This window comes from Desulfarculaceae bacterium, from assembly GCA_020444545.1.
Classification (GTDB): Bacteria; Desulfobacterota; Desulfarculia; order Desulfarculales; family Desulfarculaceae; genus Desulfoferula.
On sequence record JAHLKT010000005.1, the window covers coordinates 111,258 to 225,439 of the forward strand.

A 114,182-nucleotide genomic window follows, 5' to 3' on the forward strand; every position below is an offset into this window, starting at 1 on the left:
AGGCACCACCATCACCGCTCAGCTCATCGCCTTCAAGATCAGCGATATTGCCCTGCCTTGCGTGGCCATCGGCGTGGGGTTCAAGTTCTTCGCCAAGCGGCGCAAGTGGCGCTACGTCGGCGAGATCATCTTGGGCTTCGGCCTGCTGTTCTACGGCATGGAGCTGATGAAGAACGGCTTCAAGCCGCTTCGCACCCATCCCGAGTTCATCGCCTTCTTCACCAAGTTCGACGCGGGCAGCACCGGGGGCATCCTGCTCTGCGTGCTCACCGGCACGGTGCTCACCGTATTGGTGCAGTCATCCTCGGCCACGGTGGGCATTACCATGGCCCTGGCCAGCCAGGGGCTGTTGAACCTGCCGGGATCGGTGGCCCTGATCCTGGGTGACAACATCGGCACCACCATCACCGCCCAGCTGGCGGCCATTGGCAGCAACATCCACGCCCGGCGTGTGGCCATGGCCCATACCATATTCAATGTCCTGGGCGTGTTGTTCATCGTGGTCCTGTTCCATCCCTTCGTGGAGGTGGTTTCCTGGTCCACCAGCCACCTGCTGGGCACCGGCCCGGCCGAGGCCATGGTGTCGGGTGAACAGCCCAACATCTCGCGCTACATCGCCAACGCCCACACCATATTCAACGTCGTCAACTGCATCCTGTTCCTGTTCCTGTTGAACTTCCTGGTAAAGGCCTCCATCAAGCTGACCCCGGGCAAGGAGCCGGAGGTGGCCCTACAGGATCTGGGCCGCCCAGTGCACCTGGACTTCAAATTCGTGGACAACCCCTCGGTGGCCCTGGCCCAGGCCCGCGAGGAGGCGGTGCGCATGGGGCGCCTGGCCCAGGTCATGTACCGTGACGTGACCGACGTGCTGTTCAACCGCAAGCTGGAAAACCTGGCCCGCTGGAAGCAGTCCGAGGAAGCCCTGGATAACCTGCAGCGCTCCATCACCGAGTTTTTGGTGCAGGTGAGCCAGGGGGCCATCACTGAGTCCGATAGCCGCGAGGTGAACTCGCTCTTGCGCATGGTCAACAACTTCGAGCGGGTGGGCGACGCCACCGAAAACCTGGCCGAACTTACCGAAGAGATGTTGGAGAACAAGCTGGAGCTGGCCGAGCGCGGCATGGATGACTACAGGACCATTCGCAACAAGGTGGGCCGCTTCCTGGAGATGGTCACCACCGCGGCGGGCGAGCGTCACCGCGAGGTCATGGACACGGCCAAGGTCATGGAGGACGAGATCAACTTCATGCGCGACCAGATGCGCGACGACTATCTGGGCCGTCTGCGCTCCGGGGTATGCACCGTGGACCCGGGCCTGGTGTTCGTGGACATGCTGGCCAACTTCGAGAAGGTGGGCGACTATTGCTACAACATCGCCCAGGCCGTGGCTGGAGAGCGTTAGCCGATCAACCGGCCGCTTGCCGGCGGAGAGCATTCACTCCGCTCGGTTGGCCGTAGAAAAAGTTTGGAAATAAAGAATTCCTGGGTGGCCTCGACAGCTCCGCTGTCGAGGTCGCGTAGCTTTGGCGGAGCGACAAGAGGTCCGGCTAATCGCTTCGCCCCAACCCGGCGGCCTGCCAGCTGCTCGGACGCAGGGAGAAACCGTCCCGCCGTCCGCGCCTCATCCCGTTTGGTAATTATGAGTTTTGTTGGCCCCGATAGCTATGCTATCGGGGTTGCGCGGCTCTGAGCCGGGCAACGAGAAATCCGGTGGGGCGCTCCAGGCAGCCGAGGGGCCGGGGCAGCCCAAAAGCTTGCGCTACGCTTTATGCTTCTCCGCCGCGTATCTTGGCCCCGCAGGCCCCGCACTCGGTGCTGAACCAATAGCCGCGCCAACCGCACTCCGGGCAGTCGCTGCGCTTCTCCTGAGCGGCCACCCAGGCCGCGGGGCCGTGCTCCCGCAAAAAATTCAGGTCCTCGATCACCCGCTCGTGGTGGCACACGCCGTTGACCACGTGCTCACGGGAGAACGCCTCCAGCCGCGCGCAGGGGAAGTCTTCGCACTGGAAGCACCAGGTGACGCCGTGGCTCGCCGAGCAGCCGCGGAAGCCGTGCTTGCACTCCTGGCATTCCGGGGCCACCCGCTCGGAGAGGCAGCCGTCGCAGGCCAGTTCCTCGGCCGGGCGGCCGCCGGCCCGGCTCAAGGCCCGCATCTGGGCCTCGTCGCCCACGCGGTGGGCCAGGTAATGGGGGCAATCCCCGCAATAGAGACCGCAGATCCCGGTCAGCTTTTCAGCGCTCCCAGCCATGAACCGCCCCCCAACTTGGCTCGACTCAAGCCTCGCTGCCCAGCTCCCACTTCTTGCCGCCCAGCTCCAGGGCGAAGCCGTCGCCCGCTTCCACGATCTTTTCGGCCAGCTGGTAATAGGCCTGGCGCAAAAAGCGCGCCGGAAAAGCGCCGTTCTTCACGGTGCAGTAGATGATCTCGTTGTCGCCCATGCGTAGGGTGGCCGGGTCCAGGGCCTCGCTGCTGCCGTCGTTCAGGCTGACGGTGGCGCCCTCGCCCTGGAACACCACCCGGTTCACCACGAAGAAGGTGTCGGCCACCTCCAGCTCGCAGCTTTTGCCGTCGATGGTCACCACGTAGTGCCCGTCCTCAAGGCGCACCGAGTCGTAGATCAGCTTGATGATGGTGGGGTGCACCATGGGCCGCCCGGCCGAGGACATCTGGCCCTCGGGGCTCACCTGTATCTGACAGGGCGGGTAGATGCCAGTCCAGCCCTCGGGGATGTACTTGTTCAGGTCGGGTAGCTCGTCGCTCACTAGAACCTCTTTTCCGTGTCCACCAACAAGGTCACCGGCCCGGAGTTTACCAGGCTCACCTCCATCATGGCCCCGAACACGCCGGTGGCGGTGGTGAGGCCCAGATGGTTCAGCTCGGCCACAAAGGCCTCGTACAGGGGCTCGGCCGCCTCGCCCCCGGCGGCGCGCACGAAAGACGGCCGCCGTCCCTTGGCGCAGTCGCCCCACAGGGTGAACTGGCTCACCACCAGCACCTCGCCGCCCGTGTCGCTCACCGACAGGTTGAGCTTGTCGTTGTCGTCGGGGAAGATGCGCAGGCCCGCAATCTTGTTGGCCAGCCAGGAGGCCTGCTCGGGCCCGTCCTCCTGGCTCACGCCCAGGAGCACCATGAGCCCCGGGCCGATGCTGCCCACGACCTGGCCCTCCACCTCCACCGAGGCGCGGCTTACTCTCTGAACCACCGCTCGCATGGCTACTCCAGGTGGTCGATGAGCCCGGCCAGGTAGCCCCCGCCAAAGCCGTTGTCGATGTTGACCACGCTCAGGCCCGGCGCGCAGGAGTTGAGCATGCCCAACAGCGCGGCCAGCCCGCCGAAGCTGGTGCCGTAACCCACGCTGGTGGGCACCGCCACCACCGGCTTGTCCACCATGCCCGCCACCACGCTGGGCAGCGCCCCCTCCATGCCCGCCACCACCACGAAGGCGCTGGCCCGCTCCAGGGCTCCGGCCGAGGCGGCCAGGCGGTGCAGCCCGCTCACCCCCACGTCGTAGACCGTCTCCACCGTGGAGCCCATGAGCCGGGCGGTCAGGGCGGCCTCGTTGGCCACGGGCAGATCGCTGGTCCCGGCGGCGATCACCACCACCACGCCCTTGCCGGGCCGGGGCGGGTCGGTGGCCAGAAGGCTCAGGCAGGCGCAGTCGGGGTGGTACTCCAGCTCGGGATAGGCGGCGCACACCTCCTCGGCCTTGGCCGGGTCCACCCGGGTCACCAAGACCGCCGCGCCCTGGCCGCGCAGGGCGTGGCCGATGGCCGTGATCTGCTCCGGGGTCTTGCCCGCGCCGTAGATCACCTCGGGGAAGCCCCGCCGGAGCACGCGGTGATGGTCCACCTTGGCGAAGCCCAGGTCCTCGTAGGGCAACTTTTTCAGGCGCTCCACCGCGCTGGCCGGGGCCATGGCGCCGGAAGCCACCTGTTCCAAAAGTTCGGTCAACTTGTCCGAGTTCACCGGGCTTGTCCTTTCCGCGAGGCGTAAACTATATTTGAGCAAGGAAATATTCTAGCCCCTCATGGACGGAGGCGCAAACCGGCGAGCCATGGAAAAGCAAAGCAATCAGCCCCCAGCCGCGTGGCTGGAAATTCGCCTGAGCGCCCCCGCCCCGGCCGCCGAGGCCGCGGCCGACTACCTGATCTCCCTCACCGGCCAGGGCGTGATCCTGGACGACCCGGCCGAGGAGGGCGGGCCGGTCTTGGTGCGGGCCTTTCTTCAGGCTGGGCCCGAGCTGGTGGCCCAGCGCCACCAGCTGGAGCGCTACGCCCAGGAGCTGGCCGGCAGGAGCGGCGCGGTCAGCGTCGAGTTCGCGGACCTGCCCGTCGAGGACTGGGGAGGCGCCTGGAGGCGCTACTTCCACCCCCGCCTGGTCACCCGCCGCCTCATCGTGGCCCCGCCTTGGGAGGAGGCCTCCCCCGAGCCGGGCCAGGTCGTCCTGGTCATCGATCCGGGCCAGGCCTTCGGCACCGGCCAGCACCAAAGCACCCAGCTAATCCTGCGCCGTTTGGAGCGCCTGGCCGACAAGGCCGCCCTGCCGGGCAGGGTGCTGGACGTGGGCTGCGGCAGCGGCATCCTGTGCCTGGCCGCGCTCAAGTTCGGCGCGGGCCGCGCGGTGGGCATAGACCTGGACCCCGAGGCCGTGGCCGCCTGCCACGCCAACGCGGCCCTGAACCACCTGACCCACGGCATGGAGGTCAGCCTCACCCCCCTGGCCGAGATCGAGGAGCGCTTCCCCCTGGTGCTGGCCAACATCACCGCCATGGAGCTCTGCGGCCTGGCCGAGCCCCTGGCCCGGCATTTGGAGCCCGGCGGCGAGCTGGTGCTTTCCGGCCTGCTGGTGGATCAGATCCCCAAGGTGCGCGAGACCTTTGCGGCCCAGGGGCTTGAGCTGGTGGAGCAGGACTCCCTGGCGGGTTGGGCCAGCCTGGTGCTGACGTGAGTTTGCGCCGCTTCCTGGTTCCCCCCGGCTCCCTGGCCCCGGGCGAAGCCGAGCTGCCTCCCGAGGAGGCGGCCCACGCCCGCAAGGTGCTGCGTCTCGCGCCCGGCGAGGCGGTGGAGCTCATCGACGGGGAGGGCGCCCGCGCTGGCGGCAGGCTAACCCGCCTGGACAAGCGCGGCGGCGCGGTGATGGTCGAGGCGGTGGATGAGGCCCCGGCCCCCGCCCCCCTTTTGGTGCTCTGCCCCGGCCTGCTCAAGGCCCCGGCCATGGAGCTCATCGCGGTCAAGCTAACCGAGCTGGCCTGCGACCAGGTGCGCCCGGTGCAGAGCGCCCGGGCAGTGCCCCGGCTCAAGGACGCGGCCGCCAAGCAGGAGCGCTGGTCCCGTTTGGCCCGCCAGGCCCTCAAGCAATGCGGCGCGGCCCGCGCCCCCCGCTTTGCCGAGCCCGCGCCCCTGGCCGAGGTCCTGGCCGCCGCGCCGGACGATGCCCTCAAGCTCCTACTCTACGAAGGCGAGAAGCGCACAACCCTGGCCCAGGCCATTGCCGGGGCCGCCACGCCCCGCGAGGTCTGGGCGCTGATCGGCCCGGAGGGCGGCTTCGCGCCCGAAGAGGCCGAGGCCGCCCAAGCGGCGGGCTTCATCTCCTGCGGCCTGCCCCACACCATCCTACGGGCCGAGACCGCCTGCCTGGCCGTGGCCAGCGTGATCCGCTTCGGCAGGGAGTGGGACCGTGGCTAGGCCTTTCGAGACCCTGCCCCCCGCGCTCACCCGCCTGGGGCCGCCGCCCGGCCAAGCCAAGCGCGAGGTGCTGTTCATCCACGGCGCCTGGGGCGGGGCCTGGGTGTGGGAGGGCCTGGCCGAAGCCGTGGCCGAGGCGGGCTACGGGGTGAACCTCATTGAGCAGCCGGGCCACGGGGACGACCCCTGGGACCTGCCTTGGGCCACCAGCATCAAGGACTACGCCGACCTGAGCCGCCGGGCCGCCGCCTCGCTGGACCGGCCTGTGCTGGTGGGCCATTCCATGGGCGGCTGGCAAGTGCAGAAGCTCTGGGAGGTGGTGGATTTGCCCGGCGTGCTCCTGGCCCCCTTGCCGGACACCGGCCTGCCCTGGAGCACCTTCCTTAAGCTGGTGCTCAGCTACCCCTGGCGCATGACCCAAGTGCTCCTGGGCCGCCCCCTGGCCATCGGCAACGCGGCAATGGCCCGCCGCCTGTTCTTCTCTAGATTGGACGACGCGCCCGTGGAGGAGCATTGCGCCCGCCTGGTGCCCGAGCCCGCCCGAGTGTGCCTGGACATGGCCCTGGGCCTGGCCCGGGCCCGCCCCAAACCCGGCAGGGAGCCCCGCTTGCTCATCGCCGGAACGGCAGACTACTTCATCCCGCCCTCTCGGGAAAAGCGCCTGGCCGACGCCCTGGGAGCCCGCTATGTGGAGCTAAAAGGCCTGCCCCACGACCTCTGGCTGGAAGACCCTGAGGGTAGGGTGCGCAAGCTCCTGCTGGAGTTTTTGGAGAGTTTGTAAAAACAGACAGGAGAGGGCCAAGGCCCGTATCCGCCTCCGCGTGGGCTCACCAAACAGACACTTGTCATTGCGAGGAGCGGCCTTCCAGCCGCGACGCGGCAATCTCTGCCCGTCAGCAGGCCCCATCAATACTGGCCCAAACGCCAGAGAGCAAATCTAGCCAATGTAGGGGCGGGGTTCATCCCCGCCCAAGAGCGCCGCGCCAAAACAAAAAGGGCGGGGATCAACCCCGCCCCTGCATTCCCATTTTCAAAACCCGCCTTGGCTGTGCCGCCTACCGCCAGCGCTTCTTTCTCTTATACCGCTGGTAACCCTTTACGCTCACCTCGGAGCGAATGCCCAGGTAGAACTCGCGCACGTCCTCGTCGGCCATTAGCTCATCGGGCGGACCGGCCAAGACGAAACGGCCGTTCTCCATCACGTAGCCGTGGTCGCAAACCTTTAACGCCATGGCCGCGTTCTGCTCCACCAAAAGGATGGTGGTGCCGTCCTCCTGGTTCACCTTCTGGATGGTGGCGAAAATCTCTTTGACCAGCAGCGGGCTCAGGCCCAACGAAGGCTCATCCAGCAGCATGATGCGCGGCTTCATCATCAGGGCCCGGCCGATGGCCAGCATCTGCTGCTCGCCGCCGCTCAGGTGGCCGGCCAGCTGCTTGGCCCGCTCGGCCAGGCGGGGGAACAACTCGTAGACCCGCTTCAGCTCGGCCCGGGTCTCGGAGCCCCGCCGGGTGTAGGCCCCCATTTGCAGGTTCTCCAGGACCGTCAGCTCCTCGAATACCTCGCGGCCCTCGGGCACGTAGGCCAGCCCCAGGTTCACGATGTCCTCGGTGTCCTTTTTGTCGATGCGCTTGTCGTCCAGCCAGATGGTTCCCTTGTCCGGCTGGTCCTCCAACATGCCCATGATGGTCTTGCACAGGGTGGACTTGCCCGCCCCGTTGGAGCCCAAAATGGCGGTGATCTTGCCTTCGGCCAGCTCCAGGGAAACCCCGCGCAGGGCCATGACCAGGCCGTAGAGCGTCTCGATGTTCTTGACCGTCAGCATCAGGCCGCTCCCGCCACCGAGTCTTCGCCCAGGTAGGCCTTGAGCACCTCGGGATGATTCTGCACCTCTTCGGGCTTGCCGTGGGCGATGGGCTCGCCGTAGTTGAGCACCATCACGTCGTCGGAAACCTCCATGACCAGGCGCATGTCGTGCTCGATCACCAATAGGGTGATGCCCAGCTCCTCCTTGATGTCGCCCAGCCAGATCATGAGATCCTGCTTTTCCTCCATGTTCATGCCCGCCACCGGCTCGTCCAAAAGCAGCACGTCCGGCTCGGTGGCCAGGGCCCGGCCCAGCTCCACCACCTTCTGGGTGCCGTAAGGCAGGCCGCCCACGAAACGGTCCCGCGCGTGTTGCAGGTCCAGAAAATCGATGATCTCCTCGACCTTCTGGCGGTGGGCTATCTCCTCGGCCGCGGCCTTGCTGCCCCGGCGGAAGAAGGTGCTCCCGCTCCAGACCCCGCCGCGCATGTGCAAATGGCGGCCCAGGAGCAGGTTGTCCATGGTGGACATCTTGTTGAACAGCTCGATGTTCTGGAAGGTGCGTCCCAGGCCCAGGGCGGCGATCTTGTAGGGCTTCATGCCGTTGATGCGCTGGCCCTTGAAGCGGACCTCGCCGCCGGTGGGCTTGTAGAGCCCGGTGATGCAGTTGAAAAGCGTCGTCTTGCCCGCGCCGTTGGGGCCGATCACCGCGGTGATGGAGCCCTGCTCCAGGCTGAGCGAAACGTGGTCCAGGGCGGTGATCCCGCCGAAGACCATGGACAGGTTGTCTATCTCCAGGATGGCCATGAAGCTCCCGGCTGTCTAGAGGCCCCGCCCGGAAGCCCGCGGGGGGCCTCCGGGCGGAGCTTGGTTTATCAGTCGATCTTGAGCCAGCCGGAGAGGCGCTTGCCCTTGCCGTAGGTGACCTTCTTGCCCTTGACCATCACGATGCCGGGCACGCACTTGGCCAGGAACACCTGCTTGATGCCCTGGCGGCGCTCGGCGCTGTAGGTGATGGGGCCCATGATGCCCTGGAAGTCCTTGAGGGTCTCCATGGCCTTGACGAAGTTGTCCACGCTCAGGTCCTTGCCCGCGCGCTTGATGCCTTCGACCATGGGCTCCACGAAGCCGAAGCCGGCATAGAAGAACACGCCCCAGCGCTCCTTGGGGGCGTACTTCTGCTGGGCCCGGTGATACTTGAGCATCAGCTTGTTGGTGCTGTCGGGCAGCTCGGCGAAGTTGCCGAAGATGGTGTCCTTCCACAGGCCCTTGGTGATCTTGAACATCAGGGCCACGTCGCTCAGGGTGGAGCAGGCCATCCACTGCGGGCGGTAGCCCAGCTTGGCCGAGGTGCCCAGCATGATGGCGGCGTGCTTGGGGTACACCCACATGATCACCGCGTCGGCCCCGGACTTCTTAAGCTTCATCACGTGGCTAGCCAGGTCGGTCTCGCCCACCTCCACCGGAACGTCGGCGGCCAGCTTCATGCCCCGCTTCTTCAGCTCGCGCAGGCATCCCTCCAGGCCGCCCTTGCCGTAGTCGTCGTTCTGGTAGAAGAAGGCGATCTTCTTCTTCTTCATGGTGTCGATGGCGTAGGCGGTGAGAATCTGGGCCTCATCCGGATACAGGGGATACACGCCGAAGATGGTCTTCTTGGGCGGCTGGGTCCAGTGCGGGCTGCCGGTGGCCATGCCTACCCAGGGGATGTTGTTCTTGATGATGTAGGGCATCACCGCCATGCCCGGGCTGGTGCCCACGCCGCAGGCAAAGCCCCAGATCTTTTCCTGCTCCCACAGCTCCTTGGCGATGGCCTTGGTGCGGTTGGGGTTGTAGCCGTCGTCGCGCAGGTAATACTTGATCTTGCGGCCGTTGATGCCGCCCTCGGCGTTAAGCAGGTCAAAGTAGACCCCGGTGCCCCGGGCCACCGCGCCCCACAGGGCGGCCGGGCCGGTCTGGGGGCCCCACTGCCCGATGCGGATCTCGGTGTCGGTTACGCCCTGCACCGGTCCGGCCCAGGCCGCGCCGGCCACGGCCAAGGCCGCGATCACCAGCGCCAATACCATAAACTTCTTCATGATCCCTCCTCCCATGAAATTAGCCTTGAAAAAAAGCCGTCGCGGCCGGCAACCCCCCGGCCGCTCAAACTTTGCGAACGTAATGCTTGGCGAAGAGCCCGCTGGGCTTCACGCACAGGATCAGCACGATGACCGCGAAGGCCACCACCGACTTGAACTCCACGGACACGTAGCCGCCGAAGAGGTTCTCCACCACCCCCAGGATGAACCCGCCCAAGACCGCGCCCACCAGGGAAGTCATGCCTCCCAGCACCGCGGCCGAGAAGCCCTTGAGCTGCGGGGTCCACATCAGGTTGGGGTCCAGGGTGTCGGTGGAGGCGATGAGGAAAGCCGCGCAGGCCCCCACCACCGAGCTCATGCCCCAGGTGAGCATCATGATGCGCCCCACCCGGATGCCCATGAGCCGGGCCGCCTGCTCGTTCTGCTGGGTGGCCTTCATGGCCACGCCCACCTTGGTGTAGCGGAAGAACAGGAACAAGAGGATCATCAGGGCGCAGGCCACCCCCAGGGTGACCAGGTTCAAGTCGCTGATAACCACGCCCCCGCCCAGCTCGTGCACCTCGAAGTCGCTGGCCGGGAAAGGGAAGCTCTTCTGGTCCGCGCCCCAGCGCCAGGAGGCGATGCCGTAGAGCATCATCTCCAGGCCCAGGGTGATGATGATCAGGCCCAGTAGGTTGGGCTCCTTGGCCCGGCGCAAAAAGGCGAACTCGATGAAAGCGCCCAGGGCGAAGGCGAAGGCCAGGGCCAGGGCAAAGGAAGCCCCAAAGCCCAGGCCGTAGTTGGTCATGAGCATGAAGGCCACGAAGGCGCTGAGCATGGCCATGTCGCCCTGGGCGAAGTTCAAGACTTCGCTGGTCTTGTAGATGATGACCATGGCCAGGGCCATGAGGGCATAGGTGGCCCCGATGGCGATGCCGCTGGTGATGAGCTGGCCTAGCAAATTTTCATCCCCTCCCCGGTCCCGGCCGCGCCAGCCACCGGCATACGGTGTTGCTGGCTGCGCTCGGGCCTCGACGTAGTTTCAGCTACGCCTGCGGCCCTCGCTTGCCAGTCGCCTTGTCTGCCGGCGGCTGGCTGTGCCGGGCCTGCACTCGGACAGTCCCTTATTTGATCGGCGCCTAATGCCCGGTGGCGCCTGTATCAATGTCCCTCCTCCGCTTGCGAACGACCTTCCCGCAATACCCGCTTTCTAGAAGGGCCAGGTCCGCCAGTAGATCTTGGTGCGTATCCAGAAGCCGTAGAGCCCCAGGGGCTCGAAAATGATGATCAGGACCATGATCAGGCCGAACACCACGTATTGCACGTTGGGCAGCCCGCTCAGGGTGAACACCTGCTGGCTAAGCTCGGTGAGAACCGGGCCCAGATAGGGCAGCTCGCCGATGCGGGCCAGCTCCTGCTGGAGCCAGGTGATGAGCAAGGCGCCCATGACCGAGCCCAGGATGGAGCCCAGGCCGCCCACCACCACCATGGCCAGGAACATGATGCTCACCATGATGTTGAAGGTGTGGGGGCTGATGAAGCCCAGCACGAAGGCCATGAGCCCGCCGCCGATGCCGGTGTAAAAGGCGCTGACCGCGAAGGCCAGGGTCTTGTAGTAGGTCAGGTTCACCCCGATGCACTCGGCGGCGATGTCGGAGTCGCGGATGGCCACGAAGGCCCGCCCCACCCGGGTCTTGGCCAGATTGCGCATGCCCCAGGCCAGGGCCACGCACACCGGCATGATCACCGCGTAGCGCCCCGCGTCCGAGTCGATGAGACCGCCGAAGATGAACAGCTTGGGCGACTGCAAGCCCATGTGCCCGCCCAGGAAGTCCAGGCGGCCCAGGATCTGGGTGATGGTCAGGCCGAAGCCCAGGGTGGCGATGGCCAGATAGGGGCCCTCCAGCCGGAGCGCGGGCAGTCCCAGGAGGAACCCGAAGCCCGCGCTGATCAGGCCGGCCACGGGCAGGGCGATCACAAAGGGCAGGCCCAGGTGCTGCATCAGGGCCAGGGTGCTGTAGGCGCCGATGGCGAAAAAGCCGGCGTGGCCCAGGGAGATCTGGCCGGTGTAGCCCACCAACAGGTTCAGCCCCAGGGCCACGATGACGTTTATGGCCATGAGGTTGACGGTGTAGATGTGGTAGGAGCCGACCAGGAAGGGGAAGACGGCCAGGGCGGCCAGCAGCGCGATCATCCAAAATACTTGCGGCCCGCTGTCCAGCAGACGGATGTCCTCATAATAGTCGCGCTTCATGTCCATGAGGGCGGGCTTCCTCCGAGGTGGATCAGGGCGTCTTTGGTTTGGAGGTCTTGGACCGGGTCAGGCGGTCGGCCACGCGGTCGGCGTAGTCGTCCTGGCTGAAGATGCCCGAGTCGGGCCGGGTGCGGCCCAGCTTCATGGTCAAATAGTTCAGCCGTTTCAGGGCCTGATAACGGGTCTTCTCGTCCGGCGCGTTGGCCAGCATGTCCTCGACCTGCATCAACTCTTTGCGGGATTCCAGCTCGGGGGGGGTGAAACCGGCGTTCTTGAGCACCTTGTAGGCCAGGCGCAGCTCCTCGGGCACGTTGGAGTCGTCCTCCAACTCGAGGGGTTGGCCCCGCCCGGGCAGGTCGGAGAAATCGCCGCGTTCGGCGGCCTCCTTGATGCGCTCCTCGGCCAGCTTACCAAAGATGTCAAATGCCAATGTGCGCTCCCTCCCGATGCGCGTGGCCCGCCCCTCCGGCCGCTCGCGGCGGGCGGGTAGGGCGCGCAAGAGATGTTAGCTTATAACTATCGGCTTTCGCAAGCCAGATCGGCCATGCCCGGGCGGAATCAGCCTCCCAGGCGGGACATGGCGCAGCCCGCGGCGTGGGCGCTCACCGGGGCCTGGTCGTGCTCCCGGGGTTTCATGCGGGCCGCCTCCATAAGGGCCTCGGCCAGCTCGGAGTCGTCGGCTCCCCGGCGCAGCAGGGGCCGAAGGTCCACGGCCAGCTCGGAGAACAAACAGGGCACCAGCTTGCCCTCGGCCGAGAGGCGCAGGCGGTTGCAGGTGGCGCAGAAGTGGCTGGACAGGGCGCTGATCACCCCCAGCTCGCCGGGAGCCCCGGCCAGGCGCATGCGCTGGGCCGGTCCGTCGCCGGGCCGGGCGGGCAGCATCTCCAGATCGCCCATGCCCCCCAGGCGGCGCACCACTTCCTCGGCCGAGAGGAAGCGCTCCTGCGAAAATGGCGTATTGCGCCCCACGGGCATGTACTCGATGAAGCGCACCGCCAGGGGCATCTCGCGGGTCAGCCCCGCGAAGTCCTCGATCTCGTCCTGGTTCACCCCGCCCAAGAGCACCACGTTGAGCTTGACCGCCATGCGGCCGCTGGCCAGGGCGGCCTCGATTCCCTGCCAAACCTTGGCCAGTTTGGCGGCCCCGTGTTCTTCGCCCACGCCGGTCACCCGGCCGTAGACCTCGGGCTTCAGGCTGTCCAGGCTCACGTTAACCGTGGACACCCCGGCCTCAAGGAGCAGCGGCAGGCGCTCGGTCAAAAGCAGGGCGTTGGTGGTCAGGCGAAGGTCCGGGCGGGGCTCTATGGCGGCCAGCTCGCGCAGCAGGCGGCCCAGGCCGCGCCGCAAGAGCGGCTCGCCGCCGGTCAGGCGTATCTTGTCCACCCCCAGGCTCACGGCCACCCGGGCCACCCGGGCCATCTCCTCCAGGCTCAGCACCTGGTCGTGGGGCAGCTTGGCGATGCCTTCGGGGGGCATGCAATAGGCGCAGCGCAGGTTGCACAGGTCGGTGATGGACAGGCGCAGGTAGTGCAGGCGGCGTCCGAAGGGATCGACCAGCTTAGGCGCGGCGGGGATGTGGGGACCGGGGCTGCTCATATGTTTTTCCAAGCATGCGGCGACCCAAGTTTAGCCCCCAGTTCCCGGGGCGTCAACGCGCCAGCATCCCCCGGTATCGCTCGATCATGTTGGTGAGCAGCTTGTAATGCCCCACCACCTCGCGCTCCACGGTGTTGGCCGGCTCGTTGGAGAGGTAGCGGCGGCGCAGGTAGGGGTTTTTCAGGTACCCCTCGCAGATGGTGAGCAGCTTGTCCAGCTGCTGGGGGTGGCGGGCGGCCAGATCCTCGCCCTCCTGGCCCAGGATGTGGGTGAGGATGATGAGTATCTGCACGTGCTTGAACTGGCGGCCAAAGGCGTCGGCCCGGTTCTTGACCAGCTTTTCGATCAGGCGCAGGCGGTGGGCCCACTTCACGTCCCGGATCGACTGGCGCGCCTCCTGGTGCAGATAGGGGTGGCGCTCCAGGTCGGTCCTTTGGGCCGGGTCCTCCAGATAAGAATAGACCACCTTGAGGCAGCGCTCGAACTGGTCCGAGCTGTAGTCGGCCAGGATGTTGCGGTGCTTGTGCAGCCAGGCGGTGAGAAACTTGAGCCGGGTGGAGGTGTCAACGGTGTTGCTCAGCCTCTCGCGGCCGGCGTAGATGATGCTGCCTTCGTACTCGCCGCGCACGATGTCCTGCAACACCAGCACCCGGTCCTGGCTGAGCCCCAGCACGTCCAGCCCGCCCAGGGCCTCACCGCTCTGGGGGTGGATCACCTCCTGGCCGGCCACGCTCATGGCGCGGTCCTCCAGCACGTTGGCCGGATGGTAGGCGTGCTGGGTGTAGTGCACCCGCACCAGGACCACCCGGCGCTTGGGGTCCACGTAATAGCCGCCCTCGGCCAGTTGCTGGTGCCCGGCCTTGGTGCAGCCTCCGGCGCTGACCAGGGCGGTCTTTTCCACCCGGGGCAGCCCGCCCTTGGCCCCCAGGCTGGTCAGGGTGGTTATGGCCCGGTCCGAGTGGCCCAGCACCTTGACCACGTAGCGCTCCCTGCGGCGGGTGAGCCGCCGGGCGAACAGGGCGGCCGAGGTGTGGCGCTCCCCGCAGATGGGGAAGCCGGTCTGCTCCATGAGAAAGTTATAAACGAACTGGCGGTTGTCCGCGTAGGACTGGTTGTCCCCGGCGATGAACTTGCCCACCCTCCGGCCGAAGCGCTTTATTTCGCCGTCCAGGTCCGAGGGAAACGAGGCGAACACCCCGGCCAAATGAAACTGGCCCTCCTGGTCGCGGGCCAACACATGCCCCCGGTCCATGGCCATGAGCATGGGCAGCAGCTGCACGTAGCGCCGCACCGGGGTGGGGCCGCCCAGGCCCAGGGCTTTCTCCATCTCCGGGGCCAGGTTGCGCGGCATGCGCCGCCGCAAGGTGGCCCGGTTGGCCGCGGCCAGGCTCCGGTCGGGCGGGTCGCCCTCGGCAAAAAACTGGTCGTACTGGAAGCCCTCGTCCTGATAGCTCAGGGCCCGGTCCAGCACAATCATGGAAAAGGCGGGCAAATCGCGGTGTTCGATGAGCGGAGCATCAAAGGGCGGGGCCAGCTCGGCCGGTTCCACCAGGGGATAATCCGGGGTGTAGGGTTCCAGAAGCCCTTGCTGCATATGGAGAAAATCGAGCACCTTGGACACCTGACCCAAGGTGCCGCCCGGTTTTTTTCGTTCCAAAAGCTCCCACAACCCCACATCGCCGACGCGGGCCCGAGAGAACCATTGGGGGGGCATTGATTTTCCTCCGAAATCACAATACGTTGTCTATAGGTAACATTATGGGCGCTTTGGGGTCAACGAAATGCGGGCCAAATACGCACTCCGGCCCGGCCAGACGTTGACAACCCCCCGTGGTTCTGATAGATAAAGAGCCCTCCGGGGCTGTAGCTCAGCTGGGAGAGCGCATGACTGGCAGTCATGAGGTCGTCGGTTCGATCCCGATCAGCTCCACCACGGATACCCAGGGCTTAGGTGCTTGCACCTAAGCCCTTTTTCTTGGGCGGCTCCGCCCGTTCGCCCGGCCTGGCCCCCCAAAAAAAACGCCCCAGCGGGAGCGTTCCCGCCGGGGCGTTGTGTTGGGTTTCGGTTAGAGCCTAGAGCTTCTCCAGCTTGACGGCGCAGGCCTTGTACTCGGCGGTCTGGGAGACCGGGTCGTAGACCCCGTTGGTCAGCCAGTTGGCGCAGGCCTCGCGGAAGTGGAAGGCCATCCACACCATGCCTTCCTGCACCTCGGGGGTCACCTTGGCGGTGAGCTCGATGGAGCCGCGCCGCGAGGAGAGCCGCACCCGCTCGCCGTTGGCGATGCCCAGCTTTTTGGCGTCGGCCAGGGAGATGTCGGCCGTCTCCTCGCCCAAAAGCTCGTTGAGCCCGCCGCTGCGCCCGGTCTGGGTGCGGGTGTGATAGTGGTAGAGCCTACGCCCGGTGCTGAGCACCAGGGGGTACTCCTCGTCCGGCACCTCGGCCGGCGGGGTCCACTCGGCGGGCTTGAAGTTGCCCAGCCCGCAGGTGAAGCAGCCGTCCTTGTGCAGGAACGGGGTGCCCAGGTGATCCAGGTCGGGCACCGGCCACTGCAAGCCGTCTCCCTCGATGCGGCTGAACTTGATGCCGGTCATGGACGGGGCCAGCATGGATACCTCGTTGTCCCAGATCTCCTGGCCGCTGTTCGACTCCCACTCCTGGCCCATGCGCTTGGCGATCTCCTTGAAGATCCACCAGTTGGGCTTGGCATCCCCGGGAGCCTCCACCGCCTTGCGCACCCGGTTCACCCGGCGCTCGCTGTTGGTGAAGGTGCCGTCGTCCTCGCTCCAGGCCGTGGCCGGCAAGACCACGTCCGCGAAGCGGGTGGTTTCGGTATGGAAGATGTCGTTGCACACGATGAACTCGGCGTGCTCCATGCAGTGCTCCACATGGGTGATGTCCGGTTCGGTGTTGGCCACGTTCTCGCCGAAGATGTACATGCCCTTGACCTTGCCGTCGCCCAGGCCGTCGAACATGGCCGGCATCATCATGCCCAGCTTGTCGTCCAATTCCACGCCCCAGGCCTTCTCGAACTTGGCCTTGGCGTCGGGGTCGGTGACCTTCTGGTAGCCGGGGTACACGTTGGGCAGCGCGCCCATGTCGCAGGCCCCCTGCACGTTGTTCTGGCCGCGCAGCGGGTTCACGCCGCCGCACTCGAAGCCCACGTTGCCCAGAAGCATCTGGAAGTTGGCGCAGGACATCACGTTGTTCACGCCGCAGGTGTGCTCGGTGATGCCCAAGGTGTACATGAGCATGGCCGGCTTGTTGGCGGCCATCAGGCGGGCCACCTCCACGATGGTCTCCGCCGGGATGCCGCTGATCTCCTCCGCCCGCTCGGGCGGGTAGTTCTCCACCGCGGCCTTGAGCTCCTCGAAGCCCACGGTGCAGCTCTTCACGTATTCCTTGTCGTAGAGGTCCTCTTTGATGAGCACGTGCATCAGCCCGTTCAACAGGGCGATGTCGCTGCCCACCTTGAGGGGCAGGTGCATGGTGGCAAACTCCGCCAGCGCGGTGCGCCGGGGGTCCACCAGGATCATCTTGGCCCCGTTGTTTACCGCGTTCTTCACGAACGTGGCCGCCACGGGGTGGGCCTCGGTCATGTTGGAGCCGATGATGAAGAACATCTTGGCCTTGTCAAAGTCGGCAAAGCTGTTGGTCATGGCCCCGGAGCCGAAAGAAGTCGCCAGACCGGCGACAGTGGGAGCGTGTCAGGTTCGTGCGCAGTGATCGATGTTGTTCGTACCGATCACCGCGCGGAAGAGTTTCTGCATGTTATAGGAGTCTTCGTTGGTGCTGCGCGCGCAGCTGACCCCGGCGATGGAGTCGGGACCGTGCTCCTTCTTTATCTCCATGAAGCGCTCGGCCACCAGGTCCAGGGCCTCGTCCCAGCTCGCCTCGCGGAACTCGCCGTTCTCCTTGATCAGCGGCGTGGTCAGGCGCTCGGGGCTGTGGATGAAGTCGTAGCCGAAGCGGCCCTTCACGCACAAACGGCCCCGGTTGGGCTGAGCGTCCTCCACGGCAGTGACCTTGATGATCTGGTTGTCCTTCACGTGCAGCCAGAGCTGGCAGCCCACCCCGCAGTAGGGGCAGGTGGTGCGCACCTTCTTGGTCTCCCAGGAGCGGCCCTTGCCCTTGGCCTTCTTCTCGGTGAGCGCCCCCACCGGACAGGCCTGCACGCACTGGCCGCAGTGGGTGCAGTTTTCGTAGTCCACCAGGGGGAACCAGCCCTTGTCCGGCTCCTGGTCCTGGCGCGGGCCCCAGGGGGCGGGGATGGCCAGGTTGACCTGCACCTCGTTGCAGGCCTGCACGCAGCGGCCACAGAGGATGCACTTGGAGAAGTCCCGGGTGATCACCGGGTAGTCATCGTCCAGGGGGAACTCCGCCTTGGCGGGCAGGGTCGCCGGGGCCTCCAGGCCGTACTCATAGGCCAGGGCTTGCAGCTTGCACTCGCCGTTGGCCTCGCAGAGCAGGCAGTTGTGCTCGCCGCTGGCCAGGAGCATCTCCAGGATGGCCTTGCGCGCCTCGGTGACGCGGGGGCTGTCGGTGATCACCTCCATGCCCTCGCCGGCCGGGGTGTCGCAGGAGGGCAGCAGCCGGTCGGCCCCGACCACCTCCACCACGCACATGCGGCACACCCCCGTCGGGGTGGCCTCGGCCAGGTAGCACAGGGTGGGTATCTTGATGCCGTTGGCCTGGGCCGCTTGCAGGACGCTTTGGCCCGGCTCAAAGGCTACGCTTTGTCCGTTTATTTTCATCTGAGCCATGATGCTAACTCCTCGTTGCGGCCGGGGCCACGGCGGCCACGGCCAGACGGTAGCAGCGCAGGCAGCGCTCGGCCTCCTTGCGGGCCTCGGCTTTGCTCGTGCCGCCCTCCACCTCGGCGAAGCTTTGCACGCGCTCACCGGGGTCCATGGTGGGGAGCTCCAGGCGCTCCCCTCGGCCGGGGAAGGCGAAGGTCTCGCTGGGGTCGTAGACTCCCAGGCCCTCCACCAACTTCTCCAAGAGGTGGCGCTCGCTCAGGGCGCAGGAGCCTGATTCCAGCTGCTGGGAGATGAAGCGGGCGGCCTTCTTGCCCGCGGCCAGGGCCCCGATCAGGGTGCTGGGCCCGGTCACGCAGTCGCCGCCGCCGAACAGGCTCGCGTCCTTGCTCTGGAAGGTCGCCTCGTCCACCACCAGGGTCTTCCAGTCGGTGACGTGCCTGGCGTCGGGCAAGACACAATCCACCACGCAGATCTGGCCCACCGCCGGGATGATGGCGTCGCACTCGATGACGAACTCCGAGCCCTTCACCGGCACGGGCCGCCGGCGTCCCGAGGCGTCGGGCTCGCCCAGTTCCATTTTCAGGCACTCCAGGCCGCTCACCTTGCCGTTCTCGGCCAAGACCTTGGTGGGCGCGATGAGGTAGTGGAACTCCACGCCCTCTTCCTTAGCCTCTTTGATCTCCACCGGATCGGCGGGCATCTCCGCCTCGGTGCGGCGGTAGAGCAGGTGCACCGTGTCGAAGCCCAGGCGGCGGCCGGTGCGCACGCAGTCCATGGCCACGTTGCCCCCGCCGATGACCAGCATCTTCTTGCCCTCCAGGGGTTTCTGGCCGCGCGAGGCCTTGGCCAAAAACTCCACGCCGGTCATGAAGCACTGGTGCCCGGCGTCCTCGCCCTCGCAGCGCATGGAGCCCGCCTCGGGCGCGCCCACGCCGATGAACACGGCCTGGTAGCCATCCTTGCCCAGCTCCTCCAGGGTGATGTCCTCGCCCACGCGCACCCCGTAGCGGATCTCCGAGCCCATGCGCTCCACCTGGGAGGCCTCGAAGCCGATCACCGAGCGGGGCAGGCGGTAGGTGGGAATGCCGAAAGCGGCCATGCCGCCCGGGGCTTCCTGGGCCTCGAAGATGGTGCTCTTGTAGCCCAGCTGGCCCAGGTAGTAGGCGCAGGAAAGGCCCGCCGGCCCGGCGCCCACCACCGCGATTTTGGCCTGTTTGTGCGCGGCCGGAGCCTCCGGCGGAGCGATGGCTCCGGCCATCTCCTCGTCGGCCAAGAAGCGCTTGAGCGAGCGAATGGCCAGAGGTTCGTCCAGGCGGGAGCGGCGGCAGTTGGCCTCGCAGGGGCGCACACACACCCGGCCGATGGTGCCGGGCATGGGGCAGTCGCGCCGCACGGCGGCCATGGCCTTGTCCAGGTTGCCCAGGCGGATGCCCTCGATGTAGGCCGGCACGTCCACGTGGGAGGGGCAGGCGTTTATGCAGGGCGCGGTGACCAGGGTCTCGTACTGGCCCCGCTCCACCGGCTCCCCGGCCGCGATGGCCGCCTCGAAGGCGTCGCGCCGGGCGGCCAGCAGGTCGGCCAGGGGCTTGGCCAGGGTGCGGCCGATGTCGCAGCGGGCGGTGTCGCTGATCTGGGCGGAGAGGGTCTCCAGGGTGGCTAGGTCGGTGGGCAGGCCCTGGCCGGCGCAGATGCGGCCCATGGCCTCGGCCAGGCGCTGGGTGCCCAGGCGGCAGGGGAAGCACTGGCCGCAGGACATGTCCCGGGCCAATTCAACATAGGCTCGCGCCAGATCCACCGGGTTCACCGAGGGGTCTATCACCTCAACGCCCTCCGAGCCCATCACGGCCCGGATGGCGCCTTGGGCGGCCGCTTTTTCCAGCGCCGCCGCGGCCAGAGCCTCCCGGTGGGGAGGCCGCCGCCAAGTGTGTAATTCGGTATCAGACATCAGATGGCTGACCTTTCCTTAGCTGTTGGTCACGTTGTTCACAAAGGCGGCCCCACCAGGGCGGACCCGGGGGCGCACTTGAATTTATTTCGCGCACTTAGGCGTTGAAGCCCAATAACCACGCCCTGGGGCGGCGGGGCGGGAACCCAGCCCGGGGAGGGTAGGGCAGTCGCCTTAAGGCATACCATTTCCCACCCGTCATTGGGAAGAAGCAAAGGGCCATTTTGCGTATTTTTTCACAGGGCGTTGAGGGCGGCGGAACTAGCTCACAATCGCGAAGGTGTCATCCATCTCCAGGGTGAAGCGGCCGAGCATCTCCCGCACCCGCGCGCTGGTCTTGAGCGGGCTGGGCCCCAGCTCGCCCAGGGCCTCGGCGGCCCGCTCCACCGCCCGCATGGCCTCCCGCGCCTGGCTGGGGGCCACCCCGGCCCGGAACAGGCGCTCCGCCCCCAGGCCGCTTTCGGCCAGCAGGTTGCCCAGGTGCTCCCAGCGCCGCGCGGCCCAGGTGTTGCCGCCCAGGGACTGGCAGGCGTCCGGGTGGCAGGCCAGCATGAGCACCCCGTCGAAGCCCCGCCGCAGGCCTTCCAATACCATGTCCAGGTCCACCTTGCCCGCGCAGGGCACCCTGACCACCCGCGCCCCGGAGGGCAGGGCCGCGCCGCTCAGGCGGGCGGCGTGCAGGGCCGGGGCCGCGCTGTTGGCGCAGGCCAAGACCAACAGGCCCCGTTCCGTGGCCGGGCCCAGGCCGCTACTCCGGCCCCCGGCCGCGCCTATCTCCCTTTCGTAGCGTTGGTCCTCCAGGCCGGCGATCTGGATCGCCTCCATGGGGCACTCCGCCGCGCAGGTGCCGCAGGCGGTGCACACCAGAGGGTTGCTCAGAGGCCTGCGGTGCAGGCGGTCCATGGCCCCCTGGGGGCATACCCGCACGCAGGTGAGGCAGATGGTGCAGCGCTTGCGGTCCACGCTCACCCGGCCGGTCTGGGCCAGGGGCTCGCCTTGGCCCAGCAGCTCCCGGGCCTGCCGCGCCGCCTCGGCCGCCTCGTCGGCCCAGCGGCCGGGCTCACCCTGGCCCCGGGCTGGGCCCACCAGCCACACCCCGCCCCGGCCGCTGGCCACGGGCAGGGCGCCCACCCCCTCGGGCTGCAAGGAGCCGTCGCGCCCCACGCCCAGGCCCAGGGTATGGGCCAGTGCGGCGTAGGCCGCGTCCGGCACGGACACCTGGTCCACGGCCAGCAGGTCGAACTCGTCGGCCATTACCCGGCCCAGGATTTCCTCGTCCCACTCCAGGGCCAGGCGCGCTCCGCCCTCAGCCGCCCGCAGGCCGCCCTGGGTGAACTTGACCATCACCACGCTTTGGGCGCGGGCCTCCTGGGTCAGGGCCTCCAGCCCCGGCCCGGCCACCTTGGCGTTGCCCGTGAACAGCACCACCCGGTTGGCCGGGTTCCCGGCCAGCTCCATTGCCGCCTGCACCGCCGCGCGCAGGGTCAGGGGGTCGGATTGCTTAGCCAGCCCCACGGCCAGGGCCACCTTGAGCGGCCCCTCTCCCAGGCGCTTTTTCAGGTGCTCCGGCGCGGCGCTGAGGCCCACCAGCTCGCTGAGCGACACCACCCGCTCGCCGGGCGCGATGCCCGGGGGCAGGTTGAGGGCCTGGGGCGGCCCCTGGGCCACCACCACTCCGCCCAGCTCCACCTGGTGGCTCTCGCCGCCCCGATCCTGGATGCGGGCTCTGAACTGCCCCGCCGTGCCGCTCAGGGACAGCAAACGACCCTGGCGGAACAGGCTCAATCCCTCGGCCTCTTCCAGGCCATGGGCCAGCTCGGCGGCTCGGGCGGCCGCCTCGGGCCCCAGCAGGGGCTCGGGAGGGGCCAGGCGCTTGCCGGGGCTGAGCAGAGCCACCTGGTAGCCCGCGTTCAGCATCTCGCGCGCGGCCAGAAGCGCGGCCAGCCCCGCGCCCACCACCAGCACCCGGGTGCTCACCGGCATTTCTTCCAGAGCCAGGGCCGGGCTGAACTCCAGGCCGCACAGGGCCTGGTCCAAGGCGGCCGACGCGCCCGGCGCCACCGCGCAGGCCCCGCTGGCCTGCCCCTCGGGTTTGGCGCAGAGGTCCAGCACCGTGGCCATCTCCGGGTCCAGGCCCTCGGCGGCCAAGGCCCGGCTCAGGCTGCCGGGATGGTGCAGCAGGGGGCAGGCTCCCACCAGCGCCGCGCTGAGCCCCAGCTCCTTGATGCGCCTGGCGATGGCCGCCGCGCCCTCGGCCTGGCAGCTCTGGGCCACGGTGAACACCGCGTCCGAGGTGGCCTCCGCCGCCCAGCGCAACTGCTTGAACTCCAGGGAATCGGCGGTTCCCCGCCCGCCCTGGCACAAGAAGACGCCCACCCGGCCCGCCGTGCTCATGGCCGCATCTCCTCCAGGTAGCCCAGGGTCTGCTCCACCGCCCGCCCGGCCGAGGCCACCGCCTCGGCCACGTCCATGGGCCCCAGGGCCGTGCCGGCCAGGAACACCCCCTCGCGTTCGCCCCCGGCCAAGAATCCCGCCCCGTCCAACTCCGCCCCGGTCAGCTCGGCCAGGGCCTGGTTGGCCGGGTTGGGGCTCAGCCCCACGCTGAGCACCACCAGGTCGAAGGGCTCGCTCACCGGCGGCTGCCCCTCGCCGGGCTGGTATTCCACCCGGAGGCCGCCGCCGGGATGGGCGTACACGTCATAGGGCATGGAGCGCACCAGGCGCAGTTCGCTGTGGGCCGCGTCCAAAAACTCATCCACCGCGTGGCCGAAGCTCTGCAGGTCCATGTAGAACATGGCCACCTCGCAGCCCTGGCGGCCGCTCAGGGCCCGGCCCAGGCGCAGGCCGTAGCCGCAGCACACCCGCGAGCAGTAGTTGTTGCCCGCCACCTCCCGCGAGCCCACGCACTGGATGAAGGCCACCTTGCGGGCCAGGCGGCCGTCGCTGGGCCGAAGGGCCAGGCCCTCGCGCCTGAGCATCTCTTCCAGCTCCAGGGCGGTGATCACCTCCGGGAAGCGGCCGTAGCCCAGGCGCTGGCGCGGGGTGGGGTCAAAGGGGGTGAACCCGGTGGCCAAGACCAGGGCCGACACCTCCAGCTCGCTCTCGCTCCCCTGGCGGCCGAAGTCGATGGCCTCCTCGGGGCAAACATCCCGGCACACCGTGGAGCGGCCGTCCTTGAAAAACAGGCACTGCTCCGGGTCGATGGCCAGGCGGGGGGCTTCGGCGGCCAGGCGGGGACGCCGTATGGCCCCGTCTTCCAGGGCGGGGCAGGCCTCCAGGCACAGGCCGCAGGCGGTGCAGCGCTCCTGGTCGATGTAAGCCGGGCGCTGGGCGATCAGGGCGCGAAAGCCCCCGCCCGACTCGCTGAGCCGTTTCACCTCGGCCCGGCGGTGCACGGTTATCAAGGGATGCCCGGGCAGGGCGGCCAGGCGGGGCTCGGAGACGCAGCCGTTGCACTTGAGGCACTGCTCGGCGGCCTTGCAGGCCAGCCAGGCGGCGTGGCCCCCCAGAAAGTCGTCGCGCTCCACCAGGTGCACCGGCACCCCTTGCCCGGCCAGCTCCAGGGCGGCGGTGGCCCCGGCCACCCCGCCTCCAATCACCAAGACCTGTTTCTCAGCCATGCTCGCGGCGCTCCTTAACGGCTCATAGCCCCAATTGGCCGGCCAGTTCGGGCAGGCGGCTCTGCTTCTCCGGGCAGGACAAATGCACCCCTGCGGCCAGACCCTGGCCCTTCATCTCCCCCACCAGCTCCCGGGCCCAGGCCGGGTCGTCCTCCGGCCCCAGCTCCACCCCGGCCAACACCCGCTCCCGCGCCACGTCCGCCTCGGCCAAAAGGGCCGCCAGGCCCTCGGCGCTTTTGATGGGCTTGGTGATGAAAAACTCCGCTCCGGCCCGGGACTTCTTGTTCAGCTTGATAGCCTGCATGGCCATCAAGGCGCTGTCCGGGGCCAAGACCGCTCCCAAATAAAACTCGGCCTTGCCTTCGATCTCCCCGGCCAGGTCGCGGCCTTGGGCCAGCTCCGAGGCCAGCATGAGCGCCTGTACCGAGTCCAGGTCGTACACCGGCTGGGAGCCTGGCTGGTCGCCCAGGGTGGTGAAGTCGCCGCTGACCAGGAGCAGGTTTCGCACCCCGCCCGCGGCCGCGGCCAGCATCTCGCTGGTCAGGGCCAGGCGGTTGCGGTCGCGGCAGGTGAGGGTCACCACCACCTCGGCGCCCGCGTGCCTTATGAGGTGATGCGCGGCCAACACCGGGCTCATGCGGGCCTTGGCGCCCCGGTTGTCGCCCAGCACCAAAGCGTCGGCCTTCTCGGCCAGAGCCCCGGCCAGCTCGGTGAGGGGCTTCAGGTCCGGGCCCCGGGGCGGGTCCAGCTCCACGGTCAGGACGAACTTGCCACCCTGCATGGCCTCGGCGAGCTTACTCATGGGCGCTGTACCTCCGTTCATAGGCGGGATGCACCTGTTTGCCGGGCAGGGCATTGCGGCGGTCGCGGGCGGGCACGATGTCCTCGAGGCCCCCAAGGCGGCCGGTGCGCTCCAGGCGCGCGGCGATCAGGGCCCAGGCGCAGTCGCGCTCCGGGTCGGTCTCGCACTTGCCGTCCTCGCCCCCGCCGCAGGGGCCGTTGAGCATGCCCTTGGGGCACAGCGTCACCGGGCAGATGCCGCCGGTGAGGGTCAGCACGCAGTCGCGGCAGGAGCGGCACTTCTCCTGCCACACCCCCACGTCGTCGTTGATGCCGATGAAGGTGGTGTTCACCCCGGCCAGCACCGGCACCTCGGGGTACTGCTCGGCCAAAAACTGGATGCCCGCCCCGCAGGCCAGGGAGAGCACCGCGTCGGCCTGTTCCACCTGGGGAGCCAGCTCCTCCAGGAACTCCCGGTCGCACTGGCGCTCCACGCAGCCCACGCTGAAGGCCTGCTCCCGCTCGCCCAACTGGGCGGCGATGTCCAGCTGGGCGGCCAGGATGCCCGCCTCTTTTTCGCCGCCGGTGAGGCAAACCGCCACGCAGGTGCCGCAGCCGGCCACCAGCACCCGGCGGAAGCCCGCCACGGACTGGGCTATCTCCTCGAACGGCTTTCGCTCCGCTACGATCATGCCGACAGCTCTCTTTCGCCTTGCGCCGCTGCCGCCGCCCGGCGGCCGCGCAAGGGGTTGGGTCCAAGTTCCAAGGCGCGGCGGGTCATCATGGAGACCGCCTCGGCCCACTTGGGCGCGTCCGAGGCCCCGATGTGGAACATCTCCAGCCGGTCCCCGCCCAGGCCCAGCTCGTCCAAGAGCGCCTTGGCGTGGGCCACCCGTTCCTTGGCCCTGAGGTTGCCCTCCAGAAAATGGCAGTCCCCGATCTCGCAGCCCGAGACCATCACCGCGTCCGCGCCGGCCCGAAAGGCGGCCAGCAGATACATCACGTCCACCTTGCCGGTGCACAGAAGCTTGATCACGCGGACGTTGGGGGGGTATTGCAGGCGCATGGAGCCTGCCATGTCGGCGGCGGTGTAGGTGCAGTAGGTGCAGATCAGGGCCAGTATCTTGGGCTCGTATTTTTCACCCACTTGGTTTCCTCGCCTTTACAAGGCCATCTCCTTGGCCAGGATTTGATCGTCCGTGTGGTGCTGCACCTGGATCAGCTTGCGGGGGCAGGCGCTGGCGCAGTTGCCGCAGCCCTGGCAGGCGGCGGGGTCGATGTAGGCCACGCCCTCGTCGTTGATCCGGGGCACTCCGTAGGGGCAGGTTCGCACGCAGGTGAGGCAGGCCACGCAGCGCTCGGCGTCCACCACCGCCACCTCGCCGCCCACCATCATCTCCGCTTGGCTGAGGATCACCGCCGCGCGGGCGGCGGCCGCCTTGGCCTGGCTGATCACCTCCTCCAGGAACTTGGGGCCGTGGGCCGCGCCGGCCATGAAGAATCCCGCGCCGGTGAAGTCCACGGGCCGCAGCTTGAGGTGCGCCTCCATGAAGAAGCCGTCCGCGTCCAGGGGCAGCTTGAGGCGGCTGGCGAAGGCATGGGCGTCCTCGTTGGGCCGCACCGCCGCGCTCAGCACCAGGCGGTCGGCCTTGAGCACGATCCACTCGTGCAGGATCTGGTCGTAGACCATCACCTCCAGGGCCTCTTCGCCGGGGCTCACCTGGGGCGGGGCCTCGGGGTCGAAGCGGATGAAGTTCACCCCCAGATCGCGGGCCTTCTGGTAGTAGAGCTCCTTGAGGCTGAAGGTGCGGATGTCGCGGAAGAGGATGCTCACCGAGGCCTCGGGCTTGGCCTCCTTTATGGCGATGGCGTTGGCCACCGCCGAGGTGCAGCAGATGCGCGAGCAGTAGGAGTGCTCCGGCTCGCGGGAGCCCACGCACTGGATCATAACCACCCGCTCCACCCCCTCCAGCACGGCGGGGTCGTGGTGCAGCTCCTCGTGCAGGCTTAGCTGGGTGGTAACCCGCGGGTCCTGGCCGCCCAGGTACTCGCTGGGTTCGTACTCCGCCGCGCCGGTGGCCACCACCGTGGCCCCGTGGCGTATCTCCCGGCTCTTGCCCGCGCCCTGTAGCTGGCTCACGAAGTTGCCCACCAGGCCCCGGGTCTCCTTGACCTCGCTCTCCAGGTGCACCCGGATCAGGCCGTGGTGGGTCACCCGGTCCACGAGATCATCCAGCCAGGGCCGCACCTCGAAGCCCTCCACCGTGGCGTGCAGCCGCCGGGCCAGGCCGCCCAGCCGGTCGCTTCGCTCCACCAGGTGGGTCTCGAAGCCCTGCTCGGCCAGGCTCAGCGCGGCGGTGAGCCCCGCCGGACCCCCGCCGATGACCAAGGCGCTCTGCTCCACCCGCATGGGCAGCTGGTGCAGGGGCGTTAGCACCCCGGCCCGGGCCACGGACATGCGGATCAGGTCCTCGGCCTTGACCGTGGCCGCGCCGTGGTCGCCTTGGTGCACCCAGGAACACTGGTCGCGGATGTTGGCCATCTCGAAGAGGTAGGGGTTCAGGCCGGCGCGCTTCAGGGTGTCCTGGAACAGCTTCTCGTGGGTGCGCGGGCTACACGAGGCCACCACCACCCGGTTGAGCCCTTCCTCCTCGATGACCTTGGCCATTTTCTCCTGGCTGTCGGTGGAGCAGGTGAAGAGGAACTCCTCGGCGTGCACCACCCCGGGCAGCTGGTTGGCGTACTCCACCGCGCCGGGCACGTCCACCACCCCGCCGATGTTGATGCCGCAGTGGCACACGAACACGCCCACCCGCGCCTCCTGGCCGCTCTTTTCGCGTTCGGGCGGGAACTCCAGGGCGCTCACCTCGCTGCCCCGCGCCGGGGCCAAGAGCTCCCCGGCCTGGGCCGCCGCGCCGGAGGCCTGCATCACCGTGTCCGGGATGTCGCGCGGCGCCTGGAACACGCCGCACACGTAGACCCCTTTCCGGCTGGTCTCCAGGGGGTTCAGCCCCGCGCGGGCCGCGAAGCCGAAGCGGTCGGTCTCCACTCCGGCGGCCGTGGCCAGGGCCTTGGCGTCGGGGTGGGGGCTCAGGCCCACCGAGAGGATCACCATGTCGAAGCTCTCGGTGATCAGCTGGTCCTGGGCGTCGAAGTAGCTGATCTCCAGGTCGCCGGTGAGCGGGTCTTCGATGATGCGGCTGGGCAGGGAGCGCAGATAGCGCACCCCGTGCTCGTCGCGGGCCCGCTCGTAGTAGCGGTCGAAGCCCTTGCCCTGGGCCCGGATGTCCATGTAGAAAACCGTGCTCTTGAGGCCGGGCAAATGTTCGGCCGCGATGATGGCCTGCTTGGTGGCGTACATACAGCACACGTAGGAGCAGTAATCGCGGCCCAGGGAGGCGTCGCGGGAGCCCACGCACTGGATCCAGGCCACCCGCTTGGGCTCGGCCCCGTCGCCGGGGCGCTTCACGTGCCCACCAAAGGGGCCGCTGGCGCTGAGCACCCGCTCGAACTCCAGGGCGGTGAGCACGTTGGGGTAGCGGCCATAGCCGTACTCGGCCCGGAGGCGCGCGTCGAATGGCTTGAAGCCCGGGGCTAACAACAGCGCCCCCACCTTGAGCTCCAGCTCGCTGGGCTCCATTTCGTGGTGAATGGCCTGAGCCTGGCACACCTCCAGGCACTGGTAGCACTCCGAGCAGATGCCGCAGGAAAGGCAGCGCGCCGCCTCGGCCTTGGCGTCGGCCTCGCTGTAGGGCCCCACCACCTCGGCGAAGTCGCCACGGCGGTCATTGGGGGCGCGGTGGGGCGGCTTGAGCCGGGGCGAGGGCTTGATGCCCTCAATGCCGGCCTTGGCCTGGGGGCGGCTCTCCTGGCGGCCGACGCTCAAGTCCTCGCCATCCAAGAAGCGCCGGATACTCTCCGCCGCCTCTTTGCCATGGGCAATGGCCTCCACCGCCGTGGCCGGGCCGGTCACCGCGTCGCCGCCCGCGTAGACCCAGGGCAGGGAGCATTGCAGGCTCACCGGGTCCGCCTCCAGGCGGGCCCAGCGGCTGGCCGCGATCTGGTCCGCGGGGTCCAGGAACCCCAGGTCAGGCTGCTGGCCAATGGCGCTGATGGCCCCGTCCGCCTCGATGACGTGGTTGGAGCCCTCCATTGGCATTGGCCTGCGGCGGCCCGAGGCGTCGGCCTCACCCAGCTCCATGGCGATGACCTCCACCCCGGCCAGGCGGCCGCGCTTCTCGGTGAAACGCACCGGCGCGGCCAGATAGACGATCTCCACCCCCTCGGCCAGGGCGTCCTCGATTTCCTCGGCATAGGCGGGCATCTGCTCGCGGGTGCGGCGGTAGAGGATGGTCACTTCCTGGCTGCCCAGGCGGAGCGCGGTGCGGGCTGCGTCGATGGCCACGTTGCCCCCGCCGATCACCACCACCTTGTCGCCGGGCTTCTCGGCCCGGCCCAGGGCAGCCTCGCGCAGGAAATCCACCCCGCTTTGCACCCCGGCCAGATCCTCGCCCTCCACCCCCAGGCGCAGGCCTTTGTGCGCGCCCACGCCCATGAACAGAGCGGCATAGCCCTGCTCCTTGAGCTGGGCCAGGGTCACCTCGCGCCCCAGGGCGGTGTTCAGGCGAATTTCCACGCCCAGCTTTTGGATGTAGGCGATCTCGTAGTCCAGCACCTCGGGGGGCAGGCGGTAGTCCGGGATGCCCACCCGGAGCATGCCTCCGGCCACGGGCAGGGCCTCGAAGATGGTGACTCCGAAGCCGTTGAGGGCCAGGTAGTAGGCCGCGCTGAGCCCGGCCGGGCCCGCGCCCACGATGGCGATCTTCTCCCCGCGCGGCTCTTTGCACTGGGGCAGGTCCATCTCGCCCTGGGCCACCTCCCAGTCGGTGACAAAGCGCTTCAGGTCGCGGATGGCGATGGCCTCGTCCACCTCGGCCCGGGCGCAGGCCAGGGCGCAGGGCTGGGGGCACACCCGGCCGCAGACCGCGGGCAGGGGGTTGTCCTTGCGGATCAGGGCCAGGGCCTCGCGATAGCGCCCCTGGGCGATGAGGGCCACGTAGCCCTGCACGCTGATGCGGGCCGGGCAGGCGTTCTTGCAGGGGCTCGCCCCCAGCTTGTCCACCGCGAAGGCGCTGGGTATGGCCTGGGGGAAGTGGCGGTAGATGGCCTTGCGCGGGTTGAGGCCCTGGTTGAAGTCGGCCGGGGTCTCCACCGGGCAGACCTTGATGCACTCCCCGCAGCCGGTGCAGGCGTCCTCATCGATGAAGCGGGGCTCTTTCCTTACGCGCACCGTGAAGTCGCCGGCCTGGCCGGAGACCTCCTCCACCGTGGCTCGGCTGATGATCTTGATGTTGGGGTTGGCCGCCACCTCGATGAGCTTGGGCGAGATCATGCAGGTGGAGCAGTCGTTGGTGGGGAAGGTCTTGTCCAGGCGGGCCATGATGCCGCCGATGCTGATGTCCTTTTCCACCAGATAGACCAAATAGCCCGCGTCGGCCAAGTCCAGGGCCGACTGCATGCCCGCGATCCCCGCCCCGGCCACCAGCACCGCGCCCGAAGGCTTGCCTTGCAGAGGGATGACTTCAGCGCTCATAGCCGCTCCCATACCTGGCGGGGAAGCCCGGCCCGCTCCAGCAGGCCCTTGGGGCTCACCAGGTGCCGCCCCAGCCAGCGGGGCGCTTGCCCTAGGCCCAGGGCCAGGCCCATGACTTCGGTGAAGTAGAGGACGGGCAGGTAAACCGGACGCCCCATCTCTTGGGCGATCTCCTCTTGATACATGTCCAGGTTGGCCTGGCACATCTGGCAGCCGGTGACGATGCAGTTGGCCCCTTGCTCCAGGGCCCGCCCGTAGAGCTTGGCCACTAGGGTGTGCACCAGGTCCGGCCGGGCGATGGAGTGGGAGGCCCCGCAGCAGTCGGTCTTGAAGGGCCAGTCCAGGACCTGAACGCCCAAAGCCTCCAGCATGTTGTCCAGGCCCATGGGGTTCTCGTAGTCCACCTGGCCGGTAACCCGGGGCGGGCGCTGACCCTGGCAGCCGTAGTAGCACACCGCCTTTAGCCCGCTCAGGTCCTCGCGGGCGGCCTCTTGGGCGCGGGCGATCATCTCCGGCTTGGTGAGGTACTCGTTGAGCTCCAACACCTGAACCAGGCCGTAGTCGTCGCCCAGGGCGCGTATCTCGTCGATTATCAGGGTGTCGTCTTCGATCAGTTCGCAGCGGGCGCTGGCCAAGCGGTTGTAGCAGAGGGCGCAGGGGACAACCAGGGGGGAGGGTGCGTCGATGGCTTGGGCCAGGTTGCGCGCCGCCAGGTTCAGGGCCGCCCGGTGGTCCAGGCTGTGGGCCGCGCTGGCCCCGCAGCAGTTCCAGTCGGGCAGCTCCTTCAGCTCGATGCCCAGGGCCTGGGTCACGCCTTCGATGCTCTCGGCGTAGTCCCGGGCCGTGGCTTCCAGCGAGCAGCCGGGATAGTAGCTAACCTGAGTCATGACCTCCTCCTCCCCGGGGCGGGGCAAACAACGCCTTCAGCCAGCGGCGCTCCTTGGTGCGCGCGGGCAAAAGCTTCATGCGGCCTTTTTTGAGCATGGTCAGGCCCAGGCGGGCGCTCTTGACGGCCTCGGGGCCAAAGGCCCCGCCGGTTCTCAGCATGTAGCCGGCCATGAGCTCGCCTTCGAAGACCCGGCCCCGCTTGGCCACGCCCTTGAGGAACAGCTCGTGGAAAAGGCGGGTGTTCTTTTCGCCCACCTCGGCCCCGCGCCCGTGCAGGCGCTCCTTGAGCCAGTCCATGAGCCGGGGCAGGTCAACCTGGTTGGGGCAGCGGGTGAGGCAGGTCTGGCAGGAGGCGCATACCCACACCGTGGCCGAGGACTCCAGGCGCTCCATCTGGCCGAACTGGAGCAGGCGCACCACCTGATAGGGGTGCAGGTCCATGGCAAAAGTGAGCGGGCAGCCGTTGGAGCACTTCTTACAGCCGTAGCAGGCCCCGGCCTTCACCCCGCTGGCGGTCTCGACTTCGGCCAGCCAGCGGCCGTCGGGCGATATGGCCTCGCCGGGCGAGGGGGGGGCGGGGGCGGCTTGAGTAATTGGCTGGGTCTGGGACATGGCCTCCTCCCCTCGCGTCTATCCGACGATGCGCTTGACCTCGCCCAGAAGCTCCTCGGGCTCGGGGGGCTTTTCTATGTAGCCGTCGGGCTCGGGCACGCTCTGGTTCTTGAACTGGTCCAAGACCTTCTGCGAGTGCAGGAAGGTCTTTCTGGCCAGGCCGCTGATAATCAGCACCGGAGTGGCGGCGAAAGCCGGGTCGGTCTTGATGTCCCTATACATCTTGATGCCGCTCTCCTTGGGCATCATCACGTCCAGGGTCACCAGATCGGGCTTGATCTCGTTGAACTTGGCCCAGCCCTGCTCGCCGTTTTCGGCCACCACCACCTTGTAGCCGTTGCTGTCCAGCAGGGTGGAAATGAAGGTGCGAACGTCCATCTCGTCGTCCACCACCAAAACTCGCTTAGCCATGATCCGTCTCCCCTTTAAGACTGGAGGGTGTACAGGCGCTCGGGATTGCGTATGGCCATCACGTGGCAGGGGCAGCGCTTGGCCACCTGTTCCACCGTGCTGCCGTAGTGGGTGTCCTCCTCGGCCGAGGCGCCCACCGTGCCCATCACCACCAGGTCGATGTCCTTGTCGCGCACATAGCGCAGGATCTCCACGAACGGCGTGCCCGCCCGGACCACCCAATCCACGTCCAGGCCCTCCAGGCGCTTGCCGTAGCGCTCCTTGAGCTTCTCGGTCAGCTCGGCCAGCAGCTCCGGCGAGGCGTAGGTCACGTCGCCGGGTTCGGCCCCCTCGCTGGTCTCGGTGGGCATGTAGCGCAGGGTGGAGTGGGGGCAGTGCAGCACGTGCAGCTTGGCCCCGTGGCGCTTGGCCAGGTCCACCGCGTGGTGCAGGGCTATCTCCGCGTCCTCGGAGAAATCCGTGCAATAGAGGATGTTCTTGTAAGTAATCATCGGCTCGCCTCCCATTTGTGCCGGCCGGCCGCTCGCGGCCGCCGGTTTGGCATCAGTGTTCGTCCTCGGGCTTGGGAACCGGGGGCAGGATCAGCTTGAACACCGCCCCCTCGCCGGGTTGGCTGGAAAACTCCACCCGCCCGCCGTGCTCCTCGGCGGTCTTTTTGGCCACCATCAGGCCCAGGCCGGTGCCCGCCGCGCCCTTGGTGCTATAGAAGCCCTGAAATATGCGCTCGGCCGCCTCGGGGTCCAGGCCCGGCCCGTTGTCCTGCACTTGCAGGCAAGTGCCGTCCACGCCCTCGCGGCAGCTCAGGGTCACCCGTCCCCGGGTCACGGTGGCCGCCGCGTCGATGGCGTTGGAGAGTAGGTTCAGGTAGGCGTCCAGGAGCATCTCGCCGTCAGCCATGGTTTGGGGCCCGCCGTGCTCGGGGGTCACCAGCACCAGCTCCACCCCGCGCTTGTCGGCTTCGGACTTCAGACAGGCGGCGGCCTCGGCCACCAGGGCCCCCAGGTCCACCGGCTCCGCCTCCGGGCTGCGCGGCTTGGCGATGTTGAGCAGGTCCTTTACCAAATCCTGCACCCGGCCGATGTTGCGGTTCAGCATCTCCAGGCCCTCGTCGCACAGGTTGCGCCGCTGTTGCCCCAGGCCCTGGGAGACCAGATAGGCCCCGCCCTTGAGCCCGGCCAGCATGTTCTTGATGGAGTGCACCAGGGCGCTCACCGTCTGGCCCACCGCGGCCAGGCGCTCGTTGGCCACCACCTGGGCCGTGGCCTCGGCCACCCGGCGCTCCAGCTCCTGGGTGTGGGAGCGTAGCTCGGCCTTGAGGGCCAGGCGCTGGCTGGCCCGCTCCAGGGCCACCTCCAGGGCCTGGTCGTTGATGGGCTTGGTGATGAAGTCGCTGGCCTGGAGGCGCAGGGACTTTATGGCCAGGTCCAGGTCGCCGTGCCCGGTGATCACGATCACCTCGGCCTCGGGGCTCATGGCCTTGATGCGCTCCAGCACCTCGATGCCGTCCATGCCCGGCATCTTCAGGTCGGTGAGCACCAGGTCGGGCTTCTCCTGCTCAAAGATGGCCAGGCCCTCGGCCCCGCCGCCCGCGGTGGAGACCTCGTAGCCGTCTGCCTCCAGGGACAGCGACAGCATGCGCCTAATGCCCGGCTCGTCGTCTATGAGCAGCAGGCGGCGGTAGGGGAGGGGAGCGCAACGGTTCATGCCGCTTCCCCCTTCATGGCCGGGAAGCTCAGGCGGAAGGTGGCTCCCACCCCGGCCTCGCTCTTGAGGGTTATGCTGCCCCCGAAGTCGCGTACGATGCCGTAGGAGATGGACAGGCCCAGGCCGGTGCCCTTGCCCACCTCCTTGGTGGTGAAGAAGGGCTGGAAGATGCGGTCCTGGTCGGCCGAGGCGATGCCCGTGCCGTTGTCGCTGACGGTGACCACCGCCTTGCCGTCCTCCACGAAGCTCTTGATCTCGATGAGCCCGCCCGGCCCGCCCTTTTGCTCCCGGCGCTCCTGGATGGCGTCGCGGGCGTTCATCACCAGGTTGATGAACACCTGCTCCATGCGGTTCACGTCGCCCAGCACCAGGGGCAGCTCCGGGTCCAGCTCGGTGCGCACCTTGATGTCGTGCACCGCCAGCTGCTGGCCCAATAGGCCCAAGACGCCCCGGATGGGCTCGTTGAGGCTTATGCCCTCGGCGCTCACCTCGTGCTTGCGGCCGAACTCCCTCAGGTGGGTGATGATGCGCCGGGCCCGCTCCACCTGCTCGCTAAGCTCCTTGGCCACGCTGAACAGGGTCTTGGGGTCCACCTGGCGGCCGCGCTGCACGCTCTTGAGCAGATAGCTGCTGCCCGTGCCGATCACGGTCAGCGGCTGGTTGAGCTCGTGGGCCACCCCGGCGCTCATCTCGCCCAGGGTGGCCATCTTGGCCGCCTGGATAAGCTGCTGCTCGGTTTGCAGGCGCTCGGTTATGTCGCTGGTGGTGGCGATCACCGCCGAGCGTCCCAGGTGTTCGCCGTAGGAGGCCCTGAGGTTCACGTAGAAGTTTTCGCCGTCGCCGCGCTGCTGGCGCACGTTGGGCAAGAAGGCCTCGCGCCCGGCGATGAACTCCACCACCCGCTGCCGGTCGCCCTGGTGGGTCAGGCAGAGGAAGGTGGTGCTCAGCAGCTCTTCCAGGGCCATGCGGTAATCGGCCACGGCCCGGTCGTTGGCGTCCATGATCTCCAGGGTGTCGGCGTCGAAGACGAAGATGGGGTTGGGGTCGTTGTTGAAGAACAGGCGGTACTTTTCTTCCGAGCGCTTGAGCTCCTCTTCCAGGCGCAATACATCGGTGATGTCGGTGGCCATCTCCATCACCGCCACCATATCGCCCTTCTTGTCGGTGATGGGGCTGGTGAGGTTCAGGAAGTAGCGCGTCTTGCCGTCCGCGCCCACCACCCGCTCCTGGGCGCTATGCACCTGGCCGTCGCCAAAGGTCTTGGCCACCGCGCAGTTGGGGCAGCGGTCGTCCCGGTTCTTGTAGGCGCGGTAGCAATAGCGCCCCAGGCTGGGGCCGAAGTCGTCGGCAAAGCGCTTGTTGTGGGCCAACAGCTTGAAATCCGCGTCCTGCACCGTGATGTAGCAGGGCACCTCTTCGAACAGCTGCTGATACTCGCGGCGGCCATGCTCCAGGTCCTCGGTCTTTTCCTTGATGCCCCGGCGCATGAGGTCGAAGGCCGTGGCCAGCTCGCCGATCTCGTCGTCGGTCTGGGGCTTGATCTTCTGTTCGTAGTCCCCGGCGGTGATGCGCCGGGTGGCTCCCAGCAGGGCCGAGAGCGGGCGGTTGACGAAGTAGTAGGTGAACAGGGCCACCACCGCGCAGATGGCCACGCACATGATGGCCGCGTAAATCGCCACACGACGGGCGCTCTGGCCCACCTGGGCGTCCACCGCGCCCAGGGACAGGGCCACGTCCAAGACCCCCAGCACCTTCTGTCCCTTGGGGTGTACGTGGCAGGGGTCGGTGTAGCAGGCCGGGCTGGTGTAGATGGGGTTGATCACCCCCAGCACCCGGTGGCCCCCGTTCTTGGCGCTGGCCTTGAAGATGCGGCTGCGCTCGTCGATGGCCAGGCGCTCCAGGGGCCGGTCCTTGAAGTGGCAGGCGTAGCAGGCCTCGGAGTCCAGGTCCACCAGGCGGCCTATCTCCGAGGCGCGGCTGGAGAACATGATGCGGCCCTTCTTGTTGAACACCCGGATCACCTCGACGCCCTTTTGGCGGCCCATGGCCTCGATGATGTGGTGCAGGCTCTCCCGCTGGTCCTTGAGCATCCCGTAGCTGGTGGCCCGCTTCACCGTGTCGCTGAACCAGTGGCCGGTCTGGCGCATCTTGTCCACCGAGCGCTTCTCTTGCAAATGCACCGCCCAATAAGCCGAGGCCGTGGTAAGGGCCATGAGGCACAGGCCCACCCACAGGGTCAGCTTGAAGACCAGCCGGTTGGTCAGCTTTAGGGGCTTTGGTTGCATGGGCCGTTTCACCTGTTTCAGCGCGCCATTCGATATCCCTAATAGGCACGTTGCGTGCCAAAAAGGCAATTCGAAAAATACTCAATGATTTAATGGTAATAGGCCATTGGGCCTTTATGGGTCAAGTCAATTGTTGCGCCTGAACGCAACACCCGGCGGGGCGCATCACAATGCAACAGCGCCTAACAAACCGATTTTACGAATGGGTTTGCTGTTGCATCGGATGCAACACCAGGGATGCAGGAAAAGCGGCGGGGCTATTGCGGCCGGGTGAGGCCCAGGCGTTTCATGCGCCGCCACAGGGTGGTGCGGTTGATGCCCAGCTCCTCGGCGGCCTTGGTCTGGTTCCATGCGTGGCGGTCCAAGACCCGCACCAGCTCGTCCTTGGCCCGGCGCTGGCCGGTGGGCGGCAGCTGGCTGTCGCATATGGCTTGGAGGTTGGCCGGCAAATGGTTGAGCTTGATGATGTCGCCCCGGCACAACAGGCAGGCGTGTTCCAGGATGTTCTCCATCTCGCGCACGTTGCCCGGGTAGTCGTAGTTGAGCAGGAGGTTCAGGGTCTCGGGCGAGAAGCGGCAGATGTAGGTGCCGTTGGCTATGTTTTTCTTCTGGATGAAGCGGCGGATCAACAGCGGGATGTCTTCGGTGCGTTCCTTGAGGGCGGGCACGCTGATCTTGATCACGTTGAGGCGGTAGTAGAGGTCCTCGCGGAACAGGCCCAGGGCCACCTGGCGCTCCAGGGGCTTGTTGCTGGCCGCCAGGATGCGCACGTCCACCTTGGTGGTGGCGTGGGCCCCCAGGGGAAAGAACTCCTGCTCCTCCAAGACCCTGAGGAGCTTGGCCTGCAAGGACAGGGGCAGCTCGCTGATCTCGTCCAGCAGGATGGTGCCTCCGTCGGCCAGGTCGAAACGCCCCGGCTTGTCGCGCTCGGCCCCGGTGAAGGCTCCCTTGCTGTAGCCGAACATCTCCGACTCCAGCAGGTTCTCGGGCAGGGCGGCGCAGTTCACCTTGATGAAGGGCCGGCCCGCCCGAGTGCTGTTGTGGTGGATGATCTGGGCCAGCAGATCCTTGCCCGTGCCGGTGGGGCCCTCGATGAGCACCGTGATCTTGCTGGGCGCGGCCACTTGCAGGGTGTCGAAGATGCGCCCCACCTCGGGGCTGGCCCCGATGAAGTCCTCCCACTTGCGGTGGCCGTTGACCCGCTTATCGGCCAGGCTGCCCAGGGGCAGGCTCTGGAAGGTCTCCACCGCGCCGATGAGGCGGCCTTCCTCGTCCATCAGCGGCGAGGCGCAGATCTTCACCGGCACCACCGAGCGCCCGCCCTGGCGGATGAACACCGCCTCGGTGCTGGGCTGCTCCTCGCCGGTCTCCATGGCCCGGCGCACCGGGCAGTACTCCTCGCACAGGGTGGACTTGAGCACCTCGGAGCAGGGCGCGCCCAAAACCTTGTCGCGCTCCACCCCGCAGATTCGCTCGGCCGCGTGGTTGAAATAGGTGATGCGCCCCTGCAGGTCCACGGCCAACACGCCCAGGGTCATGGCCTCCAAAACCCGGCGGGGTTCCTGGAGGCTGGCTTTGGGCTGGTCCGGCGGTTTCATGGGATGGAGCCACCTTCAAATGATCGGCCAAGGAAAAGCCGGTAAATCTCTGTGATAACTAGAGCTTAAAATAGATGGCTCCGCGACGGGTGTCAAGAGAATTAAGTTTGCGCAATCAAAGGCTTGCCATGCCTAGTTAAAAAATATATTTTAATCATCGTCCCTTTGGCCGTTGGTGCAACTCGCAACCCCGTGGAGGCCCGTGAGTTCAGATCGCACCTGCAAACGATGTTCCGTGGCCAGAGTGAATGCCCTGGTCAAAGCATATGCCCTAGCCCACCAAGATCCTTCATCCAGTAAGGGCCCGCTGCAACAAATCGTCCAGTTGGCGCGCCGCGAAGGTTATCGCGACGCCCGGGGACTCTTGTACCCCGGGCTCGCGGACAAGGAGCTGAGAGCCATATGCTGGAACGTGTCGTCCTTTTTAAAGGACGAAGAAGTTGAGCAGGCCCTGGGCATCAAACTTTAACTCCGCGCCCCGCGTGGTCCGGCTTGCATCTTGGCCTTGATAATGTAGGCTGACGGGAGACATGCGGGGAGACGGCATGAGTTCGGCGGATAGCAACCTGGCCCTGGCCGCCGGGGAGGCGGTGGTGGCCCTGGACGGCGCCCAGCGCATCATGGGCGGCAACCAGGCCGCCCGCCAGCTGTTGGGCGACGACCTGGAGGCCGGGGCGGTGTTCAGCCTGGCCGGCCTTTTGGAAGGCCCGGACTTGTCCCAGGCCCAGAGCGCCCTGGAGGCGGCCCTGGCCAAGGGGCGCTCCGCCCAGAACCTGCGTGCCTCGGCCCGCGACTCCTCGGGCCAGGAATTCTCCTGCGAATACTCCATCAACCCCTTGTTCGGACCGGGCCGCCAGGTCATTGGCGCGGTGATCAACCTGCGCGACCTGGACTTCGCCCCGCTCAGCGGCGGCCACCTGGACCCGGGCGACAGCCTGCCCAACATGCCCCGCCTGGGCTACCAGTCCCTTTTCGAGAACCTGGCCGAGGGCATCTTCACCATCAACACCCGCTGGCGCATCACCAGCTTCAACCAGCGGGCCGAGGAACTCACCGGCTACCGCCGCGAGGAGGTGCTGGGCCGCCACTGCTGGGACATCTTCCGCTCCGACCTCTGCGGCTCGGGCTGCCCCCTGCGCACCACCCTGGAGACCGGGGTGACCCGCATGGACCAGGACGTGCGCATGTTGGACAAGCGGGGCGGCCGCCTGGGGGTGCTGGTCAACACCAGCGTGGTGCGCGACCGCACCGGCAGCGTGGTGGGCGCGGTGGAGAGCTTTCGGCCTCTGGACGGCCTGGAGCAGCCCGCCGACCAGGAGAGCCATAGCTTCGAGGAGATCGTGGGGTCCAGCGAACCCATGCGGCGGCTCTTCGACATGCTGCCCGACGTGGCCGCCAGCGAGGCCAGCGTGCTCATCAGCGGCGAGAGCGGCACGGGCAAGGAGCTCTTCGCCCGGGCCATCCACGCCCAGTCGCCCCGCAGCAAGGGACCCTTCGTGGCCGTGAACTGCTCGGCCCTGGCCGAGACCCTCCTGGAGAGCGAGCTGTTCGGCCACGAGAAGGCGGCCTTCACCGGCGCGGTGCGCTCCAAGGTGGGGCGCTTCGAGCTGGCCAAGGGCGGCACCCTGTTCTTGGACGAGATCGGTGAGCTCAAGCCCGAGCTCCAGGTCAAGCTGCTGCGCGTGTTGGAGCAGCGGGTCTTCGAGCGGGTGGGGGGCACCCGGCTCATCCCCATGGACGCGCGCATCATCGCGGCCACCAACCGCGACCTGCCCCGGGCCATGGCCGAGGGTGCTTTCCGCGAGGACCTCTTCTACCGCCTGCGCACCGTGCCCCTGACCATTCCCCCCCTGCGCAAGCGGCCCGAGGACATCCCCCTGCTGGTGAGCCACTTCATCAAGGTGATGAACCAGCGTTACAAGAAGCAGGTGCGCTCGGTGGACCCCAAGGTGATGCGCCTGTTCACCAACTACCCCTGGCCGGGCAACGTGCGCGAGCTGGAGCGGGTCATGGAGCACGCCTATGTGTTCGTCAAGGGCCCGGCCATCCTGCCCGCCTATCTGCCCTCCCTGGGCGAGTTCTGGCGCGAGCGCAACGGCGGCCCGGCCGAGGACGAGGCCGTCGAGTCCGGCCCCGAAGGCGCGGAGGACTCCGAGCGCCGGGCCATCCTGGATGCGCTGGCCCAGGCCGGGGGCCGCCGCCAGGCCGCGGCCGATCTGTTGGGCATCAGCCGCACCTCCCTGTGGCGCCGCATGAAGGCCCTGGGCCTGGCCTAGGCAAGCGCCGCCCTTCCTCCAACCCGCCCTTTCCATCGTTGTTTCAAAATGTTTCAAATGTTGCGGCTTGATGTTTCAGCTTGCCTAAGACCCACTGTTTAATGTAAAAATTAGCCTGATTCCCTTCCTGGACATGCCTGGACGGCGTCTTTTGAAACGTGATTCTGTTTCAGGCGGCGTCTCCTCGCCAGGGGGGTGTGGAGTTTCGTCTGTCAATATAGGTGCTTAAGACATCTGGCCCCATAATTGCTCTATAAGGGGCAAATTCTGCCGCGTGAAGTTTATGCGGAATAGCCAAGGAGGAGGAACGTGGCCCAGACAGCCATTGACATCGACATTGATGAAATCATAGAGCGCTATCCCGGCAAACCGGAATACCTCATCTTCCTGATGCAGGACATTCAGGCCGCCTTCAACTATATCTCGCCCGAGGCCCTCACCCTGGTCTGCGACCACACCGGAGTGCCCGAGAGCCAGGCCTATGCCGTGGCCACCTTCTACGGCTCCTTCAGCCTGGAGCCCAAGGGCGAAAACATGGTCCAGGTCTGCCTGGGCACCGCCTGCCACCTCAAGGGCAGCGGGCTCATCGCCGAGAACCTGATGCGCAGCATCGGCCTGGAGGAGCCCGGCACCACCGAGGACCTCAAGTTCACGGTGGAGACGGTCAACTGCCTGGGCGCCTGCGCCCTGGCCCCGGTGGCGGTGGTCAACGGCGACTACCAACCCAAGGTGACCTCGCCCAAGCTGATGAAGAAGGTCAGCAAGCTTGGGTCTGAATAAGTTGGGAGTGTAAGGCAATGCAAGCTACGGCAAAAAAGACGGGGCAGGCTAAGCTGGGCTCCCTGGAAGAATTGGAGCAACTGCGCGGCGAGCTTACCGCGGCGGTGGACCCGGACCAGACCCTGATCGTGGTCTGTCACGGCACCGGCTGCGTGGCCAACGGAAGCCCGGGCGTCACCGAGGCCCTCAAGAAGGCCCTGGCCGACGCGGGCGAGGACATAAAGGTGGTGCCCGGCATCAAGACCACCGGCTGCCACGGTTTCTGTTCGCGCGGCCCCCTGGTGATCATCAAGCCGGCGGGCATCTTCTATCAGCAGGTCAAGCCGGCCGACGCCGAGGATATCGTCGCCCAGACCATCCAAAAGGGCGAGACCGTGGAGCGGCTGCTCTACAAGCATCCCCAGACCGGCGACACCCTCAGCACCACCGAGGAGATCCCCTTCTACGCTGGCCAACAGCGGGTGGTCCTGCAGAACATCGGCCAGATCGACCCCACCGACATCGAGGACGCCCTCCGGGCCGGGGCCTATGCCGGCGCGGCCAAGGCGCTCACCGCCATGCAGCCCAGTGAGGTGGTGGAGGCGGTCACCAAGTCCGGCCTCAGGGGCCGGGGCGGGGCGGGCTTCCCCACCGGCGTGAAGTGGGGCCTGGCCGCCAAGCACGGCGACGTCGAAAAGTACGTGCTGTGCAACGCGGACGAGGGCGACCCCGGAGCCTTCATGGACCGCTCGGTGATGGAGGGCGACCCCCACGCCGTGGTGGAGGGCATGATCATCGGCGGCTACGCCATCGGGGCCAACGAGGGCTACGTGTACGTGCGCGCCGAGTATCCCCTGGCCATCAAGCACCTGGAAATGGCCTTGGCCGACGCCCGGGCCCTGGGCCTGTTGGGCGAGAACATCCTGGGCAGCGGCTTCAACTTCGACATCCGCATCAACCGCGGCGCGGGCGCCTTTGTCTGCGGCGAGGAAACCGCCCTCATGCGCTCGGTGGAGGGCAAGGTGGGCGAGCCGGTTCCCCGGCCGCCGTACCCCTCGGACAAGGGCCTGTTCGGCAAGCCCTCGGTTCTCAACAACGTGGAGACCTGGGCCAACGTCAGCCGCATTCTCGAGCGCGGCTGGGAGTGGTTCGCCGGGCTGGGCACCGAGAAGTCCAAGGGCACCAAGGTATTCGCCCTGGTGGGCAAGGTGAACAACGTGGGTTTGGTCGAGGTGCCCATGGGCATCAAGCTCCGGAACATCGTCATGGACATCGGCGGCGGGGTCCCCGGCTCGGACCACTTCAAGGCGGTGCAGACCGGCGGGCCTTCCGGCGGCTGCCTGCCCTGGGAAGACGCCGACCTGCCGGTGGACTTCGACTCGCTCATCGCGGCCGGGTCCATGATGGGCTCGGGCGGCATGATCGTCATGGACGACCGCGACTGCATGGTGGACGTGGCCAAGTACTTCCTGGGCTTCCTGGAAGAGGAATCCTGCGGCAAGTGCTTCCCCTGCCGCCTGGGGGTGCCCCGCTTGCGCGAGACCCTGGTGCGCTTCTCCAAGGGCGAAGGCACCGCCGAGGACATCGACGACCTCTACAGCCTGGCCGAGGCCATCAAGATGGGCTCCCTGTGCGCCCTGGGCGGCACCGCCCCCAACGCGGTGCTCTCGACCCTTCGCTACTTCCGCGACGAGTACGAAGCCCACATCCTGGAGCACCGCTGCCCGGCCGGGGTCTGCAAGGACCTCATCACCTACAGCATCGATCCGGAGGCCTGCACCGGCTGCCACGCCTGCTTCCGGGCCTGCCCCCAGAATGCGGTCAGCGGCGAGAAGAAGAAGCCGCACACCATTGATGAGAGCCTGTGCATCCGTTGCGGCATGTGCATGGAATCGTGCAAGTTCGGGGCGATCCAGGTCGTTTAGGCGTTTGGCCCCTTTCTCGGGAGACAGCAAAATGTTGAATCTGACCATAGACGGCAAACAAGTCCAGGCCGAACCGGGCTGGACCCTGTTGGACACGGCCCGCCAGAACCATATAGACATACCCACCCTGTGCTACCACGAGGCGGTGGAGCCCTTCGGGGCCTGCCGGCTGTGCGTGGTGGAGCTCAAGGTGGGCGACAACTCACGCCTGGTGGCCTCCTGCGTGTACCCGGCCGAAGAGGGCCTGGAGGTGCACACCATGAGCGAGAAGGTGAAGAACGTGCGCCGCTGGATTTTGGAGATGCTCCTGTCCGAGTGTCCGGCCAGCGAGGCGGTGCGCGAAATGGCGGCGGAATACGGCGTGGAGAGCACCCGCTTCGAGGTGAAGAACCCGGAGGAAGAGTGCATCCTCTGCGGGCTGTGCGCCCGCACCTGCTCCCAGGTGGTGGGAGCCAACGCCATCAGCACGGTGGGCCGGGGCCCGAGCAAGAAAATCGGCGCCCCCTACATGATTCCCGGCGATGACTGCATTGCCTGCGGCACCTGCCTGACCGTATGCCCCACCGGGGCCATGCGGGCCCGTTTCGATCAGGTGCGCGGGGTTCCCGCCGTGGTCATGGCCCGGTCCGGCAAGTAAGAGCAAAGGAGACGAACCATGGCTGAAAATTCCAAGATAGGCGTCTTCCTCTGCGAGTGCGGCCGCCGCATCGCTCCCTTGGTGGACTTAAAGGACCTCTCCGCCAAGCTGACGGCCGATCCCCTGGTGGACTACGTGGCCATCGAGCCCTTCACCTGCATGGCCCCCGGCATCGAGCAGGTGACCAAGGCGGTGGAGGAGCAGGGCCTGAGCCGGGTGGTCATCGCCGGCTGCGAGGCCCGGGTGCTGCTCAAGAAGTTCCAGGAAGAGCTGGCCGCCACCGGCCTGGAGGAGGGCCAGATCGACATGGTCAACCTCCGGGGCCACGTGGCCCAGGTTTCGGATCTGAGCCCCGAGGACAAGGCGGCCAAGGGCTTCAAGCTCATCAAGGCCGCGGCCGCGGGCCTGGACGCCCTGACTCCCAGCGAGAAGGAAGCGGTGGACTTCAAGGGCCCGGTGATGATTCTGGGCGGAGGCATCGCCACCTACAGCGCGGCCCAGGAGCTGAGCCGCCGGCAGATAGATTGCATCATCGCGGTGAGCACCGACGAGTGGGAAGACGAGATCCGCATGCTGCACGAGCACTATCCCGGCGAGCGCCACTACTACGACCGCATGGAAAACATCATGCGCGAAGTGGACGAGAGCGAGCATGTGCGGCGCATCACCGTGGGCGAACTGACCTCGGTCAGCGGGCGCACCGGCGAGTATTTGGTCACCTTCAGCGACCCCATGGGCGGCCCGCCCCGGGTCTATGAAGCCGGGGCCATCATCGCCGCGCTGGACGGACAGATGCTCAACCAGGGCACCAACTTCGGCCACGACGGCCGCAACGTGATCTGCCACACCGAGGCCGAGGAGATGCTCTGGACCACCGGCGTGCCCGAGGGCAGGGTGCTCTTCTGGATCAACGACTACGAGGCCGGACATCCCGAGTATGCCTACCTGGCCTCCCGCGCGGCCTGGTCCATGGCCCGCTACATGCGCGAGCGCTCCCCGCTCACCACGGTGACGGTGCTCTACAACCACCAGATGCCGGTGCCCCTGTCGGCCGGCGAGAGGGTGGCCAGCCGCAACCTGGGCATCTCCTGGGTGCCCTACGACGGCGCGCTCAGGCCCACGGTGCAGGCGGGCTACGTCACCTACTGCGACCCCGAGGACCACACCGAGCAGGAGATGCCCTGGGACCGCCTGATCCTCAGCCCCCGCCGCTCGGTGGGCCACGAGGCCACCAAGGTGGCCCACGTGTTGGGTCTGGAGCACGTGGAGGGTCACTTCCTGGAGCCCCACAAGCAGCGGGTGCGTCCGGAGATGGTGGGCCGGGCCGAAGCCTTCTTGGCCGGCAGCGCCCGCTACCCCTGCGACCTGCACGAGGCCCTGCGCCAAGGCCGCCGGGCGGCCAGCAAGACCGCCGAGATGGTGGAAAAGGCCGCCCAGGGCGACCTGTACGCCCCGCGCATGGTCTGCACCGTGGACCAATCCAAGTGCATCGGCTGCGGCCTGTGCAAGGAGATCTGCGACTGCGGCGGCATCGAGCCGGTGGAAGGTCATGGCGGCAACATCCCCCGTCACGTGGACCCCATGGTCTGCACCGGCGGCGGCACCTGCGCGGCGGCCTGCCCTTATCACGCCCTGACCCTGCAGAACAACACCACCAACCAGCGCGAGGCCCGGGTGTCCACCCTGGCCGCCTCGCTGGCCCCGGAAGAGGTGTTGGCATTTGGCTGCGCCTGGGGCGGCCTGGCCGCGGCGGACAACGCCGGGGTCAAGGGCCTCAAGTACGACCCGCGCATGTACATGCTGCGGGTGGGCTGCATCGGCCAGCTCGACCCCTCGGTGATGGCCCGCGCCTTCCTGGAGGGGGCTAACAGCCTCCTGCTGATCGGCTGCCCGCCCGAGGAGTGTCACCACTCCTACGGCCTGGACCACACCTGGAGCCGGGTGAACCTGATCAAGAAGCTGTTGCACCTGTGCGGCTTCGACCGGCGGCGCATCGCCTTGGCCCACGCGGACCTCAACAGCCCCGAGGAGTACATCCACACCGTGGAGAGCTTCGTGGCCCAGATGGCCGAGCTGGGGCCCATCGAGCGCACCCCCGAGAACCTGGAGAAGCTGGCCGGGCTCTACGCCACGGTCAACAACGCCCGGGTGCGTTGGGTCCTGGGCGCCACCCTGCGGCGTCCCTGGGAGGAGGTCTACCCCGGCAACCAGCGCAACGCCCTGGCCTTTGACCGCGACATGATGGGCGTGGTCAGCGAGGAGTTCATCAAGAGCCGGGTGGCCAACCTGCTGCGCGACACCCAGAAGCCCTACCAGCTGCACGAGCTGGCCTCCGCCCTCAAGGCGGAGGAGAAGCCGCTCATGGAGAGCATCCGCGAGATGGTGGGCGAAGGCGTCATCGGCCGCACCCACAAGGACGGCAAGGCCCACTACATGCTGCGCGCCTGATAAACCAACCCCGAACCAACGCCGGGGCCGGAGCATGTTCTCCGGCCCCGGTTCAGTGAAGCGCCATGTCAGACAATGAACACAACGAGCCCGCTCCGGGCCAATTTTCCGAGGCCTTCCTGGCCCACGCCCTCACTCCGGCCAACGTGGGCATGTTGCCCAACCCCGACGGCTACGCCCGCCCCAAGGGAAGCTGCGGCGACTTCTTGGAGCTGTACCTGAAGGTGGTGGACGGCAAGGTGGCCGACGCCCGTTTCATGACCGAGGGCTGTTTGCACACCGTGGCCTGCGGCAGCGCCATGACCAGCATGATCAAGGGCCGCGAACTGGGCGATGCGGCCCAGCTCAGCGCGGCGGAGATCGAGAACGAGCTGGGCGGCCTGGAAAAAGAGCATCGCCACTGCGCCGCCCTGGCCGCGGCCACCCTCAAGGCGGCGGTGCGCGACCACCTCAAGCGCAAGCAGGCTCCCTGGAAGAACCTCTACGGTCGCCGCTAGCCTCCAGCTTGCCTCGGCCGCGCTCCGGGCCTATATAATTAGGGACGCCCCGTCAACCCGGCGGGGCGGAGGAGCGCCGTATTGCGTCCACGCCTGACCAGCCTGCGTCAGCGCCTGCTGATTTTCCTGCTCCTGCCCGTGGCCCTGCTCTTGGTGGGCCTGGGCGGGTTCGGCTTTTACTATGCCCGCCAAAGCCTTTTGGACTCCTGGCGTGAGTCGGCCATGCTCAGCCTGGAGCGGGCGGCCCACGCCATCGACATGCGCCTGGCCCAGCCCGAGGACGCGGTGGAGCTGATCAACAGCCTTTCCAGCCAGGCCCCCACCAACCCCCAGGAATGGGAAACCCAGCTGGCCAAGCTGCCCGGAGTGGACCGGGTACGCATGGAGCTGACCGGCCTGGAGCCTCCCGCCGCCCTGGGCCCGGAGGGCTCGCCCTTGCCCCGGCGGGGCAGGGGCCAGGCCATGGGCCAAGGCATGGACGGGGCTGGCCAGGGCATGGGCTATGGCATGGGCCCCATGCGCTTCCACCGGGTGGAGGTGGCCAAGGTGACCAGCCCCCGCCTGGACACCACCTCGGGCCGCGAGACGGTGACCATGGTCTTCGACCTGGTGAGCGAGGACAAGAAGCCCATGGCCCGCCTGGAGATCGTGGTGCGCTTCGCCCACCTGCTGGAGGACCTCAATGCCCTCAACTGGTGGCGGAGCGACAACGTGTATCTGGTGGACCGCACCGGACGGGTGCTGGCCCGGGGAGCCGAGGCGGTGCCCCTGGGGGGCAGCCTGGGTAGCGGGGGCGATGCCTTCCGCCTGGATGTGCTGTCAGCCCTGCTGACCCACAACAAGGGCACGGTGATGAGCGGGGGCCACCCGGCCAAGGAAGTGGCCGGTTTTTACCGCCTGAGCCGGGCGCCATGGACCCTGGTGCTCATCGCGCGGGGCGAGGCGGTGCTGGGGCCGGTCACCGACTTTCTCAGGGCCTTTGCCCTGGCCTCCCTGGTGTGCATCGGCCTGGTGCTTCTCATCATCTTCACGGTCACCGGCCGGGTGGCCGGTTCGGTGCGCCAGGTGTGCCAGGCCGCGGTGCAGGTGGCCCAGGGCAACTACCAGCGGGTGCCCACCCCCCACAGCCGCGACGAGTTCTTCCGCCTGGCCCGCCACTTCAACACCATGGTGGCCGGGCTCAAGGAAAAGGACCACATCCGAGACACCTTTGGCCGCTACGTGGACCCCGGGGTGGCCCGCAGGCTCATGAGCCGGCCCGAGGCAACCAACCTGGGCGGCGAGAAGCGCCAGGTGGCCATCATGATGACCGACGTGCGCGGCTACACCGCCCTGTGCGAAACGCTCAGCCCGGAAGAGACCATCGCGGTGATCAACCGCTACCTCTCGCGCATCATCGAGGTGATCCAGCGCCACGAGGGCATCATCGTGGACTTTTTGGGCGATGCGGTGCTGGCCTTTTTCGACAGCCTGGAGGACGGCATCGAAGTGGCGGTGCAGCGCGCGGTGTGCTGCGCCCTGGAGCTGCAAGAGGCCACGGCCGAGTTCAACCGCGAGGCGGCTGAGCAGGGCCGCACCCAGCTGGAGACCGGCATCGGGCTCAACGCCGGCGAGGTGGTGGTGGGCAACATAGGCTCGGCCAAGCGCACCAAGTACGGCATCGTGGGCGGGCCGGTCAACCTGACCCAGCGCATCCAGTCCACGGCCGAGGGCGGCGAGATCGTCATCTCACAGGAGGTGTGCGACCGGCTGCCTTCCGAGGTCCAGGTGGGGCGCAGCTTCAAGGTGAAGCCCAAAGGCCTGGAGCGCGAGATCGCACTTTTCGTGCTCACCGGCTCCGCCTCCTGCGGGGTGCTCCAGCCCGAGCCCCTGGCCTCGCCCCCTGTTAACAATTAATCGCTCCTTAACACCACCGCCTTTGGGCCCCGCCGGAGCCGTTTGTGATAAATGGCTCAATTTGCGATAAATAATACGAAAAATAGTCTTTACACCCCAAATGCATAGCAGTTTACTTGGTGTAAAGTTCCGCGGCCGGGCCAGCGCCGTCCCGGGCCGCGAAGCGAATCATATTTTGACGCCTTCCCGTTGATGCCTTTGGGCATAACATACCGATAATCAATCAGGAAAATAGAGTATCCCTTCCAAGAGGCCGGAGGGGCCCGCCCACCCGCTTTGCGGTGTCGAGTGTTAGGTGTTTAGCAACTGTTCACTTAATTAACACCTTGCGCCCTTGCGACCTGGGGTATGTGTAACGCTTATGCAACATAACATTCTGTATTAATGCGACAAATCATTTTTGTCCCCCAGGGTGGCATGCCTGTTGCTTTGGTTGGAGCCCCGATCCGAAAACGCACCCAAGGGTGAGCAATCTTGGAAAACATATGTAAAACGGCCGGACGCCAGGCTGGCCACCCGCAAGGAGAGTCTCTGATGTTGAAACGAATTTTGGTGATGCTGTTGGTCCTGAGCTTCCTCGGCGCCGGCCTGGGCGTGGCCCTGGCCTCCGGTGGCAAGGGCAACTCCCGCAAGGGCAAGTACCTCTACCGCAAAAACTGCCGCGTCTGTCACGTGGAAAACGGCAAGGCCAAGGAGCTGAGCCCCATCAGCAAGACCCAGGCCCAGTGGAAGACCACCTTTGCCGACGCCAAAAAGCTGCCCTGCGCGGCCGAATGGGCCAAGCTATCGGACAAGGACATCACCGACATCTACGCCTACCTCTGGGGTCACGCCAAGGATTCGCCTTCCCCGGCCAAATGCAAGTAGACCTCCGTGGTGCGGCGGGCCCTCGCCGCCGCGCCTTTTTTCCCAGTTTCGCTTCTGTAGCGGAGTAAGCAGACCATGGCTAAATCCTCTCGCCCCGCCCTGTCCCGGCGCGGCTTCCTAAAGCTGGCCGGCGCGGCCGGCGCGGCCGCCGCCCTGGGCGGCACGGCGCTGCCGGCGGCCAAGCCTGCCCAGGCCGCCGGCGGCATCCGCCCCGGCTTCGAGAGCAAGTTCACCGTGTGCGACATGTGCTTCAACAAGTGCAGCGCCATCGCGCGGGTGCAGGATGGGGTGGTCCACAAGTTGGACCCCAATCCCAAATTCCTGAAGTCGCGCGGCATGCTCTGCGCCCGGGGCAACGCCGGGGTGGAGCAGGTCTACGGCCGCGACCGCCTCAAGTACCCCCTGCTCAGGGTGGGCGAGCGCGGCGAAGGCAAGTTCAAGCGCATCTCCTGGGACGAGGCCCTGGACATCGCGGCCGAGAAGATGAAGGCCATCGGCGACCGCTACACCCGCTGCGGCTTCATGTTCATGGCCGGCAGCGACATGCAGTCCACCTTCGTGCACCGCTTCGCCGAGGCCTACGGCTCCTACAACATGCTCAGCCACGAGTCCATGTGCCTCATCGCGGGCACCCGGGCCTTTTTGGACACCTTCGGCGAGGTGCCCATCCCGGACATGCTCTACGCCAAGTACGTGGTCATGGTGGGGGCCAACCGTTTCGAGTCCCTGGTCACCCCGGACAGCATCGACCTGATGAGCGCCATGAAAAACGGGGCCAAGCTGGTGGTGCTGGACCCGCGCTACACCAAGAGCGCGGCCAAGGCCGACGAGTGGTTCCCCATCAAGCCCCGCACGGACATGGCCTTCATGCTGGCCCTGGCCCACGTGCTCATCAAAGAGAAGCTCTACGATAAGAAGTTCGTGGCCGAAAAGACCTACGGCATCGAGCAGCTGAGCAAGCACGTGGAGCCCTACACCCCGGAGTGGGCCGCGGCCCAGTGCGACATCCCGGCCAAGGACATCGCCCGCATCGCCCGCGAGCTGGCCAAGGCGGCCCCGGCGGCCATGGTCTATCCCGGCCGCCGCTCCTCCAACTACACCGACTCCACCCAGATCCGGCGCTCCTACGCCATCGTCAACGCCCTGCTGGGCAACTGGGACCGCCCCGGCGGCCTCACCGCCGCCCGCAAGGTGGGCCTGGCCGGGGGCGTGCCCTTTGAGGCGCCCTTCTACGAGAACAACCCCGAGGACCGCATCGACGCGGGCAAGGCCACGCTGATGTTCCCCGAGGAGGGCTCCTTCAAGCTGGCCCGCGACGCGGTGATCGCCGGCAAGCCCTACCCGGTCAAGGGTTGGTTCACTTATCACACCAATCCCATGCAGACCGCGGCCAACCGGCAAAAGACCGTGGAGATGATCAACCAGTTGGATTTCATGATCTCCATGGACATCCATATGAGCGACACCGCCTGGATGGCCGATTTGGTGCTGCCTTCCCAGACCTATCTGGAGCGCCAAGACCCCTGCTCGGCCCAGCAGGGCTCCAGCGCCTGCGCCTGCGTGGTCATGCGCGATCCGGTGGTGGCCCCGCTCTACGAGTCCAAGCCGGTGTTCTGGGTCATGCAGCAGATCGCCAAGCGAATCGGCCTGGGCGAGCACTTTGATTTCACCATCGAGCAGTTCCGCGACAAGCAGCTGGCCGAGCTGCCCGGGGCCATGGACGCCCTCAAGCGCGACGGGGTCTACTACAACCCCTCCAAGCTCTACGGGGTCTACGAGGGCAAGATCTACAAGACCAAGTCGCACAAGATCGAGCTGTACAACAGCCGCTACGCCGAGATGGGCCTGGACCCCATGCCGGTCTACACCCCGCCCAAGCCGGGAGGCCACGACCGCTTCCGCATGGTGGTGGGGCGCAACGCGGTGATCACCCAGTCCTCCAGCCAGAACAACTCCCTGCTGGTCAAGTTCCAGCCCACCAACCACCTGTGGATTCACCCGGACCCGGCCAAGGAGATGGGCATCACCAACGGCGAGTGGGTGTGGGTAAAGGGACCCCACGGCAAGCAGCGGATTCAGGCCAAGGTGACCCACCAGACCCGGCCGGACACGGTGTACATGGCCACCGGCTTCGGGGTGCTGAGCAAGGACCTGCAAAATATTTACGGCGAAGGGGCCTGCATCGCCGAGGTGTTGAACGACGACTTCGACACGATCAGCGGGAACATGGCCATGCATGAGACCTGGGTCCGCGTGGGCCGGGAGGCGGCATGATGGCAAAGCAACTGGGCATGGTGATCGACGCCGACTCCTGCATCGACTGCAAGGGCTGCATGGCCGCCTGCAAGGTGGCCAACGAGGTGCCGGGAGACAACTGGCGCAACTGGATCAAGGACGGCGAGATGGACTGGAACGCCAAGGGCAAGAGGCGCATGGTGTTCCAGCCGGGCAACTGCATGCAGTGCGACAAACCCACCTGCGTAACCGCCTGTCCCACCGGGGCCACCTACAAGAGCAAGGCGGACGGGGTGGTGTTGATCGACCGCGGCCTGTGCATCGGCTGCGGCCAGTGCATCAAGGCCTGCCCCTACGGGGCCCGCTACCGCAACGACAAGCTCAAGGTGGCCGACAAGTGCGACTTCTGCCGCAGCCGCCGCGAGGTGGGCCTGGAGCCGGCCTGCGTTAGCACCTGTCCCACCAAGGCGCGGGCCTTCGGCGACCTCAACGATCCCGCCTCGCCGGCGGGCAAGCTCTACGCCGCCCAGAAGGACAAGGCGGTGCAGGTGGTCAACGCCGAGAGCAACACCGATCCCAACATCTACTACCTGGGCGCGCCGGGCAACAAGCACTGGCCGGTCAAGGCCCAGATGCCCTCGGCTTTCACCTTCTGGAAAAACGTGGCCGATCCCGGGGTCAAGGTGCTCATGGGCCTGATGGGCGTGGGCGTGCTGGCCATGCTAGGCAAGCAACTGGTCATGAAAAACGACGCTCCCGAGGAGCATCACGGGGAGGACGGCCATGAGTAGCCGCCAGATCCCCCGCCACACCCGGGCGGGCATCTTCATTCATTGGTTCAACGCGGCCTGTTGGTTCTTCCTGCTGGCCACCGGCGTGGCCCTCATCTCCAACCCGGAGCTCAACCCCCTGGGCGCCTGGTATCCCAAGGCGGTGCGCGCGGTGTTCATGGGCGGCGGCAACCTGCTGGTGGCCCACTGGCTGGTGGCCTTCATCTGGCTGGCGGTGTGGGTGGTCTATCTTTTCTGGGGAATGAACCGCTTCGTGGCCCCGTTCCTCAACTCGGCGTTCACCATCGAGCCCAACCGCGACATCCAGTGGATGATCAAGAAGAACCTGCAAATGATGGTGGGCTACAAGATGATGGCCAAGTTGGTCAAGCCCCTGGGCTACGACGGAACCATGCCCGACCAGGGCTACTACAACGTTGGCCAGAAGCTGGCCGCCCAGGGTCTCATCTTCGGCGCCCTGGCCCTGGTGGGCACCGGCTTCATCATGTTCGCCAGCAAGTACTTCCTCACCGCGGCCGACTCCTGGCTGGTGCAGTGGTCCATCACCGTGCACTTCATCGCCGCCGGGGTTACCACCGCCCTGTTGATCCTGCACATCTACATGGCCGCCATCAGCAAGGATGAGCGCCCGGCCTTTATTTCCATGTTCACCGGAACCGTGCCGGCCGAGTATGCCAAGCATCACCACCGGCTCTGGTACGACGAGCTAGAGGATTCCAAACCATCGGAGGTAGGATAAACATGAAACGCTTCAGCAAGAGCCTGGCCGTGGCCCTGGTGGCCGTCTTGGCCTTGGCCCTGGCCGCCCCCGCCCTGGCCGCGGAAAAACCGGCCTTCAAGACTTACCCCAACATCGTCGACGGCGCGTTCGTCAAGGACGTGGCCGACGGCAAGGTCAAGGGCTACATCTTCGACGCCCGCCCCTTCAAGAAGAAGTACGTCAAGGGGCACATCCCCGGTGCGGTGAACCTGCCCACCACCTACTTCGACCAGAAGAAGAACCTCTTGCCCGCCGACAAGGCGGCCCTGATCGTGTTCTACTGCGGCGGCCTCAAGTGCGCCCTGAGCCACAAGAACGCCTTCAAGGCCCAGGCCCTGGGCTACAGCAACATCGTGGTCTTCGCCAAGGGCTACCCCGATTGGAAGAAGGCCTACGGCCCCGGCGTGGTGGGCCCCGATCCCGTGGCCAAGCCCGCCAAGGCCGAGCCCGCCTTCAAGACCTTCCCGGTCATCGTGGAGGCGGCCTTTGTTAAGGACGTGGTGGACGGCAAGAAGGTGGGCCTGGTCATCGACGCCCGCCCCAAGAAGAAGAAGTATGACAAGGGCCACATCCCCGGCTCCCTGAGCCTGCCCACCAGCCAGTTCGGCAAGCTCAAGGGCCTGCTGCCCGCCGACAAGAATGCCCTGATCGTGTTCTATTGCGGCGGCCTCAAGTGCGCCCTGAGCCACAAGGCCGCGTTCAAGGCCCAGGCCATGGGCTACAAGAACATCAAGGTCTACGCCAAGGGCTACCCCGACTGGAAGAAGGCCTACGGCGCCGGCGCCATGGGCGCGGCCCAGGCCCCGGCCGCCAAGAAGGCGTCCAAGGGCAGCCTGAAGCCGGGCAAGGAAGAGGGCAGCGTGGACCTGGCCTTTTTCCAGGAGACCTACCAGAAGAATCCCCAGAGCATCTATCTGGTGGACGTGCGCGACCCCGGCGAGTACAAGGCCGGAGCCATCAAGGGCTCGGTGAACATCCCGGTGGACAAGCTGGCCAAGAGCATCGACAAGCTGCCCAAGAACAAGCCCGTGGTGTTCGTGTGCGGCACCGGCGCCCGCTCCGGCGAGGCCTTCTACATGATCAAGGACCTGGCCCCCCAGATGACCGACGTGTACTACATCGACGGCGAGGTCACCTTCAACCCCGACGGCACCTACAAGGCCGCCCCTCCCAAGTAGGGACAGCGTGCGCCATCGGCTTATATGCTTGAGTAAAGGCCCGGTCCCCCCCGCCGGGGGGCCGGGCTTTGTCTTGGCCGTGGTCCTGGCGGCGCTGCTGCTGGCGGCTCTGCCCGCTTTGGCGGCCGCGCCCGCCTGGTGGGCCCAGGCCAAGGCCCAGGCCGACCAGTACGGCTACGGCCTGATCGACGACGCGGGCCTGGACAAGCTCTTGGCCTCGGACAAGGACTTTTTGCTCCTGGACGTGCGGCCGGACTACGAGTACGCCCAGGGCCACATCAAGGGAGCCAAGAACCTGGAGTTCCACCTGGGCGACCGCCTAACGCTGGACCCAGCCAAAGCCAAGCGCTTCGAGGCGCTGGCCGGGCCGGACCGTGGCCGCCTGCTGGTGATCTACTGCCGCTCCTTCCGCTGACTGCGCGGCGGTATCGCCGCCCGCTGGGCCGTGAGCCTGGGCTACAAGAACGTACTGCGCTACGCCGGGGGATGGCACGGCTGGCTGGCCCACCAGGGCAAGGCCGCCCAGGAGCTGCCTCCGGCCGGGCTAAAGAAAGGGGACTACTTCCCCTCCTGCCGCCTGGTGCTCTTGGACAAGGCTTCCGACCGCGCCTACCTGGGCATCAAGCACCAGGAGCCGGCCTTCTCCCTGGAGGACGTGGACGCGGACTATCTTTTCGTGGAGCTCTACGACGAGCTATGTTTCGGTTGCCTCAAGGAGGTGGCCTCCTACAACCACCTGTTCATCGAGTTCAACCAGGACCCCCTGCTCAGCAAGCGCATGAAGATGCTGGGCCTGGGCGTGGGCAGCCTCAACCGCGAGGTGATGCGCTTTCGCCGCCAGAAGAAGGTGCTCTTCCCCCTGTTCGCCGACCGCCGCCGCGAGGTTTTCAACTGCCTGGGCAAGCCCGGGCTGCCGGTGGCCTACCTGATCAAGCACACCGGCCCCGGCCGCTGGAAGATACTGGCCATCATGTCCGGGCACATCGGGGACACCCACGCTTTATTGAAGCGGATCAAGGCGGCCATGGCCACCGGGGCGCCCTAGGCGATCCCGCCGGCCTCGGCCTCCACCAGCTCCAGCAAGGCGATCAAGAGCTTGGCCACCAGGGAATAGACCGCACCGGGGTCGGCCTCTTCCTGCCGCGCGGCGAATTCGCGCACCCAAGGCAGCATGAAACGCCCCGCCAGCTCGGCCGCCTCGGCCTCGCCGCCCGGGCGCTCGCCGTCCCAGGACTCTTCCAAGAGATAAATGAGGTACTCGAGCTCCACGGCCAGGTGGTCCGGCGGCTCGCCGGGCTTCTCTTCCAAGGCCAGGCCCTCGGCCTCCAGACGCTGGGCCATGGCCTCGGCGGGCGGGCCCATCACCCGTCCCTCGCCCACGTAGCAGGAGTGATACAGGGGGGCGGGCACTCCGCCGGGTTTGGACACGAACATGCTAACGTAGCCGGGCTCCAGCTCGGCGCAGAGCTCTTTGGCTTCGGCCCCGGCCAGGCGGGCGCTCAGCGAGCGCAGGGCAGGGGAGGCGGCGGGAAGCATGGCGGCCAGCTCGCTGATCAACTCGCCTCCTTCGGGCCCGGCCAGGTCTGCGCAGAGCTCGGCGTCCGGCCCCCAGTAGAGCCGGGCCAGCATCGCCAACCCGTCCAGCACCGCTTCCTGCGCGGGGGTGTAGTCTTCCTGCTCGCTCATGCGTCTGCTCCTCGCTCGTGGCCTAAAGATAAGGGCCGCCCCTCGGGGCGGCCCGTGGTTTGTTTGCTCCCGGCTCAGTCCCAGATGGGCTCCGCCGTGGCGTCCACCGCCCCCAGCACCAGCTCGGTTATCTGCTCCTCGGCCGCCTCCAGCGGCACCAGGCTGGTGTTGAGCACCATATGATACAGGCTGGGGTCGTTGGGGTCGCCCTTGTAGAAGTTGGACAGGAAACGCTCGCGCTTGCGGGCCTCGCGGGTGACCATGGCCTCGGCCTTGTCCGGGGTCATGTTGTACATGTCCTCCATGAACTTGATGCGGTCGGCCCGCTCGGCCACCAGCAAAATGCGCAGGGCGTCGGGGTTGTGGCGCAGGATGAACTGGCTGCCCCGGCCCAGGATGATCACGTTGTCCTCCGCGGCCAGGTCCAGGATGATGCGGGTGAGGAACTCCACGTAGCGCTTCTCGTCGAAGTCCGAGCCGCTTTCGCCCAAATGGCGGTCGATGAAGCTGGAGGGCACCAGGCTGCTCAGGATGCGCATCAGGCGGCCGCCGGCCTCGCGTTGCACGCCCTCCACCCACTTGAGCGAAACGTTGGCCTGCTCGGCCACCTTTTGCAAAAGCCCCTCGTCCACGAACTCGTAGCCCAAGCGCCTGGCCACCCGCTCTCCCAGGGTCTTGCCGCCGGCACCGAACTGCCGCGAAATGCTAAGTATCGCCATAACCGCCCTCCACCGTATCTATAGCCGCGCCGCTTCGCAAAAGGTCGACTCTCCCGCCTCAGGCATAGGCCCTTTGTTTGAGCTTGTCCTCGATGCGGCGCACCAGGCGGGTCACCAGATTGGTGGCGCTCTCCAGGCTGATCAGGCTGGTGTTGAGCACCAGATGGTACAGGCTGGATTCGTCCGGCTCGCCGGGATAGAAGTTGTTCAGGAATCGGGTCCGCTTATTGTCGGCCTCGGCGATGAGACGCTTGGCCGTGACCTCGTCCATCTGGTAGTGCATGGCCATGAAGGCCACCCGGTGGGACAGCTCGGAGACCAGGAGCACCCGCACCGTGTCCGGCCTATAGCGCAAGATGAACTGGGCCCCCCGGCCCAGGAGCACCACCTTGCCGGTCTCGGCCAGCTCCTGGATCACCTTGCTCAGGCGCTCGATGTGGGCCTTGTCCTCTCCCTCGGCCACGGTCCAGCGCTCCATGAAATTGCTGGGGGCCAGGGAGGTGAGTAGCTCCACCACCTGGGCGTGGTACTGGCTCTGGGTGGCGCTGCCGCCGCTGGCTTTTTCGGCCTTGGCCGCCATCTGGTCGAGCTGGGATTCATGCAAAAAATGGTAGCCCAGCTCGCTGGCCACCATTTCCCCCAAGGTCCTGCCCCCGGCTCCGAACTGACGCGAGATGCTCAGCACGGCCATGCCCGGCCTCCCTTCCGCCCCGCCGGGGTGGACGCATCGCTGAGCCTCGGTCCCGGCTGGGGCCACTTTTAGTATTTAACATCATAAACCATGGCCGGGCCGCCTGGCAATCGCTCCTAGGGCACTGGTCGGCATTACCCGGTTGAAACCCTCCGGGCGGCTCCTCTATACTGGCTGGGAACGGCGGTGCTCCGGCCAGGGCGGCCGGAGCCGAACCGGACGCGAAACCGAAACCAACTCCGACGGCGACTACCACGAGGACGCGAACACTCAAGCGACGCTAGCTCACGCTCCACCGGAACCTGGCGCGAAGTCATGAAGGCTGTTGCCACGCTCTTGCCCCAAGAGGTGAACCGCCCATGCCGCAGACGCAGCCACCCGAGGATCGCTACAAAGCCGAAGCCGACCTGGTCTCGGGCCGGGTCCGCCCCGTCAAACGCGTCTACTCCTTCCTCTTCGTTTTCCCCACCATGATGGCCTTTTGGGTGGTGTTCTCCGGGCGTTTCGACGCCTTCCACCTGAGCCTGGGCGTCATCTCCTGCGCCCTGGTGGCCTGGTTCTCGGGCGACCTTTTCTTCCCCCGCCCGCCCCATCCCCGCCAGACAGTTATCTTATGGCTGCGCTTCCCCCGCTATGTGCCCTGGCTCATGTACCAGATCGTACTGGCCAACCTGCACCTGTTGCGCCTCACCTTCCATCCCCGCCTGTATGACCTCATCGACCCCCACATCATCCGTTTCCGATCCACCATGACCAGCGAGCTGGCCCTGTTGTCCCTGGCCAACTCCATCACCCTGACCCCCGGCACCATAACCGTGCGCTGCTCGCCGGACGGCGATTTCGCTGTGCACGCCATCGACCGGGCCTCGGCCGAGGCCCTCCCCGGCGAAATGGAACGCCGGGTGGCCCACACCTTTGGGGAGGATTGATGGATAAAGTTTTTCTCTACGCCGGCCTCATCCTCTGCGCCCTGATGCTCATCTCCCTGTATCGGGGGGTGTTCGGGCCCACGGTGCTGGACCGCCTGATCGGGGTGAACGCCATCGGCTCCAAGACCACGGTGCTGCTGGTGCTGGTGGGCTTTTTGTTCCACCGGGTGGACATGTTCGTGGACATCGCCCTGGCCTACGCCCTGCTCAACTTCGTGGCGGTGCTGGCCGCCTCGCGCTACTTCCAGAAGCGGGGAGGCCTGGGATGAGCATCCTGGTGACGGTCATGTTGGCCCTGGGGCTGGTGTTCTTCGCCGGGGCGGCGGTGGGCATCCTGCGCTTCCCGGATTTTTATTCCCGCCTGCACCCGGCCGGCAAGATGGACACCTTGGGCAGCTTCCTCATGCTGGCCGCCCTGGCGGTGCAGGAGCTGAGGCACTTTGACCTGGACCACGTGCTGGTGGCCGTAAAAATCATGCTCATCGTGCTGTTCTATTTCATCGCCAGCCCCACGGCCACCCACGCCATCGTGGACGCGGGGCTGCGGGCCGGGCAGAGCGCCTGGACCAAGCCTCGGGGGGGGCGCTCATGATCTGGCAGATCGACCTGGCCGTCTTGATCCTGGTGGTGATCTGCGCCATCGGGGCCCTGGCGGTCAAGGACCTGGTGGGCGCGTCGATACTCTTCGGGGCCTACAGCTTTCTCATGTGCATTCTCTGGGCGGTGATGGGCGCGGTGGACGTGGCCTTTACCGAGGCCTCGGTGGGGGCGGGGGTGAGCACCGTTTTCTTCCTGGCCGCCGTGTTCCGCACCAGCCGAAGGAGCAAGGATTGAAGCTGATCTCCCTGGCGCTGGTGGTCCTGTTGGGCGGGCTGTTCATGGCGGCCACGGCCGACTTCCCGGATTGGGGCGATCCCGCCTCGCCGGCCAGCCTGCACGTCTCGCCGCGCTACATCGAGAAAAGCATGGAAGAGACCTCGGTGCCCAACATCGTCACCTCGGTGCTGGCCGACTACCGCGGCTACGACACCATGTTCGAGACCGCGGTGGTGTTCACCGCCGGGGTGGCCTGCTTCCTGCTGCTCCGGCGGCGCGATCCCCGGCCCGGGCCCAAGCGCATCTACCGCCACCAGGCCACCGGGGTCATCGTGGAGATGCGCGAAGAGCCGGCCAAGGAGCCCTCCGGCGGGGTGTTCGTGCGCATAGACGACGACTGGGTGCCCCACGATTTGATCATCATGAACGTGTGCCGTCTGCTCATCCCCTTTATCCAGCTATTCGGGCTCTACGTCATCGCCCACGGTCACCACAGCCCGGGCGGCGGCTTCCAGGGCGGGGTGATCCTGGGGGCCAGCATCATCCTGCTGGCCCTGTCCTGGGATCTGCGCACGGCCATGGCCCGTTTGGGCGAGACCGCCACCGGCCTGATGAGCGCGGTGGGGGTGTTCATCTACGCCGGGGTGGGCGCGCTGTGCCTGGCCCTGGGCTCCAACTTCCTGGACTACAGGGCCCTGGGGCCGCTGATGTTCGTGGACCCGGTGCACGCCCGCAGCCTGGGCATCTTCTTCGTGGAGCTGGGGGTGGGCCTGGCGGTGATGGCCACCATGGTCTTGATCTACAAGAACCTGGCCTCCGAGGGCCTCATGGATCAGGGGTTGTAGCCCGTGGATATGGCGCAATACATTCCGCTCCTGCTGACCAAGTACAACTACTGGGTCTACATAACTCTGATGATGATCGGCCTGTGGGCCATGATCGCCAAGAACAACCTGGTCAAGAAGATCATCGGCATGAGCATCTTCCAGACCGCCATCATCCTGTTCTACGTGTCCATGGGGGCCAAGTACGGGGCCACCATTCCCATCATCGAGCACGGCCACGGGGCCGAGGCGGCGGTCCAGGCGGCGGACTACATCAACCCGCTGCCCCATGTGCTCATGCTGACCGCCATTGTGGTTTCGGTGGCCACCCTGGGGGTGGCCCTGGCCTTGTCCATCCGCATTCATCGCAGACATCGCACCCTGGAGGAGGACGGCATACTCGACCAGCTTAGGGAGCCATGAGCGAGCATTTCCCAGCCCTGTTGGTGACCGCGCCCCTGCTGTCCGCCCTGTTGGTCAGCATCGCGAGCTGGCTGCGGCCCAAGCTGTGTTTGCCCCTCGCGCTCCTGGGCCTGGGCGTGGCCACCCTGGCCGCCACCGGCCTCTTGGCGCGGGTGCTCCTGGAAGGCCCCATCGGCTACCGCCTGGGCGGCTGGGACCCGCCCTGGGGCATCTACTATTACCTGGACACCCTCAACGCGGTGGTGGCCGCGGCGGTGGCCTGGGTGGCCCTGGTGAACCTGGCGGCCGCCCACCGGGCCATCCAGGCCGACTACGCCGACAAGCAGGGGCCTTTTTACACCCTGTACGTGCTGGCGGTCACCGGCCTGCTGGGCATGGTGGCCACGGGCGACGCCTTCAACCTCTACGTGCTCTTGGAGATCAGCTCGCTCACCGGCTACGCCCTCATCGGCCTGGGGCCGGGGCGCGCGCCGCTGTCCAGCCTGAACTACCTCTTCCTGGGCACCATCGGGGCCAGCTTCTATCTGCTGGGCGTGGGCTACCTCTACATCGTCACCGGCAGCCTGAACATGGGCGACCTGGCCCACCTGCTCAAGCCGCTCTACGGCTCCCTGGCGGTTACCACCGCCTTTTCCCTGATCGTGGTGGGGCTGTGGGTGAAGATGGCCTTTTTCCCGGTGCACGCCTGGCTGCCCAACGCCTACTCTCAGGCGCCGGGCCCCGCGGCCAGTCTCCTGGCCCCGCTGATGACCAAGGTCATGGTCTACGTGATGATCCGCATGATGCTCAGCGTGTTCACCGTGGATTTCGTGGGCACCCAGCTTCTTTTGCAGCACGCCGTGGTCTGGCTGGCGGTGATCGCCATCGTGGCGGGCGCCCTGTTCGCCCTGGCCCAACGAGACCTCAAGCGCATGCTGGCCTACATCGTGGTCTCCGAGGTGGGCTACATGGTGGGCGGGGCCTGGCTGGGCAACCGCATCGGCATGACCGGCGCAGTGCTGCACCTGATCAACGACGTGGTGATGACCTTCTGCGTGTTCCTGGCCGCGGGCTGCATCTTCCACAAAATCAGGGGCACCGCCTTCGAGGATTTGCAAGGCCTGTTCAAGAAGATGCCCTGGACCATGGCCGCCCTGGCCGCCGGGGCCCTGGCCATCATCGGGGTGCCGCCCACCTGCGGCTTTTTCAGCAAGTGGTACCTGATCCGGGGGGCCCTGGAGGCCGGGCACTGGGGATTCGTCTGCGCCCTGTTGTTCAGCAGCCTGGTGGCGGTGGTGCTCTTCTTCCGGCTGTTCGAGATCGCCCTGTTCGAGCCCCTGGCCGAGGGGCACGGCCACGGCGAGCACGGCAGCCACGCCCCGGCGGTGGCCGTCGCCGAGGCGCCCCTGTCCATGCTGCTGCCGCTCATGGCCGCCGCCTTGGGGCTGGTAGCCCTGGGCCTGGCCACCGGCCCGGTGGTCAAGTACATCATCGCTCCGGTGATGCCCACGGGGCTGTGGTAGAGCCATGCCCACGGTGCACTCCATAGTCCCCCTCCTGGCGGTGCTGGTCTCCCTGGCCGCGCTGCCGGGCATCATCCTGGCCCGCCGCCGCCCCAACCTGCGCGAGACGGTCACCTTCGCGGCCGCCGGGCTCAAGCTGATCCTGGTGGCCTCGCTGCTGCCCACCCTGCTGGCGGGCCGCGAGGTGGTGCTGGATTTGGTGCAGGTGTTGCCCGGCGCGCCCCTGGCCCTGCGGGTGGACGCCTTCGGCCTGCTGTTTGCCCTGGTCTCCTCCAGCCTGTGGATCGTGACCAGCGCCTATTCCATAGGCTATATGCGCGGCCTGGACGAGCACTCCCAGACCCGCTACTACTGCTTCTTCGCGGTGGCCCTTTCGGCCACCATCGGGGTGGCCTTCAGCGCCAACCTGTTCACCCTGTACCTCTTCTACGAAATGCTCTCCCTGGCCACCTATCCCCTGGTCACCCATCACCAGGACGCCGAGGCCCGCACCTCGGGGCGCAAGTACCTCTTCTACATCATGGGGGCCAGCATCGCCCTGGCCCTGCCGGCCATGATCATCGCCTATCAGCAGGCCGGCACCCTGGCCTTCGGCCCGGCCGGTTTCCTGGCGGGCAAGGTGAGCCCGCTCATGGCCGGGGTGCTCTTGTTCATGTTCGTCTTCGGATTCGCCAAGGCGGGCATCATGCCCCTGCACTCCTGGCTGCCCGCGGCCATGGTGGCCCCCACCCCGGTCAGCGCCCTGCTGCACGCGGTGGCCGTGGTCAAGGTAGGCGTGTTCTGCATCCTCAGGGTGATCACCGGCGTCTTCGGGGTGGGCTTGCTCAAAAGCCTGGACCTGGGCATGGCCGTGGCCTGGGTGGCCGCCTTCACCATCATCACCGCCTCGCTCATCGCGCTGAGCCAGGACGGGCTCAAGCGGCGGCTGGCCTTTTCCACCATCGGCCAGCTCTCCTACATCGTGCTGGGCCTGGCCCTGCTTTCGCCCAAGGGCATGATCGGCGGCAGCCTGCACATCGCCATGCACGCCTTTGGCAAGATCACCCTGTTCATGTGCGCCGGGGCCATCTTCGTGGCCACGGGCAAGAAGAACGTCAGTCAGATGAGCGGCCTGGGCAAGCGCATGCCCTGGACCATGGCCGCCTTCCTGGTGGGCAGCCTCAGCGTGATCGGCCTGCCCCCGGCGGGCGGCTTCATCAGCAAGTGGTACCTGGTGCTGGGCTGCTTGCAGGCCGGCTCCATCGGCCTGCTGGTGGTGCTCTTGGTCAGCTCGCTTTTAAACGCGGCCTACTTTTTGCCCATTGTTTATCGGGCCTATTTCAAGCCACCGGCCGAGGAGGCCTGGCTGGAGGGCCGCGACGAGGGCCCGGCCGCGGCCTGGGTGCCGCCGCTGATCACCGCGGCCTGCTGTTTGATCCTGTTCTTTTATCCCCAGCCCTTCCTGCGCCTGGCCTCGATGGCCGTGGCCGGGCTGGTGGGAGGCTCGTGATGGACAAGGGCGAGCTGCAAGAGCTCAAGCACGAGGCCAAGCCGGGGTACCGGCCGGTGCTGTGGGCCCTGGTGGGCGTGGCCGTGGCCTGGCTGGTGGTGGTGTTCAGCGGGGTCCTCGCTTCGGGAGGGGCGTGATGCGCGAGCTCAAGATCTTCGACAACCCGGCCAACATCAAGCGGCTGCTTATCGTTCTGTTTGTCTTTTTGGCGGGGCTGCTGGGGGCCGACTTCCTGATCCATAAGCACGCCCATTTCCCCTGGGAGGCCGCGCCAGAGTTCTACGCGGCCTACGGCTTCCTGTGCTATCTGCTGCTCATCGTGCTGGCCAAGACCCTGCGCATCTTCATCAAGCGGCCCGAGGACTACTATGATAAGTAGCCTGCCGCCATCTCTGCTCTTCCTGGGGGGCGCGGCCCTGGTGCCGCTCATGCCCCGTGGCATCAAGCAGGCCTTCATGCTGGCCCTGCCTTTGGCGGCGCTCTACATCATCTGGCAGACGCCCTTGGGCGCGTCCTGGTCCTTCAGCTTTTTGGACATGCAGATCGTCTTGCTGAAGCTGGACCGCCTGAGCCGGGTGTTCGCCTACATCTTCCTGATCATCTCGGTGATCGGCTTCCTGTTCGCGCTCAAGGTCGAGGACGACCTGCAACACAGCGCGGCCCTGTGCTACGCCGGCGGCGCGCTGGGGGTCACCCTGGCGGGCGACTGGTTCAGCCTCTACGTGTTCTGGGAGGTGATGGCCGTGGCCTCCACCTTCCTCATCCTGGCCACCCGCACCAAGTCCGCCCGGGCGGCGGCCTTCCGCTACATCCTGGTGCATCTCTTCGGCGGGCTGCTGCTCTTGGCGGGCATCGTGCTGGCCCTGGGCCAAGGCCAGAGCATCGCCATCGGCGCGCTACGCCTGGAGGGCGCGGCCGCCTGGCTCATCTTCCTGGGCATCGCCCTGAACGCGGCCATCCCGCCCCTGCACCCCTGGCTGAAGGACGCCTACCCCGAGGCCACCCCCACGGGCGCGGTGTTCCTGAGCGCCTTTACCACCAAGAGCGCGGTGTACATCATGTGCCGCGTCTTTGCCGGGGCCGAGGTCCTGATCTGGGTGGGGGCGATCATGACCATCTTCCCCATCTTCTACGCGGTGCTGGAGAACGACATCCGCCGGGTGCTCTCCTACAGCCTGATGAACCAGGTGGGCTACATGATGTGCGGCATCGGCATCGGCACCACCCTGGCCATCAACGGCACGGTGAGCCACGCCTTCTGCCACATCCTCTACAAGGCCCTGCTGTTCATGGCCGCGGGCAGCGTGCTCACCATGACCGGGCGCATCCGCTGCACCGACCTGGGCGGGCTCTACAAGACCATGCCGCTGACCGCCATTTTTTGCATGGTCGGCTCGGCCTCCATCTCCGCCTTCCCGCTGTTCAGCGGCTTTGTCTCCAAGTCCATGATCGTCAGCGCAGCCGGGCTGCAACACCTCACCGTGGTCTGGTTCATGCTCCAGTTCGCCTCGGTGGGGGTTATCGACCACGCGGGCATCAAGGTGCCCTACTTCACCTTCTTCGGCCACGACTCCGGGGTGCGCGCCTCCGACCCGCCCTGGAACATGACCTGGGCCATGGGCATCGCCGCCTTCTTCTGCCTGGCCATCGGCATATTCCCCCAGCCGCTCTACAGCATCCTGCCCTTCCCGGTGGACTACGCCCCCTACACCGGGGCCCACGTGGTGGGTCAGCTCCAGCTGCTCCTGTTTGGCGCCCTGGCCTTCGTGCTGCTCATCTACTCCGGCTACTACCCGGCCGAGATCCGGGCCATCAACCTGGACTTCGACTGGTTCTACCGCAAGGGCGGCCGCGCCTTCGCGCGGCTCATGGATTGGGGGCTAAACGGCATCAACGCGGCCAGCGACCGCTGGCTGGTGACCGACTTCACCGGCGCGGTCAACCGGGTGGCCCGGCGGGCCCCAACCCTGGTGGCCAAGGGGGTGATGATCCCCCTGTGGCGTCTGGTGGGGGTGCGGGGCTGGCCCCTGGAGCAGAAGAAGCGCGCCCTGGAGCGGGGCATGGCCATCGGCGCCCTGCCCGTGGGGGTGGGGGCGGCGGCCGCCGCGCTGATGACCCTGATCGTGTTCGTCCTGTCCTAGGCCGCGCGGCCGAAGGCAACGGGCCTCATATAAGGTAAGGGGAGGGAAAAGCCATGGCTTCGCTGAGTGAACTGAAACAAATCTATCTGGTGCAAAACCTGGACGAGAAGATGCTCTCGGCCTTGGCCCCCCTGGCCGAGAAAAAGCAGTTCGAGGAAAAGGACGTGATCTTCGAGGAGGGCGTGGAGGCCGAGTGGTTCTACATGCTCCTGAGCGGCAAGGTGCTATTGAAAGTCGATGTGAATCCGGCGGTGACCATCTCCCTGGGAGCCATCAAGCCGGGCTACTCCTTTGGCTGGTCCTCGCTGATGCAGAACATGCAATACACCTCCCAGGCCGCCTGCGCCGAGCCTTGCGAGATGCTGGTGATCAACGGGAGCAAGTTCCGGGAGGTCCTGGACCAGGACCACACCATGGGCTACCAGGTCATGGACGGCATCGTGCGCATCATGGAGAACCGGCTCAAGCGGCGCACCGAGCAGTTCATCAAGACCCTGCGCAAGCAGATGGAGATCTGGGACCTGTTCTAGCCCGAGGACCATTCCCAGGGTTGGCGCCCGGCGGTGGTGCCGCGCAGGAGTACGCGGTGTCGCCGCCTTTGCTTTGGGGGAGCGCTTGCCCTAGAAGTAGGCCACCAGGCCGGTCACGCCGATGATGATCAGATAGATGGCCACGATGAAGTTCAAGAGCTTGGGAAAGATGAGGATGAGGATGCCCGCGGCCAGGGAAACGATGGGCGCCAGGGGTACGGTGGTCATGAGCCTTGCTCCGTTGCATGATTGAGGGAAAAACGATTCTTTGTTGATTATTGTGCGCGAGTGTTCAGCGCGAAACAACGCAACCCGCTTGACGCGCGGGCCCCGGGGCAGTAAGCCTGAACCAGTGACGCCAACCAAGCGAGGGCAGGGATCATGGATGAACGCAAGGGCCTGGTGATGGTCAACACCGGCCGGGGCAAGGGCAAGAGCACCGCCGCCTTCGGCCTGGCGGTGCGCGCGGCGGGCCACGGCTGGCGCACTCTGATCATCCAGTTCATCAAAAGCGGCGAGGGCTACGGCGAGGTCAAGGGCCTGGGCTATCTGCCCGGAGTGGAGCTTCGGGCCACCGGCCTGGGGCTCATCGGCGACGACGACGACCTGACCCCCCACCGCGAGGCCGCCCGCCGGGGCTGGGACATGGCCGTGGCCGAGGTGACCGGCGGCGCCTGGGACCTGGTGATCCTGGACGAGATCAACGTGGCCATGAAGCGCGGCTTTGTTTCGCCCCAGGAAGTCATCGAGCTGATCAAGGCCAAGCCGCCCCGCTTGCATCTGTTGCTCACCGGCCGCTCCTGCCCGCCCGAGGTGCAGGAGATGGTCGACATGGTCACGGTGATGGAGCCCAAACGCCACCACGCCAAAGCGGGGGTGGAGGCCCAGGAAGGCGTCGAGTTTTAGATGCCGGTGCAATCCGCCGTGGGCTACTGCGCCTGCGGGGCCGAGATATGGATCGAATACCTGCACGGCGCTGACGGCTGGTTCTGCCGCTTCAGCGATCCCGAGGGCCGCGAGCTGAGCGCCTGCCCCGCCTGCGGGCGCCCCTTGGACGAGGACGAGCTCTCTTCCCGCTAGCCCATCTCGCTTTAGTGCTTACCTTATAATTTAGGAATGAACCCCAAGCCGGAGGCACGGCCCATGCGCCTGAGTCGTTTGGTCCTGTTGGCGGCGGCCGTGGTGCTCTTGGCCGTCCCCTTAGCGGAAGGAAAAGAGATGAGCCCCAGTAGCGACAAGACCGCCGTGGCCACCTTTGCGGGGGGCTGCTTCTGGTGCATGGAGCCGCCTTACGACAAGCTGGACGGGGTGATCTCCACCACCTCGGGCTACACCGGCGGGAGCCTGGACGACCCTACCTACGAGGAGGTCTCGGCCGGGGGCACGGGCCACGCCGAGGCGATCCAGATCGTCTACGACCCGGCCAAGATCAGCTACGCCAAGCTGCTGGAGGTGTTCTGGCACAACATCGACCCCACGGTGAAGGACCGCCAGTTCTGCGACGTGGGCAACCAGTACCGCACCGCGATCTTCTATCACGACCAGGAGCAGAAGCGCCTGGCCGAGGAGTCCAAGGCCAAGCTGGAGGCCGAAGGCAAGCTGGGCAAGATATACACCGAGATCGTGCCGGCCGGGCCCTTCTACCCGGCCGAGGACTACCACCAGGACTACTACCAGAAGAATCCCATTCGCTATAAATACTATCGCTGGAGTTGCGGCCGCGATCAGCGGCTGGAAGAGCTCTGGGGGCCCAAGGCCAAGTAGGGCCTAGGCCTGCTTGGGCCCCAGCACCTCGAAGACCTCCACCGGCTGGGCCACGTTCTTAAGGGTCTGCGGCCCGATGCTCTTGAGCTCGAAGCGTCCCTTGACCCGCTTGGCGGTTTCGGGGCCCAGGTAGATGTCGCCCTGGGTGGCCAGGGAGCCTATGCGCGCGGCAGTGTTGGTCACCGGTCCGGAGGCGGTGAAGGTCCAGCGGGTGCCGGCGATCCCCTCGAAGCGCGAGGAGCCCACCTGGGCGGTGCCCGAGTTCACCCCGATGTTGATGGTCACCGGCTGGAAGCGGCCTTCCAGCTCCCGGTTTACGGCGGCAACCTTCTGGCGCACCGCCAGGGCGCAGGTCACCGCGTTGGCCGCGTGGGCCATGGGGTCGTCTTCCTGGAAGATGATCATCAGGCCGTCGCCGGCGGTCTCGTTGATGTCGCCGTGGTTTTGGTAGATGTCGTCCAGGAAGCTGGAGAAGTAGCGCTCGATGAGGAAGTTCATGTCCTCGCCGTTCACCTGCTCGCTCATCTTGGTGTAGCCGGCCACGTCCAGGAACAAGACCGACACGTCCTGCTCGCGCTTTTCCAGGTCCGGGGCCTCGGGGGCCTCCTCGATGCGCGCCTTGACCGAGGCGGGCACGAACTTGCCTAGGGTCTGCTCGATGTTCTCCAACAGCTCGATGCGGTGCAGGCTGTCTTCCAGCTCCTCTTTCTTGCGCTTTAGCTCCTCCACGTGAGCGTAGAGGTCGCTGGCCATGGTGTTGAAGGTGTTGGCCAGATCGCCCACCTCGTCGCCCGGGCGGATGCCCTCCACCCGGCATTGCAAATCGCCCCCGGCCAGACGCTTGGCCCCGTGGGTCAATAGCTTCACCGGCTTGGTGAGCCCCACCACCATCAACAGGATCACCAGGCCCAGGATGATCAGGCCCACCACCGCGAAGTAGGCCTGATGGGTGGTCAGGTCGGTTACCGGGGCCAGCACCGCCTCCGAGGGCGCCACCACCCCGAAGCTCCAGCCCACGCCCTTGACCGGGGCGTAGGCCAGCCAGGCCTTCTGGCCGTTGAGTGGGTCGATGATCTCCTGCAGGCCCGCCCCGCCGCGCACCATGTGGCGGCCCAGCTTGCGCAGCTCAGGCCGCCCCAGCTCCTCGGCCACCGAGAAGATGCTGGCCCGCATGACCAGCTCCGGGTCGGGCGCGGCCAGGAAAGTGCCCTGCCGGGTGAGCAAAAAGCCGTAGCCCCCCTCGTGCAGGCTCAGGGAGCGCACCAGCTTGCCCAAGTCGCCCAGGTTCACGTCCGAGGTGACCACCCCCAGCACCTTGCCCTTGTAGACCATGGGGGCGGAGTAGGTGGTCATGAGCACGTTGCCCGCGCCCTCGTCGAAGTAGGGCTCGCTCCACACCGGGCGGCCCAGCTGGGCGGGGATCAGGTACCAGTTCTGGCTCAAATAGTCGTAGCGCGGGTTGTTCAGGTCCATGACCTTGAGCCCCTGGGGGGAGCGGAAGGCGTAGACCGCGGCGTAGCGCTGGGTGGGCGACAGGGTGTAGGGGGCCAGGGCCAGGGCCATGCCGTAGATGGTGGGGTTGGCGATCAGGTTTTGCTTGAGCAGGGAGGTGGCAAAGGCCTCGTCCTTTACCCCCACCAGCTCCAACGATGTGGCCAGGTCGCGGGCCGGCCCGGCCACCGCGTCCAGGCGGCGAGCCAGCTGGTTGGCCTGGGCTTCGGCCAAGGAGACCAGATAGGACTGGCTGGCGTCCAAGAGGGCCTTGGAGGCCTCCATATGGCTGACCACGGCCATGGCCGCTGAAACCAGGGCCACCCCGCTGAGCACGAAGATGACAAAGCGGGCCCGGAGGCGCAGCCAACGCGGTTTGAGGTCTTCGCGGTTCATTTCTTTTGCCATGCCCGCACCACGAAGCCCTCGGCCTCCACCGGGCTGGGGATGAAGCCCTGCTCCAGGAGCACCAGGTTGACCTGCTTCAAACCCTCCGGGGAGAGCTCGCCCAGCTTGTCCAGGCCCACCCGGTGGGTGTAAAGCTTTTTCATGACCGCCAGCATCCAGCGCTGGTGAGGCCGGTTGCTGGCCAAATTGGCCTCGTTCACCCGCTTCATAACCGAGTTCAGGGCCGCGTCCTCCTGGGCAAAGGCCCGCCGCCAACCCTCCAGGCTGGCGGCCACGAAGCGCCGGCACACTTCGCGGCGCTCCTCCCAAGTTTCTTCCAAGGTGTAGAGTCCGTCTTCCGGGAAGTTGAGCCCCAGGTCGTCAAAAGCGAAGTATTTTAGCTGGTCCAGGTCCACCCCGGCCTGATACAGGGCGTGGTACTCGTTGTAGAGCATGGCCATGGCCGCATCCACCGCGCGCGAGAGGAAAGGCGCCACGGAGGTGCGCTGGGCTATTTCCCTGACGATGATCTTGTTGCGCTTGAACAGGGCCCGGGTGGGCACGCTGAACTGGTTGCGCCACAGGCCTACCCGGCGGTTGTTCAGGTCCTTGATGCTGTCGATGCCGCTGTCGCGGAAGGTGACCAACAACAGAGCCGAGCGCTGGATGAGCTGAGCCAGGTTGACCAGGGGCACTTCCTTGGAGCGCAACACCACCGCCTCGGAGAGCCAGCCGGTGGCGAAGTCGCAGCCTAGGGAGGCCAGGTTGTGCAGGGGGTTTACGTCCGGTCCGCCGGGGCGGATATCCACCTCCAGGCCGGCCTGGCGGTAGAGCCCCGTGTCCTGGGCCACGTAGAAGCCGGCGAACTGGGCCTGGTGCACCCACTGGAGCTGGAGCGATACCTTGTCCAGGGCACGGGCGGGCCAGGAGGCGCACAAAACCAGCGCCAGCGCCAGGCAAGCGGCCAGATATCCCCTAGTGATATGAGCAATCTTCACCGGCTCGCGCCTCCTCGTGAGCACCATCCTAATCCCGCGCGGCCATATGGGCAAGGGCAGGGAGCGGCCAAGGGCGGCATAAAATATAAAGTGAAAGGTGCCACTTTACACTTGACAGTATGTCGGGGCACGGTTAGCCTGGGAGCATGAGCAAGCAAAGCCAACCCAAAAAAGCCGCTCCCCGGGCCAAGAAGAAATCGCCGGGCCTGCGCATGAATCAGCTGGTGGCCGCCACCGGCCTGCCCAAATCGACCCTGCTCTACTACGTGGAGCAGGGCTTGTTACCCAAGCCGGTTAAGACCAGCCCCAACATGGCCTACTACGATCCGTCCTGCGTGGAGCGGGCCGGGATGATCAAAAGCCTGCAAAGCCGGCACCGCCTGCCTTTGGGCAAGATCAAGGTTCTGCTGGAAATGGCCGAGCAGGGGCAGGATCTGACCCCCATGCTGACCCTGACCCAGGAGATCTTCGGGCCCGCCCAGGAGGAGACCATGGACACCGAGCAGTTTTTGGCCGCCGCGGGCATGGAGCCCGAACACCTAAAGCAGCTCCTGGCCTCGGAGCTCCTGCTGCCCCTGGAGCCGGGGCGCTACGACCAGCAAGACCTGGCCATGGCCAAGGTGTTCGTGCGCGGCCGGAGCATGGGCATGCAGCCCGGGGACGCGGAGTATTACGTGCGCTTGGGCAAGCAGATCGTGGAGCACGAAATGCGCCTGCGCAACCGCCTGACCAACGGCCTGCCCCCGGCCCAGGATGCCCAGGCCACCCTGGGCATGGTGCAGTCGGCCCGGGCCACCCGCGCCTATGTCATCGACCGCCTGTTCCAGCACCGCATCGCCTCCTTCGGCGGCCTAAAGGACCACCTAGAACCGGACGAGGGTGGAAATGGTGAAGCTACTTAGGATACTGCCCATCCTCTGCTCCACGGCCTTCATCGCCGTGGGCGAGGTGGCGGCCTTCCCGCCGGGGCTCATGGCGGCGCTCGGCCTGGGGTTGGCCGCTTGCTTGCTGCCCCTGCTACTTTTCATGGCCCGGCGCGGCAAGGCATCCATGATCGAGTGGGGCATGACCGGCTTCCTAACCCTGGGGGGGCTGTGCTTCTTGCTCTGGCCGGGCGGGGCGGGACGTGCGGTGGCCGCCGCGCCGGTGGCGGTGCTCTACGCGGTGCTGTTCCTGGCGGTGGTGCTGCCGCCGCTGTTGGGCGGGCCGCTTTTTACCGAGTTCTTCGCCAAGAAGAGCACCCCCGAGGCGGTGTGGGCCACCGACATCTTCCAGCGCATCAATCGCGACATGAGCCTGGTGTGGGCGGCGCTCTTCGCGGCCTGCTCCCTCTCGGCCCTCATGCCCCTGGCCTTTTCGCCGCCCCGGGGGCCGGTGCCCCCTATCGTGTTCTTCGCCTTCATCCCCCTGGCCCTGCTTCTGGGGGTGGGCCTGCCTTTCACCAAAAAATACCCCGGCCATTACCAGCGCAAGCTGGGCCTGGAGCCCGTGAGCGCGAGCGCGCCCGACGCGCCCCCCATGGCCGAACCCCCATCGCCGGCCCTTATGGCGGCAAGCCCCAAGGAGGCAAGCATGTCCCAAAACGGCAAGATCGTGGCCATAAACGGGTCGCCGCACGGCGGCATCGGCAATACCAGCCTGATGATCGAGATGTTCCGGCCCCACCTGCAAAAGGAGGGCTTCGAGCTGGAGGTCATCACCCTGCACGACAAGAACATCGAATACTGCACCGGCTGCGCGGTGTGCATCGAAAAGGGCAAGTGCTGGATACCCGACGACCACCGAGGCATCGTCAAGAAGCTTCTGGAGGCAGACGGCATCATCCTGGGCTGCCCGGTGTACTTCTTCCAGGTCACCGGTCAGATGAAGACCTTTTTAGACCGCAGCCTGGCCTGGGGGCACAAGCCCCGGGACACCTACAAGCCGGGCATAGGCTTAAGCGTGGCCGCCGCCTTCGGCGAGGTGGAGGTGGGCAACTACCTCTCGCGCCTGCTGCACGTGTACGGAGCCTATCCGGTGGGCACCTTCACGGCCATGGCCACCGGCCCGGGCGGCTTTCTTGGCCGGGAGGCGGTGGAGGACCGCGCGGCCGATTTGGCCCGCGATCTGGTCACGGCCGTCCGCGACAAGAAGCGCTATCCAGTCACCTCGGACGACCTGTTCTTCTATCTGCACATCGGGTGGCTGATCCAGCGCAACAAGGACACCATGATGAAGGACGACTACAAACACTGGGAGGATAAGGGCTTCTACCAGGGCTTCGAGCAATACGCGGGGCAGGAGTTCGCCGAGTCCCGCTTCCAGCCTGACACCCGCGACGCCTGGATCAAGCAGATGATCGCCCAGTACAAGCAAACCCGCAAGACCGCCGCGCCCCCTTCCCGCGAGGCCAGGCAGGCCACCCCGGCCAGCCCGCCTCCCGAGGCCATGCCCCAGAGCTGCCATGAGCTGATCCAGGGTATGCCCACCGCCTTCCACCCGGAAAAGGCCGAGGGGGTGGATGCGGTGATCCAGTTCAAGGTGAGCGGCGGCGAGAACTTCGACGCCTACCTGAGCATCGCGGACGGCAAGTGCGCCTATCATGAGGGCAAGGCCGATGACCCGGCCCTGATCATCGAGACCCCGGCCGAGGTGTGGTTGGACATCGCCTTCGGCCGCCAGGACGGCCAGGCCGCCTTCATGCAGGGGCTCTACAAGGTGCAAGGCGACATCGGCCTGCTCATGCGCCTGGGCGGCATGTTCGCCACCGTGTGACGCAAGGAGAGGGTGGATGAAAACCTTAGCGAGTATATGCCTGGTCGCCCTGTGCCTGCTCTGGGCACTGCCCGGAGCGGCCCTGGAGGTGGGCCAGAACGCCCCGGCCTTCAGCGTGCAGTCCGGCGAGGAAAAGACCCTGGACTCGGCCTCGCTCCAGGGCAAGGCGGTGGTGCTCTTCTATGAGGCCCGCGACGCGGTGGAAAAGAGCCGCGAGCTCAAGGACGCGCTCAATGTTTTCTACAAGGCCCAGCCGCCGGAGTTGCAGGGCAGGGTGGTGCGCCTGGCGGTGGTGGACTGCTCCGGGGCTTCCTGGCCTTTCAAGGGCCTGTGGCGCGACGGACTGATTGACGCCAGTAAAAAGGAAGGCATCACCGTGTACGGCGACTGGGACGGCAAGATGCGCGCGGCCTACGGCCTGCCCGAGGACGGTTCCAGCTTCCTGGTCATCGGCCCCAACGGCGAGGTGCTCTACCTGGCGCGGGACGCCACCAAGCTGGAGGGCAAGGACTTTCTAAAGATTCAGGACGTGATCAGCCAGGCCACCATGGCGGCCCGCTGAGCGCCCACATCCGCCGAGCCCCCATGGCCACGTTTTATCCGGGCGGGACTCTCCGTGGATAGCGTGGCCATGGGCTCCTAATGCCTATTGTCAGGCCAAGCGCTTTGGCTTAATCTTGGGGGGCTGGGCCGGAGCCCGGCGTCCGGATGGTGCGTAGGGTAGTATGGCGCGCTTCCGGGCGGAAACCACGCGAGACACAATTTATTTAAAAGCGCCGGCGGCTCCCGGGCGGGGGCCCGCTGCGGTGTTTTTTATCCCAATGAGCCCGGGAGAGGCCCCATGAACGACAAGGACCTGGAGCGAGAGTCCATCAACACCATCCGCCTGCTGGCCGCCGACATGGTGGAGGGGGCCAACAGCGGCCACCCCGGCATGCCTCTGGGCGCCGCTCCCATGGCCTACGTGCTGTGGGCGCGCTTCATGCACTTCAACCCCTCTGACCCCCAGTGGTCCAACCGCGACCGCTTTGTGCTCAGCGCGGGCCACGGCTCGGCCTTGCTCTACGCCATGCTGCACCTCACGGGCTACGACCTGTCCATGCACGACCTGAAGCAGTTCCGCCAGTGGGGTTCCAAGACGCCGGGGCACCCGGAGCACGGCGTGGCCCCGGGCGTGGAGGCCACCACCGGCCCCCTGGGCCAGGGTTTCGCCATGGGCGTGGGCATGGCCCTGGCCGAGCGCTTTTTGGCCCAGGAGTTCAATCGCGACGGCTTCCCGGTGGTGGATCATTACACCTACGCCATCGTGAGCGACGGCGACCTCATGGAAGGCGTGGCCAGCGAGGCCGCCTCCCTGGCCGCCACCTTGGGCCTAGGCAAGATCATCTACCTCTACGACGACAACCACATCTCCATCGAGGGCGGCACCGAGCTGGCCTTCACCGAGGACGCCATGGCCCGCTTCGAGGCCTATGGCTGGCACACCCAAAAGGTGGCCGACGGCAACGACGTGGAGGCCATGGCCGCGGCGGTGGAAGCGGCCAAGGCCGAGACGGCTCGCCCCTCGATCATCGCGGTGCGCACCGAGATCGGCTACGGCAGCCCCAAGGTGAACACCTCGGGGGTGCACGGCGAGCCCCTGGGCCTGGAGGCCTTGGAGGCCACCCGCAAGAACCTGAATTGCTCCCTGGACGCCTTCTGCCTGCCCGACGATGCGGTGAAGCACCTGCGCTCCTGCCAGCAGCGCGGGGTGAAGGCCCAGAGCGCCTGGCAGGATATGTTCTCCCGCTACTCCGACCAGCACCCCGAGCTGGCCCGCCGCTTCCAGGACCAGCTGGCCGGCCGCCTGCCCAAGGGCTGGGACAGCGAAGTGCCGGTGTTCGAGGCGGGCGAGAAGATCGCCACCCGCGCGGCCAGCGGCAAGGTGCTCAACGCCCTGGCCGCCAAGGTGCCTAATCTGGTGGGCGGCTCGGCCGACCTGGCCCCCTCCAACAAGACCTTCATCAACGGCAGCCCGGACATGCGCCCCAACCAGGAGCCCGGCGGCCGCAACATCCACTTCGGGGTGCGCGAGCTGGGCATGGGCGCCATCGTCAACGGCATGGCCCTGCACGGCGGGGTGATCCCCTACGGCGGCACCTTCTTCGTATTCAGCGACTACATGCGCCCGGCTCTGCGCCTGTCGGCCATCATGGGCTGCCACAGCATCTGGATCTTCACCCACGACAGCATCGGGGTGGGCGAGGACGGCCCCACCCACCAGCCGGTGGAGCACCTGATGTCCCTGCGCACCATGCCCGGCTTCACCCTGCTGCGCCCGGCCGAGGGCAACGAGACCGCCGCGGCCTGGAAGGTGGCCATGGAGCACAAGAACGGCCCGGTGGCCCTGGTGCTCACCCGCCAGAAGCTGCCCTGCCTGGACGCAGACAGGCACGCCATCGCCAAGGGCGTGGCCAAGGGAGCCTATGTGCTCTCCGACTGCGAGGGCACCCCGGACCTGCTGATGATGGCCACCGGCTCGGAGGTGACTCTGGCCCTGGCCGCCCAGGAGGAGCTGGCCAAGAAGAAGGTGGCGGCCCGGGTGGTGTCCATGCCTTCCTGGGAGCTTTTCGCGGCCCAGGATCAGGACTACCGCGACAAGGTGCTGCCGCCCAAGATTAGGGCCCGCCTGGCCATCGAGGCCGGCGCGGTGCTGGGCTGGGAGCGCTACGTGGGCCTGGACGGCGCGGTGGTGGGCCTGGAGCGCTTCGGCGAGAGCGCCCCCGGCCCGGTGGTCATGGACAAACTGGGCTTCAACGTTGAGCACGTGGTCAAGACCGCCCTCAAGCTGGTCAAGGACTAGCCCCTCCCCCAAGCACAAGCAAGGCCCGGACGGAGAGCAACCGTCCGGGCCTTTTTGCCTCCGCCCGACCCAAGGCCCGCCTAATCCTTTACAATGAGAGGGGACCATCACTCGGCGCGGCACGCTCAGGCAAGCCGCGAGGGGAGGCGACATGGCCGAGGAAAAAGCGCGACGCGAGACCAGGCCCCCGGTCCCCCGGCGGCCCGAGGATTGCGCCATCATCATCTTCGGGGCCTCGGGCGACCTTACCGGCCGCAAGCTGGTGCCCGCCTTGTACCATCTGTTCGCAAACGGCGCGGTGCCCGAGCATTTCTACATCTGCGGGGCGGCGCGCAGCGAGCTGAGCGACGAGGACTTCCGCAAGAAGATGCACGCCGCCGTGGCCGAGGCGGGGGGCGACGCCGGGGCCTGGGACGAGTTCGCGGCGCGCCTGCACTACCAGGCCGTGGATTACGACGACGAGGCCTCCTACCAGGCCCTGGCCAAGCGTCTGGATGAGCTGGACGCGGCGCACGGGGTGCCGGGCAACCGCATCTTCGAGTGCGCCATCCCGCCCACCCTCTACATGACCGTGGCCGGCATGCTGGCCTCGGCCGGGCTATCGCGCGAGGGGGGCGGCTGCTGGCGGCGGCTGGTGGTGGAGAAGCCTTTTGGCAGCGACCTGGCCACCAGCCGGGAGCTGAACCGGGCCATCGGCCGGGGTTTCAAGGAGCATCAGGTATTCCGCATCGACCACTACCTGGCCAAGGAGACGGTGCAGAACATCATGATGTTCCGCTTCGCCAACGCCATCTTCGAGCCGCTGTGGAACCGTAACTACATCGAGCAGGTGTCGATCCTTTCGGCCGAGACCCTGGGGGTGGAGCACCGGGCGGGATACTACGAAAAGGCCGGGGTCCTGCGCGACATGTTCCAGAACCACATGATGCAGCTCTTGGCCCTGGTGGCGGCCGAGCCGCCCAGCATCTTCGCGGCCGACCGGGTGCGCGACGAGAAGACCAAGCTCTTTAGGAGCCTCCGCCCCTTTCCCACGGAGGAGCTCTACGACTACCTGGTGCTGGCCCAGTACGAGGCCGGCGAGCTGAGCGGCCGCGAGTTCCCGGCCTATAGGGCCGAGCCGGGGGTGGACCCCAGCTCCCTGACCCCCACCTACGCCACCATGAAGGTGTTCGTGGACAACTGGCGCTGGCAAGGGGTGCCGTTCTACATCACCAGCGGCAAGCGCCTGGCCCAGAAGCTGACCCGCATCGAGATCATCTTCCGCGAGGTGCCCCACTCGCTGTTCCGCCAGGTGCTGGGCGAGGAGATCATGGCCAACCGCCTGGTCCTGGACGTGCAGCCCAACGAGGAGATAACCCTCTACTTCCAGGCCAAGCAGCCGGGGGCCGAGGTGGACCTGCGCACCGTGGGCCTGCATTTCGAGTATCAGGACGGGGCCTCCCGCCGGGGCATGGAGGCCTACGAGAAGGCCCTGGCCGACGCCATGCTGGGCGACCAGATGCTTTTCTGGCGGCAAGACGGAGTGGAGCTTTGCTGGGCCTTCCTGGACCCGGTGCTGGAGGCCTGCGAGTCCTGCGGCGACCGGGCCGACCGTTTGCACCGCTACCGCGCCGGCTCCTGGGGCCCCCGCGACGCGGCCAAGATGTGGCCCGGACATCCCTTGAATCATCTGGAGCGCTATTGATCATGTGGTTCGAGGTGTTCGACAGCCCAGAGGACCTGAGCCGGGCCAGCGCGGAGTTCATCACCCGGGCCGCCCACGAGGCGGTGGACGCGCGGGGGGTGTTCATCCTGGCGCTCTCGGGCGGCTCCTCGCCCCTGGGGGCCTATCGCCTCATCGGCGCGGACCCGGATTTCCCTTGGCCCTCCACCCAGCTATTCTGGGGCGACGAGCGCTGCGTGCCCCCGGACCACCCGGAGAGCAACCGCCGCGCCGGACTGGAGGCCCTGGGCCCGCCGCCGGGCCTGTACAAGGAAAACATCCACCCCATCCGGGGCCAGCTCAGCCCCCGCGAGGCGGCCCAGGATTACGAGTGGCGGTTGCGCGGTTTTTTCGAGGGCGAGGAGCGCCCCCGCTGGGATCTCATGCTCCTGGGCCTGGGGCCGGACGGCCACATTGCCAGCCTGTTCCCCGGCGTCCCGGCCCTGGCCGAGGAGGAGGCCTGGGTGGCTCCGGTGGCCGCGCCCACTCACCTGGAGCCCCACGTGGCGCGGGTGAGCCTGACCCTGCCGGCCATCAACGCGGCCCGCAAGGTGCTGTTCATCGTGGCCGGGGAGAGCAAGCGGCCGGTGGTGGCGGCCATCCGCGCCGACCGGGAGCGGGCGGCCCGGGACTACCCCGCCGCGCGGGTGCGGCCCAAGGGCGAGGTGATCTGGCACCTGGACCGGGCGGCGGCGGGCGATTGATTCCGCCCCCTGGCTGTGGTCCAATGGGCCTGTCATGTGCGGGCGTTTTCAACAAAGCAGCGACCTGGCGGCCTTGCAGGACCGCTTCGCCTTTTCGAGCGAAGGCCTGGCCTACCGGCCCCGTTGGAACCTGGCCCCGGGCCAGGACGCCCTGGTGGTGCGCTTGGGGGAGGAGGGCCGCTCGGGTAGCCTCCTGCGCTGGGGCCTGGTGCCCGCCTGGGCCAAGGAGCCATCCACCGGCTACAAGATGATCAACGCCCGGGCCGAAGGCATCGCGGCCAAGCCCGCTTTTCGCGGGCCTTTCAAGCGCTCGCGCTGCCTGATACCGGCGGACGCCTTTTACGAGTGGGCCAAGAGCAAGGGCGGCAAGCAGCCTTATCGCCTGGGGCTGATCGACGATGAGCCTTTCGCCCTGGCCGGGCTGTGGGACCGCTGGCAGGGCCCCGAGGGCCCGGAGCTGGAGAGCTTCACCATCATCACCACCGAGGCCAATGCGCTGGTGGAGGCCATCCACGACCGCATGCCGGTGATGCTGCCGCGCGAGGCCGAGGCCGCGTGGCTGGACCCGGCCAGCGGGCCCGAGAAGCTGGAGAGCCTGCTCAAGCCCTATGCCGCCGAGGGGATGCGATCCCAGGCGGTGTCGCGGCGGCTCAACCCGCCGGCCAACGAGGGGCCGGAGCTGACCGAGCCGGTGGAGACCCAGGGCGGTTTGTTTGAGGAGGGGGAGGGGTAATGAAGCACAGGGTGATCATCCGGCGCTGCGATCGCTACGACATGGAGCGCATTGCGGGCATCATCGCCGAGGGCATGCAAGAGCTGGGGGCCAAGCCTCGGGGCCGCGTATTGGCCAAGCCCAACGTGGTGCTGGCCCACCGCGAGATATTTCCCTACGCCTTCACCCGGGCCGAGTTCCTGGAGGGCGCGCTCCTGGCCGCCAAGCGGGTGGGCGGCGGGGAGATCAGCGAGCTGGCCGTGGGCGAGCGCTCGGGCATCACCGTGCCCACGCGCTTTTGCTTCAAGGAGGCGGGCTACCCCAAGGTGCTGCGGCGGCAGGGGGCCAAGGCCTATTACTTCGACGAGTGCGCTCACCAGGCGGTGCCCGTGCCCCACGGCGGGGCCCTGCGCGAGGCGATGTATCTGCCCAAGCCGGTGACCCAGGCCGACTTCATACTCAACCTGCCCAAGTTCAAGGCTCATCCCTGGACCCGCATGACCCTGAGCCTCAAGAACTTCATCGGCATCCAGGACGACCAGCACCGCCTGCTGGACCACAACACCTTCCTGGAGCACAAGATCGTGGACCTGAACCTGGCCGCACGCCAGGACTTCATCGCCATCGACGGCATCGTGGCCGGACAAAAGATGATGCTCACCCCGGACCCCTTTGACCTGGGGGCCATCGTCATGGGCACCAACCCCTGCGCGGTGGACGCGGTGGGCTGCGCCATGGTCAGCGTGGAGCCCAAGGACCTGGTGCATCTCAGGATGGCCTCGGCCCACGGCCTGGGGCCCCTGGACCTGAATGAGATCGAGATTCTGGGCGACTTCCCGCTGGAGGAGGTGCAACGCCGCACCGAGAATTTCCAGTTTTGTTTGGAGCGGGTGGATGACTACTTCGCGGGCGGGGCGCTGACCTGCACGGTGGGCAGCTTCCCGGAGGAGCACTCGCGCGACTATTGTTGGGGCGGCTGCCCCGGGGCCTTGCAGGAGGCCATGCACATCCTCAGGGGCTTCGACCCAGAGGTGGATAGCAAGATGGGGCCGGTGCGCTACGTGGTGGGCCGGGTGGAGGGCCCGCTGGACCTGGCGCCCGACGAGAAGGTGCTCTTCGCCGGGGCCTGCACCTCCTGGGAGGGGGAGATCGACGGCAAGCACGTGAAGATCGAGCCCACCTATCGCCCGCCCAAGGAGCACGACCCTCACCGCCGCCCCAGCAACGACATGCTCCTAAAAACAGGCCAGGCCCTGGGCCGCTGCCTGGCCAACCGGGGCCGCCGCTGGCTGCACGCGCCTTCGTGCACCATGAGCGTGGCCGACCACGTGCACTACATCGCCAGCCTGGCCGGGGTGAGCAACCCCAACTTCGACCCTCGCCTGCTCTTACCCATCAACCTGGCATATATGCGCATGAAGGCGGGCCGGATGGCCTCGCGCCTGGGCGCTTGACGAGATAGGAAAGGGACGCCATGAGCGCGTTGGAAACCATTTGCATCAATCCCGCCACCGGCCAGGAGATCGGCCGGGTGCCCTTGCAGGAGCCGGACGACGTGCTTGCCGCGGCCCAAGCCGCGCGCGCGGCCCAGCCCGCCTGGGCGGCCACGCCGGTGCGCCAAAAGGCCCAGGCCATCCGCCGGGTGCGCGACTACCTGGTGGCCCACGCCGACGAGCTGGCCGCCACCATCGCGGCGGACAACGGCAAGACCCTCACCGATGCCATGCTCACCGAGGTGCTGCCCACCACGGTGGCGGCCAATTACTACGCCAAGAAAGCCCCCTGTTGGTTGCGCGACCAGAAGCTCGGCCCGGCCCTGTGGCTGATGATCAACAAACGCACCCGCCTGGTGCCCCAGCCCTGGGGCGTGGTGGGCATCATCAGCCCTTGGAACTATCCCTTTTCCATACCCTTCAGCGAGGTGGTTTGCGGCCTCTTGGCGGGCAACTGCGTGCTGCTCAAGGTGGCCAGCGAGACCCAGATGGTGGGCCAGGCCCTGGCCCGCTGCATCGAGGCGGCCGGGCTGCCGCCCGGGGTAATCACCTGCCTGAACCTGCCTGGGCGCCAGGCCGGGCCGGCCATGCTGGCCGCCGGGGTGGACAAGCTGTTCTTCACTGGCTCGGTGGGCGTGGGTAAACAGCTTATGGCCCTGGCCGCCGAGAGCCTGACCCCGGTGAACCTGGAGCTGGGGGGCAACGACGCCATGCTGGTCTGCCCGGACGCCGATCTGGAGCGGGCCGCGGCCGGGGCGGCCTGGGGCGGGCTGGTCAACACCGGCCAGACCTGCGGCGGGGTGGAGCGGGTCTACGTGCACCAAAGCGTGGCTCCGGAGTTTCTGCGCCGCCTCAAAGCCAAGGTGGAGGCCCTGCGCGTGGGCCACGATACGGAGTTCAACGCGGACCTGGGAGCCATGACCACCGCCCGCCAGGTGGAGCTAGTCAAGGCCCACCTTGCCGACGCGGCGGAGCGCGGGGCCGAGGTTTTCGCCCAGAGCGCCTGCCCGGAAGGGCCGCATTGGCTGCCCGCCACGGTGCTCACCAAGGTGGATCACACCATGCGGGTGATGACCGAGGAGACCTTCGGCCCGGTGATCGCGGTGATGGAAGTGGAGAGCATGGACCAGGCGGTGGAGCTGGCCAACGATTCGGACCTGGGGCTCACCGGCTCGGTTTGGGCCTGCGACCGCGCGGCGGCCATGGCCCTGGCCCGGCGGGTCAAGGCCGGGGTGGTGATGATCAACGACCACCTGATGAGCCACGGCCTGGCCGAGGCGCCTTGGGGCGGCTTCAAGAACTCGGGCATCGGGCGCAGCCACGGGCGGCCCGGTTTCATGGAGATGGTGCAGATGCAGGCGGTGGTGGACGACCTGGCCTCCCGCCTCAAGGGCGAGATGTGGTGGCACCCCCAGGACCGCACGCAGTACGAGGGCCTCCGGGGCATCCCCCGCTTCCTCTACGCCAAGGGCCTGGGTGCGCGACTGGCCGGCCTGCGCGCCCTGATGAAGCTCATGCCCCGCATGTTCAAGGGCTGAGCCGTGAGCGAGCTGCCTCCCCCGGAGGCATATGAGCGCGTTGCCGCCCGCCTGGAAAAGGCGCTCAGCTCCTGTGTGTTGTGCCCCCGCCGCTGCCGGGTGGACCGCCGGGCCGGGGAGCTGGGCTTTTGCCGCGCCCGGGCCGCCACCGCGCCGGTGAACACCTCCCAGCTGCACTTCGGCGAGGAGCCGCCCATCTCCGGGAGCAAGGGCTCGGGCACCGTGTTTTTCGCGGGCTGCACCCTGGCCTGCCGCTTTTGCCAAAATTGGCAGATCAGCCAAGGCCAAGCCTCCGGCGAAGAGACCAACCCCGAGGACCTGGCCGGCATCTTCCTGGGCCTGGAGATGGCCGGGGCCCACAACCTGAACCTGGTCACCCCCACCCCGCATCTGGTGGTGATCCTGAAGGCCTTGGCCATTGCCCGGGGCTACGGCTGCGCCCTGCCCGTGGTCTACAACACCTCGGGCTACGAGAGCGCGGCGGTGCTGCGCCAGCTGGAGGGGCTGGTGGAGATCTATTTGCCCGACCTCAAGTATGACGACGAGGCGGTGGCCGAGCGCCTCTCGGGCGCAAGCAACTACGTGGCCAGCGCCCGGGCCGCGCTAAAGGAGATGGTGCGCCAGGTAGGCAACCTCAAGCTGGACTACGACGGCTTGGCCTGGAGCGGGGTGCTGGTCAGGCACCTGGTGCTGCCGAACGGCCTGTCGGGCACGCCCGAGGTTTTGGCCTACATCGCCGACGTCTGCGGGCCCAAGGCGGCGGTGAGCCTCATGTCGCAGTACTTCCCCACCTACAAGGCGGCCGAGACGCCGGGCCTGGAGCGGGGCATCAACCTGGCCGAGTACCAGGAGGCGGTGGACGCCCTAGACGAGCTGGGCATCAGCCGGGGCTACGTGCAGGGCCTGGCCTCGGCCACCGACGAGATGGTGCCCCGCTGGCGGGAGTAGGGGAGAGAGAAAAAAGAGGCGGGTAGGGTAAGAAGCTTGATCCCGCCCTTGATCGCCGCCCCGCCCGGCACAAGATTTCTTGCGCCTGCCTCGCCCCACTGGCAGAGCTGTCGGGGCAACAGGAAGAGCCCCTTCTGCCGCCCGCGAGCCACCCATCGCTAGCCACGCGCGTTAAATTTTTTCTCAAGCTATAAAAAGTTCGGCCCTGGCGCGGTGCAGATCGCAACGGCGAGAAGTCGCGTATCTCCCAGTCCGCGGCTGGGCGAAACGGCATGGCCGCCAGCGCCGGGCGGGCGCGGCCCGTGCGTGGCCTGTGTGGGACCGGAATTCGTATCTAGCTGATTTTACAGGGGCTAAAAATAAGAATCCCTGCGTGCCAGCGCCTCTTAAAAATTAAATAAAACAGACGCCGGCACGCAGGGGTGGGGGGCTATGTAGTTAGGCCTCCGGGTTGGTGGCCTGGACTAACTTTAGCAGACGATCATAGTCCGCGTCCACACGTTTTTGTATGTAGGCCACATCCTCGGGCTTCAGATGGCCGAAGCGCCGCTGGGTCTTGAGGTACTCCTCGACCGGGATGGGCTTCTTGATGTCGCGGGTCAGGATGAACTGGCCGTCGATCACCTCGAACAGGGGGAAGACCTTGCTCTGGACCACCTTGCGGGCGGTCTCGATGGAGGTCTCCGGAGGGCAGCGCCAGCCGGTGGGGCAGGGGCTGTAGATGTGAATGTAGGCCGGTCCGGGAATGCTGACCGCCTTCTTGACCTTGTTCATCAGATCCACGTGCCAGGCCGGGGAGGCGGTGGCCACGTAGGGGATGTTGTGGGCCGCGGCGATCATGGGCATGTTCTTCTTCCAGGTCATCTGACCCTTGGAGACCTTGCCCGGAGGGCTGGTGGTGGTCATGGCCCCGAAGGGGGTCGAGCTGGAACGCTGAATGCCCGTGTTCATGTAGGCTTCGTTGTCCAGGCAGATGTAGGTGAAGTCGTGCCCGCGCTCCAGGGCGCCGGAAAGGGCCTGCAGGCCGATGTCGGCGGTGGCGCCGTCGCCCGCGAAGGCCACGATCTTGGAGCCGTTGTCCTTGATCTTGCCCTTGCGGATCATGGCCTTGCGGCCGGCCTCCACGCCGGAAGCCACGGCGGCCGCGTTCTCAAAGGCCACGTGGATCCAGGGGGTCTCCCAGGCGGTCTGGTAGGACGAGGAGATGATCTCCATGCAGCCGGTGGCCGACACGGCGATCATGTCCATGCCCACGGCCTTGGCGGCCATGCGCAGGGCCAAGACCTCGCCGCAGCCCTGGCAGGCGCGGTGACCCTTGGAGAAAGGCTCCACCAAAGGAATGGTCTTGGGGGTTATCTTTTGGAAGTCCTTGAGTGCTTCGGCTGCGCTTATCATTCTTTCACCCCCACCATCTGGCAGGTCATTTCCTCGCCGCTGGCCGCCGCCTTGGTTGCCGTCTGGTACATCTCGACGAACTGGGAGCGGGTCACATCCCGGCCGCCCAGGCCGCACACGAAGTTGGCCACGTACTGCTTGGCGCCCTTGGCGTACAGCAGGCCCCTGAGCTCGGTGCCCACCGGGCCGGCCGGCAGGCCGGGGCTCAGGGCGCGGTCGATAACGATAAGGGTCTTGGCCCCGGCGATGGCCTCCATGAAGTCTTCCACCGGGAAAGGCCGCCACAGGCGGATGCGCACCTGGCCGACCTTGATGCCGTCGTCGCGCATCTGGTCCACGGCGCTCATGGTGGTCTCGCCCAGGGAGCCCATGGTCACGAACACGGTGTCCGCGTCGTCGGTGCGGTAGGTCTCGATGGGCTTGTAGGTGCGGCCGAACTTTTCGGCCAGGCCCGCCCAATGCTCCTTGATCACCTCGTAGGATTCTTCCAAGGCCACCGCGTTGGCCTTTTTGGCCTCGGTGTAGATCTCGGGCATGCCCACGATGCCCATGGAGATGGGATTGGCCGTGTCCAGGCTTTGGCTGGGCTCGAAGGAAGGCAGATAGGCGTCCACCTCTTCCTGGTCCGGCAACTCGATGGGCTCGATGACGTGGGTGAGGATGAAGCCGTCCAGGTTGACCGCCACCGGCAGGCAAACCCGCTTGTCCTCGGCCACCTTGAAGGCGTGCATGGTCAGGTCCACCACCTCCTGGCCGTTCTCGGCGAAGGTCTGGATCCAGCCGATGTCGCGCTCGGCCATGATGTCGCTATGGTCGTTCCAGATGCTGATGGGGCCGCTCAGGGAGCGGTTGGCCACGGCCATGACGATGGGCAGCCTCAGGGAGGCGGCGATGAACAGGATCTCGTGCATCAGGGCCAGGCCCTGGCTGCTGGTGCTGGTGAAGGTGCGGGCGCCGGCCGCGCTGCTGCCCACGCAGCAGCTCATGGCGCTGTGCTCGCTCTCCACGGGCACGAACTCGGCGTCCAGGTGGCCGTCGGCCACCATCTCCGAGAGGTGTTCAACTATATGGGTTTGGGGAGTGATGGGATACGCCGCCACCACATCCGCATTGCAAAGTCCAACGACCTCGGCGCAGGCCAAGGAAACCTCAAGCCCCACACGCCGGCCCATATTTGTCCTCCTCCTTCTCTTCTTTCCAGCTGATGGCGTCCTTGGGACACTCCTCAAGGCAGATGCCACAGCCTTTGCAGTAATAGCCGTCCCAGGTGTAATAGCCCTCGGCCTCGGGATCGGGGCTATAGGCCATGTCCGGGCAGATGATCCAACACAGGCCGCACTTGATGCAGGTGTCGCGATCGGTCACCGGATAGCGGCGGCTGCGCCAGTCGCCGGTGTTGAAGCGCCGGCTGGAGCCGGGCTCAGTTCCGGCGCAACCCAGGGGTATATCTTTCCACGGGAACATGCCTTCGTCGGCCATGATCCTACTCCTCGATTACGGTTTCGGAATATGCCCGGTTCAGGGCGTTCCAGTTTTTGGCGGCGATCTTGCCGAAGCGGTGGTCGAGAGGGGCCTTGATGCTGTTGATATCGATCAGGCCAGCCGCCTGGAGCAGAGCGCCCAGCATGGTGGTGTTGGTGATGGGAACCCCCAACTCCTCCTCGGCGATCTTGCTGGCATCCACCACGGCGGTGCGCCCGTTGAAGCCGCACTCTCCGCGCACCGCGGACACGTTCTTGGAGCTGTTGGCCACCAAAGTGCCGCCCGGCTTAAGACCGTTCTTCACCCCGCCGGTTGCCAGCAGGGAAGGATCCAAGACCAGCACCACGTCCGGCTCGTAAATCTTCTCGCGGAGCCGGATGGGCTCGTCGCTGATGCGCAAAAAGGCCTGTACGGGGGCGCCGCGCCGCTCGGGTCCGAAGCTGGGGAAGGCCTGGGCATATTTGCCTTCCTCAATGGCCGCCAGGGCCATGAGCTCCGCCGAGGTGACGGCTCCCTGGCCGCCTCGGCCGTGGAAACGAACCTCAATCATGGGAAACTCCTTGTAAAATAGCGTTCGCGCGCAAGTCGAAGCAAGAATTCTATAGGCAGGTTCCCGCGCCTGTCAAGGCGCGGGGTGAATTTGATTCACCCAACAACCGGAGCCGGGATCAGCGCCGGTCGCCCAGGATCCTCAAAAGCATCAGGAATAGGTTGATGAAGTCCAGATAGAGCTTCAGCGCCCCGATGACCGCCACCTTGTTGCCGGTCTCGGCGTCCATCTCCCCGGACAGGGCCACGTGCTTGAGCCACTGGGTGTCATAGGCGGTGAGCCCCACGAAGATGCCCACCCCCACGTAGCTCACGATCCAGTAGATCATGGACGAGGCCAGGAAGATGTTGACGATGGAGGCGATGACGATGCCTATCAGCCCCATGAACAGGAACTGACCCCAGCCGCTAAGGTCCTTCTTGGTGCTGTAGGCCCATACACTCACCACCGCGAAAGTGCCCGCGGTGATGAAGAAGGTGCTCACCAAAGAAGCCTGGGTGTAGACCAGGAAAATGAACGAGAGAGTAAGGCCGTTGAGGGCCGAGTAGAGGCCGAACAACAGCCCGGCGGTGGAAGCGCTCATGCGGTTGATCATGCCGCTCAGGCCGAAGACCAGGGCGAGCTCGCCGATGGCCAGGAGCCAGAAGAGCCCGGTGGGGCCGCCGGTCTGGGTGTTGAACAGGGCGTTCACCACCGTGGGCGAGCCCTGGGCCCACCAAGCCACCAGGCCGGTAAGGGCCAGGCCGCCGGCCATCCAGTTATAGACGCGCCGCATGAAGGCGCTGACCAACTCCTGTTGCCGGGAGGTCAGGCTGGCCGGCACTTGGGGCTGGGTAAAGGCATTCTGCATCTTGTCAGTCACTCCATGATGTTTTTCTTGCTTCGCTGCAATTGCTCTAAGCATACGTCCGGTTCCCGGGTGCGGTCAACCGCAACCGCACTGCGATAACCGGGGAAGCACTCCAAAAGGCCCGGCCGCGCATCCCGGAGAAATAGCGGGGATATTCCTGGTTGGAGGCCAACCGGCCGCGATGCTAGCTTGAAGATGCCCCCGGGGCCCTTGCCGGGGGGAGGCCTGTCCCGCAGCTTTTCCAAGGAGGGGGGAAATGACCCGTGGCGACGAGCGGAGCGAGAGCGGGGAGCTGGCCGGGTCCGCCTGGACGCAGGCGGCGCTGGGCGAGATGAACCGCGGGGTGCGGGAATACCCCGGCAGCCAGGCAGACAATCCCCGCATCCTGGAGTACTTCCGGAGCACCACCTATGTCGCCGAGCACGACGAGGTTCCCTGGTGCTCGGCTTTTGTGAACTGGTGCATGAAAGAGGCCGGGCAACAAGGCACCGGCTCGGCGGCGGCGCGCTCCTGGCTGGGCTGGGGGCAGGAGCTGGCCTCCCCGGTGCCTGGCTGCGTGGCCGTGTTGTGGCGGGGCAGCCCGGACTCGAACCAGGGACACGTGGGCTTTTACCTGGGCCCCAGCCCGGACTGGTCGGCCCACGTGAACCTCCTGGGCGGCAACCAAGGCAACCAGGTGAGCGTGAAGGCCTACCCCCGGGGGAGGGTGCTCTCCTACCGCGCGCCGCTCTAGGCCGCTTGCGGCTTGACCTGCCGGCCTTGGACATATAGGGTCTGGCCCTCGAAGCCAACGCGACTATTTATATAAGGAGAGGGCGGTTGATCATCCGAGAAAGCACCCCTGACGAGATCGAGCTGGTATGGCAGGTGGAGCGCGACGCCTTCGGCTATCGCAAGGAAGCGGACCTGGTGCGCGAGCTGCTGGCCGATCCCACGGCCCAGCCCTCGTACTCCCTGCTGGCCTGGGAGGGTGAGGAGCCCGCGGGCCACATCCTGTTCACCAAGGCCCGCCTGGAGGGCGCCGACCCCGAGCCCTCGGTCTATCTCTTGGCCCCCCTGGCCGTGATGCCCGGCTGCCAGAACCAGGGCGTGGGCGGCAAACTGATCATGCGCGGGCTGGAGCTGCTTAAGGAGGCGGGAGCCGACCTGGTCTTCGTGCTGGGGCATCCGGGCTACTACCCCCGCTACGGCTTCGCGCCCGCTGGAGTGCACGGCCTGGACGCGCCTTATCTCATCCCTCCGGAGCACGCCGGGGCCTGGATGGTGCAGGAGCTGGGTTCGGGGGTGATCGGTTCGGTGCAAGGCACCGTGCGCTGCGCCCAGGCCCTGGACCGGCCCGAGCACTGGCGGGAGTAGGGCAGAGAAGGGCCTGCCCACCGGACCGGGCGGCGGGGGGAGCCGCGCCGGCCCTGTGGGGGCAGGCGGGCAGGCCCTAAGCGATTAGATTTTGTTCTAGCGCCAGCCGCCCCGCCACTGGCTGTTGTTGGGGTAGTTGTCGCACACCCCGTCGCCGTTGTTGTCGACCCAGGAACCGGCGTTGGTCCGGTTCCACAGGTACAGGTTCTGGGCGTAGTCGCAGATACCGTCGCCGTTGGTGTCGCGCCAGGCCGGGGAGGGGTTGCCGTTTCCCCGCCAGGCGCGGGTCTGGGCCGCCCAGGCCGCGCGGGGGGCCAGCCAGCCCGAGGCCGAGGAGGTGACGGTCTGGTTCATCTGGCTCCACAGGGAGGAGTCCTGATAGGGGTCGTAGATGCCGTCGTTGTTGGCGTCCACCCAGTCGCCGCTCTTGGCCGAGGTCTCGCTGCCGCCACCGCCTCCGCTGCTGCAAGCCACCACCAAAATCAAAGCTGCCATTACCAGGCCCGCGCGCCACAAGATTCGCGTCATGCCGTGTTCTCCTTATTCAGATGCCGGATTATCTAGGGCCGTTCGCGTTTGAAACAGACACCTGAAAAATAGCGGTATTTGGGGCCCACCACAATAGGGCTGTGGCGTTTTTTGTAAAATAATCGCACTGTTAACAATTATTAACAGGTGTTAGCCAACGCCAGGCCCGGCCGAGAGACGACAGCGCTTCCCGGCCGGGCCGTGGGGCGACGATTGGTCAGGCGGCCAGGGGCTTGAGACCCAGGATCTGGCGGGCCTCGGCCGGGGTGGCCGGCTCTTTGCCCAGCTCGCGGGCGATGCGCGCGATGCGGGCCACCAGTTGGGCGTTGCTCTCGGCCAGCTGGCCCTTGGCGTAATAAATATTGTCCTCCAGGCCCACCCGCACGCAGCCGCCCATGAGCATGCCCATGAGCCCCATGGTGGTCTGGGCCGAGCCCACGGCGGTGGTGTTGAAAATGGAGTTTTCGGGAAGCTGGCTGACAATGGAGTTCAGGGTGCGCGCGTCGGCCGGCTCGGCGCCTTGGTAGCGCATGCCCAGCACGATGTTGATGTAGTAAGGCGGCTGCACCTTGCCCTGGGCGATGAGGCGGCGCACGTCCTGGAGCATGGCGTGGTTGTAGACCTCCATCTCGGGCTTGATGCCCTTGAGGGCCATCTGCTCCACGAACCAATCGATCTCCTCGGGCAGGTTGGACCAGGCCACCCCCTTGTAGGGGCCGCTGACCCGCATGAGGGAGCCCATGTTCAGCGAGGCCATTTCCGGGGCCGCGTTGAGGCAGTTGATGCGCTGCTCCTGGGTCAGGTTGGGGCCGCCGCCGGTGCTGTCCTGGATGATCAGGTCGCACTTGGCCCGGATGCGGGAGTGGATGTCCTGGAAAATGTCCAGCTCCGAGGTGTTCACGCCCTCGGTGTCGCGGGCGTGCACGTGCACGATGGCCGCGCCCTCGTTGAAGCAGTCATAGGCCGAGGCCGCGATCTCGTCCGGCTGCTCGGGCACCGCCGGGTTCAGCTGCTTGTTGGTGATGGCCCCGGTCTGGGCCACGGTGATGATCACCTTGTTCGAAGGTATTGCCTGCGCCATGGTTTAGGTCTCACTCCTTTGGGTTGGCCGCCCGGCCGTGGGTCCGGGCCCAAGCGGTTGTTCTCAAACGTTTGCGTTGATGCGGCCGCGCTCGGGCCTCCTAATTCATCGGCAGACGCCAGTTGATTCCCGCACGATGAAGTCGGCCGGGATGATGGTATGCTGCTCCGGGCAGCGCCCGGTTTCTATCAATTGTATGAGCCGTTGGGCCAGGGTCCGGCCGATGGCCACGGCCGGGATGCGCACCGTGGTCAGGGGGGGCAGGGTCAAATCCAGGATGTCCGAGCAGCCGATGGCCACCACCGAGATGTCCTCGGGAACCTTGAGGCCCCGCTGGAGTATCTGGCGCAAGACGCCCGGGGTGATGGTGTCGTTGAGGCAGATCACCGCCGTGGGCGGCTGGTCCAGATCCAATAGCTGACCCATCAGGCGGAAGGCGTCGGGCTTGGAAAAATCGCTCTCCACAATGTAGGCCGGGTCGGGAGCCAGGCCGTGGTCCGCGAAGGCCTTTTGATAGGCCGCCAGGCGCTCGAAGGAGAACTTGGAGGACATGCTGCCCAGGACGAAGGCTATTTTTCGGTGCCCCAGGCCCAGGAGATAGCTCACCGCCCGGTGGATGCTTTGGAAGTTCTCGGAGTTTACGCTGGCGATGCCCTCGTGCGAACCCGAGGCAAAGCCGGGCACCACCGCCGCCGGGACGCCCTTTTCCTCCAGCTCGATGGTGCGCTCGTCGTTGACGCGGTTGCCCACCACGATCACCCCGTCCACCTGCCGCCGGTAATAGAACGAGGCGTAGGAGCGCCGGTCGTTGATGATCAGCATGAGGTTGTAGTCGTGCCGGGCGGCCGTTTCGCTCAGGCCCAGGAGCACGTGATTGTAAAAGGGGCTCTGAAAGGCGAAATCGCTGGTACGGGGGATGATCACCCCGATGACCCCCACCCGGTTTCGCACCAGGGCCCGAGCCGAGGAGTGGGGGAAATAGCTCAGCTCCTGGGCGATCTTGACGATCTTTTCGCGCACCTCGTCGCTCACGCCCTTTTTGTCGTTAAGGGCCCGCGAGACCGTGGAGCAGGACACCCGCGCCGCCTTGGCTATTTCCTTGATGGTTGACAAATGGGTGCTCCGGTGAATGCCTGGCCCACCCTACTCAAACGTTTGCGTAAATTCAAGCCCCTTTGGGAGAATTTTTTGGCGGGCGTTCGCCAGGGAGGAGCCGGATGGCTGTGTCCGGGAAAATAGCCGTATGATAAGGCAGTTGCCTGGTGAGGCGCCGCCCGGGCCACGCCCCGGCACCTAACCGGCCACGGGCAAGGGGCCCTGTTCCAGCCAGGCGCCGTCGTCCCAGGTAAAGGAACGGCCCAGGGCCGGGGCGAACACGCCCTGGCTCAGGTGATAGGCGGCCACGTTCACCCGATCCACGCCCAGGGTGAGCACGTTGAAGGCGTTGGGTTCGCCGCGCAGGCGGTTGGAGGTGGCGGTGCCCGCTTCCACCACCAGCAAGCGTTGCTGGTCCCAAGGGCGGATCACCGTGTGGTGGAAATGCCCCGACAGGGCCAGGCGCACCTCGAATCGGCGGGCCACCTCTGCCACCCGGGCCTGCCAGGCCTGCTGGCGTTCGCCCTCTTGGGCAAAGGCGGGATGGTGGGTGACCAGCAGGCGGGTGGCCCCGGCCGGGAGCTGGCTCAAACGGCGCTCCAGGCGTTCCAGCTTTTGACGGGGCGCGCCGCCGCCCTTCCAGCGCCAGGGGTTGGTGGTGTCAAGGCAGAGGACGGCCAGGCCCCCGTTCAACAGATAGGGGGAGTCCTTGGGGGTGACGTAGCGGTGAAAGTCCCGCAGTGGATCGGACACGCGCAGCACGGGTCGGTGCAGGGGCATGTCGTGGTTGCCGGGCAGGACCAGGCGGGGCCAGCGCAACTTGTCCAGAAAACGGCGGACCCCCAAAAACTGGCCGGGGCAGGCCCGCTGGGTCAGGTCGCCGCTGACGATGACCAGGGAGGGCTCCAGCTCGCCCAGGCATTGCAACAGGGCCTGGGGCGCGCCGGGTTGCAGGCTGCCGAAGTGCAGGTCCGAGATGTGGGCGATCACCGTCACGGAACCAACACCTCCAGGGCGCCGGGCAAGGAGGCCAGCTCCAGGGGCGGCTTGAAGCGCAGCACCTCGCCGTCGCACACCGCCTGCAGGCTGGGCTTGCGGCTCTCTAGCCGGGCCGAGGAAGCCCAGCACTGAGCCGCCTCTGGCAAAGGGTAGCGGCCCCGGGCGTCGTAAAAAGCGGCCTTTAACAGGGCCCAGGGCCCGCTGGCTGGGGACCAGAAAATGTCCAGGCCGCCTTGGTCCAGGGCCGCGCGGCTGGCCGGGTTGCCCTGGCCGTCCAGATAGCGGTTGTTGCCCACGAAGATAAGGTGGGAGCGGATGTCCTGGCGCTCGCCGTCGGCCTCCAGCACCACCTCCTCGCGGGGGCTGTGGGTCAGCACCTTGGCCAGGGCCCAGCCGGTGCTTACGAACTGCCCGGTCCAGGAGAGCCAGGACGCCTTTTCCCGCTCCCTCACCGCGCGAGGATAGAGCCCCAGGCTGAGGTTGTTGATGAACACCCGGTCATTGACTCGGGCCAAATCCACCCTGCGCCGCCGCCCCCGGGCGATGACCTCCACCGCCTCGTCCAGCTCCAGGGGAAGGCCCAGGTCCTTGGCAAAATGGTTTAGCGTGCCGGTGGGCAACACGCCCAGGGCCAGGCCGCGCTCATGGGCCAGGCCGGCGGCGTGGCTGATGGTGCCGTCCCCTCCGCCCACCACCAGCAGCTCCGAGGCCTGCCCGGCCGCCCGCTGCATGGCCTCGGCGATCTGGTCCGAGGGCTCGGCCCAGAGACGCGCCTCCAGGCCCGCAGCCTCCAGGGCCTGGGAAACCTCCTGGGCCAACTCCCGCTCCGGGGTGGGGCCGGAGGAGAGGTTGACCACCACGTGAATGGCTTGGGTCATGCTGCCGCCTCGCGCTGCTGGTGCCGAAAATCGCCGCGCGGCCTTTTCCGCCGCCGCATTTCCATGATACGCCAGGCGGTTTTTTCAGATGGGCCGCCGGTCCCGGCCTCTAGGCCATCACCCGGTCCAGGCTGCGGTAGCCGATGGCCTCGCTGATATGGGGCAGCTCGATCTTCTCGCTGCCCTCCAGGTCGGCGATGGTGCGCGCGATCTTGTGGATGCGGCCATAGGCCCGGGCCGAGAGCCCCAGGCGCTCCATGGCCCGCTCCAGCAGGGTGAGGCCCTCGTTGCTAAGGCGGCAGTGCTCCCGGGTCTGGGCGGTGCTCATTTGGGCATTGGCGAATATGCCGCTGCCCCCCAGGCGCGCGGCCTGGCGCTCCCGGGCGGCCACCACCGTCTGGCGCACCTGCGATGACGGCGGCCCGGCGGTGTCGGCGGCCAGTTCCTTGAAGGGCACCGCCGGCACCTCCACCTGGATGTCGATGCGGTCCATGAGCGGGCCGGAGACCCGGTTCAGGTAGTTGCGCACCTGGTGGGGGCCGCAGGTGCACTGGCGCTTGGGGTCGCCGTAGAACCCGCAGGGGCAGGGGTTCATGGCCCCCACCAGCATGAAGCGGGCCGGGAAATCCACCGTGGCCGCCGCCCGGGTAATGGTCACCCGGCCGGACTCCAGCGGCTGACGCAGTACCTCCAGGACGCTCTTTTTGAACTCGGGCAGCTCGTCCAAAAACAGCACCCCCTGGTGGGCCAGGCTCACCTCGCCGGGGCGGGGGATGGTGCCGCCGCCGATAAGCCCGGCGTCGGAGATAGTGTGGTGCGGCGAGCGAAAGGGGCGGGTGCTCACCAGGGCCTGGCGGGGGGGCAGCACCCCGGCCACCGAGGCTACCTGGGTCACTTGCAGGGCTTCGGCAAAGCTGAGCGGGGGCAGGATTCCGGCCAGACGCCGGGCCAGCATGGTCTTGCCGCTGCCCGGAGGGCCCACCATCAAGACGTTGTGCCCCCCGGCCGCGGCGATGGTCAGGGCGCGCTTCACGTGTTCCTGGCCCCGCACCTCGTTCAGGTCCAAGCCGCTACCCGCCTGGTCCCCGGCCAACAGGGCCGGGTCCGCCGTGGCCCGGGGCAGCTCCTCGCGGCCCACCAAGTGGTTGGCCACCTGGCCCAGGCGCGCGGCGGTGTACACGGTGAGCCCTTCCACCACCGCCGCTTCGGGCCCGTTGTCCGTGGGCACGATCACCGCTTTGAGGCCCTCGGCCTTGGCCCGCACCGCCATGGGCAGCACCCCGCGCACCGGCCGGATGGCCCCGTCCAGGGCCAGCTCGCCCACCACCCCCACGCCCATGAGCGCCTCGGAGGGCACCGTGCCCGAGGCGGCCAGAATCCCCAGGGCCATAGGCAGGTCAAAGGCCGCGCCTTCTTTTTTGATGTCCGCGGGGGCCAGGTTCACGGTGATGCGGTTCACCGGCAGGGAGGCTCCGCTGTTGGCCAGGGCGGCGCGCACCCGCTCCTTGGACTCGCGCACCGCGCCGTCGGGCAGGCCCACCGTGTTGAAGGCGGGCAGCCCGGGGGCCAGGTCCACCTCCACTGATACGGTGTAGGCCTCCACCCCCAGCACGGCCATTGACGTGACGGTTGCCAGCATGGTTTCCCCCCAGGATGAAAAGGCGCAACGGCCCCAAGTCTTAGCAAAATAGTGCGGCTCGCACAAGGCTTAGGCCTTGACGGCCCCATACGGGGGCGGTATAAAAAGCACCGTACTTGGCGCCGCGCCCGCGGGGCCGAGCTATACGGGCCGAGGTAGCTCAGTTGGTAGAGCAGGGGACTGAAAATCCCCGTGTCGGCGGTTCAACTCCGTCCCTCGGCACCAAAAAATATCAGCCACTTAGCCAATATCGGCTAGGTGGCTTTTTGTGTGTAAACGCAATTTATCCCCGGACTCTCCCCGTGAAGTTTGGTACGGAGGACTATCTACCGGGCCGCGTACTGAGGAGGGTAAAGCTAAATCGGCCCAAAATGGCTTCAAGCCGGGATGGTCCAATACGAAGCCCATGGATGGTTGAAAAAACCTTACATTGAAGAGGCTGAAGCGCCGCACGAGAAAGCCCGAAAGATCGTGCTGATGCAGCCTACAACAATTGATCGTAGCAACAACATGTTGATTCAAGTTGATGCAGTTCAGAATTCAACCTTGCTTAGCACTATTTAAATTCTCATATTGGCCAAAGAGATATTGGTGCAAAGCTATTTGGATGTGCGGCCGACCTTAATCCTCTTTCAACCGCCCGCCACAAGAAGCGCAAAAACGATCTCCTGGCCCGGCTTCCCGACCACATCCTGGGCAGGTGGCTTGGTCAGCCTTTTCCACGGCCGCCGCGCCTGACTGCGGCAGTGATGCCAGGAAATCATCCTGGGCCTGTAAGACAACCTGGGCCGGAGGGGCGCACACTACGGCCCGGGGGTTGGTCCCGCCTTGACAATCCAGCATCCACAGCGACTCAATGGTGCGCAGCAGACCCAGATGGGAGCGGGCCAGTTCACCATTTTCCCACCGGGGGACGGCCAGGAAGCCGTAGGCTAGAAAGCGGCTCAGACGCCTGGCAGGGATATGGAATCCGTCTCCCCAGGCCCAAAAAGACTAGGGCAGGAGGACTACAATACATCGTCTTTATTGGTCATGGAGCGGCTTATGTTTCTTTTGCGTCTAATTGTTTCTAAATGAAAGAAATCTTCGTGATTAAAGCATCGTTCAGTGCGCGAGAAATTACATGGCTCATATGGCGCTGCTCTTAGGGATAGATCGAAATCATCATCAAATATATTGCCCAGGGTGGTATTGCGATCTTTCAAGAAATATTGAAAGCACCGGTATATGTCCCCCGCCGGAGATATATAAATGTAGTCATGGCCTGTGGAACAATTTTCCTGCCAGTGATTGCTTATATTCTCGCTGAGGATTAAATCATTACCGTATAGGCTTCTGGTCCTTGCCTCGTCATCATAAAACGCCGGTATGAACCCTTCCTCGCTGGTGGGACAGTGCAAATCATAGCCGACATCCGTGCTAACCTTGAGTCCGTTGGCTTGGGCCAACGCCCTGATATGTTCCACTTGTTCAAAGTTGTCAGGAAACACCAAGCTGTTCACCACCACGTGAACGCCCTGGTCCCGCGCGAACCGCGCTGCCTCCACCAACTTTTCGGCCGAGATCTGGGTGTGGTGATAGGTCATCCACAGGGATATTTTGTCGAGATTCGCTCCCTGGGCGAGCATATCCCAACGGCTTTTGACCAGCGACCCGTTGGTCACCAGTTCCAGATAATGGATGTTGGGCTGCTTGGACAGCCATGCGGCACCCCTCAGGAACTCTTCGCACGTGAACGGCTCACCAACAGTCTGCAGCCTTATCCCCACGGTCACCGGAAGCTGACTGACCCATTTGATTATCTTTTGGAACTTTTCGCTTCCAGTATCATCCTCCCAGAATTTGTCCTTGGAGCGTTGTTGGTCATGCTCTGGCTTGGTAGACGCGCAGTATGGACAATTGAAGTTGCACCTGACCATATCGATGATGGTCCATATCTCTAAAATGGACGCGTTAATGCTCATGGCTTTCCTGTAAACCCCTCAATCTTTTCTTAAAGGCAAAATGGACTCACTGTGGCGGCGGCTCCGCTCCCCCTCCCGTTGGGGAGACCCTCTCCCCGGACCAGGAGGCCTCTATCTCCTCCAGAGTCCGCCCCTTGGTCTCCGGGAGATATTTCCAGCAAAGCAGTGCTCCGGCTGCCCCGATGGCTCCGAAGATCCAGAAGGTCAAGGCCGAACCTAGGGCGCTGAAGAATATGGGGAACAGCAGGGCGAACAGAAAGGAGAAGATGCTGTTAGCCCCCAGCACCAAGCCCAGAGCCGCTCCCCTGACGCGTTGGGGATATATTTCGGACACCACCACGTTGGAGACCGGCCCCAGGCTGGCGGCGAAGGCTCCCACGAAGACGCCCAGTCCGCCCAAAAGCAGAGCGCGGGCCCAGAAGCCGCTCCACCCGGAATGGCCCAGCACCACCCCGGTCAGGATTAGAGCGGCGATCATTACCAACAGCCCCCACATGATCAGGGGCTTTCGGCCCAGGCGTTCCACCAGCCACATGGAAACCAGGGTAAAGGCCAGGTTCATCGCGCCCAAGCCGAAGGTGGCCAAAACCGAGGCGGTGTAGGAGCCGAAGCCGGCGCTTTGGAAAATGGTGGGGGCATACAGGATCAAGGCGTCGAAGCCGGTGAACACGGCCAGGAACATTAATGCCATGCCCAACAGCAGGGGCGGCAGAAGCCTGGGGTTGAGCAACTCGTGCCACCCTCCCGCCTCTTCTTCGTCCCCTCCCTGGCTCATGGCCGCCAGAGCTGCCTGGGGGTCGCCGATCCCCATGCCCCTGAGCATCCTCAGGCTGGCGCTGCGCCGGCCGCGGCTGTAGAGCCAGCGGGGGGACTCGGGCAAAAAGAGCAGGCCCAGCCCGAAAACCGCGCTGGGGGCGGCCGCCGCCGCGAACATGTAGCGCCAGCCATCGGGCAGGGTCTCAAAGACCAGGGCCGCCAGGTAGGACAGCAATATCCCCACCGCCAGGGTCGCCTGGCTTAGGGTCAGCAATCTGCCCCGGATCTCCGGCGGAGCTATCTCCGAGATATAGACGTAGCTGGCCACCGCCGCCACGCCCATGGTCAGGCCGATCAGGAACCTGGCCCCGATCAAGACGGGCAGGGTGTGCGCCAGGGCGCTGCCAAAGGCGCCGGCCACGAACAGGGCCGCCGTGGACATGAGCAAATAGCGCCGGCCAAAGAGGTCCGAAGCCTTACCCGCCATGATTTGACCGATGAACAGCCCGGCGCTCAACGAGCTGACCAGCACGCCCTGTTCCAGGTTGCTGAGCCCCCACTCCTTGGTGAGCAGCACCACCGCCCCGGCGATTATGCCCACGTTGTACCCGATTATCAGCGCTCCCGTCCCGGCCACCGTGGTTATGGCGTAGTAGACCAGGTTGCCCTTCTTGAGGGCCTGGGCCCGTTCGACGAACAGGCGCTGGATTCGCTCCAGGGCCAGGCCCCCGGTCTCCATGAAATTTTTTCTGAGGAACCATAGCCCGGCAAAGGCCACGATGGCGAAGATCAGATAGAACCCGGTGTCCTCCAACTCCCGCAGGAAAAACACCGCGCCCGAGGCGTTGACCATGGCGAAGAGCCAGTGCGCCGCCACGGGGATGCTCATGGCCGCCCCCCGGATGCGCTGGGGGAAGACCTCGGCCACGATCACCCAGAGCAGCGGACCCCAACTGAAGGAAAAGAAGGCGATATAGCTGGTGAGGCAGATCACGGCCAGGCGGCTGGAGATAAAAACATCGTGATCCAAAAAGCCCGATCCGGCCGCCAGAACGCTAAGGCTGAGGCCCATGCCCACCAGCCCGATGCGCAACAGCAGGCGGCGGCTGACCTTGTCCACCAGGGCCATGGCCACCAAGGTCATGACCAGGTTGACCAGGCTGAGCCCGATGGTGACCGCCAGGTTGGTGTCGGCCACGGCAAAGCCCTCATAGGTCAGGATGGTGGAGGCGTTGTAAAGAAAGGCGTTGATCCCCACGAACTGCTGGAAGAAGAACAGGCCCACCACGAAGAACAGGGCCAGGCGGATGGGCGGCGCGGCCAGGCGCATCCAGGCGTCCTCGGACTGATGGGACAGGGACTCCTTGAGGTCGCGGATGATGGCCTCCGCGTCCGGGTCGCCGATTTTCCGGAAGTTGATGCGGGCTTCTTCTTCGTCCCCCATGGAGAGCAGCCAGCGGGGCGACTCCACCAGCCACAGCGAGGCCATGCTCAAAAAAACGCCGGGCACGGTGCCGATGATCAGCATGTGCCGCCAGCTCTCCTGGATGCCCTGCAAAAAATAGGGGACCACGTAGGACAGCATGATGCCGAAGGTAATGCCTAGCTGGTTGACCGTCACCAGCCTTCCGCGCATACGAGCCGGCGCGATTTCGGCGATGTAGAGCGGCGCGACCAGGGAGACCGCGCCCAGGGCGACCCCCACCAAGGCCCGGCAGGCGATAAACGCCTCGGGCGAATTGATCATGGCCCCGGAGAAGCTGCCCAGCACGAACAGGGCGGCGGTGGCCATGATGCAGTCGCGCCGGCCGATGTGATCGGCCACTATCCCCACCAGGGCCGCTCCGACCACGGCCCCGATCAGGACGGCACTTACCGCGAGCTCTTCCTGTAGGGGGGTGAGCTTCCAGGCCACGTTGAGCTGGGGCAGCACGCTGGAGATGACCCCGGTGTTATACCCGAACAACAGGCCCCCGATGGAGGCGATGCAGGCCATGAGCCAGGCCATCTAGGCCACCGCCCGGCTGAAGAGGGAGGACCGTCGATAGTCCCGCACCGCCTCGATGACCCGGTCCTGCTCCTCCAGGGACAGTCCGTTGAAGACAGGCAAGGAGAGTTTGCGCGCTTGCAGGTCCTCGGTCATTGGGAGCTTGGCGTCCTGGTAAGCCGTGCGCCTAAGGGGCGTGTCCTGCTGGTGGGACAACTTGGAGTAGATCACCTCGCTCGGCAAACCCCGGGCGGCCAGGAAGGCCCGCAGCCCGTCCCTGGCCTCACGGTTGGCCAAGGTGATGGTGTATTGGTGCCAGGCATGGGCGGGCCGTCCCTGGGGCCGGGACAGGACCCCGGCCTGCTCCAGCTCTTGCAAGGCGTAGTCATAGCGGCGGGAGAGGACCAGCCGCCGGAAGTTGATCAGGGAGAGATAGGGCAGGCGGGCCAAGAGGGTGGCGGCCTGGAGGTTGTCGATCAGGCAGTTGAAGCCGAAGGCCAGGCGCTTGACCATTTTCCGTCCCGGCTCGAAACCGTGATAGGCGATCATGGCCGCCCTGGCTGCCAACTCGTGGTCGTCGGTCACCACGGCCCCGGCCTTGCCGCAGCCGGCGAAGTTCTTGTAGGTGTTGAAGCTCAAGGTGGCTAGATGCGCCTTTTTGCCGAGCCCGCTGACGCCTATGGCCTGGCAGGCGTCCTCCAGGAGCGCCAAGCCGTGTTGGTCAGCGAGCAGCCGTAGGGCGTCCAGGTCGGCCCGGCCGCCGTAAAGGTCCACTGGCAGGATGACCCGGGTGCGCGGGGTGATGGCCCGTTCCACGCTCACGGGGTCCAGGTTGTGGGTGCCTTCCCGGACGTCGGCCAGAACCGGGGCGGCCCCGATAGCCAGGACCGCGTTCTCGGTGGCCGCGAAGCTGTTGGCCGGGATGATCACCTCGTCGCCGGGGCCAACCTCCAGGGCCAACAAGGCCACCGTGAGGGCGGCGGTGCCGCTGGCGCAGAGGATGACGTGGCTCACCTCCAGAAATTCGCCCAGATGGCCGGCCAGGGCCTCGATCTCCGGGCCGTAGATGCAGGCGCCCCGCCGGATGCAATCGGCCGCCGCCGCGATGCAGGCGTCCTGCTCCTCGTCGCGCAACATGCGTTCGAAGGGCTCGAACTCAAAAGGCCCCGGCCCGGGGCTTGGCGGGAAAAGCCCCTCCACCCAGCGGGCTCGGCCGCCATCCGGGATATCCTGGAAATAGGCTGCCAGCTCGCGGTTGGCCAGAACCTCCGTGAAGGTGGGTGCCTGGGGCCGGGCCTTGGATTCACGGGCCTCACTCATCCACTCATATAGCGCGTGCAAGCCGTCGCTGCGGCCGTTGCAGGTTACTGGGAGCATGCTTGGCCCTTCGCGTTCCAGACGAATCGATGCAACAAGGCGTCTGGCATGACGCCCTCCTTTTGGCATAGGGCCGTTATGGCGGCCTCGTCGGACGCGCCCGCCAGGAGCGCGGCCACCCCGTTGGCCAGTAGCACGGCATAGAGGCCGGCGGCCTTGGCCCCCCGCAGGTCGGTGGCTGGGCTGTCTCCCACCACCGCGGTGTCGGCCTTGGGCAACCCCGGCAATTGGGCCAAGGCGCGCTGGTAGATTCCGGGGAGAGGCTTGCCGTAACGATAGACCACCCCGCCGAGCTCTTCGTACATCAGGGCGATGCTGCCGGCGCAGGGAGTCAAGGAGCCGTCCGGGCCCGCGTAACCCAAATCGGGATTGGCGCAGTAAAGGGGCAGGCCGCGCTCGATGGCCTCGTTCCACGCGCCGGCATAGTCACCGGGGTCGGGCCGCTGATCGTCCAGTCCGGTGACCAACAGGAAATCCGCCCGCCCCAGTTCGTGGGTCACCGCAAAACCCAGCCCGTCCAGCAGGCCGGAGCGGTCCTGGGGGCCGATGTGCATTAGGCGGCTCCCGGCTCGCTCTTGCCGGGCGATGGCCTCCCTGGTGATCTCCCCGGAGGTGGTCAAGCCGTCATAGAGCTCCGGGGAAATACCCAACTCCGCCAGCTCGCGGGCCAGGACCGCCTCGCTGGAAGGGGTGTTGGAAACCAAGAGCACCCGGCGGCCGCTTTTTTTCAGCTCCCGCAGGCCATCCACCGCGCCGGGGTAGGGCGTGGAGCCGTCGTGCAGAACCCCCCAGACATCGATGACCATGGCCTTGAATGGGGCGGCAAGTTCCGCGAGGTCGGGGAAGCTCCTCACAGGCGGATCTCGCGGCTCTGCATCTGGTATTGCTGGGACTTGAATTGTTCAAAACCCGGTATCCGTTTGATGATCCTGCGCCAGTTGGGGTTGTCGCGCTTATTGAAGCGGTCCAGGGCGTGGGAGCTTTCGCTGTCTTGATGAAGGCACTCGATACCCGGCAGGTAGCGGGGTGTGGCGCCCCCCAGAGTGATCATGCGGTAGGCGAAATCGATGTCTTCATAGCCCCAGACACCGTCGAACGCCTCGTCGAAGCCCCCAATCCGCATGGCGGTGGATTTCCGGTAGATCATGTTGCAGGTATGAAAATAGGCCCAGGGGTGTTCGGAATCGACGAGCCGCTGGAGGTAAGGCAGCCGCCGGTCCACGACCTTGCGGTAATTAGCCGGGCTGGCCACTTGGGGAAGCGCATCAAAGTCCACCCGCCCGGCAAGGATGTCTTCATCGCTGTATCCGCCCAAATCCACGAATTTCCGCAGCCCGGTGACCATGGGGTTTTGCCGTCCGGTCCATTCGAGGTAAGCCGCGATGCGGGACAGGTAGCCGGGTATGGGAACGCAGTCGGAGTCGAGGTTTATGATCCATTCCCCGTGGGCCAGCTGTAAGCCCAGGTTGCGCGCCCGGCTGGTGGCCCTGGGGTGGGGCAGGCGAGGCTGGCGAATCAGGTACAGTTCCAGGCGGTTGACATATTTGCGGTAGACCGCATCTATGTCTTCTTCAAAAGAATTGTTATCCGCCAAAAAAACCTCGAACTCCGGCCCCTTCAGGTTCAAGCAGAGGCCTGCCAGGGTTTTCTTTAGCAGGTCAATGTCGTTGTGGCATGGCAAGACAAAAGAAAACATGGGGAACCTCCATCAAGCGGACCCGGGGCGGTGATAAAGGGAGGGTGCATTTTCGGCCAAGTGCCGGCCCAGACGATGAGCCAAGGCCATGATCGTCAGGGTTAGATGCTTTTCCGGCAGTTTGGGGATCACGCTCCCATCGCAAACATAAAGGTTGGGGTGGTCGAAACAGCGCAGGTCGGCGTCCACCACCCCCTGGCTGGGCCCGGCGGCCATGCGCGCCGTGCCCGCGTAGTGGATGCCCAGCCCGGCGGCGGCTCCTTCCTTGAGGATCACCGTGGCGGACGCCTTCTTGAGAAGTTTTTCGCCCAGGTCCAGCATGGCCTGCTTCATGGCCTTTTCCCGGGCCGACTCGCGGTAAACCACCTCCACCTGCGGCACGCCGAAAGCATCGGTTCGTTGGGAGGGAATCACGCGATTGCCGGACTCGTCGTCCGCCGGCGCGAAAAAGGCCAGAGTGGCGTAGCTTCTGAAGAGCTGCTTGGCCAGCCAGGGTTTTAAAGCCGGGGGGCATTTCTTGAGCCAGGGAAGGTACAAGGGAATGGACGGCAACTGGTGCACGAATTGCCCCAGGCAGGGAAAGCTCTCCCCGTCCGGCGTCCTGGCTTTGGCCAGCACCAGTAGATGATCGCCATAACCCTGGGGGTATTTTTTTCGTGAGCCCCACAGGCGCCACAGCGAGGTGCTCAGCAGAACCTTGGGGTTGTCCTGTAGGCCTTGGCCCAGCAGCCCCGACGAGTTGGCCGGCCCCTGGGGGGAATGGCCGTTGGCGGTGTTGAATAGAATGCGCGGCGTTTCCAGCGCGCCGGCCGACAGGACATAGGCCTTAGCCCTGACCACGTCCCCTTCGCCGGTGCGCGGGTCTATCACCCGCAGGCCGCGCACCTCACCGCCGAGGGCGTCGTATTCCAGCCCCACCGCCTTGCTATTGAGACGTAGGGTGAAACGGCCCGAGTCCTTAATAGCGGGCAGCAGATGAGACGAGAACTTGTACACCGAATGGTAGGGGCAGCCTGAAATGCAGCCGCCGGTGTCTTGGCATCGGTTCGGTTGCTCCGGCCGGGTTTCCACCGCCTTGCGGTTGGGGATGACCCGAACGCCGTACCCCCGCACTTTGCCCGCCGCCGTGCGAAAAAGCCGGTCGGGCGGCCGCAGCTCCTTGGGCGCCATGAATTCGCCGTCCGGGATGTCCGGCAGGTCTTCGCGGGTGCCGCACACTCCCACGATCCGCTCCACCGCGCGGTAGTGCTCCTCCAGATCAGAGTAGCTCAGAGGCCACCCGGTGAAGTCTCCGGGCGCCAACCTTACGGACACGCCGTTCCAAAGGTTGGTCAGGCCATCCAAGGCGAAAATCTGAAATTGCCGGAAGGCGTCCGGTTCGGCCGGATGGGACGAAAGCATCTCCGGTTTGGAATAGAGCTGATGCTCAAAGGCAAACCCATGCGGGTCCAACGGAAGGGGGACATCGGATTTCAGGCCGAAGTCGATCGAGTTGCCCGGCGGGTTTATCCGGGTGAAGTAGTCCTCAGGCAGGGCGTCGCCCTGTTCCACCGAAATCACCCGCATCCCCGCTTGGACCAGGGTATGGGCCAGAATGCCACCGCCGGCTCCGGTGCCAACAACACAGATGTCATATGGTTCAGCGTTCACCGGAAATACCCTTATATGCTTCCGGAGTGGAGAAATAGATGAATTCCAGGAAATCCTGGAGCAGGCTGAATTGCTCTTTCATCCGGGGGTCGGCGCGAAACGAGCGGGGACTGACAGGTCCCTTTCGGTACACTTTGGCCATGGTCTGGGAAATTTGGTGGTGACCCGCCGCGATCCGGTCGATGTCCTGCTCATATCTGCTCAGCACTCGGCGGTAAGGGCTCGCCGCGATGAGCATCCGGAGGAGTTCGCGTCTATTCTGTGGAGACAAAGCAAGGTCCAATGCATACCCCTTGTGCCCGGCTGCTGCTCTTCGCTCGGCTGAAGACATCAGTCCCAGGCAATCACGGTAGGCCTACACCCCTCTGTAATATCGCCTCCTCCTATGTTCAATTGTGAAGGCATTTGTAATTTCAAACAAGGCTGAACGGTCACGGGCCATTTTTGCCGCATAATTATTGATTTTATGTAAAATCAATAATTATATTGGGCGTTTGTCCCACCCGGCCTCGACGAATATCTCGGAGGGGGAATTCCTGTCTAGGGGAGGTTGAGCAGCCGGCAGATTTTAGGATAGGCGCAATACCAGAAATGGGTATGCTGGTGCGGTTCCGGCTATGGTCTATTCGGCAAAAAGGGGCAGTAATGGGCCCAATAACCGTTGCGGGGCCTGCACCTCGTGCAATAAATGGTGCAATGTCTCCCTTGAATAGTGGACCGTAGGGTCAAGTTGCACCTGCCGGCTTCTCCTTAAACCGAAGGCACCATCGTCAAAATTTAAAGGCGCAAATGCAAGTGATCCAGCCCAGGTTTTTCGGGCACCGAGTGAAGCGAGCAAATTGCTTGACGGAGGTGATACATGACAACGCAGAAGAATCAAAAGCGGGTAATCAGGAGGTACTATACTGCGGGATGACGTCACAATATTACCTAGCCAAAACCTCAAACTAAAACTTTTTAAAAAAGACCAAATCCTCCCTTTTGAGCGGAACTACTGATTTGAGGTGACATCCAGGGCCAACTAAAACCTTTGCCGGGCGATCCTGCCAAGGGAGTTTCGTTTATTAAAACATAATACCGGTATCGCCATCTATGATCAGAAACATCGGATCGGCTGATAAAATTAACAATAACGGGGCAGTAGGGTGCTTCTGGGATGCAAGCTGGCCTTGGAGTTTCCTTGTAAGTTATCCTGAAATGCATTATACAATTTAAACGTGTTTACCACCCCTCAAACGTTGACGCCTTCATGAGCACTCCTCTGTTCTCGATCATCACCCCGACCCTGAATCGGGCTCACACCATTAAAGAGGCGGTGAGGAGTGTCATGGATCAAAATTTCCAATCATTTGAGCACATCGTGGTCGACGGCTGCTCCACGGACAATACTTTGGAGGTTTTGGCGGAGTTTCCCCACCTAAAAGTCATCAGCGGACCGGACCAGGGCCTGTGGGACGCCCTCAACAAGGGGATCGCCCTAAGCCGAGGTGAAATCGTCGGGCACTTAAACAGCGACGACCGCTACTTGCCTGGCGCCTTCAAAAAGGTGGCCCGCGTTTTGAGCGATGATCCCGGGGCCGGGGCGGCCTGCGGCGGGGCGGAGATATTCCAAACCGGACCCAACGGCGACAGGGTGCTGTACCGCTACAACCGCCCTGGCCTTAAAGAAATGCGGCTTAGCGACATCACACGCTATGTGCCCATTACCAACGCCCGTTTTTTCCGCAAGGAGGTATACAAAAAAGTCGGTTTTTATAACCAGGGCTATCCCCTGGCGGCTGACCGCGAGTTTTTCCTCCGGGTATGGCTGGCCGGCATAAGAACCGCCCAGGTCCGGGGCGTGGTGTATCAGTACCGCTGGCACAGGGGATCGCTCACCATAAAGGGCTCAACCGGCCTGACCAACCTGGCCCGGGGCGATTACCTGAAGTTATGCGCTTCCTTTTTGGCAAAGCCGGATTTGCCGGAAGAGGTGCGAAAGGAGCTTCTCAACTGGCGTGCCTGGGAATTGATCTGCCAATCACTTAGCCAGCTGAAGGAGAAGGGCGGCAGGCAGGCACTGGCTTCGTTTTGGCGGGCCATAAAGACCGACCCGGCCGCGCCGCTGCGTTTTGCCGCTGTGGGCCTGGCGCGGCTGCCCGGCAGGGGAAAGCGGGGCCACGATGCCGCCTGAACCCACGGTCAGCGTGGTCATCCCGGCCTACAACATGGCCGGGAGCCTGCCCCGGGCGATCAAGAGCGTGCTGTCCCAGACCTACTCCGACCTGGAGCTGATCGTGGTGGACGATGGCTCCCGGGACGATCCGGCCGGCGCCATGGCGAAGATCGCCGATCCCAGGCTGCGGATGATCCGGCTCAAGGCCAAGCAAGGCGCGGCCCATGCCCGCAACACCGGAGCCCAGAGCGCCTCGGGGCGCTTGCTGGCCTTTTTGGACGCGGACGATTACTGGCTGCCGGAAAAGCTACAAGCCCAGATGAAGTGCTTGGAAGCCGCTCCGCAAAGGGCCCGGGCCTGCTGCACCGGCTATCTCTACTGCCGGCCCCCGGCGGCCGAAAGGGAGGTGCGCCTGCCAAACCTGGGGGACGGCTGGCTGAGGCGCTTTTTGGATGTCTGCCAGGTGAGCCCGGGCAGCACCCTGTTGGTGGAGCGCGAGGTGTTTCTGTCCCTGGGGGGCCTGGACGTGGACCTGGAGCGCTTCGAGGACTGGGACTGGCTTTTGGCCTATTGCTCCCAGTACCAATTGGAAGTGGTCAGCCGTCCTCTCGCGGTGGTGGAAAACAGTGGGTGGCCATCACCGGAGACGGTGTTGGCCGCGGGGGAAATGATACTGGCCAAAAAATCAGAGTTCTTGAGGACCTCCCTGGGAGACGAAGCCATCAGGCGTCTTGCATCTTCGGTTCAGATAGAGGTGGCAATAGCCCACATCAAGGCCGGAAGACATCTGGCTGCGGCCGGCAGCCTTCTCCAGGCCGGGCAGCGGTCTCCGGGCAGGCTGATGGATTTTATCTTGCACGCCCTGAAGTGGCGCTTGCGCTAGCAGCGCATTATTGCTTATGGGCCAGGAAGGAAAAGAGACGCCCCGGTGTATGCTCCCGCTTGGAGCGCAAAAGGTTCAGGCGGCGGCATAGCCAAGGGCCCACGGTGAGCCGTTCAGCGGTCATGCATGTCCCAACCAGCGTTGAATGCACTTGCAGGGTAGGAAGGCCTGGGGGGCAGCAGCCGAAAGCGGGCCTGCGGCTGGAACGCAACCGTTCCTCGGAGTAATTTTGCCTGTCTTGTCATTGAAGATCTCCAAGGCCTTTCGGACGCCTTTGTTCAACAACTGGAACCATTGTTTATAAAGTGACAAGGTTGGATGTAGGTATGTATATCGTCATCTAATTTGGCACAGAAGATGCTGTTCTTCTAAGTCGTAGAGTTTGGTCCCCTCCGGCATCGGGCTGTTTACGTTATACCACTTCCGCCTGGCCATGGTCTTGCTCTTGAGCTTGGCCCGGTATTCCAGGATTGAGTTCTTCCCGCCATAGTAAACATAGTCCGGCGTCACGTTGCCCAGGGCCTCGTGACACCGCCTGGTGTTGTAGTAATCGACGGATTTTCCTGTTTCCTCTCTCAAGGCATTTGGAGGCTCCCATACCATCAGGTTGATCTGCTTCTTGAAAGAGCGGTGGTAGCGCTCGATCTCGCCGTTGGTCTGAGGATGGTAGGGGGAGGCCAGGATATGGCCCAGGCCCTGAACCGCCTTGAGTGCCTAGGGGCGGCCCCTGTGTATTTTAATTGACAAAATGTCTATTAAATATTATTTGTCTTTCCCAGAAAGCGAGAAATCATGTACGACTTCTCGGTGATTAAAACTCTCCGCAGGAAGCGGAATCTCAGCGCCGACGAGTTGGCGGCAAGGTCTGGACTGACCCGGGCCACGGTGACCAAGATGGAGGCCGGGGAGGGCAACCCCACCGCGGCTACCCTGCACGCCCTGGCCCAGGCTCTGGGCATGAGTGGCAGCCAACTCATGGGCCTGGCCGAGAACGAGGGATTGCGCCGCCCGGAGGTCAGCCGGGTGCGCCGGGCCCATTACCAGGGGCGGCGCTACCGCCTGGGCAGCCTGGAGTTCTTTCAGCTTAGCGCCGAGGCGGGGCACACCCTGCAATTCGACACCTCCTGGCACGAGGACACCGGCGAGGTGATCCTTTTGCTGCACGGGCGGCTGTTGTTGCAGGTGTCGGAGCAGGAGCATGAATTGCGGCCCGGTCAAGCCATCGGCTTCAAGGCGCTGCACGAGCACCAACTGCGGGTTCTGGAAGATTCCGAGCTGGTGATAATCCACCACAGCTTGATCTAATAGCGGCGCCGAACGCCGCCTAGCAAGGCCATGAAGGTCGGCCCCTGAAGAGGGGGCCCACCGTCGTGGCCTTTTTTTATTGAGGAGCATCGTAATGGACTTTCAACCTATGGACCGAGAAATGGCTTTTGTGCTGCCGGTGGTGCTGGTTTCCACCCTCAGCTCCCAGGGAGTGCGCAACCTGGCCCCTTATTCCAATTTCACTCCCTTGCTGCGCTCCACGGACATGATCATGCTGGCTTCCTGGCACCGCCGGGACACCCTCAAAAACATCAGGGCCAACGGCGAATTCGTGGTCAGCGTGCCCAGCGTGGACATGGCCGACAAGATCATGCCCACGGCCATGCACTACCCGCCGCATGTGGACGAGTTCGTTCAGGCGGAGTTGGAGCCGCGCCCTTCTTCTTTGGTTGCCCCTCCCGGGGTGGAAGGGTGCCTGGCCTGGTTGGAGTGCCGCTTGGCCAAACAGTACGTGGAGAAGTCCTACGTGCTGGTGGTGGGGCAGGTGCTGCGCATGGAGGTGGAAGACAGCCTGGTCAACGAGCGCGGTGGCCTGGACCTGGAAAAGGCCCGGCCCTTGCTGGCCAGCCTGGACCAGCAAGGGATGCGTTGGGCCACTGCCACCGACCTGGGCAAAGGCGAGCCCTATGGCGCCATGTTCCCCGGCGGGCAGGACCCCTTGGCCCAGCGTAGACGCCAATAGGCCGGAGGGTTTGTATTCACCTGTTTACCATTTCTAGCCATAAGGATTGTTCGTCATGAGTGCCAAACGCCTAATTGCCTGTGCGTTTATTTTGTCCTTTTGCCTGTGCCTTCCCGTGGCCGCCGGGGCCCAAACCACCGCTGACAAGCCCGCTTCCTCATCACCGTCCGATACACGCGGACAGGTGCAAAAGCTGGATGAGGTGGAGGTAACCGCCAGCTTTCCCGGAGCGGCCGACGAGGCCATGGGGCAGTCGATGGTGCCCAGCGAAGAGTTGGAGGTGCCCATAATCTCCGGCACGGTTTTGGAGCCGCTAAGCCACCAATCAGGCCTGCAGGTGATGGGCACTTCCCTGCTGGGCGGCAAGCAGGCCGAGGTGCGCCTGCGAGGCTTTGACCAATGGCGCTACCGGGTGATGCTCGACGGCATGCCCATGCAGCGGGACGGCTCCTATGGCCGCGGAGCCATGGATTGGAGCCTGATCGCCCCGGAGGAAATTCAGAGCATAACGATCTTTCGCGGCTCCCTGCCGGCCAAATACGGCAATGCTCCCGGCGGCCTCATAGAAATAGTCAGCCAGCAGCCCAGCGAGGAATCCAAGAGCCAGGTGAGCGCCCAATACGGCTCGTTGGGCACCTGGAGCGCCAGCGCCAGCAACCGTTGGAAAGCCGGGCCGGTGGGCTGGGCCCTGTCCGCCCGCCAATATGAGACCGACGGTTATCTGCGCAACAATTACGCCGACAACTTCAATTTCAACGGCAACCTGACCTTTGATCTGCCCTGGCAAATGCAGGCTGGGGTGGGGCTGTTGTATTCCAAGGGCACCACCGGCATGCCGGTGTACAACCGCAAGGACAGCCCCTATTACAACTCCGGCAAGCCCAACGCCGACCAGGAAGAGTTAGGTGGCCCGGGCATTTCCTCCCGCCTGATAAACGGGGTCTACGCCTGGGGCGACAACAGCGAGATCAAGGACACCAGCAGCTTTGTCAACGCCTTTATAATGAAGAAGTTCGAGGGCGGCCACGCCCGCTTGCGGGGCATGCTGTGGAACGAGGAAACCACGGAGAAATTTTATGATGCCGCCGACAGCGGCAAGAAGATCTACGAGCGTGACTCCACTCCCGAGGATAACAACTGGCAGCTTCTGGGCGATGTGGTCTACACCCTGGGAGCACATACCCTGGAGGTGGGCGGCGAGACCCGCACCTACGGCTGGGGCGACCAAAGCGTGCCCTACATCAACCGTTCTTACTTCACGCCGGCCATCAACTATTTCAGCTTCGTGAGCGAGGGCTTTGAGGGCCAGCCCAACTGCTTGCACTACAGCGCCCTGTACGCCCAGGACACCTGGAAGGCCCTGAGCAACCTGGATGTGGAGTTCGGGCTGCGCGGCGAATGGTTCGATGCCGATGAGATAGACCCCGCCGCCTTTGGTTTCCCGGCCACCGCCGTGCCCACCTCAATGTCCGAAAGCAACCTGGACCCCCGCCTGGCGGTGCGGCTGCGCCCCTGGGAAGATGGCGAACTGGGGCTGCGTCTGGGCGTCACCCACCGCTACCCCAACTCGCCGGAGTACTTCTGGTGGTATCTCAACCGGGGCAGCGGCTTTTTCAACACCGACCTGAGCCCGGAGCGGGCGATGCAATACGAGCTGGGGTTTGAGCAGAAGTTTGCTCAGAGGGCAAGCCTGGCGTTGCGCGGATATTACTACGATGTCAGCGACTACATCTCCTCCACCACCGTCCCCGGCGTGGGCACCGTGGTCTATAACATCGACGAAGTGAAGATATACGGCGGCGAGCTGGAGGGAGTGCTGGCCCTGCCCTGGAACTTCAGCCTCTGGGCCAACCTGACCCTGCAAAAGGCCGACAAGAGCGGCGACCCCTGGGACGTGGACAACCAGGCCAGCAATCAGCTTTCCAACTTCCCCGAGGTGATGGCCAACCTTGGCCTGGACTACCGTTGGGGCGAGTTGCTCAGGGCCGGAGTGTCCATGAACTACGTGGGGCCGCGCGACTACATGAAGGGCACCCAAGCCACGGAATTAGACTCCTACGTGCTGGTCAATTGCTACGCGACCTACCGCTTCCTCAAGACCTCCTGGGGCACCTGGGAAGCCCTGTTCAGCGCGGCCAACCTGCTGGACCAAGACTATGAACTGGAAACCGGCTACCCCATGCCCGGCCTTACGGTCATGGGCGGCCTGCGCTTCCTGTTCTAATAAGGAGTACATTTGATGAAAACCAAAGCTCTCCTTCTTATTATCTTGAGCGTTATCTTGTGCGCCGCTCCAGCCTGGGCCGCAAACGACGCCGTAGCTGACCTAACCCAACAAGCAGTGTCCCTGGCCACCCAGCGTTTGGGAGCTCTGGACAAGCCCGCATCGGTGGCCTGCCTCACCAACGCGGGCTACGCCACCTATAAGAACCAAAGCACCTTACCCCTGTACGACGAATTGGCCCGTCTGACGGCCATCAGCCCCGGCCGGGGCAACCTGCTGGTGAGGCCTGGAGCGCCGCAAGAGGCGCTGTATCTCATGTTCCTTAAAAAGGACGGTCCCGACAAGTTGATGATGACCTTCCTGACAGATCGGGGCGGCACCCTCACCGCCGGCCCGGCCATGAACATTCACGTGGGGGTGGGCACCTCTTTCAAACCCTTTGGCAAGGCGCTGGGGCCGCATGCTTTCAATCTGGTTACCTTGGCCAACGGCTGGGCAATGGGCTTGCCTCACGACCTCATGCGCGCCGCCCTGAGGCACGGCCACCTATGCTGCGGGGTGACCACCGGCTATTTCACCGCGCGCTATATCGCCGAGCACATGCCTCTGAAGCCGGGACAGCGCTACGTGTACATCGGAGCGCCGGCCTGGTGCCAGGATGACTACATCACCGACTACCTGCGCATAACCCCCGGCACCCACGGCTACCTGACCATGAGCTACCCCTGGTCAAGGCCCTGGAAGAGCGAAGGGCGCACTTACCGGAACCTGGGCGGGGTGGTGATCCGCTGGGACCCCAAGGCCCAAAAGGGGCGGGCCTGGGTGCTGTCTTTTGATTGGCACTTCGACGCCTTTCGCCAATACCTGGGAAAGCCGAAGCTGAAGCTGGATTGGCGAAGCATGCCCTGGCTGCACACGGAATGCGACCGCTGGTTCATGACCAAACTGGACCAACCCGGGTATTTCGTCTCGGTGATAAAAAGCGTTCCCATCCAAGACAAAGCGCAGTTGGAGGGCCTGACCCGCCTGGGAGCCAACCCCTTGCAGGTCTTACTGGGCCCGGACCCGTCTTGGCCTGGTGAATAGGGGCAACAACCTTGAAATGAGTTGGGGGTGATCAGGCCGACCAGGCCTGATCACCTTGCAAGATACGGGGAAACATGGTGCCGCGCCTGGCCTAGGCCGGGAGAGGCTGCTTTCGGGCCGGTCCGCTCAGGCCGGCTTCCACTCCCTCATGCAATCCACCATCTGCCCGGCCAGCAAGGGCCAGGCCACGCTTTGGGCCACGTAGCGCATGGCTCCGGCGGATAGCCGCCCGTAGAGTTCCGGGTCCCCGGCCAGGCGCGCGATGGCTTCGGCCAAGGCCGGGGCGTTCACTCCCCGGGCCAGCAGGCCGGTCTGGCCGTCAAGCACCTGCTCGCGCAGGCCGCCCACCGGCGTGGCTACCACGGGCAGGGCGTGGGCATAGGCCAAGGGCAGCACCCCGGACTGGCTGGAGGAGGTGTAGGGCGCCACCAGGATATCGCCGTGCTGGATTATGCGGGACACCTCCTCCGCGGCCAGCCAGCGGTTGATCACCGTGGCCCCCAGATTGTCCAGGGCCGCCGTCTGGCTCTGGGTCAGGCGGCCTTGGCCCGCGACCACCAGCTCCAGGCGTGGCTGCTCGAGGCGCAGCAGGTTCATGGCCTCCAGCAAAAGGTCCAGCCCCTTGTAGGTCAGGATGCGCCCGAAGAACAGCACTCGCAGGGGACGCTTCCGGGGCATGGAGCGCGGCTCCAGGGAAGGCTTGCCGTAAAAGAAGGGCCCGTGGGGTATCACCTGGATGCTCCCGGGCGCGAGGCCGAAGTGTTTCACCGCCTGGTCCCGCACGTAATTGCTCAGGGTGACCACCGCGTCGGCGGAGCGGGTTTCTCGCCGCAGGAGCCGCGCCCGGACCAGGTCGCGCTCGCCGGGGTGCAGCAGGGCGTCGTGCAGCACCAGGAGGCGGCGCGCCCCGCTGGCGCGCACCTGGCCCAGCATGAAATTGTCCCAGAGGTGGGTCATGGTGGTGCATACCCAGTCAAAGTTCTCGCGGCGCAGATAGCGGCCAAAGGAGGAGCGTAGGCGGGGCAGGCGGAGGCAGGCGCGCAGGGCGCTGAAATGGTCGGTGTAGGTGTCCACGTCCCAACCGGGCAGGCCCAGGTCTTGCGAGGCCCGCCAAAGCTCGGATTGCCGCGACAGCGAGAGGTACACCTCCAATGAGGGAAGGGCCGCCATGGCCTTGGCCATTTCGTAGGTGTACATGGGCCCGCCGCCTCTGCGGCCCCAATGCCACAGCAGCAGCTTCATGAGCGGTCCTCGGCGGCGCGGGTCATGAGGGCAGCTCCTTGCGCCCGTGGGAGAACAGCCCGTCCCATATCCCCAGGGCCGCCTGGGGCCGCCCTTGCAGAGCCCGGCGGACCAGGCGCGCTCCGGCGCTAAGGCCCAGGGGCAGCCAGGGCAGGGGGGCGTGCTTGGCGAAAAAACGCGACGAGCCGTAGGTGTAGAGCCGGTGCCAGGCCCGCTCGTTGTCCCCCAGCGCGGCGGCGTGCTGATGCTCCACCAGCGACTCCGGCGCCACGGCCAGCCGCCAGCCGGCCCGGCGCAGCCGCCAGCTCAGGTCCGCGTCTTCCCAATAGAGCGGGAAGCCGGGGTCCAGCAGACCCACCCG

Annotated in this window: 106 protein-coding genes and 2 tRNA genes (2 of these 108 cut by a window edge); 53 read left to right on the forward strand and 55 right to left on the reverse strand. The window is 65.8% G+C overall.

Going from position 1 to position 114,182, the window contains the following annotated elements; translation table 11 throughout:
- Positions 1-1,402: the 3' portion of a Na/Pi cotransporter family protein gene (locus tag KQH53_15625; GenBank protein MCB2228110.1), read on the forward strand. 221 nt of this gene lie to the left of the window's left edge; the window shows 1,402 of its 1,623 coding nt (coding positions 222-1,623); its start codon lies beyond the left edge, outside the window; its stop codon occupies positions 1,400-1,402.
- A gap of 364 nt (positions 1,403-1,766) precedes the next feature.
- Here KQH53_15625 and KQH53_15630 read toward each other — a convergent pair whose 3' ends face one another.
- From KQH53_15630 to larB, 4 genes are read right to left on the reverse strand one after another with little or no spacing between them, the layout of a single operon-like run.
- A complete protein-coding gene (locus KQH53_15630) occupies positions 1,767-2,249 on the reverse strand; it encodes a DUF3795 domain-containing protein (protein MCB2228111.1) in 483 nt (160 codons plus the stop codon).
- 25 nt (positions 2,250-2,274) lie between these two features.
- Positions 2,275-2,763, reverse strand: a complete 489-nt coding sequence (locus KQH53_15635) for a hypothetical protein (protein ID MCB2228112.1) — start codon at positions 2,761-2,763, stop codon at positions 2,275-2,277.
- Positions 2,763-3,212 carry a D-tyrosyl-tRNA(Tyr) deacylase gene (dtd, locus tag KQH53_15640; protein ID MCB2228113.1) on the reverse strand — a complete coding sequence of 150 codons (450 nt, stop codon included), beginning with the start codon at positions 3,210-3,212 and terminating at the stop codon, positions 2,763-2,765. The genes KQH53_15635 and dtd overlap by 1 nt, the downstream gene beginning before the upstream one ends.
- A 2-nt stretch (positions 3,213-3,214) precedes the next feature.
- Positions 3,215-3,967: a nickel pincer cofactor biosynthesis protein LarB gene (gene larB / locus KQH53_15645; GenBank protein ID MCB2228114.1), complete on the reverse strand. Its 753-nt coding sequence runs from the start codon at positions 3,965-3,967 to the stop codon at positions 3,215-3,217.
- An 88-nt stretch (positions 3,968-4,055) separates the two neighbouring features.
- On the opposite strand from larB, the gene KQH53_15650 reads away from it, so the two are divergent.
- From KQH53_15650 to KQH53_15660, 3 genes are read left to right on the forward strand one after another with little or no spacing between them, the layout of a single operon-like run.
- Entirely contained in the window at positions 4,056-4,949 is an 894-nt protein-coding gene (locus KQH53_15650; GenBank protein ID MCB2228115.1) for a 50S ribosomal protein L11 methyltransferase, read from the forward strand.
- Positions 4,946-5,686, forward strand: coding sequence for a 16S rRNA (uracil(1498)-N(3))-methyltransferase (locus KQH53_15655; GenBank protein ID MCB2228116.1), 741 nt, complete (start codon positions 4,946-4,948; stop codon positions 5,684-5,686). The genes KQH53_15650 and KQH53_15655 overlap by 4 nt, the downstream gene beginning before the upstream one ends.
- Entirely contained in the window at positions 5,679-6,467 is a 789-nt protein-coding gene (locus KQH53_15660) for an alpha/beta hydrolase (GenBank protein ID MCB2228117.1), read from the forward strand. The genes KQH53_15655 and KQH53_15660 overlap by 8 nt, the downstream gene beginning before the upstream one ends.
- A gap of 274 nt (positions 6,468-6,741) precedes the next feature.
- On the opposite strand, the gene KQH53_15665 is transcribed toward KQH53_15660, so the two are convergent.
- From KQH53_15665 to KQH53_15700, 8 genes are all read right to left on the reverse strand, one after another.
- Entirely contained in the window at positions 6,742-7,509 is a 768-nt protein-coding gene (locus KQH53_15665; GenBank protein ID MCB2228118.1) for an ABC transporter ATP-binding protein, read from the reverse strand.
- Positions 7,509-8,297 (reverse strand): ABC transporter ATP-binding protein, encoded by a 789-nt coding sequence (locus KQH53_15670; GenBank protein MCB2228119.1) that lies wholly within the window; start codon positions 8,295-8,297, stop codon positions 7,509-7,511. The genes KQH53_15665 and KQH53_15670 overlap by 1 nt, the downstream gene beginning before the upstream one ends.
- Before the next feature lie 68 nt (positions 8,298-8,365).
- Positions 8,366-9,565, reverse strand: a complete 1,200-nt coding sequence (locus tag KQH53_15675) for an ABC transporter substrate-binding protein (GenBank protein ID MCB2228120.1) — start codon at positions 9,563-9,565, stop codon at positions 8,366-8,368.
- 64 nt (positions 9,566-9,629) lie between these two features.
- Positions 9,630-10,505, reverse strand: a complete 876-nt coding sequence (locus tag KQH53_15680) for a branched-chain amino acid ABC transporter permease (GenBank protein ID MCB2228121.1) — start codon at positions 10,503-10,505, stop codon at positions 9,630-9,632.
- Between the two features lie 249 nt (positions 10,506-10,754).
- Positions 10,755-11,804, reverse strand: a complete 1,050-nt coding sequence (locus KQH53_15685; protein MCB2228122.1) for a branched-chain amino acid ABC transporter permease — start codon at positions 11,802-11,804, stop codon at positions 10,755-10,757.
- A gap of 25 nt (positions 11,805-11,829) precedes the next feature.
- Entirely contained in the window at positions 11,830-12,228 is a 399-nt protein-coding gene (locus KQH53_15690; GenBank protein MCB2228123.1) for a DUF1992 domain-containing protein, read from the reverse strand.
- Positions 12,229-12,356: 128 nt separating this feature from the next.
- The gene (moaA, locus tag KQH53_15695) at positions 12,357-13,394 is read right to left on the reverse strand and encodes a GTP 3',8-cyclase MoaA (GenBank protein ID MCB2228124.1); all 1,038 of its coding nucleotides are present in this window, start codon (positions 13,392-13,394) and stop codon (positions 12,357-12,359) included.
- 52 nt (positions 13,395-13,446) lie between these two features.
- Positions 13,447-15,051 (reverse strand): hypothetical protein, encoded by a 1,605-nt coding sequence (locus KQH53_15700; protein ID MCB2228125.1) that lies wholly within the window; start codon positions 15,049-15,051, stop codon positions 13,447-13,449.
- Positions 15,052-15,251: 200 nt separating this feature from the next.
- Between KQH53_15700 and KQH53_15705 the strand changes: the two genes are divergently transcribed.
- Positions 15,252-15,327, forward strand: a tRNA-Ala gene (locus tag KQH53_15705).
- 140 nt (positions 15,328-15,467) lie between these two features.
- Here KQH53_15705 and KQH53_15710 read toward each other — a convergent pair.
- From KQH53_15710 to KQH53_15785, 16 genes are all read right to left on the reverse strand, one after another.
- Positions 15,468-17,051, reverse strand: a complete 1,584-nt coding sequence (locus KQH53_15710; GenBank protein MCB2228126.1) for a molybdopterin-dependent oxidoreductase — start codon at positions 17,049-17,051, stop codon at positions 15,468-15,470.
- 48 nt (positions 17,052-17,099) lie between these two features.
- On the reverse strand, positions 17,100-18,155 hold the full coding sequence (locus tag KQH53_15715) for a (2Fe-2S)-binding protein (GenBank protein MCB2228127.1): 1,056 nt from the start codon (positions 18,153-18,155) through the stop codon (positions 17,100-17,102).
- Between the two features lie 4 nt (positions 18,156-18,159).
- Positions 18,160-20,097, reverse strand: a complete 1,938-nt coding sequence (locus tag KQH53_15720) for an FAD-dependent oxidoreductase (GenBank protein ID MCB2228128.1) — start codon at positions 20,095-20,097, stop codon at positions 18,160-18,162.
- 261 nt (positions 20,098-20,358) lie between these two features.
- Positions 20,359-22,491, reverse strand: a complete 2,133-nt coding sequence (locus KQH53_15725; protein ID MCB2228129.1) for a hydrogenase iron-sulfur subunit — start codon at positions 22,489-22,491, stop codon at positions 20,359-20,361.
- Positions 22,488-23,717: an FAD-dependent oxidoreductase gene (locus tag KQH53_15730; GenBank protein ID MCB2228130.1), complete on the reverse strand. Its 1,230-nt coding sequence runs from the start codon at positions 23,715-23,717 to the stop codon at positions 22,488-22,490. Before KQH53_15730 ends, KQH53_15725 begins: the two co-directional genes overlap by 4 nt.
- Positions 23,718-23,739: 22 nt before the next feature.
- On the reverse strand, positions 23,740-24,519 hold the full coding sequence (locus KQH53_15735; GenBank protein MCB2228131.1) for a methylenetetrahydrofolate reductase: 780 nt from the start codon (positions 24,517-24,519) through the stop codon (positions 23,740-23,742).
- Positions 24,512-25,189, reverse strand: coding sequence for a methylenetetrahydrofolate reductase C-terminal domain-containing protein (locus KQH53_15740; GenBank protein MCB2228132.1), 678 nt, complete (start codon positions 25,187-25,189; stop codon positions 24,512-24,514). Before KQH53_15740 ends, KQH53_15735 begins: the two co-directional genes overlap by 8 nt.
- The gene (locus tag KQH53_15745) at positions 25,186-25,644 is read right to left on the reverse strand and encodes a hydrogenase iron-sulfur subunit (GenBank protein ID MCB2228133.1); all 459 of its coding nucleotides are present in this window, start codon (positions 25,642-25,644) and stop codon (positions 25,186-25,188) included. The genes KQH53_15740 and KQH53_15745 overlap by 4 nt, the downstream gene beginning before the upstream one ends.
- 15 nt (positions 25,645-25,659) lie before the next feature.
- Positions 25,660-30,090, reverse strand: coding sequence for an FAD-dependent oxidoreductase (locus KQH53_15750; protein MCB2228134.1), 4,431 nt, complete (start codon positions 30,088-30,090; stop codon positions 25,660-25,662).
- Positions 30,087-30,977, reverse strand: a complete 891-nt coding sequence (locus KQH53_15755) for a CoB--CoM heterodisulfide reductase iron-sulfur subunit B family protein (protein MCB2228135.1) — start codon at positions 30,975-30,977, stop codon at positions 30,087-30,089. The genes KQH53_15750 and KQH53_15755 overlap by 4 nt, the downstream gene beginning before the upstream one ends.
- Positions 30,964-31,590, reverse strand: a complete 627-nt coding sequence (locus KQH53_15760) for a 4Fe-4S dicluster domain-containing protein (GenBank protein MCB2228136.1) — start codon at positions 31,588-31,590, stop codon at positions 30,964-30,966. The genes KQH53_15755 and KQH53_15760 overlap by 14 nt, the downstream gene beginning before the upstream one ends.
- Positions 31,591-31,608: 18 nt before the next feature.
- A complete protein-coding gene (locus tag KQH53_15765) occupies positions 31,609-32,001 on the reverse strand; it encodes a response regulator (GenBank protein MCB2228137.1) in 393 nt (130 codons plus the stop codon).
- A gap of 14 nt (positions 32,002-32,015) precedes the next feature.
- On the reverse strand, positions 32,016-32,492 hold the full coding sequence (locus KQH53_15770) for a universal stress protein (GenBank protein MCB2228138.1): 477 nt from the start codon (positions 32,490-32,492) through the stop codon (positions 32,016-32,018).
- Positions 32,493-32,544: 52 nt separating this feature from the next.
- Positions 32,545-33,705: a hybrid sensor histidine kinase/response regulator gene (locus tag KQH53_15775; GenBank protein MCB2228139.1), complete on the reverse strand. Its 1,161-nt coding sequence runs from the start codon at positions 33,703-33,705 to the stop codon at positions 32,545-32,547.
- The gene (locus KQH53_15780) at positions 33,702-35,990 is read right to left on the reverse strand and encodes a PAS domain S-box protein (protein ID MCB2228140.1); all 2,289 of its coding nucleotides are present in this window, start codon (positions 35,988-35,990) and stop codon (positions 33,702-33,704) included. The genes KQH53_15775 and KQH53_15780 overlap by 4 nt, the downstream gene beginning before the upstream one ends.
- A 257-nt stretch (positions 35,991-36,247) precedes the next feature.
- A complete protein-coding gene (locus tag KQH53_15785; protein MCB2228141.1) occupies positions 36,248-37,588 on the reverse strand; it encodes a sigma 54-interacting transcriptional regulator in 1,341 nt (446 codons plus the stop codon).
- 545 nt (positions 37,589-38,133) lie between these two features.
- Here KQH53_15785 and KQH53_15790 point away from each other — a divergent pair.
- The 14 genes from KQH53_15790 (at position 38,134) to KQH53_15855 (ending at position 54,902) form a co-directional block, all read left to right on the forward strand.
- A complete protein-coding gene (locus KQH53_15790; protein MCB2228142.1) occupies positions 38,134-39,864 on the forward strand; it encodes a sigma 54-interacting transcriptional regulator in 1,731 nt (576 codons plus the stop codon).
- 324 nt (positions 39,865-40,188) lie between these two features.
- Positions 40,189-40,644 (forward strand): NAD(P)H-dependent oxidoreductase subunit E, encoded by a 456-nt coding sequence (locus KQH53_15795; GenBank protein MCB2228143.1) that lies wholly within the window; start codon positions 40,189-40,191, stop codon positions 40,642-40,644.
- Positions 40,645-40,661: 17 nt separating this feature from the next.
- Positions 40,662-42,548 carry an NADH-quinone oxidoreductase subunit NuoF gene (locus KQH53_15800; GenBank protein ID MCB2228144.1) on the forward strand — a complete coding sequence of 629 codons (1,887 nt, stop codon included), beginning with the start codon at positions 40,662-40,664 and terminating at the stop codon, positions 42,546-42,548.
- A gap of 31 nt (positions 42,549-42,579) precedes the next feature.
- Positions 42,580-43,185: a (2Fe-2S)-binding protein gene (locus KQH53_15805; GenBank protein ID MCB2228145.1), complete on the forward strand. Its 606-nt coding sequence runs from the start codon at positions 42,580-42,582 to the stop codon at positions 43,183-43,185.
- Between the two features lie 18 nt (positions 43,186-43,203).
- Entirely contained in the window at positions 43,204-45,633 is a 2,430-nt protein-coding gene (locus KQH53_15810) for a hydrogenase iron-sulfur subunit (GenBank protein MCB2228146.1), read from the forward strand.
- Between the two features lie 65 nt (positions 45,634-45,698).
- Positions 45,699-46,130 (forward strand): iron-sulfur cluster assembly scaffold protein, encoded by a 432-nt coding sequence (locus tag KQH53_15815; protein ID MCB2228147.1) that lies wholly within the window; start codon positions 45,699-45,701, stop codon positions 46,128-46,130.
- An 81-nt stretch (positions 46,131-46,211) separates the two neighbouring features.
- Positions 46,212-48,026, forward strand: coding sequence for a HAMP domain-containing protein (locus tag KQH53_15820; protein MCB2228148.1), 1,815 nt, complete (start codon positions 46,212-46,214; stop codon positions 48,024-48,026).
- A 534-nt stretch (positions 48,027-48,560) separates the two neighbouring features.
- Complete coding sequence (locus tag KQH53_15825; GenBank protein MCB2228149.1) at positions 48,561-48,893, forward strand: cytochrome c; 333 nt, start codon at positions 48,561-48,563, stop codon at positions 48,891-48,893.
- Positions 48,894-48,968: 75 nt separating this feature from the next.
- A complete protein-coding gene (locus tag KQH53_15830) occupies positions 48,969-51,167 on the forward strand; it encodes a molybdopterin-dependent oxidoreductase (GenBank protein MCB2228150.1) in 2,199 nt (732 codons plus the stop codon).
- Entirely contained in the window at positions 51,164-51,919 is a 756-nt protein-coding gene (locus KQH53_15835; protein ID MCB2228151.1) for a 4Fe-4S dicluster domain-containing protein, read from the forward strand. Before KQH53_15830 ends, KQH53_15835 begins: the two co-directional genes overlap by 4 nt.
- Positions 51,912-52,658 (forward strand): cytochrome b/b6 domain-containing protein, encoded by a 747-nt coding sequence (locus KQH53_15840; protein ID MCB2228152.1) that lies wholly within the window; start codon positions 51,912-51,914, stop codon positions 52,656-52,658. Before KQH53_15835 ends, KQH53_15840 begins: the two co-directional genes overlap by 8 nt.
- A 2-nt stretch (positions 52,659-52,660) precedes the next feature.
- Positions 52,661-53,857: a hypothetical protein gene (locus KQH53_15845; protein MCB2228153.1), complete on the forward strand. Its 1,197-nt coding sequence runs from the start codon at positions 52,661-52,663 to the stop codon at positions 53,855-53,857.
- A 73-nt stretch (positions 53,858-53,930) separates the two neighbouring features.
- Positions 53,931-54,272: a rhodanese-like domain-containing protein gene (locus KQH53_15850; protein ID MCB2228154.1), complete on the forward strand. Its 342-nt coding sequence runs from the start codon at positions 53,931-53,933 to the stop codon at positions 54,270-54,272.
- A gap of 30 nt (positions 54,273-54,302) precedes the next feature.
- On the forward strand, positions 54,303-54,902 hold the full coding sequence (locus tag KQH53_15855; GenBank protein MCB2228155.1) for a redoxin domain-containing protein: 600 nt from the start codon (positions 54,303-54,305) through the stop codon (positions 54,900-54,902).
- On the opposite strand, the gene KQH53_15860 is transcribed toward KQH53_15855, so the two are convergent.
- The 3 genes from KQH53_15860 to KQH53_15870 all read right to left on the reverse strand — a co-directional run bounded on the left by KQH53_15860 (position 54,899) and on the right by KQH53_15870 (position 56,953).
- Positions 54,899-55,543 (reverse strand): molecular chaperone TorD family protein, encoded by a 645-nt coding sequence (locus KQH53_15860; GenBank protein MCB2228156.1) that lies wholly within the window; start codon positions 55,541-55,543, stop codon positions 54,899-54,901. The two genes, KQH53_15855 and KQH53_15860, sit on opposite strands and share 4 nt — an antisense overlap.
- A 74-nt stretch (positions 55,544-55,617) precedes the next feature.
- Entirely contained in the window at positions 55,618-56,262 is a 645-nt protein-coding gene (locus tag KQH53_15865) for a cytidylate kinase-like family protein (GenBank protein MCB2228157.1), read from the reverse strand.
- A gap of 58 nt (positions 56,263-56,320) precedes the next feature.
- Complete coding sequence (locus KQH53_15870) at positions 56,321-56,953, reverse strand: cytidylate kinase-like family protein (protein ID MCB2228158.1); 633 nt, start codon at positions 56,951-56,953, stop codon at positions 56,321-56,323.
- 359 nt (positions 56,954-57,312) lie between these two features.
- Here KQH53_15870 and KQH53_15875 point away from each other — a divergent pair, with 359 nt between their 5' ends.
- From KQH53_15875 to KQH53_15930, 12 genes are read left to right on the forward strand one after another with little or no spacing between them, the layout of a single operon-like run.
- Positions 57,313-57,882, forward strand: a complete 570-nt coding sequence (locus KQH53_15875) for a Na+/H+ antiporter subunit E (protein MCB2228159.1) — start codon at positions 57,313-57,315, stop codon at positions 57,880-57,882.
- On the forward strand, positions 57,882-58,151 hold the full coding sequence (locus KQH53_15880; protein ID MCB2228160.1) for a hypothetical protein: 270 nt from the start codon (positions 57,882-57,884) through the stop codon (positions 58,149-58,151). Before KQH53_15875 ends, KQH53_15880 begins: the two co-directional genes overlap by 1 nt.
- Positions 58,148-58,474, forward strand: coding sequence for a monovalent cation/H(+) antiporter subunit G (gene mnhG / locus KQH53_15885; protein ID MCB2228161.1), 327 nt, complete (start codon positions 58,148-58,150; stop codon positions 58,472-58,474). The genes KQH53_15880 and mnhG overlap by 4 nt, the downstream gene beginning before the upstream one ends.
- Positions 58,471-58,716 (forward strand): DUF4040 domain-containing protein, encoded by a 246-nt coding sequence (locus KQH53_15890; protein ID MCB2228162.1) that lies wholly within the window; start codon positions 58,471-58,473, stop codon positions 58,714-58,716. The genes mnhG and KQH53_15890 overlap by 4 nt, the downstream gene beginning before the upstream one ends.
- On the forward strand, positions 58,713-59,543 hold the full coding sequence (locus KQH53_15895) for a Na(+)/H(+) antiporter subunit B (GenBank protein MCB2228163.1): 831 nt from the start codon (positions 58,713-58,715) through the stop codon (positions 59,541-59,543). Before KQH53_15890 ends, KQH53_15895 begins: the two co-directional genes overlap by 4 nt.
- Before the next feature lie 3 nt (positions 59,544-59,546).
- A complete protein-coding gene (locus KQH53_15900) occupies positions 59,547-59,945 on the forward strand; it encodes a cation:proton antiporter subunit C (GenBank protein ID MCB2228164.1) in 399 nt (132 codons plus the stop codon).
- Positions 59,942-61,447, forward strand: coding sequence for a hypothetical protein (locus KQH53_15905; GenBank protein ID MCB2228165.1), 1,506 nt, complete (start codon positions 59,942-59,944; stop codon positions 61,445-61,447). The genes KQH53_15900 and KQH53_15905 overlap by 4 nt, the downstream gene beginning before the upstream one ends.
- A 4-nt stretch (positions 61,448-61,451) precedes the next feature.
- Positions 61,452-62,936 (forward strand): monovalent cation/H+ antiporter subunit D family protein, encoded by a 1,485-nt coding sequence (locus KQH53_15910; protein MCB2228166.1) that lies wholly within the window; start codon positions 61,452-61,454, stop codon positions 62,934-62,936.
- Positions 62,936-63,073 (forward strand): hypothetical protein, encoded by a 138-nt coding sequence (locus tag KQH53_15915; GenBank protein ID MCB2228167.1) that lies wholly within the window; start codon positions 62,936-62,938, stop codon positions 63,071-63,073. Before KQH53_15910 ends, KQH53_15915 begins: the two co-directional genes overlap by 1 nt.
- Positions 63,073-63,315: a hypothetical protein gene (locus KQH53_15920; protein ID MCB2228168.1), complete on the forward strand. Its 243-nt coding sequence runs from the start codon at positions 63,073-63,075 to the stop codon at positions 63,313-63,315. The genes KQH53_15915 and KQH53_15920 overlap by 1 nt, the downstream gene beginning before the upstream one ends.
- Positions 63,305-65,077, forward strand: a complete 1,773-nt coding sequence (locus KQH53_15925; GenBank protein MCB2228169.1) for a Na(+)/H(+) antiporter subunit D — start codon at positions 63,305-63,307, stop codon at positions 65,075-65,077. The genes KQH53_15920 and KQH53_15925 overlap by 11 nt, the downstream gene beginning before the upstream one ends.
- Before the next feature lie 53 nt (positions 65,078-65,130).
- On the forward strand, positions 65,131-65,607 hold the full coding sequence (locus KQH53_15930) for a Crp/Fnr family transcriptional regulator (GenBank protein MCB2228170.1): 477 nt from the start codon (positions 65,131-65,133) through the stop codon (positions 65,605-65,607).
- Between the two features lie 90 nt (positions 65,608-65,697).
- Here KQH53_15930 and KQH53_15935 read toward each other — a convergent pair whose 3' ends face one another.
- On the reverse strand, positions 65,698-65,835 hold the full coding sequence (locus KQH53_15935; protein MCB2228171.1) for a DUF3096 domain-containing protein: 138 nt from the start codon (positions 65,833-65,835) through the stop codon (positions 65,698-65,700).
- Between the two features lie 153 nt (positions 65,836-65,988).
- Here KQH53_15935 and KQH53_15940 point away from each other — a divergent pair, with 153 nt between their 5' ends.
- The 3 genes from KQH53_15940 (at position 65,989) to msrA (ending at position 67,371) form a co-directional block, all read left to right on the forward strand.
- Entirely contained in the window at positions 65,989-66,513 is a 525-nt protein-coding gene (locus tag KQH53_15940; protein MCB2228172.1) for a cob(I)yrinic acid a,c-diamide adenosyltransferase, read from the forward strand.
- Positions 66,514-66,687 (forward strand): hypothetical protein, encoded by a 174-nt coding sequence (locus KQH53_15945; GenBank protein ID MCB2228173.1) that lies wholly within the window; start codon positions 66,514-66,516, stop codon positions 66,685-66,687.
- A 63-nt stretch (positions 66,688-66,750) separates the two neighbouring features.
- A complete protein-coding gene (gene msrA, locus KQH53_15950) occupies positions 66,751-67,371 on the forward strand; it encodes a peptide-methionine (S)-S-oxide reductase MsrA (GenBank protein MCB2228174.1) in 621 nt (206 codons plus the stop codon).
- A 3-nt stretch (positions 67,372-67,374) separates the two neighbouring features.
- Here the strand turns inward: msrA and KQH53_15955 are convergent, their stop codons facing one another.
- A complete protein-coding gene (locus KQH53_15955; protein ID MCB2228175.1) occupies positions 67,375-69,258 on the reverse strand; it encodes a HAMP domain-containing protein in 1,884 nt (627 codons plus the stop codon).
- On the reverse strand, positions 69,255-70,247 hold the full coding sequence (locus KQH53_15960) for an ABC transporter substrate-binding protein (protein ID MCB2228176.1): 993 nt from the start codon (positions 70,245-70,247) through the stop codon (positions 69,255-69,257). Before KQH53_15960 ends, KQH53_15955 begins: the two co-directional genes overlap by 4 nt.
- Before the next feature lie 146 nt (positions 70,248-70,393).
- Between KQH53_15960 and KQH53_15965 the strand changes: the two genes are divergently transcribed.
- From KQH53_15965 to KQH53_16010, 10 genes are all read left to right on the forward strand, one after another.
- The gene (locus tag KQH53_15965) at positions 70,394-71,149 is read left to right on the forward strand and encodes a MerR family transcriptional regulator (GenBank protein ID MCB2228177.1); all 756 of its coding nucleotides are present in this window, start codon (positions 70,394-70,396) and stop codon (positions 71,147-71,149) included.
- The gene (locus tag KQH53_15970) at positions 71,133-73,001 is read left to right on the forward strand and encodes an NAD(P)H-dependent oxidoreductase (protein ID MCB2228178.1); all 1,869 of its coding nucleotides are present in this window, start codon (positions 71,133-71,135) and stop codon (positions 72,999-73,001) included. The genes KQH53_15965 and KQH53_15970 overlap by 17 nt, the downstream gene beginning before the upstream one ends.
- Before the next feature lie 16 nt (positions 73,002-73,017).
- A complete protein-coding gene (locus KQH53_15975; GenBank protein ID MCB2228179.1) occupies positions 73,018-73,563 on the forward strand; it encodes a hypothetical protein in 546 nt (181 codons plus the stop codon).
- Positions 73,564-73,842: 279 nt separating this feature from the next.
- On the forward strand, positions 73,843-75,843 hold the full coding sequence (tkt, locus tag KQH53_15980; protein ID MCB2228180.1) for a transketolase: 2,001 nt from the start codon (positions 73,843-73,845) through the stop codon (positions 75,841-75,843).
- A 151-nt stretch (positions 75,844-75,994) separates the two neighbouring features.
- Positions 75,995-77,527 (forward strand): glucose-6-phosphate dehydrogenase, encoded by a 1,533-nt coding sequence (gene zwf / locus KQH53_15985; GenBank protein MCB2228181.1) that lies wholly within the window; start codon positions 75,995-75,997, stop codon positions 77,525-77,527.
- Positions 77,524-78,249 (forward strand): 6-phosphogluconolactonase, encoded by a 726-nt coding sequence (pgl, locus tag KQH53_15990; GenBank protein ID MCB2228182.1) that lies wholly within the window; start codon positions 77,524-77,526, stop codon positions 78,247-78,249. The genes zwf and pgl overlap by 4 nt, the downstream gene beginning before the upstream one ends.
- 34 nt (positions 78,250-78,283) lie before the next feature.
- Positions 78,284-78,982 (forward strand): SOS response-associated peptidase, encoded by a 699-nt coding sequence (locus KQH53_15995; protein MCB2228183.1) that lies wholly within the window; start codon positions 78,284-78,286, stop codon positions 78,980-78,982.
- The gene (locus KQH53_16000) at positions 78,982-80,415 is read left to right on the forward strand and encodes a DUF362 domain-containing protein (protein MCB2228184.1); all 1,434 of its coding nucleotides are present in this window, start codon (positions 78,982-78,984) and stop codon (positions 80,413-80,415) included. Before KQH53_15995 ends, KQH53_16000 begins: the two co-directional genes overlap by 1 nt.
- A 20-nt stretch (positions 80,416-80,435) precedes the next feature.
- Entirely contained in the window at positions 80,436-81,992 is a 1,557-nt protein-coding gene (locus KQH53_16005; protein ID MCB2228185.1) for an aldehyde dehydrogenase family protein, read from the forward strand.
- A gap of 3 nt (positions 81,993-81,995) precedes the next feature.
- Entirely contained in the window at positions 81,996-82,940 is a 945-nt protein-coding gene (locus tag KQH53_16010; protein ID MCB2228186.1) for a hypothetical protein, read from the forward strand.
- Between the two features lie 438 nt (positions 82,941-83,378).
- Here KQH53_16010 and KQH53_16015 read toward each other — a convergent pair whose 3' ends face one another.
- From KQH53_16015 to KQH53_16035, 5 genes are all read right to left on the reverse strand, one after another.
- Positions 83,379-84,335 carry a pyruvate ferredoxin oxidoreductase gene (locus KQH53_16015; GenBank protein ID MCB2228187.1) on the reverse strand — a complete coding sequence of 319 codons (957 nt, stop codon included), beginning with the start codon at positions 84,333-84,335 and terminating at the stop codon, positions 83,379-83,381.
- Positions 84,332-85,507, reverse strand: coding sequence for a pyruvate ferredoxin oxidoreductase (porA, locus tag KQH53_16020; protein ID MCB2228188.1), 1,176 nt, complete (start codon positions 85,505-85,507; stop codon positions 84,332-84,334). The genes KQH53_16015 and porA overlap by 4 nt, the downstream gene beginning before the upstream one ends.
- Positions 85,485-85,814: a 4Fe-4S binding protein gene (locus KQH53_16025; GenBank protein MCB2228189.1), complete on the reverse strand. Its 330-nt coding sequence runs from the start codon at positions 85,812-85,814 to the stop codon at positions 85,485-85,487. The genes porA and KQH53_16025 overlap by 23 nt, the downstream gene beginning before the upstream one ends.
- Before the next feature lie 4 nt (positions 85,815-85,818).
- Complete coding sequence (locus KQH53_16030; GenBank protein MCB2228190.1) at positions 85,819-86,367, reverse strand: 2-oxoacid:acceptor oxidoreductase family protein; 549 nt, start codon at positions 86,365-86,367, stop codon at positions 85,819-85,821.
- 118 nt (positions 86,368-86,485) lie between these two features.
- On the reverse strand, positions 86,486-87,217 hold the full coding sequence (locus tag KQH53_16035) for a Bax inhibitor-1/YccA family protein (GenBank protein MCB2228191.1): 732 nt from the start codon (positions 87,215-87,217) through the stop codon (positions 86,486-86,488).
- 256 nt (positions 87,218-87,473) lie between these two features.
- Here KQH53_16035 and KQH53_16040 point away from each other — a divergent pair, with 256 nt between their 5' ends.
- Positions 87,474-87,950: a TIGR02594 family protein gene (locus KQH53_16040; protein MCB2228192.1), complete on the forward strand. Its 477-nt coding sequence runs from the start codon at positions 87,474-87,476 to the stop codon at positions 87,948-87,950.
- Between the two features lie 86 nt (positions 87,951-88,036).
- Positions 88,037-88,573: an N-acetyltransferase gene (locus tag KQH53_16045; GenBank protein MCB2228193.1), complete on the forward strand. Its 537-nt coding sequence runs from the start codon at positions 88,037-88,039 to the stop codon at positions 88,571-88,573.
- Positions 88,574-88,669: 96 nt separating this feature from the next.
- Here KQH53_16045 and KQH53_16050 read toward each other — a convergent pair whose 3' ends face one another.
- From KQH53_16050 to KQH53_16075, 6 genes are all read right to left on the reverse strand, one after another.
- Positions 88,670-89,101, reverse strand: coding sequence for a hypothetical protein (locus KQH53_16050; GenBank protein ID MCB2228194.1), 432 nt, complete (start codon positions 89,099-89,101; stop codon positions 88,670-88,672).
- Positions 89,102-89,318: 217 nt separating this feature from the next.
- Positions 89,319-90,182 (reverse strand): 3-keto-5-aminohexanoate cleavage protein, encoded by an 864-nt coding sequence (locus KQH53_16055; GenBank protein ID MCB2228195.1) that lies wholly within the window; start codon positions 90,180-90,182, stop codon positions 89,319-89,321.
- A 105-nt stretch (positions 90,183-90,287) separates the two neighbouring features.
- Complete coding sequence (locus KQH53_16060; GenBank protein MCB2228196.1) at positions 90,288-91,295, reverse strand: LacI family transcriptional regulator; 1,008 nt, start codon at positions 91,293-91,295, stop codon at positions 90,288-90,290.
- A 180-nt stretch (positions 91,296-91,475) separates the two neighbouring features.
- The gene (locus tag KQH53_16065; GenBank protein ID MCB2228197.1) at positions 91,476-92,273 is read right to left on the reverse strand and encodes a metallophosphoesterase; all 798 of its coding nucleotides are present in this window, start codon (positions 92,271-92,273) and stop codon (positions 91,476-91,478) included.
- The gene (locus KQH53_16070) at positions 92,270-93,154 is read right to left on the reverse strand and encodes a hypothetical protein (GenBank protein MCB2228198.1); all 885 of its coding nucleotides are present in this window, start codon (positions 93,152-93,154) and stop codon (positions 92,270-92,272) included. The genes KQH53_16065 and KQH53_16070 overlap by 4 nt, the downstream gene beginning before the upstream one ends.
- A gap of 109 nt (positions 93,155-93,263) precedes the next feature.
- On the reverse strand, positions 93,264-94,793 hold the full coding sequence (locus tag KQH53_16075; protein ID MCB2228199.1) for a YifB family Mg chelatase-like AAA ATPase: 1,530 nt from the start codon (positions 94,791-94,793) through the stop codon (positions 93,264-93,266).
- A gap of 149 nt (positions 94,794-94,942) precedes the next feature.
- Between KQH53_16075 and KQH53_16080 the strand changes: the two genes are divergently transcribed.
- Positions 94,943-95,018: transfer RNA gene (locus KQH53_16080), tRNA-Phe, on the forward strand.
- A 782-nt stretch (positions 95,019-95,800) separates the two neighbouring features.
- Here the strand turns inward: KQH53_16080 and KQH53_16085 are convergent.
- Genes KQH53_16085 through KQH53_16115 form a run of 7 tightly spaced genes read right to left on the reverse strand, consistent with a single transcriptional unit; the run spans position 95,801 to position 104,461 of the window.
- Complete coding sequence (locus KQH53_16085; protein ID MCB2228200.1) at positions 95,801-96,757, reverse strand: hypothetical protein; 957 nt, start codon at positions 96,755-96,757, stop codon at positions 95,801-95,803.
- Positions 96,758-96,803: 46 nt separating this feature from the next.
- Positions 96,804-99,521 carry a sugar porter family MFS transporter gene (locus KQH53_16090; protein MCB2228201.1) on the reverse strand — a complete coding sequence of 906 codons (2,718 nt, stop codon included), beginning with the start codon at positions 99,519-99,521 and terminating at the stop codon, positions 96,804-96,806.
- Positions 99,522-100,877, reverse strand: coding sequence for a DegT/DnrJ/EryC1/StrS family aminotransferase (locus KQH53_16095; GenBank protein ID MCB2228202.1), 1,356 nt, complete (start codon positions 100,875-100,877; stop codon positions 99,522-99,524).
- On the reverse strand, positions 100,865-101,731 hold the full coding sequence (locus KQH53_16100; GenBank protein ID MCB2228203.1) for a TIGR01459 family HAD-type hydrolase: 867 nt from the start codon (positions 101,729-101,731) through the stop codon (positions 100,865-100,867). Before KQH53_16100 ends, KQH53_16095 begins: the two co-directional genes overlap by 13 nt.
- Positions 101,728-102,573 (reverse strand): glycosyltransferase, encoded by an 846-nt coding sequence (locus KQH53_16105; GenBank protein MCB2228204.1) that lies wholly within the window; start codon positions 102,571-102,573, stop codon positions 101,728-101,730. The genes KQH53_16100 and KQH53_16105 overlap by 4 nt, the downstream gene beginning before the upstream one ends.
- Positions 102,574-102,585: 12 nt before the next feature.
- Positions 102,586-104,223 carry a GMC family oxidoreductase gene (locus tag KQH53_16110; GenBank protein MCB2228205.1) on the reverse strand — a complete coding sequence of 546 codons (1,638 nt, stop codon included), beginning with the start codon at positions 104,221-104,223 and terminating at the stop codon, positions 102,586-102,588.
- Positions 104,213-104,461 carry a hypothetical protein gene (locus tag KQH53_16115; GenBank protein MCB2228206.1) on the reverse strand — a complete coding sequence of 83 codons (249 nt, stop codon included), beginning with the start codon at positions 104,459-104,461 and terminating at the stop codon, positions 104,213-104,215. Before KQH53_16115 ends, KQH53_16110 begins: the two co-directional genes overlap by 11 nt.
- Positions 104,462-105,472: 1,011 nt before the next feature.
- Here KQH53_16115 and KQH53_16120 point away from each other — a divergent pair.
- Together KQH53_16120 and KQH53_16125 are read left to right on the forward strand one after the other, a co-directional pair.
- Positions 105,473-106,396, forward strand: a complete 924-nt coding sequence (locus tag KQH53_16120) for a glycosyltransferase (protein MCB2228207.1) — start codon at positions 105,473-105,475, stop codon at positions 106,394-106,396.
- On the forward strand, positions 106,386-107,261 hold the full coding sequence (locus KQH53_16125) for a glycosyltransferase family 2 protein (GenBank protein ID MCB2228208.1): 876 nt from the start codon (positions 106,386-106,388) through the stop codon (positions 107,259-107,261). Before KQH53_16120 ends, KQH53_16125 begins: the two co-directional genes overlap by 11 nt.
- A gap of 336 nt (positions 107,262-107,597) precedes the next feature.
- Here the strand turns inward: KQH53_16125 and KQH53_16130 are convergent, their stop codons facing one another.
- On the reverse strand, positions 107,598-107,954 hold the full coding sequence (locus tag KQH53_16130) for an integrase core domain-containing protein (protein MCB2228209.1): 357 nt from the start codon (positions 107,952-107,954) through the stop codon (positions 107,598-107,600).
- A 99-nt stretch (positions 107,955-108,053) separates the two neighbouring features.
- Here KQH53_16130 and KQH53_16135 point away from each other — a divergent pair, with 99 nt between their 5' ends.
- From KQH53_16135 to KQH53_16150, 4 genes are all read left to right on the forward strand, one after another.
- Positions 108,054-108,566 carry a helix-turn-helix domain-containing protein gene (locus KQH53_16135; GenBank protein ID MCB2228210.1) on the forward strand — a complete coding sequence of 171 codons (513 nt, stop codon included), beginning with the start codon at positions 108,054-108,056 and terminating at the stop codon, positions 108,564-108,566.
- A gap of 94 nt (positions 108,567-108,660) precedes the next feature.
- Positions 108,661-109,269: a flavin reductase family protein gene (locus KQH53_16140; protein ID MCB2228211.1), complete on the forward strand. Its 609-nt coding sequence runs from the start codon at positions 108,661-108,663 to the stop codon at positions 109,267-109,269.
- Positions 109,270-109,453: 184 nt separating this feature from the next.
- The gene (locus KQH53_16145) at positions 109,454-111,493 is read left to right on the forward strand and encodes a TonB-dependent receptor (GenBank protein MCB2228212.1); all 2,040 of its coding nucleotides are present in this window, start codon (positions 109,454-109,456) and stop codon (positions 111,491-111,493) included.
- A 117-nt stretch (positions 111,494-111,610) separates the two neighbouring features.
- Complete coding sequence (locus KQH53_16150; GenBank protein ID MCB2228213.1) at positions 111,611-112,579, forward strand: hypothetical protein; 969 nt, start codon at positions 111,611-111,613, stop codon at positions 112,577-112,579.
- A 126-nt stretch (positions 112,580-112,705) separates the two neighbouring features.
- Here the strand turns inward: KQH53_16150 and KQH53_16155 are convergent, their stop codons facing one another.
- Together KQH53_16155 and KQH53_16160 are read right to left on the reverse strand one after the other, a co-directional pair.
- Positions 112,706-113,821, reverse strand: coding sequence for a glycosyltransferase family 4 protein (locus KQH53_16155; GenBank protein MCB2228214.1), 1,116 nt, complete (start codon positions 113,819-113,821; stop codon positions 112,706-112,708).
- Positions 113,822-113,843: 22 nt separating this feature from the next.
- A protein-coding gene (locus tag KQH53_16160; protein ID MCB2228215.1) for a glycosyltransferase family 2 protein crosses the window boundary here: on the reverse strand, positions 113,844-114,182 show its 3' portion. 519 nt of this gene lie beyond the right edge of the window; only the last 339 of its 858 coding nucleotides appear in the window; the start codon falls outside the window, past its right edge; the stop codon is at positions 113,844-113,846.

Bases quoted from the DNA above. Each gene is read 5' to 3' on its own strand.
- KQH53_16135 (MCB2228210.1), top strand. From the start codon at position 108,054: ATGTACGACTTCTCGGTGATTAAAACTCTCCGCAGGAAGCGGAATCTC.
- mnhG (MCB2228161.1), top strand. From the start codon at position 58,148: ATGAGCATCCTGGTGACGGTCATGTTGGCCCTGGGGCTGGTGTTCTTC.
- KQH53_16040 (MCB2228192.1), top strand. From the start codon at position 87,474: ATGACCCGTGGCGACGAGCGGAGCGAGAGCGGGGAGCTGGCCGGGTCC.
- dtd (MCB2228113.1), bottom strand. From the start codon at position 3,212: ATGCGAGCGGTGGTTCAGAGAGTAAGCCGCGCCTCGGTGGAGGTGGAG.
- KQH53_15955 (MCB2228175.1), bottom strand. From the start codon at position 69,258: ATGAACCGCGAAGACCTCAAACCGCGTTGGCTGCGCCTCCGGGCCCGC.
- KQH53_15765 (MCB2228137.1), bottom strand. From the start codon at position 32,001: ATGGCTAAGCGAGTTTTGGTGGTGGACGACGAGATGGACGTTCGCACC.
- KQH53_15720 (MCB2228128.1), bottom strand. From the start codon at position 20,097: ATGTCTGATACCGAATTACACACTTGGCGGCGGCCTCCCCACCGGGAG.
- KQH53_15780 (MCB2228140.1), bottom strand. From the start codon at position 35,990: ATGCAACCAAAGCCCCTAAAGCTGACCAACCGGCTGGTCTTCAAGCTG.
- KQH53_16050 (MCB2228194.1), bottom strand. From the start codon at position 89,101: ATGACGCGAATCTTGTGGCGCGCGGGCCTGGTAATGGCAGCTTTGATT.
- KQH53_15735 (MCB2228131.1), bottom strand. From the start codon at position 24,519: ATGAGTAAGCTCGCCGAGGCCATGCAGGGTGGCAAGTTCGTCCTGACC.
- zwf (MCB2228181.1), top strand. From the start codon at position 75,995: ATGGCCGAGGAAAAAGCGCGACGCGAGACCAGGCCCCCGGTCCCCCGG.
- KQH53_15825 (MCB2228149.1), top strand. From the start codon at position 48,561: ATGTTGAAACGAATTTTGGTGATGCTGTTGGTCCTGAGCTTCCTCGGC.
- KQH53_15670 (MCB2228119.1), bottom strand. From the start codon at position 8,297: ATGGCCATCCTGGAGATAGACAACCTGTCCATGGTCTTCGGCGGGATC.
- KQH53_15710 (MCB2228126.1), bottom strand. From the start codon at position 17,051: ATGACCAACAGCTTTGCCGACTTTGACAAGGCCAAGATGTTCTTCATC.
- KQH53_15905 (MCB2228165.1), top strand. From the start codon at position 59,942: ATGAGCGAGCATTTCCCAGCCCTGTTGGTGACCGCGCCCCTGCTGTCC.
- KQH53_15630 (MCB2228111.1), bottom strand. From the start codon at position 2,249: ATGGCTGGGAGCGCTGAAAAGCTGACCGGGATCTGCGGTCTCTATTGC.
- porA (MCB2228188.1), bottom strand. From the start codon at position 85,507: ATGGGCCGGCGTGTGGGGCTTGAGGTTTCCTTGGCCTGCGCCGAGGTC.
- KQH53_16030 (MCB2228190.1), bottom strand. From the start codon at position 86,367: ATGATTGAGGTTCGTTTCCACGGCCGAGGCGGCCAGGGAGCCGTCACC.
- KQH53_16055 (MCB2228195.1), bottom strand. From the start codon at position 90,182: ATGGCGCAGGCAATACCTTCGAACAAGGTGATCATCACCGTGGCCCAG.
- KQH53_15725 (MCB2228129.1), bottom strand. From the start codon at position 22,491: ATGAGCACGGCGGGCCGGGTGGGCGTCTTCTTGTGCCAGGGCGGGCGG.
- KQH53_15920 (MCB2228168.1), top strand. From the start codon at position 63,073: ATGCGCGAGCTCAAGATCTTCGACAACCCGGCCAACATCAAGCGGCTG.
- KQH53_15665 (MCB2228118.1), bottom strand. From the start codon at position 7,509: ATGCTGACGGTCAAGAACATCGAGACGCTCTACGGCCTGGTCATGGCC.
- KQH53_15945 (MCB2228173.1), top strand. From the start codon at position 66,514: ATGCCGGTGCAATCCGCCGTGGGCTACTGCGCCTGCGGGGCCGAGATA.
- KQH53_16015 (MCB2228187.1), bottom strand. From the start codon at position 84,335: ATGATAAGCGCAGCCGAAGCACTCAAGGACTTCCAAAAGATAACCCCC.
- KQH53_16075 (MCB2228199.1), bottom strand. From the start codon at position 94,793: ATGCTGGCAACCGTCACGTCAATGGCCGTGCTGGGGGTGGAGGCCTAC.
- KQH53_15650 (MCB2228115.1), top strand. From the start codon at position 4,056: ATGGAAAAGCAAAGCAATCAGCCCCCAGCCGCGTGGCTGGAAATTCGC.
- KQH53_16115 (MCB2228206.1), bottom strand. From the start codon at position 104,461: ATGCTCATCGCGGCGAGCCCTTACCGCCGAGTGCTGAGCAGATATGAG.
- KQH53_15915 (MCB2228167.1), top strand. From the start codon at position 62,936: ATGGACAAGGGCGAGCTGCAAGAGCTCAAGCACGAGGCCAAGCCGGGG.
- KQH53_15805 (MCB2228145.1), top strand. From the start codon at position 42,580: ATGTTGAATCTGACCATAGACGGCAAACAAGTCCAGGCCGAACCGGGC.
- KQH53_16005 (MCB2228185.1), top strand. From the start codon at position 80,436: ATGAGCGCGTTGGAAACCATTTGCATCAATCCCGCCACCGGCCAGGAG.
- KQH53_15925 (MCB2228169.1), top strand. From the start codon at position 63,305: ATGATAAGTAGCCTGCCGCCATCTCTGCTCTTCCTGGGGGGCGCGGCC.
- KQH53_15935 (MCB2228171.1), bottom strand. From the start codon at position 65,835: ATGACCACCGTACCCCTGGCGCCCATCGTTTCCCTGGCCGCGGGCATC.
- KQH53_15675 (MCB2228120.1), bottom strand. From the start codon at position 9,565: ATGAAGAAGTTTATGGTATTGGCGCTGGTGATCGCGGCCTTGGCCGTG.
- KQH53_15830 (MCB2228150.1), top strand. From the start codon at position 48,969: ATGGCTAAATCCTCTCGCCCCGCCCTGTCCCGGCGCGGCTTCCTAAAG.
- KQH53_16155 (MCB2228214.1), bottom strand. From the start codon at position 113,821: ATGAAGCTGCTGCTGTGGCATTGGGGCCGCAGAGGCGGCGGGCCCATG.
- KQH53_15800 (MCB2228144.1), top strand. From the start codon at position 40,662: ATGCAAGCTACGGCAAAAAAGACGGGGCAGGCTAAGCTGGGCTCCCTG.
- KQH53_16085 (MCB2228200.1), bottom strand. From the start codon at position 96,757: ATGAGCATTAACGCGTCCATTTTAGAGATATGGACCATCATCGATATG.
- KQH53_16125 (MCB2228208.1), top strand. From the start codon at position 106,386: ATGCCGCCTGAACCCACGGTCAGCGTGGTCATCCCGGCCTACAACATG.
- KQH53_15995 (MCB2228183.1), top strand. From the start codon at position 78,284: ATGTGCGGGCGTTTTCAACAAAGCAGCGACCTGGCGGCCTTGCAGGAC.
- KQH53_15975 (MCB2228179.1), top strand. From the start codon at position 73,018: ATGAAAACCTTAGCGAGTATATGCCTGGTCGCCCTGTGCCTGCTCTGG.
- KQH53_15775 (MCB2228139.1), bottom strand. From the start codon at position 33,705: ATGAACCGTTGCGCTCCCCTCCCCTACCGCCGCCTGCTGCTCATAGAC.
- KQH53_15875 (MCB2228159.1), top strand. From the start codon at position 57,313: ATGCCGCAGACGCAGCCACCCGAGGATCGCTACAAAGCCGAAGCCGAC.
- KQH53_16090 (MCB2228201.1), bottom strand. From the start codon at position 99,521: ATGGCCTGGCTCATGGCCTGCATCGCCTCCATCGGGGGCCTGTTGTTC.
- KQH53_16120 (MCB2228207.1), top strand. From the start codon at position 105,473: ATGAGCACTCCTCTGTTCTCGATCATCACCCCGACCCTGAATCGGGCT.
- KQH53_15860 (MCB2228156.1), bottom strand. From the start codon at position 55,543: ATGAGCGAGCAGGAAGACTACACCCCCGCGCAGGAAGCGGTGCTGGAC.
- KQH53_15865 (MCB2228157.1), bottom strand. From the start codon at position 56,262: ATGGCGATACTTAGCATTTCGCGGCAGTTCGGTGCCGGCGGCAAGACC.
- KQH53_15840 (MCB2228152.1), top strand. From the start codon at position 51,912: ATGAGTAGCCGCCAGATCCCCCGCCACACCCGGGCGGGCATCTTCATT.
- KQH53_15810 (MCB2228146.1), top strand. From the start codon at position 43,204: ATGGCTGAAAATTCCAAGATAGGCGTCTTCCTCTGCGAGTGCGGCCGC.
- KQH53_15755 (MCB2228135.1), bottom strand. From the start codon at position 30,977: ATGACTCAGGTTAGCTACTATCCCGGCTGCTCGCTGGAAGCCACGGCC.
- tkt (MCB2228180.1), top strand. From the start codon at position 73,843: ATGAACGACAAGGACCTGGAGCGAGAGTCCATCAACACCATCCGCCTG.
- KQH53_16140 (MCB2228211.1), top strand. From the start codon at position 108,661: ATGGACTTTCAACCTATGGACCGAGAAATGGCTTTTGTGCTGCCGGTG.
- KQH53_15760 (MCB2228136.1), bottom strand. From the start codon at position 31,590: ATGTCCCAGACCCAGCCAATTACTCAAGCCGCCCCCGCCCCCCCCTCG.
- KQH53_16105 (MCB2228204.1), bottom strand. From the start codon at position 102,573: ATGTTTTCTTTTGTCTTGCCATGCCACAACGACATTGACCTGCTAAAG.
- KQH53_15770 (MCB2228138.1), bottom strand. From the start codon at position 32,492: ATGATTACTTACAAGAACATCCTCTATTGCACGGATTTCTCCGAGGAC.
- KQH53_16095 (MCB2228202.1), bottom strand. From the start codon at position 100,877: ATGCTCCCAGTAACCTGCAACGGCCGCAGCGACGGCTTGCACGCGCTA.
- msrA (MCB2228174.1), top strand. From the start codon at position 66,751: ATGCGCCTGAGTCGTTTGGTCCTGTTGGCGGCGGCCGTGGTGCTCTTG.
- KQH53_15870 (MCB2228158.1), bottom strand. From the start codon at position 56,953: ATGGCCGTGCTGAGCATCTCGCGTCAGTTCGGAGCCGGGGGCAGGACC.
- KQH53_15715 (MCB2228127.1), bottom strand. From the start codon at position 18,155: ATGGCTCAGATGAAAATAAACGGACAAAGCGTAGCCTTTGAGCCGGGC.
- KQH53_15890 (MCB2228162.1), top strand. From the start codon at position 58,471: ATGATCTGGCAGATCGACCTGGCCGTCTTGATCCTGGTGGTGATCTGC.
- KQH53_15815 (MCB2228147.1), top strand. From the start codon at position 45,699: ATGTCAGACAATGAACACAACGAGCCCGCTCCGGGCCAATTTTCCGAG.
- KQH53_15785 (MCB2228141.1), bottom strand. From the start codon at position 37,588: ATGAAACCGCCGGACCAGCCCAAAGCCAGCCTCCAGGAACCCCGCCGG.
- KQH53_15740 (MCB2228132.1), bottom strand. From the start codon at position 25,189: ATGATCGTAGCGGAGCGAAAGCCGTTCGAGGAGATAGCCCAGTCCGTG.
- KQH53_16025 (MCB2228189.1), bottom strand. From the start codon at position 85,814: ATGGCCGACGAAGGCATGTTCCCGTGGAAAGATATACCCCTGGGTTGC.
- KQH53_15790 (MCB2228142.1), top strand. From the start codon at position 38,134: ATGAGTTCGGCGGATAGCAACCTGGCCCTGGCCGCCGGGGAGGCGGTG.
- KQH53_15910 (MCB2228166.1), top strand. From the start codon at position 61,452: ATGCCCACGGTGCACTCCATAGTCCCCCTCCTGGCGGTGCTGGTCTCC.
- KQH53_15845 (MCB2228153.1), top strand. From the start codon at position 52,661: ATGAAACGCTTCAGCAAGAGCCTGGCCGTGGCCCTGGTGGCCGTCTTG.
- KQH53_15965 (MCB2228177.1), top strand. From the start codon at position 70,394: ATGAGCAAGCAAAGCCAACCCAAAAAAGCCGCTCCCCGGGCCAAGAAG.
- KQH53_15685 (MCB2228122.1), bottom strand. From the start codon at position 11,804: ATGGACATGAAGCGCGACTATTATGAGGACATCCGTCTGCTGGACAGC.
- KQH53_15750 (MCB2228134.1), bottom strand. From the start codon at position 30,090: ATGAGCGCTGAAGTCATCCCTCTGCAAGGCAAGCCTTCGGGCGCGGTG.
- KQH53_16070 (MCB2228198.1), bottom strand. From the start codon at position 93,154: ATGACCCAAGCCATTCACGTGGTGGTCAACCTCTCCTCCGGCCCCACC.
- KQH53_15880 (MCB2228160.1), top strand. From the start codon at position 57,882: ATGGATAAAGTTTTTCTCTACGCCGGCCTCATCCTCTGCGCCCTGATG.
- KQH53_15730 (MCB2228130.1), bottom strand. From the start codon at position 23,717: ATGGCTGAGAAACAGGTCTTGGTGATTGGAGGCGGGGTGGCCGGGGCC.
- moaA (MCB2228124.1), bottom strand. From the start codon at position 13,394: ATGAGCAGCCCCGGTCCCCACATCCCCGCCGCGCCTAAGCTGGTCGAT.
- KQH53_15835 (MCB2228151.1), top strand. From the start codon at position 51,164: ATGATGGCAAAGCAACTGGGCATGGTGATCGACGCCGACTCCTGCATC.
- KQH53_16035 (MCB2228191.1), bottom strand. From the start codon at position 87,217: ATGCAGAATGCCTTTACCCAGCCCCAAGTGCCGGCCAGCCTGACCTCC.
- KQH53_16000 (MCB2228184.1), top strand. From the start codon at position 78,982: ATGAAGCACAGGGTGATCATCCGGCGCTGCGATCGCTACGACATGGAG.
- KQH53_15970 (MCB2228178.1), top strand. From the start codon at position 71,133: ATGGTGAAGCTACTTAGGATACTGCCCATCCTCTGCTCCACGGCCTTC.
- KQH53_15930 (MCB2228170.1), top strand. From the start codon at position 65,131: ATGGCTTCGCTGAGTGAACTGAAACAAATCTATCTGGTGCAAAACCTG.
- KQH53_15940 (MCB2228172.1), top strand. From the start codon at position 65,989: ATGGATGAACGCAAGGGCCTGGTGATGGTCAACACCGGCCGGGGCAAG.